Consider the following 113,548-nt stretch of genomic DNA (forward strand, 5'->3'; position numbering starts at 1 on the left):
GTGGCTAGGTTCGCCTTCTATGTGGGCGATCAGGCCGAAACCACAGTTATCCCTCTCAAGGGATTTATCGTACAACATATCAGTGAACCTCCCCAGGCTCTACGGGACGCCCCCTTAATCGATTGCGCGCAAGGCACAGCAAGAGCATGGCGACGGGGTATGGCATTCTTTGCCTACCTCGCATTCGCCCTCTTTTATCCTTTTCGCGTAGGTCACACAAGTTTGAGGACTTGCTTAAGAGGGAATCTCAATTACTGCATAAATATGATGAGCAGGCTGCTCATCCAGAAAGCTTCCAGCGGATTCCCAACTTATCGGGAATCCGTACATAGGTCAAATGGCAATCTTATTTATCCAAAAATGTGCTATGTGACAATTAACTTTATGAAATATAAGAAAAATACAACTATTTTTCGGGCTGCTGAACAACGGGGAAGGGCATTGTGAGTGTGATCTGTCTCACTATATGAAAGCGCTGTTTTAATCTACATAAGCTGTTTTAATGATGAAAACCAGCATTTAATTCTGGTGTTAAGGCTGTGGGTATAGGATCCCTCTGTTTTTCAACAGACGCTGGATTATTGCAAATAGCGGCGCTGACATAAGCAAAAATAATCACTCAGGTGGTGAATGAAATTGCAGTAATTTTGATTGATTATGCAATGAAGCAATAGGTCTACATGGCGATTGATCCAGGTCATCGCCGATCGAGACTAAAAGTGGCAGGCTTGGCCCCTTTCTTCAGGCCGGTCTATCAGATTATGCAGTTACAAAAATTAGTCAATATGTTTGGTGGGGATCTTACGCGTCGTTACGGCGAAAAGGTCCATAAACTGACGCTGCATGGTGGATTCAGCTGCCCAAACCGCGACGGCACTATCGGCCGCGGCGGCTGCACGTTCTGTAATGTCGCCTCGTTTGCCGATGAAGCGCAACAGCATAAGTCGATTGCCGACCAGCTGGCGCATCAGGCAAATCTGGTCAACCGCGCAAAACGCTATCTGGCCTATTTCCAGGCCTATACCAGCACCTTTGCCGAAGTTCAGGTGCTGCGTTCGATGTACCAGCAGGCGGTTAGTCAGGCCAATATCGTCGGCCTGTGCGTCGGCACGCGCCCGGACTGCGTGCCTGAGGCGGTGCTTGATTTGCTGAGCGAGTATAAAGATCAGGGCTATGAAGTGTGGTTGGAACTGGGGCTGCAAACCGCGCACGATAAAACGCTGCACCGAATTAACCGCGGCCACGACTTTGCCTGTTATCAAAATACCACGCGGCTGGCGCGCGAGCGCGGGTTGAAGGTGTGCAGTCACCTGATTGTCGGCCTGCCGGGGGAAGGGCAAAGCGAGTGTCTGGAGACGCTCGAGCGGGTTGTGGAGACTGGCGTCGACGGCATCAAGTTACACCCGCTGCATATCGTGACGGGCAGCATTATGGCAAAAGCCTGGGAAGCCGGTCGTCTGAACGGTATCGAGCTGGATGAGTACACGGTGACCGCCGGTGAGATGATCCGCCATACGCCGCCGGAGGTGATTTACCATCGTATCTCCGCCAGCGCCCGTCGCCCGACGCTTCTGGCGCCGTTATGGTGTGAAAATCGCTGGACCGGGATGGTTGAACTGGATAAATACCTCAACGAACACGGTGTACAGGGCTCGGCGTTGGGCGCACCGTGGGTGCAGCCATAGCGCATAGCGCCACCTGGTTCTCTGTACACATTGCCGGATGGCGGCATCGCCTTATCCGGCTTACAACCGCAATGTAGCCCAGCCAGGCGAAGCGCCGCCGGGAATGGCTCCGTGACCCAATTAGCAGATAATCCCCGCATTTTTCGCACAACCTACCGCGCCGCGCTCAGAATTGGGTATTATTGAGCGATGATGTCGTTAAGGAACTCCTCATGAAGCAAATCCGTATGCTGGCGCAGTATTACGTCGACCTGATGATGAAGCTGGGTCTGGTACGTTTCTCCCTGCTGCTGGCACTCGCGCTGGTGGTGTTGGCGATTGTGGTACAGATGGCGGTCACCATGGTGCTGCACGGCCAGGTGGAAAGTATCGACGTGATTCGCTCGATCTTCTTCGGCCTGCTGATCACCCCCTGGGCGGTCTATTTTCTGTCTGTGGTGGTCGAACAGCTTGAGGAGTCGCGACAGCGCCTGTCCCGGCTGGTAGAAAAGCTGGAAGAGATGCGTGAGCGTGACCTCAAGCTCAACGTTCAGCTTAAAGACAACATTTCACAACTTAATCAGGAAATTAGCGATCGCGAAAAAGCCGAGGCCGAGCGCCTGGCGACGCTGGAGCAGTTGCGCGTTGAGGTGCAGGAGCGTGAGGAAACGCAGATTCGCCTTGAACAGCAGTCCTCCTTCCTGCGTTCTTTCCTCGATGCTTCGCCGGATCTGGTTTTCTATCGCAATGAAGATAAAGAGTTTTCCGGCTGTAACCGGGCGATGGAGCTGCTGACTGGCAAGAGTGAAAAGCAGCTGATTCACCTGCATCCGGAAGATGTCTATACCCCCGAAGCGGCAGCAAAGGTTATTGAAACCGATGAGAAAGTTTTCCGTCACAACGTCTCGCTGACCTACGAGCAGTGGCTCGATTATCCGGACGGGCGCAAAGCGTGCTTCGAAATCCGTAAAGTGCCTTACTACGATCGCGTGGGTAAACGCCATGGCCTGATGGGCTTTGGTCGCGATATTACCGAACGCAAGCGCTATCAGGATGCGCTGGAGCGCGCCAGCCGCGACAAAACCACCTTTATCTCGACTATCAGCCACGAGCTGCGTACCCCGCTCAACGGCATTGTTGGCCTGAGCCGCATTCTGCTCGACACCAACCTGACGTCGGAGCAGGAAAAATACCTGAAAACGATCCACGTTTCGGCGGTAACGCTGGGCAATATCTTCAATGATATTATCGACATGGATAAAATGGAGCGCCGTAAAGTTCAGCTGGATAACCAGGAAGTCGATTTTACCGGCTTCCTTGCCGATCTCGAAAACCTGTCCGGTTTGCAGGCGCAGCAAAAAGGGCTGCGTTTTGTGATGGAGCCGACGCTGCCTTTGCCGCATAAAGTGATTACCGACGGTACCCGTCTGCGACAGATTCTGTGGAACCTGATCAGCAACGCCGTTAAATTCACTCAGGAGGGGAGCGTGGTCGTGCGCGTGCGCTACGATGCTGGCGATATGCTGCACTTTGAAGTGGAAGACTCCGGTATCGGTATCCCTCAGGAAGAGCAGGATAAAATCTTCGCCATGTATTATCAGGTGAAAGACAGTGAGGGCGGCAAGCCCGCCACCGGCACTGGCATTGGCCTTGCCGTGTCGAAACGTCTGGCGAAAAGTATGGGTGGCGATATTGAGGTTTCCAGCCAACCTGGACACGGTTCGACCTTTATCCTGACGGCACACGCCCCGGCGGTGGCTGAGGAAGTGGAAGACGCGTTTGACGAAGATGATATGCCGTTGCCGGCGCTGCACGTGCTGCTGGTGGAAGATATCGAGTTGAACGTGATCGTCGCGCGCTCGGTGCTGGAAAAACTGGGCAACAGCGTTGATGTCGCGATGACCGGTAAGGCCGCGCTGGAGATGTTCACCCCTGGCGAGTATGACCTGGTGCTGTTGGATATTCAGCTGCCGGATATGACCGGTCTGGACATCGCCCGCGAGCTAACGCGCAAATACCATGCCGATGATCTGCCGCCGCTGGTGGCGCTGACGGCGAACGTTCTGAAGGACAAAAAAGAGTATCTGGACGCCGGTATGGACGATGTACTGAGTAAACCGCTCTCGGTTCCGGCGTTGACGGCGATGATCAAGAAGTTCTGGGATACCACTGCAGACGAAGAGGAGAGTACCGTGAGCCAGAGTGATAACGACAAGTCGCAGCAGTTGCTCGATATTGCGATGCTGGAGCAGTACATCGAACTGGTTGGGCCGAAGCTGATCACCGATGGTCTGGCCGTATTCGAGAAGATGATGCCGGGCTATCTGGCGGTACTGGAATCGAACCTGACCGCTCGCGACCAAAAGGGCATTGTCGAAGAAGGCCATAAAATCAAAGGCGCTGCTGGTTCCGTCGGGCTACGTCATCTCCAACAGCTGGGGCAGCAGATTCAATCCCCGGATCTGCCGGCGTGGTGGGATAACGTAGGTGAATGGGTCGAAGAAATGAAATCTGAATGGCAGCACGACGTCGCGGTGCTGAAAGCGTGGGTTGCCAGTGCAGGAAAAAAATGACCCCGGCTTGACCGGGGTGCGCGAATACTGCGCCAACACCAGGGAACTGGTGGTTGCGTCAGATGATTGACATGATTTTGATTTTTTTGACACAACCTGAAATACGATTGCACGCTCAATAAGATAGCAAAACTTAAAATGTTTGTTACGTGAATCAGTAAAATGTGTGAAGCGTAACGACTTAATCAGAAATATTAATCAGCGTCAGAGAGTTAGCGAGAACAAGATGGCTTTAAGGAGTATAGCCAGGCTTAAACGTCTGGCCTGGCGGCTGTTGCTGATGCTGGCGCTATTCTGGGGCGGCGGTATTGCGGTGTTCAGTATTTTGCCGGTGCCATTCTCCGCAGTGATGATTGAGCGCCAGGTGGGTGCCTGGTTAACGGGGGATTTCGGCTATGTTGCCCATTCCGACTGGGTCAACATGGAGGAGATTTCACCGTGGATGGGGCTGGCGGTGATTGCTGCCGAAGATCAAAAATTCCCTGACCACTGGGGTTTTGATGTGTCGGCAATTGAAAAGGCGCTGGCGCACAACGAACGTAACGAAAACCGCATTCGCGGTGCCTCGACGCTGTCGCAGCAGACGGCGAAAAATCTGTTCCTGTGGGATGGGCGTAGCTGGGTGCGTAAGGGGCTGGAAGCGGGTCTGACTCTGGGTATGGAGACGGTGTGGAGTAAGAAACGTATTTTGACCGTCTACCTGAATATCGCTGAATTTGGCGACGGTATTTTCGGCGTGGAAGCCGCGTCTCAGCGCTATTTCCACAAGCCGGCCAGCAAGCTGACCATGGCGGAAGCCGCGCTGCTGGCCGCGGTGCTGCCTAACCCGATCCGCTTTAAAGCCAATGCCCCATCCGGGTATGTGCGTAGCCGTCAGGCGTGGATTTTACGTCAGATGCGCCAGCTCGGCGGGGAGGGGTTTATGCGGGATAATAAGCTGTATTAACCAAGCATCGCGCCATCAGGCACAGCACCGTGGTATTGCCGGATGACGGCGTAAACGTCTTATCCGGCCTACAGACTTTGCGTTTGTCGCCGGGCGCCGACTAGTCTTCGTCAAACCCGGCGTTAAACAGCGCAATCACCGCCGCCAGCGCCTCTTCTTCCTGTGGACCGGTGGCTTCCACTTCAATCTGACGGCCCTTGGCAGAGTCCAGCATCAGCAGTGCGATTACGCTATTAGCTTCGGCTTCGGTACCTTCATCATTGCGCAGCAGCACTTCCGCATCGTAATGCTGCATCAGTTCAAACAGCTTCATCGCCGGGCGCGCATGCATGCCCAGCTTGTTGGTGATTTCCACGGTCTGCTTTACGGTCATGATTTGCGTTTTTCCAGCGTCCGATGACGAGATTGCACGTTCTTACCGCGCGAGCGGAAGTAGTCAGCCAGCTGTTCGGCAACATAGACCGAACGGTGCTTACCGCCGGTACAGCCAATCGCAACCGTCAGATAGCTACGGTTGTTGGTTTCCAGCATAGGTAACCATAGCTCAAGATAGCTGCGGGTCTGGTAAATAAAGTTGTGAACTTCCGTGTGCCTGTCGAGGAACGCGGCAACCGGTTTGTCGAGGCCGGTCATTGGGCGCAGTTTCGGATCCCAGTGCGGGTTTGGCAGGAAGCGCACGTCAAACACGTAGTCGGCGTCGATAGGAATGCCGTGCTTGAAGCCGAAGGATTCGAACACCATCGTTAGCTCGCGCTCGCGTTTGCCCAGCAGACGGGTGCGCAGCATTTCTGCCAGCTCGTGAACAGACATCTCGGATGTGTCGACAATCAGGTCGGCGCGAGAGCGCAGTGGCTCCAGCAGGTTGCTCTCTTCATCAATCGCGCTTTCCAGCGACAGATTCTTGCTGGAGAGCGGGTGCAGACGGCGAGTGTCGCTGTAGCGACGAATCAGCGTGTTGCGGTCGGCGTCGAGGAACAGCAGCTGCGGGGAAAAGTTCTCCGGCAGGTTTTCCATTGCCCGCTCGAAGATTTCCGGGGTTTCAGGCATGTTACGCACGTCGATACTCACGGCCGCCGAGATTTCACGGTCGGCCAGCGTCTTTGCCAGCTCTGGCAGCAACACCACCGGCAGGTTATCAACGCAGTAGAAGCCCATATCTTCCAGCGCCCTCAGGGCCACTGATTTTCCCGAGCCAGAGCGGCCGCTGACGATCATCAGTACCATGTACCGTTTCTCCTCAGTACGATGTGATGTCCATTACGCATCATCGTGGGTTTCCGTATCGGTGATGATTTGATACAGCTCTTCGTCGCTCTGCGCGGCGCGCAAGCGGCGGCAAATGGTTTTATCTGCCAGACGTTTTGCCACCAGGGAAAGCGTATGCAGATGGGTTTTAGTCTGGTCGGCCGGCACCAGCAACGCAAAGAGTAAATCGACTGGCTGGTTGTCGATAGCGTCGAAGGCGATTGGCGTTTCGAGTTGCACGAACACACCGACCGCACGCAGCGTATCTTCTTCGAGCTTGCCGTGAGGAATGGCGATGCCGTTGCCGATGCCGGTACTGCCCATTTTTTCACGGGTCAGAATGGCTTCGAACACCACCTGCGGCGGCAGGCTAAGCTGTTTCGCCGCCAGCTCGCTGATGATTTCCAGCGCACGTTTTTTACTCTGACAGTGCACAGCACTGCGGGTACATTCCTGGTTAAGGACATTGCTCAGTTGTAGAGCCGAATCGTTATTTGTCATAATTTCACCTAAGCATCGCCCGATATGCAGGCATATCGGGCGATCGCTCGGACAATCAATGTTGTTTTAGTTTATCTTTGTGCTTGGTTAACTGTCTCGCCAGTTTATCGATCAAACCGTCGATGGCGGCATACATATCCTGCCCTTCCGCGCTGGCATGAAGTTCGCCGCCGTTCACGTGCAATGTCGCATCCGAGATGTGCGTCAGTTTCTCCACCTTTAACACAATATGGACCTGATTGATCCTCTCGAAATACTGCTCCAGCTTGCTGAATTTCGTGGTCACGAATTCGCGCATCGGCTCGGTGATCTCGACGTTGTGTCCAGTGATGTTGAGCTGCATAGTGTCTTCCTTATCAGTTGTGTCAGACCAGCTGTTTACGCTGGTTAGACGGCGGAATGGATAAAGACTCTCGGTACTTTGCAACGGTGCGCCTTGCCACCATGATACCCTGTTCAGAGAGCATGGTGGTCAGCTTACTGTCGCTCAGTGGTTTCGCGGGATTCTCCGCGGCAATCAATTTCTTAACCAGCGCCCGAATGGCTGTGGACGAGGCTTCGCCGCCGCCCTCGGTGCTGACGTGGCTGGAGAAGAAATATTTAAGCTCGAAAATGCCCCGTGGGCTATGCAAATACTTCTGCGTGGTAACACGCGAAATGGTGGACTCGTGCATCTCGACGGTCTGGGCGATGTCAGCCAGCACCATCGGTTTCATGTACTCTTCGCCAAGGTCGAAAAAGGCCTGCTGTTGCTCGACGATGCAGCGGCTGACGCGCAGCAGCGTATCGTTGCGGCTCTCAAGACTCTTGATCAGCCATTTTGCCTCTTGCAGGTTGCTGCGGATAAACTGGCTGTCGGCGTCGTTGCGGGCGTTGTTGCACATGCCCGCGTAATGCTGGTTAATCTGCAGACGCGGAATGCTGTCGGCGTTCAGCTCGACCACCCAGCGATCGTTGACCTTGCGCACCAGTACGTCTGGAATCACATACTCCGGTTCACCGGTTTGGATCGATTGGCCCGGGCGCGGATCCAGCGATTGGATCAGATCGACCGCTTCTTTCAGTACGTCTTCTTTCAGGCGGGTGACCCGCATCAGCGAGCGGAAATCGTGGTTAGCGAGCAGATCGAGATGATCGCTGATAATCAGGCGCGCTTCATCCAGACGCGGCGTGTCTGCTGAAAATTGTGACAGCTGGATCAGCAGACAATCGCGGAGATCTTTGGCGGCTACGCCGACCGGATCGAAGCGCTGGATGCGTTTAAGTACCGCTTCCACTTCGTCCAGGCCAATTTCGTCGTCGCCGATGCTTTCGCGGATATCTTCGACGGTGACGGTCAGGTAGCCGGTGTCATTCACTGCGTCGACGATCGACGTGGCGATCGCCCGGTCGGTATCGGTAAACGGCGTTAACTCTACCTGCCACATCAGGTAATCCTGAAGTGACTGGGTGGTTTCACCCTGATAAACCGGCAGTTCGTCGTCCTGATAGTCCGCCCCGGTACCGGAAGGGGTTCCGGCGGTGTAGATTTCGTCCCAGCTGGCGTCAAGCGGCAGCTCTTCGGGCATGTCCGGCTTTTCCAGCGCGTCTACGCTGTCCAGCGTTTCGTTATCGACGGTTTCCTGAGTCTCTACTTCATCGTGAAGATCGGTTTGCTCGAGCAGGGGATTGCTCTCCAGCGCCTGCTGGAGTTCCTGCTGAAGTTCCAGCGTAGACAATTGCAACAGACGAATGGCCTGCTGTAACTGGGGCGTCATGGCAAGCTGTTGGCTGAGCCTTAATTGCAAACCTTGCTTCATGTTCAGAACGAATATCTCCCGCTAACGTCGATAACCACTACCCTATCAGAGTCTGAAGTCTTCCCCAAGATACACGCGTTTAACATGTTCGTCTTCCAGGATCTCCTGCGGTGTCCCGTGGGCAATCAGATGCCCCTGGCTGACGATGTAAGCGCGTTCGCACACTGCCAGCGTTTCACGGACGTTATGGTCGGTAATCAGTACCCCAAGGCCGCTGTCGCGCAGGTGTTCGATGATGCGTTTGATGTCGATAACGGAGATGGGGTCAACGCCGGCAAACGGTTCATCCAGCAGGATAAACTTCGGGTTTGCCGCCAGCGCGCGGGCGATTTCAACGCGGCGGCGTTCACCACCGGAAAGCGCCTGGCCCAGACTGTCGCGCAGATGTTCTATGTGGAACTCTTCCATCAGCTCTTTGGCGCGGTCTTCTCGCTGCTCATTACTGAGATCGTCGCGGATCTGCAGCACCGCCATCAGGTTATCGTAGACGCTCAGACGACGGAAAATCGACGCTTCCTGCGGCAGATAGCCGATACCGCGGCGGGCACGAGCGTGCAGTGGCAGCAGGCTGATGTCTTCGTCATCAATGATGATATTGCCCGCATCGCGCGGCACGATGCCGACCACCATGTAGAAGGTGGTGGTTTTACCCGCACCGTTCGGCCCAAGCAGGCCCACAATCTCACCGGAGTTGACGGTCAGACTGACATCTTCCACGACGCGGCGGCCTTTGTAGGCCTTCGCCAGATTTTTTGCAGTTAATGTCGCCATAACGAATTAGTTACTCTTCTTCTGTGCCGGAGCCTGGTCCTTGGATTTGTCCTGTAGCTGGGACGGAACCAGAACGGTGGTGACGCGTTTGCCTTTGTCGCTAAACGCCTGCATTTTCTGCTCTTTCACCAGGTAGGTGATTTTGTCGCCCTTGATGTTGCTGTCCAGCTGTTCAAGGTAAGCATTGCCGGTCAGCACCACGAAATCATTTGCCAGCTCATAGTGCATCTTCGACGCGCGACCTTTCACCGGCTTACCGTTGTCCTGCATCTGGTAGAACGTGGCCGGGTTGCCGTAGCCGTCGATCACTTCTTTACCCTGCTGGTTTGCCGGGCGGGTGACGACCACTTTGTCGGCGTTGATTTTGATGCTGCCCTGGGTCACGACGACGTTACCGGTGAAGGTCACGACGTTGCCCTGCATATCCAACGACTGCTGATCGGATTCAATATGAATCGGCTGATTGGTATCGCCGGTTAAGGCCATTGCCGGCAGGCTGGCGGCCAGCAGAGAAGCGACGAGCGCCAGCTTAAGGCTGAGTTTGTTTGTTCTGGATTTCATAAGAAGTTCTAACCTTTTCAATCAGCTCGGCGTTCTTGCTGCGTAAATTGCCGCGCATTTTCAGGCCGCTGGAATTAAATGTTGTTCCGTATAACGTCACCAGATCGTCAGAGGAAACGTCCTGAGTTATCAGGTTCACCTGGGCATTATCCGTCGTAATCTTACGCAGTTGTGCGTCTTCTGTCAGCGCGTTGATTTCAACGTGCCCATAGAGATACAGCATGCGGTCGCTGGTCAGCTTGGCTTTATCGGCTTTAATCGACCAGGTTGGCACCTTCGCGGCATCAAAAGTCGTCAATACGGGGTGAGTAAACCACGACAGACCCTGATCGGAAAAATACTCCACGTGTTCGGCGATTAACCGATAGCTGAGCGCGCCTTCCGGGCTGTACACCACCGTATCGGTATGTTCGCTTTTATAGGTTGGATCGCCAGTGTTTACCGCGATCGGGCCGCTGTCGTCTTTGTCGGCGAGATTCAGGCCGATGAGGACAAGTGCGACCAGCGATAGCAGAATGATAACCCAACGTCTGGTTTTACTCATATGGATTGCCCTTTGGCTTCGTCGAGCTTCCCTTGCGCCAGCAGCAGCAGGTCGCAGACTTCGCGTACCGCACCGCGTCCGCCCGCAATGCGCGTGACGTAATCGGCGCGCGGCAGCAGCAGCGGGTGCGCATCCGCCACCGCGACGCTCAGGCCGATCTCTGCCATCACCGGCCAGTCGATCAGATCATCGCCCACGTAGGCGACTTCTTCCGGCTGTAGGCTCAGCTTCGCCAGCAGTTCACGATAGGCGATAAGTTTATCCGACTGTCCCTGGTAGAGATGCGTGATACCCAGCGTAGCGCAGCGGTCTTCTAACAGTTTAGCTTTTCGCCCGGTAATAATCGCTACTTCGATACCAGAGGTGAGGGCGCAGCGCACGCCGTAGCCGTCGCGCACGTTAAAGGCCTTTAGCTCTTCACCATTGTTGCCCATATAAATCAGGCCGTCGGACAGCACCCCGTCGACGTCGAGGATCAACAGGCGGATTTTCTCCGCCCTGGCGATAAATTGTGGACTCACCGGCCCGTAACAGGTGGCGACCGATGCGACAGCGTTACTCATTCTTTATATCCTTGATTACACTACGCCTGCGCGCAGTAGGTCGTGCATATGTATCACACCTAGCAGATGGTCGCCATCAGCAACCAGCACACAGGTGATATGGCGTGATTGCATCAGGTTCAGCGCGTCGACCGCCAGCGTGCCTGGACGAATGCGAATCCCGCCCGGCGTCATCACGTCGGCGATGCCGAGGCTACGCAGATCGGCGCCGTTGTCGAAGATGCGTCGTAGGTCACCGTCGGTGAAGATCCCTTTAATCTGCATATTGTCATCGCAGATGGCCGTCATCCCGAGATTTTTACGGGTAATTTCCAGCAGTGCGTCGCGCAGGGAGGCATCCTCGCTGACGTGCGGGATTTCATCGCCGGTATGCATAATATCGTTAACGCGCAGCAGAAGCTTGCGACCCAGTGCGCCGCCGGGGTGCGACAGGGCAAAGTCTTCGGCGGTAAAGCCGCGGGCTTTCAGCAGCGCGACGGCCAGCGCATCGCCCATAACCAGCGCCGCGGTGGTGCTGGAGGTCGGTGCCAGCCCAAGCGGGCAGGCTTCGCGTGGGACTTTCACGCACAGATGAATATCCGCCGCGCGGCCCATGCTGCTGTCCGGGCGGCTGGTCATGCAGATCAGCGGCACGCGCAGGCGCTTGAGTACCGGGATCAGCGCCAGAATTTCGTTAGACTCGCCGGAGTTAGAGAGCGCGATGACTACATCCTGCGGTGTCACCATGCCTAAATCGCCGTGCGCCGCTTCGCCGGGATGGACGAAGAAGGAAGAGGTGCCGGTGCTGGCAAAGGTGGCCGCCATTTTACGCCCGATATGCCCGGATTTGCCCATCCCCATCACGACGACTTTGCCGCCGCAGTAGAAGATCTTCTCGCAGGCGTTGCTGAAATCCTGATTAATGTATTGATCGAGCTGCTCCAGCCCTTCCCGTTCAATCTCCAGAACTTCTCTTCCCGCCTGCTGGAAGTCGAAATTTGGCTGCAAATCTATTTGCGACATAGTGTTATCCCGATTCATTCGATGAAGAGCGGCGTTGCCCAATAGAGCAGCGCCAGCCACGCAACAAACCCGCCGATTAACAGTAAGCCAGCACCGCGGCCTATCTGGCGACGACGCCAGCACAGGAGGGCGAAGACCACGCTCACCAATACCATTACGCCATAGTCCCGGGTAAACGCGAGCGGGTTAAATGTACCCGGCGCGAGAAGGGCGGGAATACCCAGAACGATAGCGATATTAAAGAAATTCGAGCCGATGATATTGCCGACTGCAATATCATTTTCGCCTTTACGCACGCCGGCGATGGCGGTCGCCAGCTCAGGCAGACTGGTGCCGAGCGCGATAATCGTCAGGCCGATGGTCAACTCGCTCATGGCGAAATAGTTCGCCAGCACCGTGGCGTTATCAATCACCATACGGGTCGCCATCGGCATAATAATCAGCGCCACGCCCAGCCATAAACAGGCGACAGGCAGCGAGCCATCTCGCGGCAGTTCGGCCAACTGCTCCTGGGTGAATTTGTCGTTACCCTGGCGTTCGGCCAGACGCGCTATCTTAATGATAAACAGCAGCCACAAGGCTGCCAGGATAATCAGGAAGACGCCGTCCATGAAAGAGAGCTCGCCATCATACAATACATACCCGGCCAGCAAGCTAACGACCAACATTAGCGGTATTTCGCGGCGCAGGATATCAGAATGCACGGTAAATGGGTGGAACAGTGCGGTCAGGCCGAGGATCAGCAATATATTGACGATGTTAGAGCCGATGGCGGTGCCGACGGCGACGTCTACCTGACCATGAAGGGAGGCGGCGGCGGAGACGATAATTTCCGGCAGCGAGGTGCCGATGCTGACCACGGTCATGCCAATAATCAGCGGTGGAACTCCCAGGGCACGGCATAAAATAGAGGCGGAGTACACGAGGCGATCGGCGCTGTAGACCACCAGAAGTAAACCAATAATTAACAGAGCCGTGGCTAAGAGCATCTAAAGTCCTTTATTCGGGTATAATCGTCGGTCCGCACGTCTGGACGTAACGAATTCCTAATTTTGACTTTATGCGCAGGAAAAGTAAAACAAATGCCAGATTTCGTTAACTCGTGCGGTTAGGATTCTGTAAGAATGCGCAATTAAGCAGGAAATGATTCCTCTTAAGGACCTGGAAAGGTAAGCCTATGAGCCAAAAACTCGAGAATTTGGTCGATATGCACGACGTCACGTTTACCCGTGGCAGTCGGGTCATCTTCGACAAGATCTCGCTGTCGGTGCCGCGCGGGAAAATTACCGCGATTATGGGACCGTCGGGGATTGGCAAGACCACGCTGCTACGCCTGATTGGCGGGCAAATCCCCCCGGATAGCGGAGAGATCCTCTTTGATGGCGAGAACGTGCCGCAAATGTCGCGCTCTCGTCTGTATACCGTGCGTAAGCGGATGAGCATGCTGTTCCAGTCTGGTGCGCTGTTTACCGACATGAACGTGTTTGACAATGTGGCGTACCCGATTCGCGAGCATACCCGGCTTCCCGCGCCGTTGCTGAAAAGCACGGTAATGATGAAGCTGGAAGCCGTTGGCTTACGCGGCGCCGCTAAATTGATGCCGTCCGAGCTCTCTGGCGGGATGGCAAGACGCGCCGCGCTGGCGAGGGCGATTGCCCTTGAACCGGATCTGATCATGTTCGACGAACCCTTCGTCGGCCAGGATCCGATCACCATGGGCGTGCTGGTGAAGCTGATTTCCGAACTCAACAGCGCATTGGGTGTCACCTGTATTGTGGTTTCCCACGACGTACCGGAAGTGCTGAGCATTGCCGATTTCGCCTATATTATGGCGGACCGCAAAATCATCGCTCACGGTAGCGCAACGTCGTTGCAGGAAAACGACGATCCGCGAGTGCGTCAGTTCCTCGACGGTATTGCCGACGGCCCGGTGCCGTTCCGTTACCCTGCGGGCGATTATCGCCGCGACCTCATCGGCACAGGGAGATAATCGACTCATGTTGTTAAATGCACTGGCAGCGCTTGGACATCGCGGGATTAAGACCATCGCGACGTTTGGGCGAGCTGGGTTAATGTTATTCAATGCCGTTGTCGGCAAGCCGGAATTTCGTAAGCATGCGCCTTTACTGGTGCGTCAGCTCTACAACGTCGGCGTGCTCTCAATGGTTATCATCATCGTCTCGGGCGTGTTTATCGGTATGGTGCTGGGCCTGCAAGGTTACCTGGTACTGACCACCTATAGCGCTGAGACCAGTCTCGGTATGCTGGTGGCGCTGTCGCTGCTGCGCGAACTGGGGCCGGTGGTAGCCGCGTTGCTGTTTGCCGGGCGCGCCGGTTCGGCGCTGACGGCGGAAATTGGCCTGATGCGCGCGACTGAGCAGCTCTCCAGTCTGGAGATGATGGCGGTGGATCCGCTGCGCCGGGTCATTTCTCCGCGCTTCTGGGCCGGCGTCATCTCGTTGCCGTTGCTGACGATTATCTTCGTGGCGGTGGGCATCTGGGGCGGTTCGCTGGTCGGCGTAAGCTGGAAAGGCATTGATGCCGGGTTCTTCTGGTCGGCAATGCAAAATGCGGTGGACTGGCGTCTCGATCTGGTGAACTGCCTGATTAAGAGCCTGGTTTTCGCCATTACGGTGACATGGATTGCGTTATTTAACGGTTACGATGCAATCCCCACTTCTGCCGGAATCAGCCGGGCGACCACCCGTACCGTGGTGCACTCGTCGCTGGCGGTTCTTGGGCTGGACTTTGTGCTGACGGCACTGATGTTTGGGAATTGAGTGAATGCAAACGAAAAAGAGTGAAATCTGGGTCGGTATTTTCCTGCTGGTGGCCCTGCTGGCGGCACTGTTTGTCTGCCTGAAGGCGGCGGACGTTTCGTCGATGAAATCAGAGCCAACCTACCGCATTTACGCCACCTTCGATAACATCGGCGGCCTGAAGGCGCGTTCGCCGGTGCGCATTGGCGGCGTGGTGATTGGCCGCGTGGCGGACATTACCCTCGATCCAAAAACCTATTTACCTCGCGTGGCCCTCGACATTGAAGATCGCTACAACCACATTCCGGATACCAGTTCGCTGGCGATTCGCACTTCCGGTCTGCTGGGGGAGCAGTATCTGGCGCTGAACGTCGGTTTTGAAGACCCTGAGCTGGGAACGTCTATTCTTAAAGACGGCGGCACCATTCAGGACACCAAATCGGCGATGGTGCTGGAAGATCTTATTGGCCAATTCCTTTATAACAGCAAAGGCAGCGACAATAAGACTTCAGGCGATGCGCAGGAATCCACAGATGGACATACTGATACGGCGACGCCTGCAACTGGCACGACGAATTAATCTCAGGAGATACTCGACATGTTTAAACGCTTACTGATGGTCGCCATGCTGGTGATTGCCCCGCTAACGGCCGCAACGGCAGCAGACCAATCTAACCCTTACAAGCTGATGAACGAAGCGGCGCAGAAAACGTTCGATCGTCTGAAGAATGAACAACCTAAGATTCGTTCTAACCCGAACTACCTGCGCGACGTGGTCGACCAGGAACTGCTGCCGTACGTGCAGGTGAAATACGCTGGCGCGCTGGTGCTGGGCCGTTACTACAAAGATGCGACTCCGGCACAGCGTGAAGCTTACTTCGCCGCTTTCCGTGAATACCTGAAGCAGGCTTACGGCCAGGCGCTGGCGATGTACCACGGCCAGACCTACCAGATTGCCCCGGAACAGCCGCTGGGCGACGCGACCATCGTGCCTATTCGCGTGACCATCATCGACCCGAACGGTCGTCCGCCGGTGCGCCTGGACTTCCAGTGGCGTAAAAACACCCAGACGGGTAACTGGCAGGCGTACGATATGATCGCTGAAGGGGTGAGCATGATCACCACCAAACAGAACGAATGGAGCGACCTGCTGCGTACCAAAGGTATTGATGGCCTGACCGCACAGCTGAAATCCATCTCTGCGCAGCCGATCACCCTGGAACAGAAAAAATAATGGCTGAAGAGCTTAGCTGGACGCGCGATGGCGAACGCCTGACGCTGCTTGGCGAACTGGATCAGGACTTTCTGGTGCCCCTGTGGGACGCCAGAAATGAAGCCACGCAGGGCGTTTCGGTAATCGACCTCAATGGCCTTAGCCGCGTCGATACGGCAGGCCTGGCGCTGTTAGTGCACCTGGTTGACCTGATTCATTCCCAGGGCCGCAAGGTACGCCTGGAAGGCGTGAGTGAAAAAGTGGTGACGCTGAAACGGTTGTATAATCTGCCTGAAGATATGATCCCTTAAAAATTTCAGCACGTTATTGCTGCTAATGTTCCTAAAGCCCCATCAATCTTAACGATGGGGCTTTTTGCTTGTTTAAGACTGCGTCACTTTCCTCTAAGATGTGGGGCTGTTTTCACTCTCAAATGAAATGTGAACCTATGGAAAATAATGAAATTCAGACCGTGCTGATGAATGCACTCTCCCTTCAGGAAGTTCTCGTTTCTGGCGACGGTAGCCACTTCCAGGTGATTGCCGTGGGTGAGATGTTTGAGGGCATGAGCCGGGTTAAGAAGCAGCAGACTATCTATGGCCCGCTGATGGAGTATCTTGCGGACAACCGCATTCATGCCCTGTCGATCAAAGCGTATACCCCGCAAGAGTGGGCGCGCGATCGCAAACTCAACGGTTTTTGAGCCATGGGGAAAGCGGTAACGCTTTCCCGGTGGCGAACGTGAATACTTAACAGAGATTAGATTTGATGGATAAATTTCGTGTGCAGGGGCCAACCCGCCTTCAGGGCGAGGTCACCATTAGCGGCGCCAAAAATGCTGCCCTGCCGATTCTTTTTGCCGCTTTGCTGGCAGAAGACCCGGTAGAGATCCAGAACGTACCGAAGCTGAAAGATGTCGACACCTCCATGAAGCTGCTGACGCAGCTGGGTGCGAAGGTTGAGCGTAACGGTTCTGTATGGATTGATGCCGGCTCGGTCAACGTATTTTGCGCACCTTACGATCTGGTGAAAACCATGCGCGCCTCTATCTGGGCGCTGGGGCCGCTGGTGGCGCGTTTTGGCCAGGGTCAGGTTTCTCTGCCAGGTGGTTGCACTATCGGTGCGCGTCCGGTCGACCTGCACATCTCTGGTCTTGAGCAGTTAGGCGCGGAAATTAAGCTGGAAGAAGGTTACGTCAAGGCGTCCGTCAATGGTCGTCTGAAAGGCGCGCATATCGTTATGGATATGGTCAGCGTCGGCGCGACCGTCACCATTATGACAGCGGCAACGCTGGCGGAAGGGACCACTGTCATTGAAAACGCCGCGCGCGAGCCGGAAATCGTCGATACGGCGAACTTCCTGAACGCGATGGGCGCGAAAGTGACCGGGCAGGGTACCGATCGCATCACCATCGAAGGCGTGAAACGCCTGGGCGGCGGCGTGTATCGCGTCCTGCCTGACCGTATTGAAACCGGCACCTTCCTGGTGGCGGCGGCGATCTCCGGCGGCAAAATTGTCTGCCGCAACGCCCAGCCGGATACGCTGGATGCGGTGCTGGCCAAGCTGCGCGAAGCCGGTGCGGATATCGAAGTCGGCGAAGACTGGATTAGCCTTGATATGCATGGCAAACGTCCGAAAGCGGTGAACGTGCGTACTGCGCCGCATCCGGCGTTCCCGACCGACATGCAGGCGCAGTTCACCCTGCTGAACATGGTAGCGGAAGGAACCGGCGTGATCACGGAAACGGTCTTCGAAAACCGTTTCATGCACATTCCGGAACTGATCCGTATGGGCGCGCGTGCGGAAATCGAAAGCAACACCGCGATTTGCCACGGCGTTGAGCAGCTCTCTGGCGCGCAGGTGATGGCAACCGACCTGCGCGCATCCGCAAGCCTCGTGCTGGCGGGCTGTATTGCTCAGGGCACCACTATCGTTGACCGCATCTATCACATTGACCGCGGCTACGAACGCATTGAAGATAAGCTGCGCGCGCTCGGCGCCAATATCGAACGCGTAAAAGGCGAGTAATCGCCGCCGTTGTTAAACGCCCTCCGAGCCAGGGGGGCGTTCTCCCTCGCTATTCATCTTTCTTTGGCTGGCGCATCGCCTGCGTTCTATCGATAAACTCATGGGTGACCGGATCGTGATATCGTGATGGCCAAATTACCCATGGCTCCGTCTCCAGCACTTTCGCAATAATCACTTCACCCTTAGGCCAGGGGCGTGAGAGTACATTGGCGAGTGTTGATGAACTCAGGCCGTTTTTGCGTGATTCTGCGGCCATTGAAGTGCCTTTTTTGCGCAGCCCGGCAATGATATCCGCCGGGTGCCAGTCGATTAATTTATCCATACTTCCTCCCTGAGAGCGCAGTTTAAATCGTCATGTTGGATGAGGAATGTACTGTAACGTTCTTTTCAGGAAGATTCTAAAAAGTTCGTATAAGTTATGATAAATTAGGAAAACGTCAATTTACAGGCGCTTAAAAACGTTATCTGGAGCTTTTGGGAGCTTTCCCGCGCATTGCGCGGGAGAGGGATTAGCGATCGCGTTGGACAGCCATATGAGCGAGGCCAATAAGCGCATCGCGCCATTGGGTATCAGGCAGCGGCGCCAGGGCGGCAATCGCTTTATCGGCTTCTTCTTCGGCACGCTGGCGTGTCCATTCCAGCGAGCCGCAGGCGGCCATCGCTTCCAGCACCGGTTCCAGCAGATGTCGGCCATTACCTTGTTCGATAGCGCCACGAATCAGCTGCGCTTGCTCCGGCGTGCCGTTGCGCATGGCATGCAGCAGCGGCAGCGTTGGTTTGCCTTCGTTGAGGTCGTCGCCAACGTTTTTCCCCAGCGTTTCGCCATCGGCGCTGTAGTCGAGCAGGTCGTCGATCAGTTGGAAGGCGGTACCCAGGTAGCGACCATAATCCTGTAAACCTTTTTCCTGCTCCGGCGTACAGCCAGCCAGCAGACCGGAACATTGGGCGGCGGCTTCGAACAGACGCGCGGTCTTGCTGTAGATCACACGCATGTAGTTCTCTTCGGTGATGTCCGGATCGTTGACGTTCATGAGCTGAAGGACTTCACCTTCTGCAATGACGTTGACCGCTTCAGACATGACTTCCAGCACCTTCAGCGAACCGAGGCTGGTCATCATCTGGAAGGCGCGGGTGTAGATAAAGTCGCCAACCAGCACGCTGGCCGCATTCCCAAAGGCGGCGTTAGCCGTGGCCTTGCCGCGGCGCATGTCGGACTCATCAACGACGTCGTCATGCAGGAGCGTCGCGGTATGAATAAATTCGATTAACGCGGCAATCTTGACGTGGGCGTTCCCCTGATAGCCAACGGCACGGGCGGCCAGCACGGCGATCATAGGACGAATCCGTTTTCCGCCACCGCTAACGATGTAATAGCCTAGCTGGTTGATCAACTGGACGTCCGAGTTGAGCTGCTCAAGAATCGTCGCATTGACTCCCGCCATATCCTGCGCGGTTAACTCATTGATTTTTTGTAAATTCATCGCAAAAGCCGGGCTTAATGTCCTGTTTACCACTTATCCATACGGGATAACGAAGGTTTTACGTTAGAGTTGTAGCTACGATTGTACTGAAAAAACGCGACAGATAAACGTTGCCGTGCGCGTTGTGTTTTTTTTCTGCATCTATTGATGGTAGCACTTGTCAAAGGCTCGCGTTTTGCGTAATATTCGCGCCCTATTGTGAATATTTATAGCGCACTCTGAATCACACGAAGATGTGCGCGGAAGCGGAGTTTATATGTACGCGGTTTTCCAAAGTGGTGGTAAACAACACCGAGTAAGCGAAGGTCAGACCGTTCGCCTGGAAAAGCTGGACATCGCAACTGGCGAATCTGTTGAATTCGCTGAAGTTCTGATGATCGCAAACGGTGAAGAAGTCAAAATCGGCGTTCCTTTCGTTGATGGCGGCGTTATCAAAGCTGAAGTTGTTGCTCACGGTCGTGGCGAGAAAGTTAAAATCGTTAAGTTTCGTCGTCGTAAACACTACCGTAAGCAGCAGGGCCATCGTCAGTGGTTCACTGATGTGAAAATCACTGGCATCAGCGCTTAAGTTAAGGGGAGCAGATTAAATGGCACATAAAAAGGCTGGCGGCTCGACTCGTAACGGTCGCGATTCAGAAGCTAAACGTCTGGGCGTAAAACGCTTCGGCGGTGAAACAGTTCTGGCTGGTAGCATCATCGTTCGTCAACGTGGTACCAAATTCCACGCTGGCTCCAACGTTGGTTGCGGCAAAGACCACACTCTGTTTGCTAAAGCAGACGGTAAAGTGAAATTTGAAGTTAAAGGTCCGAATAACCGTAAATATATCAGCATCGTTGCTGAATAAGTTATTCGCGTCCCGGTAACGGATAAAAGCCCCGCAACACGTTGCGGGGCTTTTTACATTCGACGCCAGGTAAATGATGGTCTGTAGCGCTGTTTCAGGGTAGGAAATCCGGTATGAAGCAACAGGCGGGCATAGGTATTGTGTTGGCGCTCACCACGGCGGTTTGTTGGGGAGCATTGCCAATTGCGATGAAGCAGGTTCTGGAAGTCATGGAACCGCCTACCGTCGTTTTCTACCGCTTTCTGATGGCGAGCTGTGGTCTGGGGCTCATCCTGGCCTGGAAGCGCAAGCTGCCGTCCCTGCGGCTCTTCCGTGACCCGCGTTGGCTGGTACTGCTGCTGATCGCCACCGGCGGGCTGTTTGGCAACTTCGTGCTGTTTAGCTCATCGCTACAGTACGTTAGCCCAACGGCGTCACAGGTGATTGGCCAGCTTTCTCCCGTTGGTATGATGGTAGCAAGCGTCTTTATCCTCAAAGAGAAGATGCGCGGTACGCAGATTATTGGCGCGACCATGCTGATTTGCGGGCTGGTGATGTTCTTTAACACCAGCCTGATCGAAATTTTTACCCGCCTGACCGATTACACCTGGGGCGTTATTTTTGGTGTCGGTGCGGCGATGGTCTGGGTGAGTTACGGCGTCGCGCAAAAGGTGTTATTGCGGCGGATGGCGTCACAGCAGATCCTCTTTTTATTGTACACTTTATGTACGATTGCACTGCTGCCGTTAGCGAAGCCTGAGGTTATCGGGCAACTGAGCGACTGGCAGTTAGCCTGTCTGATCTTTTGTGGTCTGAACACACTGGTCGGCTACGGGGCGCTGGCGGAAGCCATGGCGCGCTGGCAGGCGGCACAGGTGAGCGCGTTAGTCACACTGACTCCGCTGTTCACTCTGTTATTTTCAGATTTATTATCAATGGCCTGGCCCGATTTCTTCGCCAGACCGATGTTGAACCTTTTAGGTTACCTCGGTGCGTTTGTCGTGGTTGCGGGCGCGATGTATTCCGCCATTGGTCATCGTCTATGGGGGCGGTGGCGTAAGCGTGAAGCGGTTGTTCCGTTACCCCGCGCAGGCGAATGATTTACGGAGAGTAAAATGAAGTTTGTTGATGAAGCAACGATCCTGGTCGTAGCAGGTGATGGCGGTAATGGTTGCGTGAGCTTCCGCCGTGAAAAATATATTCCGAAAGGCGGCCCGGACGGCGGTGACGGCGGTGACGGCGGCGACGTATGGATGGAAGCCGACGAGAACCTGAATACCCTGATCGACTACCGTTTTGAAAAATCCTTCCGCGCTGAGCGTGGTCAGAACGGCGCAAGCCGCGACTGCACCGGTAAACGCGGTAAAGACGTGACCATCAAGGTACCGGTCGGTACGCGTGTTATCGATCAGGGCACCGGTGAAACCATGGGCGACATGACCAAACACGGTCAGCGTCTGATGGTGGCTAAGGGCGGTTGGCATGGTCTGGGCAACACCCGTTTTAAATCGTCCGTAAACCGTACCCCGCGTCAGAAAACCATGGGTACCCCGGGCGACAAGCGCGATCTGCAGCTGGAGCTGATGCTTCTGGCGGACGTGGGGATGCTGGGGATGCCGAACGCCGGTAAATCGACCTTTATCCGCGCCGTCTCCGCAGCGAAGCCGAAAGTGGCGGACTATCCGTTTACCACGCTGGTGCCGAGCCTTGGCGTGGTCCGCGTCGATAACGAGAAGAGCTTCGTCATTGCCGATATCCCGGGGCTGATTGAAGGCGCATCCGAAGGCGCGGGCCTCGGTATTCGCTTCCTGAAGCACCTTGAGCGCTGCCGCGTGCTGCTGCACATCATCGATATCGATCCGATCGACGGATCCGATCCGGCTGAGAACGCGAAAATCATCATTGGTGAGCTGGAGAAATACAGCGAGAAACTGGCGAATAAGCCACGCTGGCTGCTGTTCAACAAAATTGACACCATGGACAAAGCGGAAGCCGAAGCTAAAGCTAAAGCGATTGCGGAAGCGATGGGCTGGGAAGACAAGTACTACCTGATCTCCGCGGCAAGCCAGGTGGGTGTCAAAGACCTGTGCTGGGACGTGATGAACTTCATCATTGAGAACCCAATTGCTCAGGAGGAAGAAGCGAAACAGCCAGAGAAAGTTGAGTTCATGTGGGACGATTACCACCGTCAGCAGCTTGACGAAGTCGCCGCAGAAGCTGAAGACGAAGAGTGGGACGACGATTGGGATGAAGACGACGAAGAAGGCGTTGAGTTCATCTACAAGCGTTAATCCTCGTGCCGGATGGCGCCGCTGACGCGTCTTATCCGGCCTGGAATATTCAACGGGCCGCAAATGCGGCCCGTTTTGTTTATATGTGACGTAGGCCGGATAAGCGCAAGCGTCATCCGGCAGCATCACTATCAGTTGTTCTGATAGATGTCTTTGTACAACCGACTCTCAAATCGCACCAGCGGAATACGGCGGTTACGCTGATCGGCTGGCGGCACCGCGTAGCCCGACAGATACTGCACAAAGGCCATACGCTGCCCGCTGGCGGTGGTGATGAAGCCTGCCAGGTTATACACACCCTGCAGTGAGCCGGTTTTTGCCGAGACTTTGCCATCGACGCCCGCCTGATGCAGGCCCGCACGGTACTGGAGCGAACCATCATGGCCGGCAAGCGGCAGCATCGAGATAAAGTTCAGCTCGTTATCATGCTGGGCGATGTACTGTAGCGCTTGCATCATCGTGGCTGGCGAGATCAGATTGTGGCGCGACAGGCCGGAGCCGTCGGCGATAATTGTGTTGCCGAGATCGACGCCTGCCTGCTGGCGCAGGATCTGCCGCACCGCATCGGATCCCGCGCGCCAGGTACCCGGGACGCCAAAGCGCGCATGGCCAATCATGCGGAACACGGTATCGGCAATCATGTTGTCCGATTTTTTCAGCATGATCTTCAACAGGTCGTGCAAAGGTGCCGACTGCTTACTGGCGATTACCGTACCCGGCTCGTTAACCAGCGTCTGGCGTAGCAGCGTACCGGTGTAGGTTATGCCTGCCTGCTTCAGCTCGTCTTTGATGATCGCCCCGGCATAGCTGGCGCCGTCCTGAATGGCAAATGCCAGCGGTAGCGGGTCAGCACGTTGCGGCAGACAGCCGGTGAGCGTGTAGCGGTTGAGATCGCCGGGGACGACGTCCAGCTCACAGTACTGCGCATCCGGCGAGCCTTTCGCCAGCGTCCGCACCTGGCTGAACATAACGACCGGGTAGTAGGAGGCGATACGAATAAACGCCAGATCGTTTGCCTTCTGCGCGCTGTAGAGCGAAATGGAGAAGCAGTTGCGGTCGACGATCGCTGCCGCCGGCGGTGCGCTAAAGCACTGGGTCATGTCGTTCCATGGCCAGCCCGGCGCTTTATCGTGGCTGGCGAAGATCGAGGTATCGATCAGGACGTTGCCGTCGATAGTTTGTACGCCGGATTTCTTCAGCGTCGCCACCATATTACGAATATCCTGGCGTTTTAGCGTCGGATCGCCGCCAAATCGCGCAATCAGGTCGCCTTTTAGCGTACCGTTATCGACGCTGCCTTTGGTCTCAAGCGTGGTGGTAAAACGGAAATCAGGGCCAAGTTGCAGCAGGGCCGCCAGCGCGGTGAGCACCTTCTGGGTACTGGCCGGTAGCGCCATCTGCTGGCCGTGGTAATCAATCAACGGCGCGGGTGCGCCCACTTTCTGCACCAAAAGCGCGAGGTTGGCCCCGGCGGGAAGCTGATTGATATACTCATCAACATTCGCGGCCTGAACGCTAAACGCTATACTGGTGGTCAATCCGATGATAAATCTGGAAAATCGCATAATCTCGCGCTAACAACCTGGAAACAAGCCGTCATACTACGGCCCAACGCCCTGTAAAGTAAACGATGACCCGTAGTGAACTTCGGGGTAAAATGCGTATCAAATTAAAAATTACTGCTGACCTGGGGCTTCGCACCCGGGTCGGTTTTCTTTTGCTTCTGGCCTGGTGTTGATAGCGACCCAGGCGGGCTTAGCGGCCGGAGCGGGGCGAACCGCTCCCTACAGGAATGTTTAAGAGGTATAACAATGCAAGCTATTCCGATGACCCTTCGTGGTGCAGAAAAACTGCGTGAAGAACTGGACTTTCTCAAGTCTGTACGTCGCCCAGAAATCATTGCGGCCATCGCCGAAGCACGCGAGCACGGCGACCTGAAAGAGAACGCGGAGTACCATGCTGCTCGCGAACAGCAGGGATTCTGCGAAGGCCGTATCAAAGATATCGAAGCGAAACTGTCTAATGCGCAGGTTATCGACATCACCAAGATCCCGAATAATGGCCGCGTTATCTTTGGTGCGACTGTGAAGGTGTTGAATCTGGATAACGATGAAGAACAGACCTACCGCATCGTGGGCGATGATGAAGCGGACTTCAAACAGAACCTGATTTCTGTGAACTCGCCGATCGCCCGTGGCCTTATCGGTAAGGAGCAGGACGACGTAGTCACCATCCGTACCCCGGGCGGTGAAGTTGAGTTCGAAATCATCGCAGTGGATTATCTGTAAATTTTGTTCAACACTGAAAATGTTGACTGAGTGTAAAGATAAGAAAAAGGCCGCATAGCGGCCTTTTATCAAGCATAAGAGCGTGGCATGTTGCTAGCCCTCGTAAAGAAAAACCCTCATTTAACACAATGTTGTGTCAGAAATTAGGATATTCTTAACGTGGCAGCGAGATTTTGCGTTCTTTACCAGGGCGATAAAGCACCAGCATTTTACCGATGACCTGTACGTTACAGGCGCCGGTTTCGCGCACGATAGCGTCCACGATCAAGGTTTTGGTCTCGCGATCTTCCGAGGCGATTTTCACCTTGATAAGTTCATGGTGCTCTAACGCTTGTTCAATCTCGGCCAGTACCCCTTCGGTCAAACCATTGTTGCCAAGCATAACTACCGGCTTGAGCGGATGTGCCAGACCTTTCAGGTGCTGTTTTTGTTTAGTACTCAGATTCATCGTATATTTTTGCTTACGTTGGGATTGAAAACGGGTCATTCTACCGCCATCTCCCATATATCGCCAAATGGCGCGTAGAAATTTACGCCAAAAGGCTACGATGAACTGTCCCGATGGGAATGTTAAATGACAGGTAAAAAGCGTTCTGCCAGCTCAAGCCGCTGGCTTCAGGAACACTTTAGCGATAAATATGTTCAAGAGGCACAGAAAAAGGGGTTACGTTCCCGTGCCTGGTTTAAACTTGATGAAATACAGCAAAGTGACAAACTTTTTAAGCCGGGGATGACGGTTGTCGACCTCGGTGCTGCACCGGGTGGCTGGTCACAGTACGTGGTCACGCAGATTGGTGGTAAAGGCCGCATTATTGCTTGCGATCTTTTACCTATGGATCCAATCGTTGGTGTGGACTTCCTTCAGGGCGATTTTCGTGATGAACTCGTCATGCAGGCATTACTGGAACGCGTAGGTGACAGTAAAGTACAGGTTGTCATGTCAGATATGGCACCAAACATGAGCGGAACGCCGGCGGTTGATATCCCCCGGGCCATGTATCTGGTGGAACTGGCGCTTGAAATGGCTCGTGATGTGCTAGCGCCAGGCGGAAGTTTTGTAGTGAAGGTGTTCCAGGGCGAAGGCTTCGATGAGTATCTAAGGGAAATTCGCTCCCTGTTTACGAAGGTTAAAGTTCGTAAGCCGGACTCTTCGCGTGCGCGTTCACGTGAAGTGTACATTGTAGCGACCGGGCGAAAATCATAGACGGTGGTTTTTCAAACGAAAGTTTGAAAGAAACTGGATATAGAGTATCCTGACGCTGTTTTTAACACAGTTGTAATAAGAGGTTAATCCCTTGAGTGACATGGCGAAAAACCTAATACTCTGGCTGGTCATTGCCGTTGTGCTGATGTCAGTATTCCAGAGCTTTGGGCCCAGCGAATCGAACAGCCATAAGGTGGATTATTCTACCTTCCTGCAAGAGGTCAATAACGACCAGGTTCGCGAAGCGCGTATCAACGGACGTGAGATCAACGTTACCAAGAAAGATAGTAACCGTTACACGACTTACATCCCGGTTAACGATCCGAAGCTGCTTGACAACCTGCTGACGAAAAACGTCAAAGTGGTTGGCGAGCCTCCAGAAGAGCCGAGCCTGCTGGCTTCGATCTTCATTTCCTGGTTCCCGATGCTGCTGCTTATCGGCGTCTGGATCTTCTTCATGCGCCAGATGCAGGGCGGCGGTGGCAAAGGCGCCATGTCGTTCGGCAAGAGCAAAGCGCGCATGCTGACGGAAGACCAGATTAAAACCACCTTTGCCGACGTTGCAGGCTGCGACGAAGCGAAAGAAGAGGTGGGTGAGCTGGTTGAGTATCTGCGCGAACCGAGCCGCTTCCAGAAGCTGGGCGGTAAAATCCCGAAAGGCGTCCTGATGGTCGGCCCTCCGGGTACCGGTAAAACGCTGCTGGCGAAAGCGATCGCTGGCGAAGCGAAGGTGCCGTTCTTTACGATTTCCGGTTCTGACTTCGTGGAAATGTTCGTCGGTGTCGGCGCATCTCGTGTGCGTGACATGTTCGAACAAGCTAAGAAAGCGGCACCGTGCATCATCTTCATCGATGAAATCGACGCCGTCGGCCGCCAGCGTGGCGCTGGTCTGGGCGGTGGTCACGATGAACGTGAGCAGACCCTGAACCAGATGCTGGTTGAGATGGACGGCTTCGAAGGTAACGAAGGTATCATCGTTATTGCGGCAACTAACCGTCCGGACGTACTTGACCCAGCGCTGCTGCGTCCTGGCCGTTTCGACCGTCAGGTTGTGGTTGGTCTGCCGGACGTTCGCGGTCGTGAACAGATCCTGAAAGTACACATGCGTCGCGTACCGCTGGCGCCGGATATCGACGCGGCAATCATTGCTCGTGGTACCCCTGGCTTCTCCGGTGCAGACCTGGCGAACCTGGTGAACGAAGCGGCGCTGTTTGCTGCTCGTGGCAACAAGCGCGTTGTGTCGATGGTTGAGTTCGAAAAAGCGAAAGACAAAATCATGATGGGTGCGGAACGTCGCTCCATGGTGATGACGGAAGCGCAGAAAGAATCCACCGCGTACCACGAAGCGGGCCACGCGATTATTGGTCGCCTGGTGCCGGAACACGATCCGGTACATAAAGTGACCATCATTCCGCGCGGTCGTGCGCTGGGTGTGACCTTCTTCCTGCCTGAAGGCGACGCAATCAGCGCCAGCCGTCAGAAACTGGAAAGCCAGATCTCCACCCTGTACGGCGGTCGTCTGGCGGAAGAGATCATTTACGGTGCCGAACATGTTTCTACCGGGGCGTCGAACGATATTAAAGTTGCGACTAACCTGGCGCGTAACATGGTGACTCAGTGGGGCTTCTCCGACAAACTCGGTCCGCTGCTGTATGCGGAAGAAGAGGGCGAAGTATTCCTGGGCCGCTCTGTAGCCAAAGCGAAGCATATGTCCGATGAAACCGCGCGTATCATCGACCAGGAAGTGAAGGCGCTGATCGAACGTAACTACGGTCGTGCGCGTCAGTTGCTGAACGACAACATGGACATTCTGCACGCAATGAAAGATGCGCTCATGAAATATGAGACCATCGATGCGCCGCAGATTGACGACCTGATGGCTCGCCGCGACGTGCGTCCGCCAGCGGGTTGGGAAGAACCGGGTTCGTCCAACAGCAACAACTCTGGCAGCACCGGCAAGCCGAGTGCACCGCGTCCGGTTGATGAACCGCGCGCGCCGGACTCTGGCACCATGTCAGAGCAGCTGGGCGACAAATAAGTTCTCCCTCGTGGAAGACTGTGCATCATCTGAAACCCTGGGGCTTGCCCCGGGGTTTTTTATATTGAAGAAATAGATAACAAAAGGATTCGCTATGAAACTCACCGCCCAGGGCTCTATCCTGGATCTCTCTCATCCGCACGTGATGGGCATCCTCAACGTCACGCCGGACTCCTTTTCCGACGGCGGCACGCACAACACGCTGGTTGAGGCGGTGAAACATGCAAATCTGATGATTAACGCCGGGGCGACGATCGTCGACGTGGGGGGGGAGTCTACCCGTCCGGGCGCACTGGAGGTCAGCGTTGAAGAAGAACTCGACCGTGTGATCCCGGTAGTGGAAGCCGTCGCTCAGCGTTTTGAAGTGTGGATCTCCGTCGATACCTCCAAACCGGAAGTGATCCGAGAGTCCGCCCGCGCCGGCGCGCATATCATCAATGATATCCGTTCACTGAGTGAACCGGGCGCGCTGGAGGCGGCGGCCGAAACCGGACTTCCCGTTTCGCTGATGCACATGCAGGGCAATCCGAAAACCATGCAGGACGCGCCGAAATACGACGATGTCTTTGCTGAAGTGAACCGTTATTTCGTTGAACAAATTGCTCGCTGCGAGCGGGCGGGAATCTCAAAAGATAAATTGTTGCTCGACCCGGGGTTCGGTTTCGGTAAAAATCTCTCCCATAACTATGCATTACTGGCGCGTTTGTCAGAATTCCATCATTTCGGCCTGCCGCTGTTCGTGGGAATGTCGCGCAAATCGATGATTGGTCAGCTGCTAAACGTGGGGCCGTCGGAGCGCCTTAGCGGCAGCCTGGCGTGCGCGGTGATTGCTGCCATGCAGGGCGCGCATATTGTTCGCGTCCACGACGTCAAAGAAACTGTTGAAGCGATGCGTGTGGTTGAGGCCACCCTGTCTGCGAAGGGAAATAAACGTTATGAGTAATCGCAAATATTTTGGTACCGATGGGATCCGTGGTCGCGTAGGCGATGCGCCGATCACCCCTGATTTCGTCCTGAAGCTGGGTTGGGCGGCAGGCAAGGTGCTGGCAAGCCACGGCTCACGCAAAATCATCATCGGTAAAGACACCCGTATCTCTGGCTATATGTTGGAATCCGCGCTGGAAGCGGGTCTGGCGGCGGCGGGGTTGTCAGCCTCGTTCACCGGCCCAATGCCTACGCCTGCGGTCGCTTATCTGACTCGCACCTTCCGCGCCGAAGCTGGCATCGTTATCTCAGCATCGCATAACCCGTTTTATGACAACGGCATCAAGTTCTTCTCTATCGACGGCACCAAGCTGCCGGACGAAGTTGAAGAAGCGATTGAAGCCGAAATGGAAAAAGAAATCACCTGCGTGGACTCCGCCGAGCTGGGCAAAGCCAGCCGTATCGTCGACGCAGCGGGTCGCTACATTGAGTTCTGCAAAGGCACCTTCCCGAACGAACTGAGCCTGAATGGCCTGAAAGTGGTGGTCGACTGCGCCAACGGCGCGACCTACCATATCGCGCCGAACGTGCTGCGTGAGCTGGGCGCGACCGTTATTGCCATTGGCTGCGAGCCGAACGGCGTGAACATTAACGAAGAAGTGGGCGCCACTGACGTACGCGCGTTACAGGCTCGCGTACTGGCAGAAAAAGCCGATGTTGGCATCGCGCTCGACGGCGACGGCGACCGTGTCATCATGGTTGACCACCAGGGCCACAAGGTCGATGGCGACCAGATCATGTATATCATCGCCCGTGAAGCCCTGCGCCAGGGCCAACTGCGCGGCGGCGTGGTCGGCACTCTGATGAGCAACATGGGGCTGGAAGTGGCGCTTAAGCAGCTGGGTATTCCGTTTGCCCGGGCGAAAGTGGGCGATCGCTACGTGCTGGAAAAAATGCAGGAGAAAGGCTGGCGCATTGGCGCGGAAAACTCTGGCCACGTGATTCTGCTGGACAAAACCACCACCGGCGACGGCATTGTTGCCGGCCTGCAGGTGGTCGCCGCCATGGTGCGTAACCACATGAGCCTGCACGATCTGTGCAGCGGCATGAAAATGTTCCCGCAGGTGCTGGTCAACGTGCGTTACACCGATGGTAAATCCAACCCGCTGGAAAGCGATGCGGTGAAGACGGCGGCCCTTGAAGCGGAAGCCGCGATGGGTAACCGAGGCCGCGTGCTGCTGCGTAAATCCGGCACCGAGCCGCTGATTCGCGTGATGGTGGAAGGCGAAGACGAAGCGCAGGTTACCGAGCTTGCCCATCGTATTGCTGATGCGGTAAAAGCGGCTTAAGCCGTGACCTAAGTGACTAAAAAGGCGGCGCTTGCCGCCTTTTTATTGCAGACAATGCGTGGTTTTGCTGTTTTTTTCCGCAGTTGATACAATGTGTGGAAATTGCCCTTGCGAAGGTCATTCGCTTTGGTTAGTATTCACACCCGCTTCAGTGGGAAACTTAAATGTCCCGCTTAATTGGTCGAAGCACTTGGTACGCGGTGTCCCCGCAAGGAACAGGTTGATTATGTACGAAGCTCTTTTAGTTGTTTTCCTTATTGTAGCGATTGGCCTTGTGGTCCTCGTTATGCTGCAGCAAGGTAAAGGCGCTGATATGGGAGCCTCCTTTGGAGCAGGCGCTTCCGCTACACTGTTTGGTTCTAACGGTTCTGGTAACTTCATGACCCGTATGACTGCTGTGTTCGCGACGCTGTTCTTCATCATCAGTCTGGTTCTGGGCAACATCAACAGCAACAAGACCAATAAAGGAAGCGAGTGGGATAACCTGACTGCACCGAAGACTGAGCAAACCACTCAGCCAGCGGCTCCGGCTCAGCCGACCAGCGATATCCCGCACTAAGTATTCTGTACCGAGGTGGTGGAATTGGTAGACACGCTACCTTGAGGTGGTAGTGCCCTAACGGGCTTGTGGGTTCGAGTCCCATCCTCGGTACCAATATTCCGAAAGAAAGACGCTGAAAAGCGTCTTTTTTTTCGCCTGTAGAAAACGGGCCTAATCGGCTTTCGGGAAATCAACGACCGTATCATTTACCCGGTTCACCATGTTGGTGAACAGAATCGCGCTGACGGCGCTGATAATCTCAATCACCTGCTGGTCGTTAAAACCAGCCTGCTTCAGCGCGGTGACGTCCGCTTCCGGCAGTGTGCCGGTGGTGCTCACCAGCGTTTGCGCGAATTTCACCAGCGCAGCGAGATGTGCGTCTTCGGTATAATCTCCTCGGCGCAGCGCGTGGATCTGCTCACCGCTGAAGCCCGCTTTTTTCGCCATCATCGTGTGGGCAGCCAGGCAGTAATCACAGCCGGTGGCTTCACTGACCGAGAGATTAATCGCCTCCAGTTCCCGGGCGCTCAGGCTGCCTTTATGCAGCATCGCATTGTGTGCCAGTGCCTGCTGTAACGCTGCCGGGGAGTGTCCGCCGATGGTCAGGTAGGCATTTGGCACTTTGCCCATCGCTTTTTTGATCCCGCCAAAAATCTCAGCGGCTTTACCGGTGGCATCTTGTTCACGAATCTCTGCTAAACGGCTCATGGTTTACTCCTGTTGTTCGAGGGTTTGTTGTGGCATGGGGACATCTTAGGTCACGACGGCGTGGTAGACTGGCGCTCTTCGTCTCATCTTTTTGTCTTATCGTCTCAGGAGTCGTATGGACAGTCTTAGCCATCTCTTAACGTTGCTGATGCCGCGCTGCGAAGTGAATTTGCACTGCCGCTTTGGCGGTCGCTGGCAGGCGGGACACAATCAGATGCGGGCGGGCGTGGTTCCCTGGCACTTTGTGCTCAGCGGCGAAGGGCGGTTAACCGTCGGCAAAGAGACGCGGCAAATGCGGGCGGGCGATGTGATTATGCTGCCGCACGGCTCGCCGCATCTGATGGAAAGCCTGGTGGAGTGGGGACAGGTATTGCCGGTCGCTCATCGCTTTAACGGCACGTTGACCGAAATGCGTACCGGCTCTGATGGCGATGCGCTGGAAATGCTGTGCGGTGAATTCTATTTCGGCCCCCACGTGAGCTGGCTGTTTACGGAGGAAACCGAACTGGTTCATCTGCATACCGATGAACGCGAGGATTGCCCGGAACTGGAAACGCTGTTGAACGTGTTAGTTCGTGAAAGCCTGGCAGAACATCCCGGTGGCAGCGCTATTGTCCGTAGCCTTGGGGATACGCTGTTGGTGCTGATGCTGCGCACGCTGCTGGGGGCGGAAGAACCGCCAGGCGGTTTACTGCGTCTGATGAGCGATGAGCGGCTGATGCCCGCGGTGCTCGCCGTGCTGGCGACGCCGGAGCAGCCGTGGACGCTGGAGAGTATGGCGGCCAGAGCGTTTTTATCCCGCGCGACCTTCGCCCGTCATTTTGCCCGCGCCTATCATTTGACGCCGCAGGCCTGGTTAACGCAGTTACGTATGGCGTTGGCAGCTCGATTACTGCATCAGGACCGCCAGGCTCGCCTGGAGGTGATTGCCGAGCGCTGTGGTTTCCAGTCGCTGGCCTCATTCTCGAAGAGTTTTAAAAAGCACTACGGCCTGACGCCGGGCGAATGGCGGCGCCGTTAGTGACCGCTAACACAAGGCAATAAAAAAGGCCGCTTACGCGGCCTTTTGTATCAACGATGCGGGCTTATTTGCCTTTGTTTTCCAGATTCTCAACCTGTGGCAGGCCGGTCGCGGAAGAGGCGGTCAGCAGACCCGCTTTCGCGTAGCCGAACAGCTTCTCACGGGTATCGGTAATGTCCAGATTACGCATGGTCAATTGGCCAATACGATCGTCCGGTGAGAACACGGACTCGCCTTTCTCCATAGTCAGACGCTCAGCCTTATAGGTCAGGTTGTCAGACACGGTGTTCAGGATGGAGTAGTCGTTGCCGCGACGCAGTTCCAGCGTCACTTCACCGGTGATCTGGCTGGCGACCCAACGTTGCAGGCCGTCACGCAGCATCAGCGCCTGAGAGTCGAACCAGCGGCCCTGATACAGCAGTTTACCCAGCTGACGACCATGAGAATGATACTGTTCAATGGTGTCTTCGTTGTGAATACCGGTCAGCAGACGCTCGTAAGCGATGTGCAGCAGCGCCATCCCCGGGGCTTCATAGATGCCGCGGCTTTTCGCTTCAATGATACGGTTTTCGATCTGGTCGCTCATGCCCAGTCCGTGACGGCCGCCGATGCGGTTCGCTTCCAGCATCATCTCAACATCATCGCTGAAGGTTTTACCGTTCAGGGCTACAGGGTGGCCCTGCTCGAAGCGGACGGTCACTTCTTCCGCCGGGATCTTCACGCTCTCGTCCCAGAACTTCACGCCCATAATCGGGTTGACGATCTTGACGCTGGAGTTCAGGAACTCGAGGTCTTTCGCTTCGTGCGTCGCGCCCAACATGTTGGAGTCGGTGGAGTAGGCTTTTTCGACGGACATTTTGTAGTCGAAGCCGCAGGCGATCATAAATTCAGACATCTCATGACGGCCGCCCAGCTCATCGATAAAGTCGGTATCGAGCCATGGTTTGTAAATCTGCAGCTCGGCGTTGGTCAGCAGGCCATAACGATAGAAACGTTCAATATCGTTGCCTTTATAGGTGCTGCCGTCGCCCCAGATGTTCACGCCGTCTTCTTTCATGGCGGCAACCAGCATGGTGCCAGTCACGGCGCGGCCCAGCGGGGTGGTATTAAAATAGGTCAGGCCGCCGGTGGTGTTGTGGAAGGCGCCACACTGAATCGCCGCGATGCCTTCGGCAACCAGCTGTTTACGGCAGTCGATCAAACGAGCGTTCTCTGCGCCATATTCCATAGCACGACGAGGAATCGCATCATAATCATCTTCGTCTGGCTGGCCCAGATTTGCAGTATATGCATAAGGGACCGCGCCTTTTTGTCGCATCCACAGCAGCGCTGCGCTGGTGTCGAGACCGCCAGAGAAGGCGATACCAATACGTTGACCTGCCGGAAGATGCTTGAGAATCGTCGTCATAAAGTAAAACCCTGCGTGATTGACTGAAGGAGAAATCGCGTTTCGCTGTCAGTGAATTTTTATGCAAAATAAATGAGTTTTCATTTAATCATGTTTTGTCATGGACCGGAAGGGATTCATGCATTTTTATTCAAAAAATCCGCGTCGGCAGCGAAGGTTACCTGCATTACCCTACCGCGATCTGCAGCGCATTTCTTCTGCATAGAATGTGAGGTTGACAAGCTGTGAGCCACATCACTATACTACAGGTCGATTTTACGTCCCGTCCTCGGTACCAAATCCCAGCATTATTTGCATTTTTTACTCAAAACGCGTAAAATTTGCCACGTTTCAGGCGCGGGGTGGAGCAGCCTGGTAGCTCGTCGGGCTCATAACCCGAAGGTCGTCGGTTCAAATCCGGCCCCCGCAACCACTTTCCCTTAGAGTTCATTTTCAAATATACTGTGAAGACTTAGGCCTTCGTAGCTGGATTTGAAAAAAAATTCTTTCGGAAGGTTCTCCAGGCCGCAGTTGCGGCTATAGGGTTCAGTTATCTAAAGCCCCGATTTATCGGGGTTTTTTGTTATCTGACTACAGAATAACTGGGCTTTAGGCCCTTTTTTTATGTCTTGGGGGTGGGTTTGTCCACATTAGAGCAAAAATTAACAGAGATGATTACAGCGCCGGTTGAAGCCCTGGGCTACGAACTGGTCGGCATCGAATTTATTCGCGGTCGCACATCCACACTGCGCATCTATATTGATAGTGAAGATGGCATCAATGTTGATGATTGTGCTGATGTGAGCCACCAGGTAAGCGCGGTGATGGACGTCGAAGATCCTATTACTGTGGCTTACAACCTGGAAGTTTCCTCTCCGGGCCTCGACCGTCCTATGTTCACCGCTGAACACTATGTGCGTTTCCTGGGTGAAGAGGTGACGCTGGTCCTGCGCATGGCGGTACAGAACCGTCGTAAGTGGCAGGGCATTATCAAAGCGGTAGACGGTGAGATGATCACTGTGACAGTCGAAGGCAAAGATGAAGTGTTCGCGCTGAGTAACATCCAGAAGGCGAACCTGGTTCCCCACTTTTAACAGTCTGGATTGAGGTGAAAGGCCCCGATGAACAAAGAAATTTTGGCTGTTGTTGAAGCCGTCTCCAACGAGAAAGCGCTGCCGCGTGAGAAGATTTTCGAAGCGCTGGAAAGTGCGCTGGCAACGGCGACAAAGAAAAAATACGAACAGGAAATCGACGTACGCGTTGAAATCGATCGTCGCAGCGGCGACTTCGATACTTTCCGTCGCTGGGTCATTGTTGAAGAAGTGACCCAGCCAACCAAAGAAATTACCCTTGAAGCGGCACGCTTCGAAGATGAAAGCCTGAACGTCGGCGACTACGTTGAAGACCAGATCGAATCTGTGACCTTCGACCGTATCACCACGCAGACCGCGAAACAGGTTATCGTGCAGAAAGTGCGTGAAGCTGAACGCGCGATGGTTGTCGATCAGTTCCGCGACCAGGAAGGCGAAATCGTCACTGGCGTGGTGAAGAAAGTGAACCGCGACAACATCTCTCTGGAAGTGAAATCCGAAGGGATGGCCGGTAACGCTGAAGCTGTGATCCTGCGTGAAGACATGCTGCCGCGTGAAAACTTCCGTCCGGGCGACCGTATCCGCGGCGTTCTGTACGCTGTACGTCCAGAAGCGCGCGGTGCGCAGCTGTTCGTCACCCGTTCCAAGCCGGAAATGCTGATCGAACTGTTCCGCATCGAAGTGCCGGAAATCGGTGAAGAAGTTATCGAAATTAAAGCCGCCGCTCGCGATCCTGGCTCTCGTGCCAAAATCGCGGTGAAAACCAACGACAAGCGTATCGACCCGGTCGGTGCTTGCGTCGGTATGCGTGGCGCGCGCGTGCAGGCGGTTTCGACCGAACTGGGCGGCGAGCGTATCGATATCGTGCTGTGGGACGACAACCCGGCGCAGTTCGTGATTAACGCGATGGCTCCGGCTGACGTGGCATCCATTGTGGTTGACGAAGACAAGCACACCATGGATATCGCGGTAGAAGCGGGTAACCTGGCGCAGGCGATTGGCCGTAACGGTCAGAACGTCCGTCTGGCTTCTCAGCTGAGCGGTTGGGAACTCAACGTGATGACCGTTGATGACCTGCAGGCGAAGCACCAGGCTGAAGCGCACGCGGCTATCGATACCTTCACCAAATATCTTGATATTGATGAAGAGTTCGCCACTGTGCTGGTAGAAGAAGGCTTCTCCACGCTTGAAGAACTGGCCTATGTGCCGATGAAAGAACTGCTGGAAATTGATGGTCTGGACGAAGCGACCGTTGAGGCGCTGCGTGAACGCGCGAAAAACGCCCTGACCACTCTGGCACTTGCCCAGGAAGAAAGCCTCGGTGACAACAAACCGACTGACGATCTGCTGAACCTGGAAGGGTTAGATCGCGCACTGGCTTTCAAACTGGCCGCTCGTGGTGTTTGTACGCTGGAAGACCTCGCTGAACAAGGCGTTGACGACCTGTCTGATATCGAAGGGTTAACCGACGAGAAAGCGGGTGAGCTGATTATGGCTGCGCGTAACATTTGCTGGTTCGGCGACGAAGCGTAATAAACTGTAGCAGGAAGGAACAGCATGACAGATGTAACCGTAAAAAAGCTGGCCGCAGAGATTGAGACCTCGGTAGATCGCCTGGTACAGCAATTTGCTGACGCTGGCATCCCGAAGTCTGCTGACGACTCTGTGTCCGCACAAGAGAAACAAACCTTACTGGCGCACCTGAACCGTGAAAATGGTTCTGCGCCGGATAAGTTGACTTTGCAGCGCAAAACGCGCAGTACTCTCAACATTCCAGGTACCGGTGGGAAAAGCAAATCGGTACAAATCGAAGTCCGCAAGACACGCACCTTTGTGAAACGCGATCCGCAAGAGGCTGAACGCCTGGCCGCGGAAGAGCAGGCGCAGCGTGAAGCGGAAGAGCAAGCCCGTCGTGAAGCTGAAGAAGCAGCTAAACGCGAGGCGCAACAAAAAGCTGAACGTGAGGCCGCAGAAAAAGCTAATCGTGAAGCCGCTGATAAAGCGAAACGTGAAGCTGCGGAAAAAGACAAAGTGAGCAATCAACAGACCGACGATATGACCAAAACCGCCCAGGCTGAAAAAGCCCGCCGTGAAAATGAAGCTGCCGAGCTGAAGCGCAAAGCGGAAGAAGAAGCGCGTCGCAAGCTTGAAGAAGAAGCCCGTCGCGTTGCGGAAGAAGCGCGCCGCATGGCAGAAGAAAACGAGAAGAACGGTGTGGATGCCGCTGAGCCTACTGAGGACACCAGCGACTATCACGTCACCACTTCTCAGCATGCCCGTCAGGCAGAAGACGAAAACGACCGTGAAGTAGAAGGCGGCCGTGGCCGTGGCCGCAATGCGAAAGCTGCGCGTCCGGCGAAAAAAGGCAACAAACACGCCGAATCCAAAGCCGATCGTGAAGAAGCGCGCGCCGCTGTTCGCGGGGGTAAAGGCGGCAAGCAGCGTAAAGGTTCCGCACTGCAGCAGGGCTTCCAGAAGCCAGCTCAGGCCGTTAACCGTGACGTTGTGATTGGCGAAACCATCACCGTTGGCGAACTGGCTAACAAGATGGCGGTGAAAGGTTCTCAGGTCATCAAAGCGATGATGAAGCTGGGCGCCATGGCCACCATCAACCAGGTCATCGACCAGGAAACCGCACAGCTGGTTGCCGAAGAGATGGGCCACAAAGTTATCCTGCGTCGTGAAAACGAGCTGGAAGAAGCGGTAATGAGCGACCGTGACACCGGCGCTGCGGCTGAACCGCGCGCACCGGTTGTGACCATCATGGGTCACGTTGACCACGGTAAAACCTCTCTGCTGGATTACATTCGTTCCACGAAAGTGGCCTCTGGCGAAGCGGGCGGCATTACCCAGCACATCGGTGCATACCACGTTGAAACCGACAACGGTATGATCACCTTCCTGGACACCCCGGGTCACGCCGCGTTTACCTCAATGCGTGCTCGTGGTGCGCAGGCAACGGATATCGTTGTTCTGGTTGTCGCAGCAGACGATGGCGTGATGCCGCAGACTATCGAAGCAATCCAGCACGCGAAAGCGGCGGGTGTGCCGGTTGTGGTTGCAGTGAACAAAATCGATAAGCCAGAAGCGGATCCGGATCGCGTTAAAAACGAACTGTCCCAGTACGGCATCCTGCCGGAAGAGTGGGGCGGTGAGAGCCAGTTCGTTCACGTATCCGCCAAAGCGGGTACCGGTATTGACGAACTGCTGGACGCTATCCTGCTGCAGGCTGAAGTTCTTGAGCTGAAAGCGGTACGTAATGGTATGGCAAGCGGCGCGGTAATCGAATCCTTCCTGGATAAAGGTCGTGGTCCGGTTGCAACCGTTCTGGTTCGTGAAGGTACTCTGCACAAGGGCGACATCGTTCTGTGTGGCTTCGAATACGGTCGCGTTCGTGCGATGCGTAACGAACTGGGTCAGGAAGTGCTGGAAGCGGGTCCGTCCATTCCGGTGGAAATCCTCGGTCTGTCCGGTGTTCCGGCTGCCGGTGACGAAGTGACCGTCGTTCGTGACGAGAAGAAAGCGCGTGAAGTTGCTCTGTATCGTCAGGGTAAATTCCGTGAAGTTAAACTGGCTCGTCAGCAGAAATCTAAACTCGAGAACATGTTCGCCAACATGACCGAAGGCGAAGTTCACGAAGTGAACATCGTGCTGAAGGCCGACGTACAGGGTTCTGTGGAAGCGATTTCCGACTCCTTGCTGAAACTGTCTACCGACGAAGTGAAAGTGAAGATCATCGGTTCTGGCGTAGGTGGTATCACCGAAACCGACGCGACCCTGGCTGCGGCATCCAACGCGATTCTGGTTGGCTTCAACGTTCGTGCTGACGCTTCTGCGCGTAAAGTTATCGAAGCAGAAAGCCTGGATCTGCGCTACTACTCCGTCATCTATAACCTGATCGACGAAGTGAAAGCGGCAATGAGCGGCATGCTGTCTCCGGAACTGAAACAGCAGATCATTGGTCTGGCTGAAGTACGTGACGTGTTCAAATCACCGAAATTCGGTGCGGTCGCTGGCTGTATGGTTACCGAAGGTACCATCAAGCGCCACAACCCGATCCGCGTTCTGCGTGACAACGTGGTTATCTACGAAGGCGAGCTGGAATCCCTGCGTCGCTTCAAAGATGACGTTAACGAAGTCCGTAACGGCATGGAATGTGGTATCGGCGTGAAGAACTACAACGACGTTCGCGTTGGCGATATGATCGAAGTGTTCGAAATCATCGAGATCCAACGTACCATCGCTTAATCTTCGTTTAGATTGCCGATTGTAGGCCGGGGAAGCGAAGCGCCACCCGGCAACTATTTCAAAAGGGGCTGATAAGCCCCTTTTTTGTCTGGAGAATTTATTATGGCGAAAGAATTTGGTCGCCCGCAGCGCGTGGCCCAGGAGATGCAAAAAGAGATCGCAATCATCCTGCAGCGCGAAATTAAAGATCCGCGTCTGGGCATGATGACCACCGTTTCCGGTGTTGAAATGTCCCGCGATCTGGCCTATGCCAAAGTGTTTGTGACCTTCCTGAACGACAAAGATGAAGCGGCCGTCAAAGCCGGCATCAAAGCGCTGCAGGAAGCCTCTGGTTTCATCCGCTCGCTGCTGGGTAAAGCCATGCGCCTGCGTATCGTGCCGGAACTGACCTTCTTCTACGATAACTCGCTGGTCGAAGGGATGCGCATGTCCAACCTGGTGACTAACGTGGTGAAGCATGACGAAGAACGTCGTGTGAACCCGGACGACAGCAAGGAGGACTGATGAGTCGTCCTCGTCGTCGCGGCCGTGATATTCACGGCGTGCTGTTGCTGGATAAGCCGCAGGGCGCATCCAGCAATGATGTACTGCAGAAAGTGAAGCGCATCTACAATGCCAATCGCGCCGGACATACCGGCGCGTTGGATCCGCTGGCGACCGGTATGCTGCCGATTTGCCTCGGTGAAGCGACCAAGTTTTCCCAGTATCTGCTGGACTCCGACAAACGCTATCGCGTGATTGCTCGCTTAGGTCAGCGTACCGATACGTCGGATGCCGACGGGCAGATCGTCGAAGAGCGTCCGGTGACTTTCAGCGATGCGCAGCTGGCAGAGGCGCTTGAGAGCTTCCGTGGCGACACCCAGCAGGTGCCGTCCATGTACTCCGCGCTGAAGTACCAGGGCAAAAAGCTCTACGAATATGCTCGTCAGGGCATTGAAGTGCCGCGTGAAGCGCGCCCGATTACCGTCTACGAACTGCTGTTTATTCGTCATGAAGGGAACGAGCTGGAGCTGGAAATTCACTGCTCCAAAGGCACCTATATTCGTACCATCATTGACGATCTGGGCGAGAAGCTCGGCTGTGGTGCGCACGTGATTTTCTTGCGTCGCCTGGCGGTCAGCAAATACCCGGTCGAGCGTATGGTCACGCTGGAGCAGCTGCGCGAACTGGTTGAACAGGCCGAACAGCAGGGCATTCCGGCGGCGGAATTACTCGATCCGTTATTGATGCCGATGGACAGTCCCGCTTCGGACTATCCGGTGGTGAATATCCCTGTAACGTCAGCGGTTTACTTTAAAAATGGTAATCCGGTACGGACGTCAGGCGCGCCGCTGGAAGGCCTGGTGCGCGTGACGGAAGGTGACGAAGGTAAATTCCTCGGTATGGGTGAAATCGATGACGAAGGCCGCGTGGCTCCACGCCGTCTGGTGGTCGAGTACACGGAGTAAGCCAGGTTCTGTGGCTTGCGATAACCGAGCGCTGCGAGTAGAATATCGCGGCTTAGCGTCTGCTTAATTGTTTAACAATTGGCAAGCGTTATCTCAGGGCTGCTGAATTAGAGATCGGCACCCTTTCTTTCTTTTAAATTTGGAGTTCAAAATGTCTCTAAGCGTTGAAGCTAAAGCACAAATCGTTTCTGAGTTCGGTCGTGGCGCGAACGACAGCGGTTCTACCGAAGTTCAGGTTGCACTGCTGACTGCACAGATCAACCACCTGCAGGGTCACTTTGCAGAGCACAAAAAAGATCACCACAGCCGTCGTGGTCTGCTGCGCATGGTTTCTCAGCGTCGTAAACTGCTCGACTACCTGAAACGTAAAGATGTTGCACGCTACACCGCGCTGATCGAGCGTCTGGGTCTGCGTCGCTAATTCTAGCGAGTTTCAGAAAGAGGGGCCTTTATGGCCCCTTTTTTCCACCGGACGACCGTCATTTATAAGAAAGTTTGCCCGTAAGACGCTGTCTGGCGTTCTGGTAATCCTGCTTGTCTGCATCTTGTTGAGACAAAATTGAGCTGAAATTACCAACACAGCAGTATTTTGAAAGATAACGGGTATAATGTATTGTTGTTGTACATATTCTTCGTTGCAGAGGTTCGCGCGGCTAATGAGAGGCTTTACCCGGCGTCGGGTTAGGGTTGTCATTAGTCGCGAGGATGCAAAGAAGATCGGTTTCATCGGTCGGCACGCCAAAGGGTGTGCCGCCACTCATTAAGAAAGGATAGAATTTTGCTTAATCCGATCGTTCGTAAGTTCCAGTACGGCCAACACACCGTAACGCTGGAAACCGGCATGATGGCGCGCCAGGCAACTGCCGCCGTGATGGTTAGCATGGATGACACCGCGGTATTCGTTACCGTTGTGGGTCAGAAAAAAGCGAAACCAGGCCAGGACTTCTTCCCGCTGACCGTTAACTATCAGGAGCGTACCTACGCTGCTGGCCGTATCCCGGGTAGCTTCTTCCGTCGTGAAGGCCGTCCAAGCGAAGGCGAAACCTTGATCGCGCGTCTGATTGACCGCCCGGTTCGTCCGCTGTTCCCGGAAGGCTTCGTTAACGAAGTTCAGGTCATCGCGACCGTTGTTTCCGTTAACCCGCAGGTTAACCCAGACATCGTTGCCATGATTGGCGCATCTGCTGCGCTGTCCCTGTCCGGTATTCCGTTCAACGGCCCAATCGGTGCTGCGCGTGTAGGTTACATCAATGACCAGTACGTGCTGAACCCGACTCAAGACGAGCTGAAAGAAAGCAAGCTGGATCTGGTGGTTGCCGGTACCGAAGCTGCCGTACTGATGGTTGAATCTGAAGCAGAACTGCTGAGCGAAGACACCATGCTGGGTGCTGTCGTATTCGGTCACGAACAGCAGCAGATCGTTATCAAAGAGATCAACGAGCTGGTTAAACAAGCGGGTAAACCGCGTTGGGATTGGCAGCCGGAAGCCGTTAACGAAGCGCTGAACGCGCGCGTGGCTGCGCTGGCGGAATCTCGCCTGAGCGACGCTTACCGCATCACCGACAAACAAGAGCGTTATGCTCAGGTTGACGTGATCAAATCTGAAACCATCGCGACTCTGGTGGCGGAAGACGAAACCCTGGATGCTAACGAGCTGGGCGAAATCCTGCACGCTATCGAGAAAAATGTTGTTCGTAGCCGCGTACTGGCAGGCGAACCGCGTATCGATGGCCGCGAAAAAGACATGATCCGTGGTCTGGACGTACGCACCGGCGTTCTGCCGCGTACTCACGGTTCTGCGCTGTTCACCCGTGGTGAAACGCAGGCGCTGGTTACCGCGACCCTGGGTACCGCACGTGACGCGCAGGTTCTTGATGAACTGATGGGCGAGCGCACTGACAACTTCCTGTTCCACTACAACTTCCCTCCGTACTCCGTAGGCGAAACCGGCATGGTCGGTTCTCCGAAGCGTCGTGAAATTGGTCACGGTCGTCTGGCGAAGCGCGGCGTGCTGGCAGTGATGCCGGAAGGCGACAAGTTCCCGTACACCGTTCGTGTGGTTTCTGAAATCACCGAATCTAACGGTTCTTCCTCTATGGCTTCCGTATGTGGCGCTTCCCTGGCGCTGATGGACGCAGGCGTGCCGATCAAAGCAGCCGTTGCGGGCATCGCGATGGGTCTGGTGAAAGAAGGCGACAACTTTGTTGTTCTGTCTGACATCCTGGGCGACGAAGACCACCTGGGCGATATGGACTTCAAAGTGGCGGGTTCCCGCGACGGTATCTCTGCACTGCAGATGGATATCAAAATTGAAGGTATCACCAAAGAGATCATGCAGGTTGCGCTGAACCAGGCTAAAGGTGCCCGTCTGCACATCCTGGGCGTGATGGAACAGGCGATTAACGCGCCGCGCGGTGATATTTCTCAGTTCGCTCCGCGTATCCACACCATCAAGATCAATCCGGACAAGATCAAAGACGTTATCGGTAAAGGCGGTTCTGTTATCCGTGCCCTGACCGAAGAAACCGGCACCACCATTGAAATCGAAGATGACGGTACTGTGAAGATCGCAGCGACTGACGGCGAGAAAGCGAAACACGCTATCCGTCGTATCGAAGAGATCACCGCAGAAATCGAAGTGGGTCGTATCTACAATGGTAAAGTGACCCGTATCGTTGATTTCGGTGCCTTCGTGGCTATCGGCGGCGGTAAAGAAGGTCTGGTACACATCTCTCAGATCGCTGACAAGCGCGTTGAGAAAGTGACCGACTACCTGCAGATGAACCAGGAAGTACCGGTTAAGGTTCTGGAAGTTGACCGTCAGGGCCGTATCCGTCTGAGCATTAAAGAAGCAACCGAGCAGTCTCAGCCTGCCGCCGCACCGGAAGCTCCGGCAGCGGAACAAGGCGAGTAAGGTTTGCCTTTTGCCCTCCGCGTTTGCGGAGGGCACATTTCGCTGGCTGGATGCCTTGTTTGCATGCGGGGGACAGGACGTTCATCCAATTGTTGTCTTCGGGAGTGGGAAATGAAGCCTTTTTTGCGCTGGTGTTTCGTGGCGACAGCACTCACGCTGGCAGGATGTAGCAACTCTGCCTGGCGTAAAAGTGAAGTCCTCGCGGTGCCATTGCAACCGACGTTACAGCAGGAAGTAATCCTGGCACGCATGGAACAAATTCTTGCCAGTCGGGCTTTAACCGATGACGAACGCGCACAGCTTTTATATGAGCGCGGAGTGTTGTATGATAGTCTCGGTCTGAGGGCATTAGCGCGAAATGATTTTTCACAAGCGCTGGCTATCCGACCTGATATGCCTGAAGTATTCAATTACTTAGGCATTTATTTAACGCAGGCAGGCAATTTTGATGCTGCCTATGAAGCGTTTGATTCTGTACTTGAGCTTGATCCAACTTACAATTATGCGCACTTGAACCGCGGCATCGCGCTTTATTACGGTGGCCGTGCGAAGTTAGCGCAAGATGATCTGCTGGCGTTTTATCAAGACGATCCCAATGATCCTTTCCGCAGCCTGTGGCTTTATCTTGCCGAGCAGAAGCTCGACGAGAAGCAGGCAAAAGATGCGTTGAAGCAACGCTTCGAGAAATCGGATAAAGAACAATGGGGATGGAACATTGTCGAGTTCTACTTAGGCAACATTGACGAAAAAACGTTAATGGAGCGCCTGAAGGCGGACGCAACGGATAACACCTCGCTCGCTGAGCATCTCAGTGAAACCAACTTCTATTTAGGTAAGTATTACCTAAGTCTTGGGGACAAGGACAGCGCTACGGCACTGTTCAAACTGGCGGTTGCCAACAACGTACATAACTACGTTGAGCACCGATACGCATTGTTGGAATTATCGCTCCTGGGCCAGGACCAAGATGACCTGGCAGAATCGGACCAGCAATAGCTGACGACTACATCAGCCCGTAATCTTTTTGATTGCCATCACCTTCGCGGGTGAGGGCGTTGTTGTTCGTTAATACACCTACTTTGAGCCGGTTCACACTTTTCAATGAAAATTGCAGATCAATTTCATGATGAGTTATGTAGACTGGCCGCCATTAATATCGAGGCACTTGTACTACATGGCTGAATTCGAAACCACTTTTGCAGATCTGGGCCTGAAGGCTCCTATCCTTGAAGCCCTTAACGATCTGGGTTACGAAAAACCATCTCCGATCCAGGCTGAGTGTATCCCACACCTGCTTTCTGGTCGTGACGTGCTGGGCATGGCCCAGACTGGTAGCGGTAAAACGGCGGCGTTCTCTCTGCCGCTGCTGAACAATCTTGATCCTGAGCTGAAAGCACCACAGATTCTGGTGCTGGCACCGACCCGCGAACTGGCGGTTCAGGTAGCTGAAGCAATGACGGATTTCTCTAAACATATGCGCGGCGTAAACGTGGTTGCCCTGTACGGCGGCCAGCGTTATGACGTGCAGCTGCGCGCCCTGCGTCAAGGGCCGCAAATCGTTGTCGGTACCCCGGGTCGTCTGCTGGACCACCTGAAGCGCGGCACCCTGGACCTCTCTAAGCTGAGTGGCCTGGTGCTGGATGAAGCAGATGAAATGCTGCGCATGGGCTTTATCGAAGACGTTGAAACTATCATGGCGCAGATCCCGGAAGGTCATCAGACCGCGCTGTTCTCCGCCACCATGCCGGAAGCGATTCGTCGTATTACCCGTCGCTTTATGAAAGAGCCGCAGGAAGTACGCATTCAGTCCAGCGTCACCACTCGTCCGGACATCAGCCAGAGCTACTGGTCTGTGTACGGCATGCGTAAGAATGAAGCGCTGGTGCGTTTCCTGGAAGCGGAAGACTTTGATGCGGCGATTATCTTCGTACGCACCAAAAACGCGACCCTGGAAGTAGCAGAAGCGCTGGAGCGCAATGGCTACAACAGCGCTGCGCTGAACGGTGATATGAACCAGGCCCTGCGTGAGCAGACTCTGGAGCGTCTGAAAGACGGTCGTCTGGATATCCTGATTGCAACCGACGTGGCAGCACGTGGTCTGGACGTTGAACGTATCAGCCTGGTTGTGAACTATGACATCCCGATGGACTCCGAGTCTTACGTTCACCGTATCGGCCGTACCGGTCGTGCGGGCCGTGCGGGTCGTGCGCTGCTGTTCGTTGAGAACCGCGAGCGTCGTCTGCTGCGTAACATCGAACGCACCATGAAGCTGACCATTCCGGAAGTGGAGCTGCCGAACGCAGAACTGCTGGGCAAACGCCGTCTGGAAAAATTCGCGGCGAAAGTACAGCAGCAGCTGGAAAGCAGCGATCTGGATCTGTACCGTGGCCTGCTGGCTAAAATTCAGCCGACCGCAGAAGGCGAAGAGCTGGATATGGAAACGCTGGCCGCTGCGCTGCTGAAAATGGCACAGGGCGAACGTTCTCTGATCGTTCCGCCAGATGCGCCGATGCGTCCGAAACGTGAGTTCCGTGACCGTGACGATCGCTTTGAGCGTCGTGGCGATCGCAACGATCGTGGTCCGCGTGACCGTGGCGACCGTGAAGATCGTCCGAAGCGCGAACGTCGTGACGTTGGCGATATGGAGCTGTACCGCATTGAAGTGGGCCGTGATGACGGCGTTGAAGTTCGTCATATCGTGGGCGCGATTGCTAACGAAGGCGATATCAGCAGCCGTTACATCGGTAACATCAAACTGTTCGGTACCCACTCCACCATCGAACTGCCGAAAGGCATGCCGGGCGAAGTACTGCAGCACTTTACTCGTACTCGCATCCTGAACAAGCCGATGAATATGCAGCTGATCGGTGATGCCCAGCCGCGCCCAGAGCGTAGTGGTCGCAGCTTCGGCGGCGAACGTCGCGAAGGTGGTCGTAGCTTCGGCGGTGAGCGTCGTGAAGGCGGCCGTAGCTTCGGTGGCGAGCGTCGCGAAGGTGGTCGTGGTGATGGTCGTCGTTTCAGCGGCGAACGTCGTGAAGGCAGCCGTGGCCCGCGCCGTGATGATGCTGCGCCGCGTCGTGACGACTCCGCAGGTCGTCGCCGTTTCGGCGGTGACGCATAAGCCAGACGGCTTAAAAGCGTAAAGTAAAATATACAGCCCCGATCGTCATGATTGGGGCTTTTTTTATTTCTTTTGTACTCATGTACTGGTACAGTGCAACACATTAAAATGCAGTAGCAAAATTATTCACTGGAGAGAAGGCTGTATGGCGACACTAACCACCACCCAAACGTCACCCTCGCTGCTTGGCGGCGTGGTGATCATCGGCGGCACCATCATTGGCGCGGGCATGTTCTCCCTGCCGGTGGTTATGTCCGGTGCGTGGTTCTTCTGGTCGATGGCGGCGCTGGTGTTTACCTGGTTCTGCATGCTGCACTCCGGGCTGATGATCCTTGAAGCGAACCTGAACTATCGAATTGGCTCCAGTTTTGACACCATCACCAAAGACCTGCTGGGCAAAGGCTGGAACGTGGTAAACGGCATCTCTATTGCCTTTGTGCTCTACATCCTGACCTACGCCTATATTTCGGCGAGCGGCTCGATTCTGCACCACACCTTTGCCGAGATGTCGCTGAACGTGCCGGCACGAGCAGCAGGCTTTGGCTTCGCGCTGCTGGTGGCGTTTGTTGTCTGGTTGAGTACTAAAGCGGTGAGCCGCATGACGGCCATCGTACTGGGCGCGAAGGTGATTACCTTCTTCCTGACCTTCGGTAGCCTGATGGGCCACGTAACGCCCGCCACGCTGTTTAACGTTGCCGAAAGCCACGCCAGCTATACGCCTTACCTGCTGATGACGTTGCCATTCTGCCTGGCGTCGTTCGGTTATCACGGTAACGTACCGAGCCTGATGAAGTATTACGGTAAAGATCCGCGCACCATCGTGAAGTGTCTGGTGTACGGAACGTTGCTGGCGCTGGTGCTCTATACCGTTTGGTTACTGGGCACGATGGGTAACATCCCGCGTCCGGAATTTATCGGCATTGCCCAGAAGGGCGGTAACATTGATGTGCTGGTGCAGGCGTTAAGCGGCGTACTGAACAGCCGTGGTCTGGATCTGTTGCTGGTGGTGTTCTCTAACTTTGCGGTGGCCAGCTCCTTCCTCGGCGTAACGCTCGGCCTGTTTGATTACCTGGCAGACCTGTTCGGCTTCGACGATTCCGCGCAGGGGCGTTTCAAGACCGCGCTACTGACCTTCCTGCCGCCGATTATCGGTGGCCTGCTGTGGCCGAACGGTTTCCTGTATGCCATCGGTTATGCGGGTCTGGCGGCAACGATTTGGGCGGCGATTGTACCGGCGTTGCTGGCACGTAAATCCCGTAAACGCTTCGGTAGCCCGAAATTCCGCGTCTGGGGCGGCAAGCCGATGATTGCGCTGATTCTGGTGTTTGGCGTGGGTAACGCGCTGGTGCATGTGCTGTCGAGCTTTAACCTGCTGCCGGTTTATCAGTAAGGCGTTTGTCCCCTCACCCTAACCCTCTCCCCAAAGGGGACAGCTCGGTGCGGTTTCCCCCCTATCCCCTTTGGGGAGAGGGCGGGGTGAGGGGAATAAACCGCACTACCCCAACAATTCCTGCTTCACATCCATCGCCAGGTCAAACGAATGCAGCCGCGCCTGATGATCGAAAATCTGCCCGTTGACCATAATCTCATCCGCCTGCGTTTCGCGCAGAATGGACTCCAGCCCGTGGCGCACCTTCGCCTTATCGCCCACCAGTGACATCCGTAACGCCTGGTCGACGCCGTATTTCTCCGACGGTGACCAGAAATGTTCCATCTGCTGAATCGGCGCTGGCAACTGTCCTGTCTCCCCGCGACGCAGCCTGGTGAATGCCTGCTGCATGGAGGTGAAGAGGAATTCCGCGTCGCGGTTACTGTCGGCGGCAATAATGTTGATGCACACCATTGCGTACGGTTTTTCCAGCCGCGCCGATGGCTTGAAGTTCGTGCGGTAGAGATGCAGCGCCTGGAACAGCATATCCGGCGCGAAGTGCGAGGCGAAGGCAAACGGCAGGCCGAGCTGTGCGGCGAGCTGCGCGCCATACAGGCTGGAGCCAAGCAGCCACACCGGAATTTTCTCGCCGTAGCCAGGAACCGGGCGCACCTGCGGGTTAGGGTCGACCGCGTCGAACCAGTCCACCAGTTCCGCCACATCGCGCGGGAAGTTATCGATATCGCCACTCATATGACGGCGCAGCGCTCGCATAGTGGGCTGATCGCTGCCCGGCGCGCGGCCAAGGCCGAGATCGATACGTCCGGGATACAGCGTATTGAGCGTGCCGAACTGCTCAGCGATCACCAGCGGCGAGTGGTTGGGCAGCATGACGCCGCCGGAGCCGAGGTGCAGGGTGGTGGTGTTGGCGGCCAGATAGCCAATCAGCACCGAAGTCGCCGCGCTGGCGATGCCCACCATGTTGTGGTGTTCGGCCAGCCAATAGCGGTGGTAGCCGCGCTTTTCAGCGAGCTGGGCGAGGTCGAGCGAATGGGAGAAGGCTTCTCGCGCTGAGGAACCCTGGGGGATCGGCGCCAGATCGAGCACCGAGAAAGCAACGGTTTTGTCAGTCATAAAGGCTCACTTTGCTACAGCATAGTCATCAGATTGAAGGTCTTGTTCCAACCGGGCGCACCCGGTCAGAAAAGCTGCATCTTTAATAATGCATTAAAATCTGACCACTGTTGTTAACAAAGTGAGCGGTTTTATCAGGCCTGCAATTCCAGCCCGGCCAGACGCTTCCAGTAGCCGTTACAGTCGCTGTTGGCGGTTAACGGCAGCGGTGCGCCGCCGTTCTCGTTGGCGCGGAAGGCCTCGAGCATGGCAAACGTCTCGTTACCCATCGGCGACAAGCGCACCATATCCACCAGTCCGTGCATGGACGTTAGCTCGTTACCAAGGTTGTAAACGTAGCCGCTCATGGTCTGAATGCCGTTGAGCACGAACACCTGCTGATTCTCCTGCGACAGCATGCTGCGCCCGTTCGGGTACTTGATGCAGCAGGTTTCGCATTCGTCCTTTGGCTTGTCTTCCGAACGTGCGGTAAAGCAGCGGGCGGAGTAAGCCAGCGGCAGATGGCCGTAGCTCAGCACCTCAACTTCAAACTTATCGCGGATACCCAGCTCTTCACACTGGTTGAGCAGATTGACCAGCCAGTCGCGGGACAGTTCCACCGGCATACACCAGCGCATCATGCCCTGCTTTTGCAGCAGGCGCAGCGTCACGGCGTTATAGCAGTTCAGCGCATGACCCGCCACGAACGGCAGTTTACGCTCGGCGCACAGGTTCACGACCCCAAGATCGCTGGCTTCCACCAGAAAATCACCGTTCTCAACGTAGCGCTTGAGTTCACCCAGCTCGGACGACGCCTGCACCAGTGCGAGGGTGGAGAGCACCACCTGCTTGCCGCTAGCGGCCAGCGTTTTCGCCATATCCAGCCAGTCGCCGACTTTGGTGGCGCGGCGCTTGCTGCACACCGCTTCGCCCAGATAAATGGTGTCGGCGCTGCTGGTGGCGGCCTGCTGGTAGAAATCTTCCAGCGTCTCTTTTGACCAGTAGTAAAGCACTGGCCCTAATGAATATTTCATGGGAATTCCTACTGCCATTTACGGTGATACGCGCCGAGGGTGGTTTGGGTGCCTTCGGACATCGAACCGAGAGTGTCCATCCACGCGGGCTGCGGGACGAAGTTTTGCGGGTCAGCCATGCAGCGGTCGATAGCCTGACGCCAGACTTTCGCGACCTGGCTGACGTATGCCGGGCTGCGCTGACGGCCTTCGATTTTCACGGAGGCGATGTTCGCCGCCAGCAGTTCCGGCAGCAGCTCCAGCGTATTGAGGCTGGTGGGTTCTTCCAGCGCGTGATAGCGCTCGCCGTCGACCATATAGCGGCCTTTGCACAGCGTCGGATAGCCCGCGTTTTCACCGTCCTGATAGCGGTCGATCAGCACTTCGTTAAGGCGAGATTCCAGCCCCTGTGGCGTTTGCTGCCAGCGCACGTAGCGCGCCGGTGAGCAGGCACCCACGGTATTCGGCGACTCGCCGGTCAGGTAAGAGGAGAGATAGCAGCGACCTTCAGCCATAATGCACAGGCTACCAAAGGCGAACACTTCCAGCGGCACCGGGGTGACGCGGGCTAGCTGCTTCACCTGATGAATAGAAAGCACGCGCGGCAGCACCACACGGGCGACGTCAAAGTTGCGATGATAAAAATTAATCGCCTCTTCGTTGGTTGCGGATGCCTGAACGGAGACATGGCGCTCAATATGCGGATAACGTTCTGCGGCATACTCAAGCATAGCGAGGTCGGCGAGAATCAGCGCGTCGGCGCCCAGTTGCGCGGCCATGTCTACGGCGCGCTGCCAGCGTACGTAGCCATCCGGGTGAGCGAAGGTGTTAATCGCGATATGCAGCTTACGGCCATGCTGATGCACGAAGCTCACGGCTTCCTGCAGTTTCTTTTCGGTAAAGTTCAGGCCAGCGAAGTGGCGGGCGTTGGTATCGTCCTTCAGCCCGATATACACCGCATCGGCACCGTTTTCGATAGCCGCCTTAAGCGCCGGGAGGTTTCCGGCAGGGCAGAGCAACTCCATAATTCTTCCTGAGTTAGCGGCCCAGCAGGGCGCATTATTGTTAATGAATGGGAATTTTAGTTAACCTAACGCTAATCATTTTTGATTTGAGGCAGACAAAAGCGTATTGATTGCGCCAATAATCCCTCGGCCTCACGACATAATTGTTGATTTACGCCGCTATGTCGTTTATCTGATATGGCAAAATAACGGAACTATTGCATTCAGGGAGTAAAGCTTGTGTTGGATAAACTGCGTTCACGTCTGGTTCATGTTGCTCCGAGTTTAATGAGCGTTCCGGTAAAATTGACGCCGTTCGCCCTTAAACGCCAGGTGTTGCAGCAGGTATTAAGCTGGCAGTTCCGTCAGGCACTGAATGACGGCGAACTGGATTTTCTGGAAGGCCGTTGGTTGAGTATTGAAGTGCGCGACATTGGCCTGAAGTGGTTCACTTCCGTTGAGAATGAACGGCTTATTGTGAGCGACGCGGCCCAGGCCGACGTGAGCTTCAGCGCGGATGCCAGCGACCTGCTGATGATCGCTGCGCGCAAACAGGACCCGGATACCCTCTTCTTCCAGCGTCGACTGGTGATTGAAGGGGATACGGAGCTGGGTCTCTATGTCAAAAATCTGATGGATGCCATCGAGCTTGAGCAGATGCCAAAAGCGCTGCGCGTGATGCTGATGCAGCTGGCTGATTTCGTTGAGGCTGGCCTAAAATCACCATCAGAAACCAAACATACATCGGTAGGTGAGCCATGCTGATTCGAGTAGAAATTGGAATTGATGCCCCGGGCATTGACGCGCTGCTGCGTCGGACCTTCAACCGTGATAGCGAAGCCAATCTGGTGCGCGAGCTGCGTGAAGACGGCCTGATTACGCTCGGGTTGGTGGCCACTGACGATGAAGGCCACGTTGTGGGCTATGTGGCATTTAGCCCGGTCAGCATCGAAGGCGAAGAGCTACAGTGGGTGGGGCTGGCGCCGCTGGCGGTTGACGAAGCCTACCGCGGTCAGGGATTGGCGCGTCAGATGGTCTACGAAGGTCTGGATTCGCTGAACGAGTTTGGCTATGCGGCGGTTGTGACGCTGGGCGAACCGGCGCTGTATGGCCGTTTCGGCTTTGAACGTGCGGCACAATACGATTTGCGCTGTCGCTGGCCGGGCACCGAAGAGGCGTTTATGGTCCATCGTCTGGCTGACGATGCGTTAAACGGCGTACACGGTCTGGTGGAGTATTCCGACCACTTTAATCGTGTTTAAGGCTGTCCCGTAACGTTTCAAATGAACCGTCACCTGCGACGAGGCGCTCTTTCTGGCGCTTCGTTAGCTGCTTGATGCGGTACTCCAGGCGCAGCGCCAGCGAGTGCTCGCCCACTTCACCGGAAAACGCTAGCTGCAGCGCGCCTTTGCCGCGCAGCGCTTTCGCCCCTTTGCCGCTCTGATGCTGGTGAAATCGCCGTTCAACATCGGTGGTGATACCGGTGTACAATTTGTCGTCCTCAGTGCGGACGAGATAAAGAAACCAACGCACGTGTGCCAACCTGTCTGTGTAGGTGCACGCACCATAGCATAACGGAGAGAACAGATGGAAACCCTGGCAACCATTAGCCGCTGGCTGGCGAAACAACACGTTGTTGGCTGGTGCGTGGCGAGTGAAGGCGAGCTGTGGTGCGCCAACGCGTTCTACGTCTATGACCCGCAGCGCGTGGCGTTCTACCTGTTGAGCGAAGAGACCACGCGCCACGGGCAGATGACCGGCAAGCAGGCCCCGGTGGCGGGAACGGTAAACGGCCAGCCCAAAACGGTGGCGCTGATTCGCGGCGTGCAGTTCAAAGGCGAAATCCGTCTGCTGGAAGGTGAAGAGGCCGATGAAAAGCGCGCGCTGTATGTCCGCCGTTTCCCGGTAGCCCGCATGCTTCCCGCTCCGGTGTGGGAGATTCGTCTCGACGAGCTGAAGTTTACCGACAACACCCTGGGTTTCGGCAAGAAGCTGCACTGGCTCCGCGACTAAAGCCGCGGTAGCTCAATGATAAAGCGCGTGGCAACGGAGTCAGATGTCACGCTGATTTTCCCGCCATGCGCCCGCACGATCGACTTCACGATCGCCAGCCCGATCCCGCTGTTTTCACCTTTACGCTGCCGTGACGGATCGACCCGATAAAAACGATCGAACAAACGTGGCAGATGTTCCGCCGCGATCGGCGTACCGGGATTTTCAACGCGATACTCCACGCGTTCGTCAATCTCGCCAACCTGCACGGTGACCGACATCCCTCGCGGGGTATAGCGGATCGCGTTAGACAACAGGTTGTTGATCGCCCGACGAATCATCAGCGGATCGCCTGATATCAGCGACGACTGCCCGACGAAACAGAGCTTCACTTCGCGTTCTTCGGCCCACGCTTCAAAGAACTCAAACACTTTGAGCGTTTCGCTTTGCAGATCCAGCGGCACGCGCTCGGGGATCAGCAGGTTTTCATCCGCCTGCGCCAGAAACAGCATATCGCTGACCATTTTCGCCATCCGGTTGTACTCTTCCAGGCTGGAGTAGAGCACATCTTCCAGCTCCTTCACCGTACGCGGCTGGCTCAGCGCGATCTCGGTCTGGGTGACCAGGTTGGTGATCGGTGTGCGCATCTCATGGGCGATATCGGCGGAGAAATTGGCCTGGCGGCGGAACACGTCCTCGATCCGGCCGATCATCAGGTTAAACGAGATCACCAGCTGTTCCAGTTCGATCGGTACGCGGTTGGGATCCAACCGCACGTCGAGATTTTCCGAGGTGATGTTTTTGATCGCCATGCTGACGTCGCGCAGCGGCTGGTGGCCTTTACGCACGGCGATCAGCACGATCACAATAATCAGCAGGCTGATGACGGTCGCGATCATCATCAGATTGCGCTTGAGTTGATCGAGATAGTGAAGGTGAAAGTCGATCGACAGCGCGGTCAGCAGCGTGTAGGTCTGGTCGTGCGCGCGGACCGTGGACGCTATCACCCGATAAGTGGTGGCGTGGCTGGCGTCACCGCTGTGCTCTGCCATCTGACGCATACCGCTGCCGGTCCAGCGGAACATCTGTTCGCTCTTAAGCTCGTCGGCGAAATGCGCGCTGGAGAGGATCGGCGACAGATCCGGCCCTCCGGGGGAGCGGTAAAGCTGTGGGTTATCGCGCGTGCTCACCAGCACGGCGGTATTACGGTAGCCCGCCAGCACGCTGCCGATATTGGCCATTTTTTCCGCATCGGAGGTTTCCGGCGCGGTCAGCAGCGCGTTAAGCGTGGCGTTGACCTGCTTCAGGTCGCTGACGTCCTGCTCGGCGAAATGTTTTTCCACCGAGTGCAGCATAATGCCGGTAAAGGCGGCAAAAGCGACGATCGTCGCCAGGCTGATAAAAAAGGTCAGGCGAGTCGCCAGCGAGAACGGGCGGCGCAGGCTAGCCTTCATCGCGAACCTCAAGCACGTAGCCGACGCCGCGCACGGTATGAATCAGCTTAGGCGTAAAGTCGTTATCGATTCTGGCGCGCAGGCGTTTGACGGCGACGTCGATCACGTTGGTGTCGCTGTCGAAATTCATGTCCCACACCTGCGAAGCGATCAGCGAGCGCGGCAGCACTTCTCCCGGGTGGCGCAGGAAAAATTCCAGCAGGGTAAATTCCTTACTGGTCAAAGTGATGCGCGTATTGCCGCGGGTGACTTTACGCGAAACCAGATCGAGCGTGAGATCGGCCATCTGAAACTGGCTCTCGACGATCGTTGCCGCGCCACGACGCAGCAGGGTACGCACACGCGCCAGCAGCTCGGCGAAAGCGAACGGTTTCACCAGATAATCGTCGGCACCCAGCTCCAGCCCTTTCACCCGGTGCTCAATGGTGCCCAGCGCGGTCAGCAACAGGATCGGCATACCTTTGCCAGCGGAGCGCAGCATGCGCACGATGTCCCAGCCGTTGACGTCCGGCAGCATGATATCCAGCACCAGCAGATCGTAATCGCCGGTCATCGCCAGGTGATAACCGTTGAGGCCGTTGTCGGCGCGATCCACCACAAAGCCCGCTTCCGTCAGCCCCTTACACAGGTACTCCCCGGTTTTGACCTCGTCTTCCACCACCAGAATTTTCACGCGCCCTCCGTCGCCGCTGTGTGATGGGGCCATTCTAATGAGGAGTGGGGGATGACGGAAGAACCACGAGCGAAATACGCCTTGTCGGGGTTACTCCGCCCACGCGTTTTGCCGCTTCAGCTCCGCGTTAACCTTGCCGTTGATCTCTTTGAGCATCGCTGGAATATCACCGTCGCAGCTGGCGTAAATTTTGTTAAAGCCATCGGCGGTAATTTGCCGTACCGGGATCCAGTTGGGGATCTGTGGCATGTAACGACCGTTTTTCGCGTAGGTGTCGGCGAACACTTCCCAACGCGGATCGTCATGATAATCTTTGATATTCAGCGTTTTGTTTACCGGCAGGCGGACGATCGGCATTGAGGTGCTGTCGGTTGCCATACCGATCTTCTGGCCTTCCGGCGAGATCAGAAACTCAAGGAATTTCTTCGCCGCCGCTTTGCGCTGGCTGGTTTTCATCAGGAACGCGGTGGTCCCTTCCGCCATGGAGATCGCGCCGCTAGGGCCTGCCGGTGGCGGCACCACGGTGTAGGTCTCTTTACCCGGATCTTTATCAAACAGCGCAATATGGTACGGGCCGGAGGAGTACATACCGGTTTGCCCGGAACGGAAGGCGGTGTTGGCATCGGCGGTGGTGTGGTTGATCGCGCCCGGCTGCGCCAGACCCTCGCACACCATGCCGCGCATAAATTCCATGGCGGTGACCATCTCTTTGCTATCGAGCGCGGCTTTAAATTTCCCCGATTGGGTGGCGACTAAATAGTTCGCGCCCGCCTGCCAGAGATAAGAAGAAGAGAACGAGCTCGCATAGCCACGGGTGGTGGCCAGCGGCATGGTGAAACCGTAGGTATCGTTTTTACCGTTGCCGTCCGGGTCGTCGTGAGTAAAGGCCTGGGCCACTTTTTTCAGTTCATCCCAGTTGCTGGGCGCTTTCAGGTTAAGCTTGTTGAGCCAGTCCTGGCGAATAAACAGCGCGTAGGTGTGCGCTGAAGTGGGGACGCCGTAGTATTTACCGTCCGGCTGCTGAGCCGATTTCCAGGCCGCGTCGTAAATATCGCCGCCGCCTTTCAGCTCGCTCGGTTTAATTTCATCGACAATCCCCAGTTGTACCATCTGACCCACGATAATCGCGTCGTTGAAGACAACGTCCGGCAGCGCGTTGCCGGTTGCCGCGCGCGCCAGACGCTGGTCAAAGTCGGTCACGGCGTTGAAGTACTTGATGGAAATCCCGGTCTCTTTCTGGAACTGGTCGGCGAGCTTTTGATAAATCACTTTTGAATCATTGCTGGCACGTATCCAGACGTCGAGCTGTTCGCTGAAGGCATTTTGTGAAAGGGCACATAACAAGGCTAAACCAAGCGCTTTTGTTCTGAATTTCATAGAGAGACTCCGGTTTTGCGATAGGTATTATTTTCATCCCTGAACAGAGGTAAGGATTGGTGAAAAGGAAAACGAAACGATGATAGGAGTGCTATTTGTATGAAACAACGTTCTATTATGGCTAACCGGTCAATATCGCGTGGTTATGCGGGGCATCTCACAGGGGAAATAAACGAAAATATTCGCGGGAAAATGTAACCCGGTGAAAATGTTGATATTGCTGTTTTTCGGCAAATAGCGCTTAGCCTTAACCCGGCCATTAATTTGTGAGCGTTCTGGCATATTATGGATTAAATGTGATCGCGGTTAATTTCTCCCCGCCGATATTCGCTTTTTTAACGTTCGTAAAAACCGATGCAGCTTTTCCGCGCGGATTTTCGCCGGGCGGATCACGTTATTCCCTGCCTTAAATGACAACTTTGTCATTATCCTGTCAGGTTACCAACAGAGTCACTCCCGTAAGGTAGTCACCAGGCCAGCCCTTCTGATTCGGCCAAACAGGACGTGACATGTTGAAAGTAAAACCTTTGACGCTGCTGATGGCGTTTATGCTGGCCGGATGTACCTCGCTGGCGCCGGATTACCAGCAGCCTGAAAATATCGTTCCCCAACAATTTTCGCTGTCTGCGGGCACGCTGGTGGCGACCGGCGGCAGCTGGCAGGAGACCGGCTGGCAAACCTTTTTTGTCGACCCGCAGGCAAAGCGGTTAATCGACGTTGCGCTCCGTAACAACCGCGATCTGCGTATGGCGATGCTCAACGTTGAAGCCGCGCGCGCGCAGTACAACGTGACCGATGCCGGGCGCTATCCTCAGTTGGATAGCGCCTCCAGCGCGAGCTATAAAGGCGACCTGCAGGGCCGCGACGCCACGGATAAAAGCTATGACGTAGGGCTGAACCTGAGCTACGAGCTGGACTTTTTCGGCAAGCTGAAAAACATGAGCGAAGCCGACAGGCAGAACGTATTCGCCAGCCAGGCGGCCCAGCGCGCCGCGCAGATTGTGGTGGTGACCAACGTTTCGCAGGCCTATTTTAATCAGCGCCGCCTGGCCGCGCAGTTGGCCATTGCCAAAGAGACGCTGCGAAATTATCAGCAGTCCTACGGCTTCGTCGAGCAACAGCTGGTGACCGGCAGCACCAACGTGCTGGCTCTGGAGCAGGCGCGCGGCGTGATTGAAAGCACCCGCGCCGATATCGCTAAACGGGAAGGCGAACTGGCGCAGGCTAACCATTTATTGCAGCAGTTGCTGGGTACCTACAGCACGCCGCTGAGCGACAGCGCGCAGAGTGACGCGCTGAACCCGCTACCGCTGCCAGCCAATCTACCGTCGACCATTCTGCTCCAGCGCCCGGATATTATGGAGGCCGAGCACCAGCTGCGCGCCGCCGACGCCAATATCGGCGTCGCCCGCGCGGCGTTCTTCCCCTCCATCACTCTGTCCAGCGGCGTCTCGACCAGCAGCTCGGCGCTCTCCAGCCTGTTTAACGCGGCGAGCGGCATGTGGAGCTTTGTGCCAAAGGTCGACCTGCCGATTTTCAACGCCGGGCGTAATGAAGCCAATCTGGCGCTGGCAAACGTGAAGCAGCGCCAGGCGGTGGTGACCTACGAGCAAAAAATTCAGGCGGCCTTTAAAGAGGTGGCGGATGCGCTTTCGCTACGCGACAGCCTTCAGGGGCAATTCGTGGCCCAGCAGCGTTATTTAGCTTCGCTGCAAATTACCTTACAACGCGCGCGCGCGTTATATGCCAGCGGTGCGGTGAGCTATATCGAAGTGCTCGATGCCGAGCGTTCAATATTCGCCACGCAGCAGGCCATTCTCGATTTGATTTATTCCCAACAGGTCAACGAAATCAATTTATTCACCGCCCTTGGCGGCGGCTGGAAAGCTTAACCCTTATTCAGGAGTCTTCAATTATGCGTCAATTCACTACTCTGCTCGGCGGTATTTTTATGGTCATGGTGATGAACGTTCAGGCGGCGGAAATGCAGCATGACGGGCATGGACAAATGATGGACATGAGCGCGAAACCGGCGGTGATTAAAGGCACCGGCATCGTGAAGTTGATTGATACCCAGGCGAAGAAAATCACCATTGAACATGAGGCGATCGCGGAAGTTAACTGGCCTGCGATGACCATGCGTTTTACCTACAGCGAACCGACACCAGCGATTGAGCAGCTCAAAGAGGGCAGCCGCGTGGATTTCAGCTTCATCCAGCAGGGGAATATCTCCCTTCTTCAGGACATTAAAACGCGCTGATGGCCATGACAAAAGCTCAATTAAAATATACCGCGGCGATCGTCTGTAGCCTGGTGATTGGCGGGCTGGCAACGGCGGCGATAAGCCGCCTGACGGCCCCTGACGCACAGGTTAAAGCCGAGCCAGCCGAGCGTAAAGTGCTCTACTGGTACGATCCGATGAAGCCAGATGTGCGTTTCGATAAACCGGGAAAATCGCCGTTTATGGATATGGACCTGGTGGCCAAGTACGCCGATGAAGGAGGCGAGACCTCCACGAATGGCGTACGCATCGATCCCACTCAGGTGCACAATCTGGGCATGCGTACCGCGACGGTGACGAAAGGGCGGCTGACCTACAGCCAGACGCTGCCGGCGAACGTCAGCTATAACGAATACCAGTTCGTGATTGTGCAAGCGCGCGCCGAAGGCTTTATCGAGAAAGTGTATCCGCTCACGGTCGGTGACAAGGTACGCAAAGGCGCGCCGCTGGTGGAAGTGACGATTCCGTCGTGGGTGGAGGCGCAGAGCGAATATCTGCTGCTGGCCAGCTCCGGCGGCACGGCAACGCAGCTGGAGGGCGTGCTGGAACGGCTGCGTCTGGCGGGGATGCCGGAGACGGACATCCAGCGGATGCGCACGACCCGCCGGGTACAGACGCGCTTTACTCTCAACGCGCCGATTGACGGTGTGCTCACCGCCTTTAGTCTGAAAAGCGGAATGAACATCGCCAAAGATAACGTCGTGGCGCAGATACAGGGTATGGATCCGGTGTGGATCAGCGCCGCAGTACCGGAATCCACGGCCTGGCTGCTGAAGGATTCGACGCAGTTCAGGGTGGCGATCCCGGCCTATCCCGATAAAACCTTCCCGATCCAGAAATGGTCCATTTTGCCCAGCGTCGATCCAACCACCCGTACCGTGCAGGTGCGTTTGCAGGTTAACAACCGGGACGAACTGCTGAAGCCGGGGATGAACGCTTACCTGAAGCTGAACACGCAAAGTGACGAAATGCTGTTGATTCCATCGCAGGCGGTGATTGATACCGGCGATGAACAGCGGGTGATTACCGTGGCCAGCAACGGTGAATTTGTACCGAAGAAAATTCAGGTGCTGCATGCGTCACAGCAGCAGACGGGCGTGGCCAGCGGCCTGGCGGAAGGAGAGTCGGTGGTGCTGAACGGCCTGTTCCTGATTGACTCCGAAGCCAATATCAGCGGCGCGTTGGATCGTATGCGCCATACCGCTGACCCTCATGCCGGGCATTAAGGAGACGGTGATGATTGAATGGATTATCCGGCGTTCGGTCGCCAACCGTTTTCTGGTAATGATGGGGGTACTGTTTCTCAGCGCCTGGGGCGGCTGGACGATCGTCAATACGCCGGTGGATGCGCTGCCGGATCTCTCTGACGTGCAGGTGATCGTCAAAACCAGCTATCCGGGGCAGGCGCCGCAGATTGTGGAAAATCAGGTCACCTACCCGCTTACTACCACCATGCTGTCCGTGCCGGGCGCCAAGACCGTGCGCGGCTTCTCGCAGTTCGGCGATTCCTACGTGTACGTCATTTTTGAAGACGGGACGGATCTGTACTGGGCGCGCTCGCGCGTGCTGGAGTACCTCAATCAGGTGCAGGGCAAACTGCCGCAGGGCGTCAGTTCGGAGATTGGCCCGGATGCCACCGGCGTCGGCTGGATCTTTGAGTACGCGCTGGTGGACAAAAGCGGCAAGCACGATCTCGCCGAGCTGCGTTCGTTGCAGGACTGGTTCCTGAAATACGAGCTGAAAACCATCCCTAACGTTGCCGAAGTGGCGTCGGTGGGCGGCGTGGTGAAGCAGTATCAGGTGCAGGTCGACCCGATGAAGCTCGCCCAATACGGCATCAGTCTTGGAGAGGTTAAGCAGGCGCTCAGCACCTCGAATCAGGAAGCGGGCGGTTCATCGGTTGAAATCGCCGAAGCGGAATATATGGTGCGCGCCACCGGCTATCTGAAAAGCCTGGATGACTTTAATCATATCGTCCTGAAAGCGGGGGAGAATGGCGTACCGGTCTACCTGAAGGATGTGGCGCGGGTGCAGATTGGCCCGGAAATGCGCCGTGGCATCGCCGAACTGAACGGCGAGGGGGAAGTGGCGGGCGGCGTGGTGCTGCTGCGTTCTGGTAAGAATGCCCGTGAAGTGATTACGGCGGTGAAAGAGAAGCTCGCCACGCTGCAAAAAAGCCTGCCGGAAGGCGTTGAGGTCGTCACGACTTACGACCGTAGCCAGTTGATTGACCGCGCGATCGATAACCTGCGTTCAAAGCTGATTGAAGAATTTATCGTGGTGGCGGTGGTTTGCGCGCTGTTTCTCTGGCACGTGCGCTCGGCGCTGGTGGCGATTGTCTCGCTGCCGCTGGGGCTGTGCATTGCCTTTATCGTCATGCACTTCCAGGGGCTGAACGCCAACATCATGTCTCTTGGCGGCATCGCTATCGCGGTCGGGGCAATGGTGGACGCGGCGATCGTCATGATTGAAAACGCCCACAAGCGGCTGGAGCACTGGCAGGAAGCGCATCCCGATGAACCAATGGACAACGCCACGCGCTGGAAAGAAATTACCGATGCGGCCGTGGAGGTGGGGCCAGCGCTGTTTATCAGCCTGCTGATTATTACCCTGTCGTTTATTCCCATCTTTACGCTGGAAGGCCAGGAAGGGCGACTGTTTGGCCCGCTGGCGTTTACCAAAACCTACGCCATGGCCGGGGCGGCGGCGCTGGCGATTGTGGTGATTCCGATCCTGATGGGGTTCTGGATTAAGGGGAAAATTCCGGCAGAATCGCGCAACCCGTTAAACCGTTTTCTGATTGCCCTTTATCACCCGCTGCTGCTGAAGGTGCTCAAGTGGCCGAAGCTGACGCTGCTGGTCGCCGTGCTGTCGATGTTTACCGTTATCTGGCCGCTGAGTAAGGTGGGCGGAGAGTTTCTGCCGAAGATCAACGAAGGCGATCTGCTGTATATGCCCTCGACGCTGCCGGGCATTTCTCCGGGGCAGGCGGCGGTGTTGCTACAGCAAACCGACAAGTTGATTAAAACGGTGCCGGAGGTGGCATCGGTGTTTGGCAAAGCCGGGAAAGCGGAAACCGCGACCGACTCCGCGCCGCTGGAGATGATTGAAACCACTATCCAGCTCAAGCCGCAGGACCAGTGGCGGCCAGGGATGACGCTCGACAAAATCATCGATGAGCTGGATGCCACCGTGCGCCTGCCGGGGCTGGCGAACCTGTGGGTGCCGCCGATTCGTAACCGCATTGATATGCTCTCGACCGGTATTAAAAGCCCGATTGGTATTAAAGTTTCGGGCACTTCGCTGGCGGATATCGACGATGCGGCGCAGCGCATTGAAACCGTGGCGAAAACGGTGCCTGGCGTCGTCTCCGCGCTGGCGGAGCGGCTGGAAGGCGGACGCTATATCGATGTCGATATTGACCGGCAGAAAGCCGCACGTTACGGCATGACCGTGGGCGATGTGCAGCTTTTCGTTTCGTCGGCGATCGGCGGAGCGATGGTGGGGGAAACCGTTGAGGGAGTCGCGCGTTACCCGATCAATATTCGCTATCCGCAAGGTTTCCGCGATAGCCCGACGGCCTTACGCCAGTTGCCGATTCTGACGCCCACAAAGCAACAGATTACGCTGGGCGACGTGGCGAAAGTGCAGGTGGTATCCGGGCCGACGATGCTGAAAACGGAAAACGCCCGCCCGGCGAGCTGGATTTACATCGACGCGCGCGACCGCGATATGGTTTCGGTGGTGCATGATCTGCAAACGGCCATTAGCCAGAATGTGACCCTGAAGCCGGGCACCAGCGTGGCGTTCTCCGGGCAGTTTGAACTGCTGGAGCACGCCAATAAGAAGCTCAAGTTGATGGTGCCAATGACGGTCATGATTATCTTCATTCTGCTCTATCTGGCTTTCCGTCGGGTGGAAGAAGCGGTGTTGATTCTGATGAGTCTGCCGTTTGCGCTGGTGGGCGGGATCTGGTTCCTCTACTGGCAGGCGTTCCATATGTCGGTGGCGACCGGCACCGGGTTTATCGCTCTGGCCGGGGTCGCGGCGGAGTTTGGCGTGGTAATGCTGATGTATTTGCGCCACGCAGTGGAAGCCGATCCTAAGCTCCAGCGCGCGGAAACCTTCACCGAGCAAGGCCTGGACGACGCGCTTTACCACGGCGCGGTGCTGCGCGTACGGCCAAAAGCAATGACCGTCGCCGTGATTATTGCCGGGTTATTGCCCATACTGTGGGGGACGGGCGCAGGTTCAGAAGTGATGAGCCGTATTGCCGCGCCGATGATTGGCGGGATGATTACCGCGCCGCTGCTGTCGTTGTTTATCATTCCGGCTGCCTATAAATTGATATGGTTATATCGCCACAAACGTAGCCAATAAAGTGTGCGATTGACGCGCGTAGGCCCGATAAGCGCAGCGCTATCCGGCAGTCACGGAGTACATTGCCGGATGGCGGCGTAAACGCCTTATCCGGCCTACGAGCGGTGAACCATTCGATACCAGGGAATAGGGAGACCCTTATGCATCACGTCCTCATTACCGGTGCCACTGGTCTTGTTGGTGGGCACTTACTTAACTTGCTGCGCCGCGAGGCTCAGGTGGAATCGATTATTGCGCCTACGCGCCATCCGCTGGAGCACGCCTTCGGCATAGAGAACCCGCATGACCCGGATCTCAGCGCCGCGCTCGCGCAGGTCACCTCACCCATCGATACCGTATTTTGCTGCCTTGGCACCACGATACGCGATGCGGGCTCAAAGGCCGCATTCACCCATGTTGACTACGACCTGGTGCTGGAAACAGCACAGACTGGTTTACGCCTTGGCGCGCAGCAGCTGCTGGTGGTGAGCGCGATGGGGGCAAACGCGAATTCGCCGTTTTTCTACAACCGCGTGAAAGGTCAGATGGAATCGGCGCTGATTGAACAAGATTGGCCGCGGCTCACTCTGGCTCGCCCCTCGATGCTGCTGGGTGAACGCAGCACGCCGCGCTTAAACGAGCGTCTGCTGGCGCCGCTGTTTAGTTTGCTGCCGGGAAACTGGAAGTCGATTGCTGCGCAGGATGTGGCGAAAGCCATGCTGAGAATGGCGAAGAATCCGGGGGCGTCCCCGGTGACGATTTTGTCGTCGCGTCAGCTCAGAGAAATCGCCCGGCAGTGATTCTGCCGGGCCGTCGTGCGGATTACTGAATGTAGGTAAACGCGGTGGTGACGCGCTTCACGCCGCTCACGCGGCTGGCGATGTCTGCCGCGGCTTTACCTTCACGGTCGGTCACCAGGCCCATCAGGAACACTTCACCGTTCTCGGTAGTGGCCTTCACGTTCGAGGATTTCACCTGATCGCTGGTCAACAGCTGCGAGCGTACTTTGGTGGTTATCCAGGTGTCTGACGAAGAGGTGCCCAGGCTAATCGGCTGGCCCTGACGAACTTCATTAAACACTTCGGTAGCCCCATCAACGCCAACGGCAATCTGCTTCGCGCGGGTCGCGAGGCTGAGGTCCGGCGCCTGACCGGTCAGCAGCACTTTGCCCTGATATGCGGTCACGTTGATACGCGCTTCTTTCTTAATTTGTGCATCTTTTGACAGTGCGCTGTTCACGCGAACTTCCAGCGTGCTGTCGTCCACCTGAGTTCCCACCGTGCGCGGGTCAGTTGCGGCTTTGGTCCCCACTGCCGCGGTGCCAACAACGGCGGCGGCAATGCATCCCTGGAGCAGCAGTGCGGAAATAAGGACCGCGAGGGTCGAAATTACCTTCATGTGTTCTCCTTAGTCGTCCTGGTGTGGGAAAAGGGTGTTATCAATTAAATCGCACAGACAGTTCACCGTAAGCATGTGCATTTCCTGAATGCGCGCGCTGCGGTGCGACGGGATGCGAATTTCCACATCCTGCTGGCCCAGCAAACCGGCCAGCTCGCCGCCGTCGTAGCCCGTCAGGGCCACGATGGTCATGTCGCGGGTCACGGCGGCTTCAACCGCTTTCACGATATCGCGGCTGTTGCCGCGCGTGGAGATGGCCAGCAGCACATCGCCAGCATGACCCAACGCGCGCACCTGCTTGGCATAGATTTCATCATGCAGGCGATCGTTGGCGATTGCCGTTAAGACCACGTTATCAGTATTAAGTGCAATCGCAGGTAAACCGGGACGCTCAGTTTCATAACGGTTAATCATGCAGGCCGCAAAATGCTGTGCGTTGGCCGCGGATGAACCGTTACCACAACAGAGAATTTTGTTGCCGTTCAGCAGCGACTGTACCAAGGTCATCGCGGCTCGGGAGATAGCGTCCGGGAGCGCTTCCGCCGCGGCAATTTGGGTCTGGATGCTTTCGGTGAAGCACACTTTGATTCTTTCGAGCACGATATCCCTTTACATTCTATAAGCTAAAAGCGTTTTGAAGCCATTCGATCTCATTGCCCGTGAAGGCTATCACATCGAAACGGCAATCCACAGTGTCAAAACTCCCATTGTGGCGGGCGAGCCACAAACGGGCAGTTTGCAACAGTTTGTTCTGTTTGCTTCGGGTCACGCTGGCGGCCGCGCCGCCAAACGCGCTGGATGCGCGGTAACGCACTTCAACAAATACCGTTACCGCGCCATCATGCATAATCAGGTCGATCTCGCCGCCGCGCTCATGCACGTTGGCGGCGATAAAGCTTAGTCCCTGACGCTCCAGCCAGCGACGCGCGCGCAGTTCCGCGGCGTCACCGGTCTGTTTCGTGGTTAGCTTGCCGGGACGATTTGCCCCTGCTGGTATTTGAGCCATGATAACTTCCTGTTAATCACGCAGTCCTGGTTGGCGCTCAGATCGCCGGTGTTACCGTTCAGCTCAAAGCCCGGCACGCCCCGCATCTGAGAGAAATGATTGGCCAGCGCCCAGGCGTCAACGCCCATTGCGTACAGGCGAGCCAGCGAGTAGTCGTTGTTGACCGCACGCAGCGCCTGCTGCATCAGCGCCGGGTTGCTGCCAGCCAGCATTGGGATCTCGCTGTACTGTAAACCTTCCATCTCCAGACGGAAATCCGGGCCAGCGGTGCCCTGCGCGCTGCGCGAACTGGCGTACAGCATCGCACCGCTCTGGCTACCGTTACGCATTGCGATCATCGGCTTGATAAACGCAATCTCTTCTGGTGTCGCCAGGATATAGGCGGCATCGACTTTGCTGCTGCCGGTGATTTGCGCATCGGTTGGCGCGGCTGGAATAGTCAGCCCGCCGATGGTGACGCTCTGCGGCTGGGTGGAGGCCACCGGTGTACCCGACAGCGAGATGCCGGAGCCGCCGTTGACGCCGCCGCGCAGTTCAGAGAGCGAACCAAATTTCTGTTGCAGTACGGTACCACCGCCCAGTTTACGCCATTCATCGGCAAAGGCCTGAGTGACGCGTTCACCGAGCGCGTTACGTGGCATCAGCAGCAGCGGCGACTGTTTTCCCTGGTCGTGAATGTGGCGCGCGGCGTCGCGGGCTTCATCTTCCGGCGACAGGGCGAAGTAGCAGATGTTGGCGCGGCTCGTCACCGACTCCGGCTGATTCAGCGCCAGCACGTTGAGTGTCGTGTTGCTTTTCAGCATCTCGTCGACGTTGTTTTTCAGCAGCGGGCCGACCACCAGGCTGACGCCATCCTGCTGCGCCTGCGCCAGAATCTGGTTTAACGGCTGAGAAGAGGTATCGTAGATTTTCAGCTCTGCTGAGGGATTCGCCGCCACGCTGGCAACGGCCTGCGGCTGTGCAGCAGGCGCTGGCGCTGCCGTTGGTGCAGCAGTGGCCGGTACAGCGGTCGTTTCCGGCTGTGCTGCGGCCTGCACCGGCGCAGCGGTGGCCGGTGCCTGTACCGGTGCCTGGGTTTGCGGGCTGGTCAGATCGCTGATTTCAGCCTGTGACGGGCTAACGACGGGCGTGGAGGCCGCCTGGGCTACCTGCTCGGGAACGGCGCTGCCGTTAACCGGCGTGGCACCGTTTTTCGCGGCTTCAAACCCTTGCTGAATGGTGCGGCCAAAGACCGATGCCTGGCCGCTTAACGGCAGCAGCAGGGCGATTTTATTGACCGACGCGGGTTTAAAGTTCTGCACGTTGGCCAGTTGCGACGGCAGGACCTTCGCCCCCGGGTTCTGCGGATAGCGTGTCTGCCAGTCTTTGATGCCTGCCTTCAGCATGTCCGGATCGTTGCGGTTATCAAACCACATGCGTTGCAGATCCAGCCAGCCTTGCAGATCGTTTTCATCGGCGTTGATCACCAGCGCGTTGGCTTGTTGCTGGGTCATGGCGGAGAGCGCTTGCCAGGTGGCATCGCTGTTCTGTTGCTTTTCCTGCTGGGTAGTTAACAGCGGCGCCTGGGCAATCAGGGCGCGCAGCAGCGTCAGAGAGGGCTTACCCTGCTCGGCGGTGATGGTATCCTGCCAGAAGCGGGCCTGGCGAACGCTGTCGAAATCATCGGCCTTCAGCGGCTGCAGCAGCGCCTGAGCGCCGGCGTAATCTTTCTGCGCAAGCTTGATTTCAACGGCCAGCAGAGACTGTTCCTGGCGCTGAACGGCATTCAGTTCTTTCGGCAGCTGGTTATACAGTTCCAGTGCCTGCTGGCTTTTACCTTCTTTCAGCAGTGCACGAATGGCGAGTAATTGCCAGTTGGTCTTGCTATCATTCGAGCTTTGCTGCATCTGCTGCAGGTAAAAGCCGGAATCAGCCTGCGTCGCGCCCTGAAGCTGGGCGGCACTCTGATCGGCAGGTTGCTGGATTCCGCAGCCTGCGAAAATCAGCGCGGCCAGGATAACCGGCAGACAACGCGCGGCTTTCATACGAGAAAATGTTGAGGGTACCATTCTGTATCCAGTGATATTTTTTACGCAATGCTCAATATTAAATCGGCAATACGGACGAAACAATGAAACAACACGAATCGGCGGATAATTCTCAAGGCCAACTCTTTATTGTACCTACTCCTATCGGAAATTTGGCTGATATTACCCAACGAGCGCTCGAAGTATTGCAAGCTGTTGATTTAATTGCGGCTGAAGACACGCGGCACACCGGTTTATTGCTGCAACACTTCGCGATTAACGCCCGTTTGTTTGCTTTACACGATCACAATGAGCAACAAAAAGCCGAGACGCTGGTGGCGAAGCTGAAAGAGGGCCAGAACATCGCGCTGGTTTCTGACGCGGGTACGCCGCTGATCAACGATCCTGGCTATCACCTGGTGCGTACCTGCCGTGAAGCAGGGATTCGCGTCGTGCCGCTGCCTGGCCCATGCGCTGCGATTGCCGCGCTTAGCGCCGCCGGTCTGCCGTCCGATCGTTTTTGCTATGAAGGTTTCTTACCGGCGAAATCCAAAGGCCGTCGTGACGCGCTGAAGGCGATTGAAGCCGAGCCGCGCACGCTAATTTTCTACGAATCCACCCACCGTCTGCTCGACAGCCTTGAAGATATGGTGGCCGTATGGGGGGAAGCCCGCTACGTGGTGCTGGCGCGCGAGCTGACCAAAACCTGGGAAACCATCCACGGCGCGCCGGTCGGCGAACTGCTGGCGTGGGTCAAAGAAGATGAAAACCGTCGCAAAGGCGAGATGGTGCTGATTGTTGAAGGCCATAAAGCTCAGGACGACGAACTGCCCGCCGATGCGCTGCGTACGCTGGCGCTGTTGCAGGCGGAGCTGCCGTTGAAGAAAGCGGCGGCGCTGGCGGCGGAGATCCACGGCGTGAAGAAGAATGCGCTGTATAAGTATGCGCTGGAGCAGCAGGGGGAGTAAGCCCCTGCTGCCGGTTTTGCCGGGTGGAGCTTGCGCTTTACCCGGCGACTCATTGGTACAGGCCTTTAGTTAACGGGCATCGCCTCAAACACCAGTGTTTCCAGCGGTTGCAAGGTAATCACCGTCGCGTTTTTATACTCAACGGGCACGGTTTTGTTACTGCCATATACCGCTTTCAGACTAAACTGCGTCGCGTCTCCTGCCGGTATTTCGAAATCCTTCGCCAAATCCAGATAGTAGGTTTGTGGCTTATCCGACGGGTTGCGCAAACCGAGAATGGCTTTGTCTTTGCTCCAGGAGGCCCAGCCGTACACCGCAAGCGCCGTCGGGTCGCCGCCAATCCAGTGGGTATCAACCAGCACGCTGGCGTTTTCCTTCGACCATTTTGCTGCCTTCGCCAGCGTGTCCCACTTCACCTTGTTCAGCATCGACGGGGTAATATACAGCTCTTGCAGCTGGGTGCCGGTCGCGAAGTAGCTCCAGACCTGGTCGGCAAAATCGCTGTCCGTTTGCACCTTCTCTAGCCCGTAATAGGCATTCGCGGCGCTGACTATCCCGTGGTACATCAGCGAGTTCAGCGGGAACAGCGGGCCTTTACGGACAATGGAACGGTACGTCTCGGCATCGCGGTAGGTCATCCACTGCTGTACCGGCGTGCCAGGACCATACAGGTTGATGTCATCTCCCTGACGCCAGATTGAATCGGCGTAGAACAGCCAGGACGGGCTGGCGTCAGTGCCGGTGGTCAGGTTGATAAACAGATTTGGGTTTGCGCTGCGCATATTGTGCAGCAGGGCGATTGACGCATCAAAATCCGAGGCAAACGGGCTGCCCTTGATATGCGAACTGGCGTTACCCATTCCGTCGAGCTTAAACGAGGTAATGTGCTCGTTTTTGATAAGCTTGATGATCTGCTCATTGAAGTTTTTAAAGTAGTTCGCTCCCGACAGCGCCAGCTTGCCGTCCACGGTTTCGAACCCATACTCTTTTGCATGCGAAACGCGAACGTCGCGCGGTTTGTTGTAGCCGCCCCACGGAGAAAGCCATAGCCCAACGGAGCTGTGCAGGCTGTCGGCTTTCTCGCGGACTTTGCTAAAACCGTTGCTGAATGCCGGGCCAAATAGCCAGCGTCCGGTCAGATCGTCCCAGCCATCGTCCAGCAGGAAAGCGTCTAAGGTCACGCCGCGGCCCGTAATGAACTCCTTGTTCCACTCGTCCATACGCCCCAGCACATCCTGTTCGGTGTACGGAGTGAAAAAGCCGATATCCATCCAGCTGTTGTAGTGCAGATAAGGCTTGTAGGGCCGTGGACGTACGTCATTAATAAACTGGTTCACGCTGCGGCGCAGCTGGCTGGTCTCCGGGAACGTGCCGAACCAGGTGGTAAAGCTGACCGGAGCCTCTGGTTGAATCGGCGTTTTCAGTTCTACGTTGAGATTGGTTGTAGCTTCATAGGCGTAGGTATTGACGATCGGTTTATCCGGCAGGATAAAGAACGAGTCGGCAACGATCGGTGAGCTATTGATTGCGCCATCTACGTAAGGAGCCTGGGACTGCTTTTTGGTTGGGAAGAAGGTGATTTTAGCCACGTCGCGCGGCTGCCCAACGGCGGCAATGGTGTAGCCGATGTTGGCGTATTTTCCCTTCACCAGGTTCAGCTTCACCGTGACGTTAAAATCCGGGCGCGTAAAGTCGATGACAATCGCGTTGTCCTGCTTTTCGACGTGCTTGATTTTGAAATCGGCGGTGTGGATTTTGCTCTCATCCGGTAGCGTCAGAAAGAACAACTCCTGCGGCGTGAGCGGATGGTTAGCCCTGTTGTCCTTCACCACGACCGTTGAGTTGGTATCATCGAACGATAGAGCAATATTGTCGTTATTGAGGGCGTAGTTTGCCGCCACTGCGCCATGAGAAACACAGAGAGTCAGCAGTGAGAGAGTGAGCGCTTTCTTCATCGAGGTAAGGTCCTTATTTGTTATTTTTCAGCATTCGGTTGATGGACTGCTCCAGCCAGTAGCGCTGGGTGCCAAAATTAATCCGCAGGTAGTTTTCGCCGTTTTGTACGTAGTGGCTGCCGTCTTCTATGACCACGCCCGCCTGTTGTGCGAAATGTTGGGTTAGCTGCGTTGCGCTACGGTCATCCGCGCTCACGTCTATCCACGCCAGATACGACGATTCCGGATTCATCATCTTCCACGCCGGGAAGTGGGTCTGGATGGCATCCGCCAGATAGCGGGCGTTGCCTTGCAGATAACCGTTCAGCGCGTCGAGCCATGGCAGACCGTGTTGATAGGCCAGAATAATTCCCCATACCCCGAACATATTGGGCGAGGTAATGGAGTTCTTCTCAAGCTGCTGGCGGAAGCGCTGGCGCAGCGAGTCGTTCGGAATCATGGAGTAGGAGGTTTTCAGCCCGCCCAGATTGAACGCCTTGTTGGGGGACGTGAGCACGATCAGGTTGTCCTGTGCGGCACAGCCAGAAGTGAGGCAACTGACGAATTTGCCATCCAGAATGTGCTCGGCGTGAACCTCATCGACCACCAGAATTGTGCCGTAGCGTTGACAGAGATCGGACACCTGACGTATCTCTTCCGCGCGCCAGATCCTGCCGGACGGGTTATGCGGCGAGCAGAAGAACCACAGCGTTGGACGGTGGGTTTTGAGCTGTTCTTCTATCAGATTAAAATCAAGCTGATAGCGGTTGTCCTCCACGCGTAGCGGGTTAGCAAGTACTTGCACGCCCTGGCGCTGTGCCGCCATCGCAAAAGGATCGTAGACTGGCGTGTTCATCATCACGCTGTCACCCGGTTTGCAGAACGCCTGAACCGTGTAGTGCAGCGTGGAGACGGTGCCGTAGGTTAGCGTGATCCACGACTTTTCTACCTCAACCTGATGACGTTTGCGCTGGAAGCCGATAACCGCGTCGTAGAATTCGTCAAAGCACCAGGTATAGCCAAAGGTGCCGTGCTCCACGATGCGCCGGAAGCCGTCAATCACCGCAGGCGGCGAGGTGAAATCCATATCGGCTATCCACAGGGGGATAAAGGACTGCGGGACGTCACCGAAACGCGAGCACACAAAGGCATGGTCCCATTTACGGCACTTATCACTTTGGCGCTCGATGATTTTGTCGAAATCAAACATCACTCCCCCTGTTAAATTAAGGCTTCAATGCCGGTTTTGACGCTCTGTACCTGCGGGCCGATGATCACCTGTACGCTGTGAGCATCAAGCACCACCACCGACAACGCGCCGGCCGCTTTCAGCGCCTGTTGATCGATAAGGCCCATATCTTTCACCACCAGACGCAAGCGGGTAATACAGTTATCAAGCGACTCAATGTTCTCTTTACCGCCGAGTGCACGCAGGATAAGCCCATGATCGTATTTTGATTTTCCACGCGCGCGGGTGTTAGCCTCGACGGCTTGCTGCGCCCCCTGAGCATCCACCTCGCGGCCCGGCGTTTTGATGTCGTGTTTGAGGATGTACCAGCGGAAGACAAAGAAGTAGATGGCAAACCAGGCAATACCGACCGGGAACAGCAGATACCATTTGGTCGACATTCCCTGCATCACGCCGAAGATCAGCAGATCCAGAATGCCGCCATCGGTATTGCCAATGGTCACCCCCAACAGGGCCATCACCATCAGCGCCAGGCCAGACATGACGATATGGAAGGCGTAAAGCGCGGGGGCGATAAACAGGAACAGGAACTCAATCGGCTCTGAAATACCGGTGACGACGGAAACCAGCACGCCGGAAAGCAGCAACCCCTTAATGACCGGCCGATTTTCCGGACGCGCGGTGCGGTAGATGGCGTAAGCCACGGCGGGTAAACCGAAGATAAAGGTCGGCATAAACCCTTGTGACAGAAACGCGGTAACGTGCGGGCTAAACGGCAGGCCGGCTTTAAGCTCTGCGTAGAAGATATTCAGCGCCCCGGCGACCTCATGGCCATTCACCATTTCAATACCGCCTGCTGGGGTAAAACGCACCATCGCCAGCAGGATGTGGTGCAGACCAAAAGGTTTCAGCAGCAGCACACCCACGCCGTAGAGGAAGGGGCCGAAAACGCTGGTGCTCTGGATGATATGACCAATACCCGCGATGCCCAGCGCGACGTATTCCCACAGAAGAGGAATGAACAGACCCACCAGCGACAGGGTAAGAGCGGTTATAATCGGCACAAAACGAATGCCGCTAAAGAACGCGAAGGCGTCATGCAGAACCGTGTCCTGAAAACGCTCGTGCAGAAAATAGGTGATAACCCCAACCACAATGCCGCCCAGTACCCCCATCTCCAGGGTCTGAATGCCTAGCACGATCGATTGTCCCACCTGTTTCATGGTGGCGGGGTCGGCAAGCTGGTGGGTGGCCGTCAGGTAATAGTTAATGCTCATATTCATCAGCATGTAGCCAACGAACCCGGCAAAGGCGGCGACCGCCTTGTTGCGTTTGGCAAGCCCCATGGGGATCGCCATGGCAAACATCAGCGGCAGATAGGTAAATGCAAAGCCACCGACCATGGCGATAAAGCCAAAGGTCAACTGTGTAAATTCGCCGCCCAGAAAGGGAAAACTCGTAATGGTGGAAGGGCTGGTCACTGAACTACCGATACCCAGCAGCAATCCCATAAAGGCAAGAAGTGAAACAGGGAACATAAAGGTTTTTCCCAGACTTTGGAAAAACTCCCATGATTTTGACTTAAAAGATTTTTTTTGTGTCATGTAGGGACCCTCGGATTTTTAGGATAATGGAAGGCGCTACCCGGTTTAAGGATGCGCCTTCATATTTGCGAGGCTTATAGTTATTTTGAGATATTGCTGTAATACGCTGTCGGATCAGGCCTCCGCCGGTAGCCGTAACCGATTCGCTGAGCCGCAGACGGCGATTTTGCTTCTGACCACTTCTTTCATGGCGTCCATGCCAACCCGCATGTAAAAGCGCGGATCGTTGCCCTGCGGATTTTCAGCAAACCAGGCTTTGACGGCGTCAGAGAAGGCGATCTTCAACTCGGTTGCGACGTTGACTTTGCAGATGCCCAGCTCGATGGTGCGGCGAACATATTCATCCGGCACATCGCTTGCGCCATGCAGCACCAGCGGCACCGTCACCACTTCCCGGATTTCCGCCAGCCGCTGGAAGTCGATTTTTGGCCGTTTGGTATAGAGACCATGTGCCGTGCCGATAGCCACGGCAAGGCTGTCAACACCGGTCAACTCAACAAAGCGTTTCGCCTCCTGCGGGTCGGTGAGAAAGGCGCTTTCCGCGTCGACGCTCATGTCGTCTTCTACCCCGCCCAGGCGGCCCAGTTCGGCCTCAACGCTGCAATCGTTGAGGTGGCAGAAATCGACCACCGATTTCACCAGCTTCACGTTTTGTTCAAACGGATAGTGGCTGCCATCGATCATCGCGCTGCGTACGCCGGCGTGAACCTTACGGCGAATGTCATCCAACGATTCGTGATGATCGAGATGCAGCGCCAGCGGCATGTCGTAAGTGAGCGAATACGCGCTGCACAGGGCGTAGATCTCTTCCAGGGCAATGTGTTTAAACGTGCCGGGAGTCCCCGCGAGGATCACCGGCGAGCGCATTTCGCTGCACACCTCGAGGATCGCCTGGATCGTTTCGGCGTTGTGGATGTTAAACGCCGGTACGGCGTAGCCGTTGGCCTGCGCATCCTGCAGAAGGTATTTCGTTGAGATAATGCTCATAAGAAGATCCTCTTAAGCCTGCCACGGATGAATAATCACGCCTTGCACAACACGATTGACCGTGCCGCTGGCAGAGGGGGTATCTGGGGTATTGCCAACACGAATCGACTGAGTCAGCGCAAAGACCTGGGCGTACATCAGGAAGCAGAACGCCTGCTCCATGTCGATAAACGAACGGGAAGGAGGCAGCAGGATATGCGGGCCTGCTTCGATGATGGCATCCGTTTCTGCCGCAATGGCGACCACGCGCATTGCCTGACGATCGCGGCGCAGTTCCGCCAGCAGATCCAGGTCGTACTGGCGCGTGTAAGAGTGGCTGGAGATGAACACCACGATAAGCGTTTCGTTATCGACCAGTGATTTTGGTCCGTGGCGGAAACCGGTTGGTGAGTCGTAGAAGGCCGCCAGTTTGCCGGCGGTTAGCTCCAGCACCTTCAGCGCAGACTCACGCGCGATACCTTGTAATCCGCCGCTGCCCAGATAGACGACGCGTTTCCAGGCGCCGTCGCCAAAGACACCCTGGCTAAAATCGCCGAGTGAGTCGAGGATCGCCTGGCTGCGATCGGCCACGTCCCGGAAGGTCTGGCTGTTGATGATCTCCGGCGCGAATACCGCCAGGCAGCTTGCCATCATGGTGGTGATGCTGCTGGTCATGGCAAAGCCGCGATCGTGCGTTTCGGCCGGCATCAGCAGGGCGAAAGCGTTATCGCTGTCGACCAGATTTTGGTACAGGCTGCCCGCTTCGTTACAGGTAATTGACAGGTGGTAGCACTCAGGAACGAACTGGTTGGCCAGCTCAACGGCAGCCACGCTCTCCGGGCTGTTGCCCGAGCGGGCAAATGAAACCAGCAGCAGCGGGTGTGCCGGGTTCAGATAGTCCATTGGATTGGTGACGAGATCGGTGGTGGGTACGGCGCTGATATTTTTCCCCGTGTGGCGGGAAAGCCATGGGGCGATGGTTTCGCCAATAAATGCCGACGTTCCGGCCCCGGTCAGTACGATTCGCAGATCGGTTTTGCGTAACAGCGGTGTCAGAAAAGCATCAATGGTCGATCGGATCGCATCAATATTTTTCAGTGAACGGATCCAACTCGCAGGCTGCTGGCGGATCTCTTCCTCTGTCCAGGTACCGGTTGTCGAGGCGGCGGAGATATAGGTTTCTGGCATAACGTAAGTCCTTAGTCTTGTAAATTCCACATCAGACGCTGGCAATAGGTCGCTATCTTTCGTTTCGTTTCACTTGTTCACTTTATCGGTTGATTAAAATTTATAGAAAAGAAATCGAAAGTTCAATGATCGAATGAGAAATAAAACGAAAATTATGATCTTAAGAGGGGTGTTTTATTTATGGCATTGATATTTAAGTGATTAAAAGTTTTTTCGGTAAGGGGGGGACTTTTTTATAGAAAGGAAAAGAAAGGCCTTGCGGTAACAAACCGAAGGCCTGAGGAAAACGAACGTGCTACAAAGAGAAAGGTTGACCCTGAATCCAGATATGCTGCAGCTGCAGTCCACCATCGAGCGCAATGATGCTGGCGCGTTTGCCGACCTTGAGCGATCCCAGATGGCCATCGATGCCCAGCAAACGGGCGGGATGCAGCGATGCCATATGAATCGCGTCTTCGGGGAGTAGGCCGGTTAGTTCGACCATATTGCGTACCGCCGCATCGATCGAGAGCGTGCTGCCCGCCAGCCCCCCGGAGGCGGTCCTTACGATTCCGGCACGCATCTCCACCTGCTCGCCGCACAGCGTGTATCGGCCATCGGGCATACCGGCGGCCTGCATGGCGTCGGTAATCAGCACCACTCTCTCCCTGGCGCAGCAGCCGCAAAGCTTCATGGCGGCGGGGTGAACGTGGTGTCCATCGGCGATAAGCTCCAGCCAGGCTCGTGGGTCGGTTAATCCGGCGCCGACCATCCCGGGTTCGCGGTGATGTAAACCGGTCATACCGTTATAGCAGTGAACCAGCCCGTCGGCGCCCGCGTCGAAAGCGGCGCGGGTTTGTGCATAGCTGGCGGCGCTATGCCCTAACATCACCCGAATGCCCCGTTTTTTCAGATGGATAATCGCCTGTAGCGCGCCGGGCTTTTCCGGTGCCAGCGCCACGACGCGCAGGGTTTGCCGGGAAATGGCAATCAGCTCATCCAGCTCCGCCGGGTTCAGTTCCCGAAACAGCTCCGGAGGATGTGCCCCTTTATTCTGCGGCGTAAAATACGGGCCTTCGAGGTAGCTCCCCAATACCTGCGCCCCTGGCCCACCGGAATAACAGCGTTGGGCGATACGCGCCAGCGCCTGGTGAATCATCTCCAGCGGCGCGGTGACGGTGGTGGGTAGCCAGCTGGCTACCCCTTCGCGTGCCTTATGCCGGGCCAGTTTATCGAGGGCGTCCGGCGCGTCGTCCATGACATCAACGCCCGCACCGCCGTGGACGTGGATATCGATATACGCCGGACAGAGTAGCTCGGCGTTGCGGCTGGCGATGCCTGCCGGTATCGGTTCGATTGCGGTAATGACGCCTTCTTCAACGCGCAGCTGATGGTCGTCGAGCCAGCCTTGCTCCGTCAGCACGCGTCGGGCGCGGAGAATGTGCGTCATATCCCTTCCTCGACGGGACTCTCCTCGCGGCAGCGGTCCAGCTCATCGACCAGGCTGGTCAAACCGCGGTGTCCGCACTCAAGGGCCTGCAGACGGAACGTCTCGCTGCTCAACCCATCGCGTTCCAGCGCCATCTCCAGCAACAGCTGCAAGTTGGTGCCGGTAATCACTTCTCTTCCCGCTTTTTGCATGGCGAGCGTCGAGGCCACGCGGAACGGCGTACCGCCGAGCAGGTCGGTCAGAAAAACGATATCGCCCTGGGCATCCAGCTCTGCCACCGCCTGCTCAAGCTGTGAAGTGAGCAGCGCGGTGGTTGAGGTTTCAGGAAAATCGATGGCGATAAACTGCGGCTGTTTGCCCAGAATTTGCTTCATCGCTTTTTCCATTCCGCTGGCAAAACCGCCATGCCCCGTCAAAATAATACCTAGCATCTCAAACCTCTTTTGCTTTACAGGAAGTGACAGAATTTGCCGACCACGCCGAGCACGACGGTAATGGCGATAAGACGCAGTGGGCTCCAGCCGCGACGCACCAGCCAGTACATGATCAGGGTATACACCAGCGGTAAGAAGGCAGGCATCAGCTTATCAATAACATCGGCCTGCAGTTTGACGACCGCGTCACCGGCTTTGATTTCCAGCGTCGTGTTGAGGCGAACGTAGGTGGCGACCAGCGCGCCAATCACCGTCATCCCCACAATTGAGGCCGCATGACCCACTTTTTTGGTGTTTGCCTTGATAAGCGGAATGGCGGCAACCCCCATGCGATACGCATAGTGCGCCAGGCCGAAACGCAGGCCGAGATGCACCACGTTAAACAGCACGATAAACACCACGGCGCCAAGGATTGATCCCTGCAGCGCCAGGCTGGCGCCAATCCCGCCGCAGATAGGCAGCAGCGTTAGCCAGAACATGGCATCGCCAATCCCGCCCAGCGGTGCGCCAACGGCAATTTTGGTACTCTGAATACTGTTAACGTCCTGCTTCGAGCGCTCCATTGCCAGAATGATGCCGATAACAAACGTCACCAGGAAAGGGTGGGTGTTGAAGAAACCCATGTGGCCTTTCATGGCGCGTGCCAGGTCGCGTTTGTTGGTGTGAATCTTTTTCAGCGCGGGCAGCAGTCCGTACAGCCAGCCGGAAGCCTGCATACGTTCGTAGTTAAATGATGCCTGCAACAGCATAGAGCGCCAGGCCACGCGGTTGATGTCTTTTTTGCTCAGTTCAGCGCCAATGTTCTGATCTTCATAGACGTTTTCGTTAACGCCGGTCAGCAGCGTCTCTTCATTGTCGGAAACAGTCGGCAGGGTGTGTTGGTTAGATGCCATCTTCGAATTCCTCTTTCTGTGCCGCAGGTTGGGTCGGTTCCGGGGATTTACGTAAGAGATCAATCAGCGCCATGGCCAGTGCGGCGGCGGCGATAGCCAGCACCGGAAGCTTGAGCCAGGCCGCGGCAACAAAACCAATAATGAAGTACGGGATGTAGACGTTCTTCATCATAATTTTCAGCAGTACCGCAAAGCCGATGGCTGGCATGATGCCGCCCGCAACGCCCAGGCCGTCAATCAGACGCGCTGGCAGGACATCAATGGCGGTTTTCGCGTGCTCCGCGCCGAAATAAATGGGCAGAAACGCGCACAGGAAGTAGAAAATGCCTAACGCCAGCAGCGCCAGATAGTTAACCCGTTCAATGCCGTCGGTGTCGGCATTTGCCGCCATACGGTCACAGCGAGACATCACGCCGGACATCACGGAGAACAGGAAGGTAATGCCCATTTGCACCGCCACGGCGAACGGTACAGCGACGCCGACCGCCACATCAGGTTTGACGCCGGTGGTGATAGCAAACGTGGTCCCCACGATCGTACCGATAATGACGTTGGGCGGCTGGGCGCCTGCCAGCGGCGCCAGACCCATCCATACCAATTCCAGCGTACCGCCGGTTAAAATACCGGTATGCAGATCGCCCAGGATCAGGCCGACCAGCGGCCCAAGGACAACCGGGCGGTGCATGTGCGTTAAACCGTTGAACATATCCAGGCCGGCGATAAAGGCGAGGATACCTAAGGCAAAAGCCTGCAACAGACTGATTTCCATTGTGAATCCCTCAAAGCAGTTTAAAGAGATCCAAAGCCGGTTCTGTCGGAACCCCCTGAACGAAACATTCCACGCCAGCGGCCTTCAGGCCGTTAAAAGCGTTGATGTCGTTGGCGTCGACAGAAACCGTTTTGGCAATTTGTTGTTTACCATCGGCGTAGTGCATGTTTCCTACGTTGATACGCGTGACGGGAACGCCGCCTTCAACCAGTTTGAGGAAATCGGCTGGGGTTCTGCACACCAGCAAAATTTTCTGTCGGTCGGCGGCGCGGTGGATGTTGTCGATGACTTTTTGCAGCGTCCAGAAGCGCACGGCAATCCCTTCAGCTAACACCATTTCCATTAAGTTCTGCTGTACGGTGTCTTCCGCCACTTCATCGTTGGCGACCAGCACCAGATTTGCCCCCGCAAATCCGACCCACTGCACGCCAACCTGACCGTGAATCAAGCGTTCATCAATACGGCTTAAAACAATATTTGGCATCGCGTTTTCCTCTTTGTTGTTATCCGTTATGGGATGTCATGCCCTGACAGGCAGCGTGGTACTGCTGCAGTATGTCCTGAATGTGGCTGATGATAAGTTCTCGCGGCGTGGCGATGAGATCCCCCTCGCGAACCTTGACGTACTGCAACGGTAAATACTGGCTGATGAGCGGCAGCGGGATCGGTTCGTCCGCCAGGTTACGCACCAGACGTTCGAAAGCGTCATCAATCTGCTCGTCCGGCCAGTAGTAACGAACGCGATCGGAATAGCTGTAGCCTCGTGCCAGACGACGCGCGTTGCCGTCGCCGTGGTAGTGACTCTGCCAGTATTCCGGGCGATCGAGCATGACGGTTTCCAGCACGTGGCGCAGGCCGGAACAGGCTTTGGCGGGCAGCAATTCTTCCTCAATGGCGGCCAGCGAAAATAGCGCTTCGCGTAGGGCGAAGGTGAGCGCTGGGCCGACTTTCAGAATGGCGAAGTGATCGACCACCAGCTGGCGCAGCGACTGCGGCGTCTGGTAGTCGGTAGAGTGTGCTTCGAACACCAGCGTGTCATAGGCCTCTACCATCTTGCTCAACGCAATGGCTTTTTGCGGTTGGTAATCAATGATGTGGGTGTGGTCGAATTCGACGCCAGGTTGCACCACCAGCGCGATAATTCGCGGCCAGATGTCGCTCAGCCCCTGTTGTTCAAAGGCGTGGTGGTGAGCCTCCAGCGTGGCGCGTGCGGCCTCGGGTGTTGTCACTGCCAGTTCGGTTAATGTTTCATGTGCGCCGCCCGGCACCGGGACTTCAGTGCCAATAACATAAACCAGATCCGCTTCGCCAAACTGGGCAATGCAGGTCTCTTCGGCGACCTTCGCCAGACGCGCGGCGCGCGCGGCGACAATCTCATCAGTTAAAGGAACCGGATCGTCCTGGCAGGACATGCTGCAATCCAGATGGATCTTTTTAAAGCCTGCGGCAACGTAGCTTTTGATCAGATCGTCGGCATGCCCCATGGCGACGGCTGCGGGTTGATCCTGCCAGCGATTTGGCCCCAGATGATCGCCGCCGAGAATCAGCTGCGACTGCGGAAAATGGAGTGAATCGGCGAGTTGACAGACGAAACGGCGAAAATCGGCCGGGGTCATGCCCGTATAGCCGCCGAACTGATCAACCTGGTTAGATGTGGCTTCGATCAGCAGCGGCGTCTGGTTGGCGTGCGCGTAGCGTATTGCGGATTCCAGTACCAGTGGATGCGCGGAACAAACGGCATAAATCCCGTTTGCCTTCCCCCGTTTATGCTGCTCCACTATTTCAGTAAGATGTTTCACTTTCCTCTCCAGATAGGATGACTTCGGAATCAATCTTTCGTTTTGTTTCATTTGATACTGCATCATGGTGTTATAAAAATAAAACGAAAGATAATAGTTTTCCGATCTGTTTCACAAAAGAAACGTAATGAAAGGCCGTGAAGCTGGATTTCGGCCTGAAGAGGGACTTTATAAGACTTGCTTTTCGGAAAAAGAAAGGCGTTAATAGACAAAACGAAATGAAACGAAAGAATTTGACCAAAGGATTTCTTATGAGTAACAGCGAGTCTTCTGCAGATAAGCGGGTTTCAGGGACCAGCGAAAGGCGCGAGCAGATCATCCAGCGGTTGCGACAGCAGGGTAGCGTGCAGGTGAACGATCTTTCCGGATTGTTCGGCGTTTCCACAGTGACCATTCGTAACGATCTGGCGTTTCTGGAAAAACAGGGTATTGCCGTGCGCGCCTATGGCGGCGCATTGATTTGCGACGGCAACACGCCGGGCGTGGAACCCTCTGTTGAAGATAAAAGCTCGCTGAACACGGCGGTCAAGCGGCGTATTGCGCGGGCCGCCGTCGAGTTTATCAAGCCGGGTCACCGCGTGATCCTCGATTCCGGTACCACAACCTATGAAATCGCGCGTCTGATGCGCCAGCATAGTGACGTGATTGCGATGACTAATGGGATGAACGTCGCCAACGCGCTGCTGGAAGCGGAAGGCGTGGAACTGCTGATGACCGGCGGCCATCTGCGCCGTCAGTCCCAGTCATTCTATGGCGATCAGGCGGAGCATTCGCTGCAAAACTACCATTTCGACATGCTGTTTCTGGGCGTTGATGCTATCGATCTGGAACGCGGTATCAGTACTCATAATGAGGACGAAGCGCGGTTGAACCGGCGGATGAGCGAAGTGGCGGAGAAGATCATCGTGGTCACGGACTCCACCAAGTTCAACCGTTCAAGCCTGCATAAAATTATTGATATGCAACGTGTCGATATGATTATCGTTGATGAAGGGATCCCGCAGGAGAGTCTGGAAGGGCTGCGGAAAATCGGCGTCGACGTGATTCTGGTGCCGCTGTCGGAATAAAAAAAGGGGGTATGCAAAGGCATACCCCCGTATGAGCTGGCGAGGGTGATTAGGTCACCGGGGCCGGGTTAAATACCGCCAGCTGGTTGTGCAATCCCCATTGATCCGAGAAGGTTTTCTTACGCCCGCTCGCCACATCAAGAATGAAGTGGAACAGCTTGGTGCCCACGTCTTCAATGGTCTCTTCGCCCGTGGCGATGGTGCCGGCATTGATATCCATTAAGTCATACCAACGGTTAGCCAGCTCGGTGCGGGTGGCCATCTTGATGACCGGTACCGCCATCAGACCATACGGCGTACCGCGGCCAGTGGTAAATACCTGCACGGTAATGCCGGAGGCCACCTGCTGAGTGCCGCAGACGAAGTCGCTGGCCGGGGTGGCGGCGTAAATCAGTCCGCGTTTGGTCGGGCGCTGGCCGGGCGACAAGACTTCCACGATGGCGCTTTTACCTGATTTAGCGATCGAACCCAGCGCTTTTTCCACCACGTTGGCGAGGCCGCCTTTTTTGTTGCCCGGAGAGGGGTTGGCGCTACGGTCGGTTTTGCCCATATCGAGATAGTTATCGTACCAGGCCATCTCTTCGAGCAGACGCTTGCCCACTTCTTCATTGATGGCGCGCGGGGTTAACAGATGAATGGCGTCGCGTACTTCCGTGACTTCCGAGAACATCACGGTTGCACCGCAGCGCACCAGCAGGTCGGAGGCGTAGCCGACAGCGGGGTTAGCGGTCACACCGGAGAAAGCGTCGCTGCCACCGCACTGCATACCCACCACCAGCTCGGAGGCCGGGCAGGTGACGCGCTGGCGCTGGTTGAGTTTTTCCAGATGGCGCACGGCAACCTGCAGGATATCGTCGACCATCGATTTAAAGCCCACGTGCTGCTCGTCCTGTAGGCGTACGATGCTGGCGCTGTCGACCGGGATGCTCTGCACATCTTCCGTGCCTTCCAGCAGACGCTCTGGCTGTAGCTTTTCGCAACCGAGGCCCACCACCATCACTTCGCCACCGAAGTTTGGGTTCAGCGCGATATTATGAATGGTGCGAATCGGCACCACGGCAGCCGGCGCGTTAATCGCCACGCCGCAGCCGTAGAGGTGGTTAAGACCGACCACGCCGTCAACATTCGGGTATTTCGGCAGCAGGTCGCGTTCGATAATTTTAACCACGTAGTCCACAACGCCTGCCACGCAGTGCACGCTGGTGGTAATGCCCAACAGGTTTTTGGTGCCCACGCTGCCGTCGGCGTTACGGTAACCTTCAAAGGTGTAACCTTCCAGCGGCGGCAGCGGTTCCGGCACTTTGGTCGCCAGCGGCAGGGTGTTAAGTGGCGGCGCTTTCGGCAGCGTGACCGTGGATTCGTCGATCCAGCTGCCTTTGGCGACATCGCGTACCGCGTAACCAATAACTTCGCCGTAGCGAATGATTTCACCATTCTGAGGAATATCCACCAGCGCAACTTTATGCCCCTGGGGGATATGTTCAATTAATTCCAGACCGTCAGGAAAACGCGTTCCTGCTTTTAATCCATTATCATTGACAATGATCGCGACATTATCGGTAGCGTGAACTTTTATATAAAAGGCAGTCGGCGATTCTTGTCTGATTTCAATGTTAGCCATTGTCCAGCATTCTCCAGCCAGGGGGTAAAATGAATTAAGTAGATAAGTGTTTCTTTTCAGATAATGAAAAATAAAAGCACTTAAGTAATGGAATAAAGGATGTCAGGTGTTTGAATATAAAAATGTGATGCAGATCACTCATCCTCCTCATCCCTCATGGGGCAAGGGTATCAATGCGTGAAATTGTGCATCAGCGCCCAGTGCCGTGTGCACATGAACAATAAAATTAGTTTATGAAGCGATTAACCTGGTGATTTGCACAATGCGTGGCGAAGGTATCCTGATTATACTGATTCTCGATTTCATGGTGTCTGATTATTTATTGAGATTACCCGTCATCAATTAAATAATCAGCGAAATTCGCTTTAATAAAAATAAGAAGATTAAAGCATCCTGTACCCGAGGATAATAAAATGATACACGATACTGCTGACGCTGTTGAAGCAAAAAAGGGAATGCATACCCGTTATTTAATTCTGTTAATTATTTTTATTGTTACGGCCGTTAACTACGCTGACCGCGCAACGCTCTCCATCGCCGGTACCTCCGTGGCGAAAGAGTTGGAGCTGAGCGCGGTGTCCATGGGGTATATCTTCTCGGCATTCGGCTGGGCCTATCTGCTGATGCAGATTCCGGGAGGGTGGCTACTGGATAAATTTGGCTCCAAAAAGGTGTATACCTATAGCCTGTTCTTCTGGTCGCTGTTTACCTTCTTACAGGGCTTTGTCGGTTTCTTCCCGCTGGCGTGGGCTGGCGTCTCCATGTTCTTCATGCGCTTTATGCTCGGCTTCTCTGAAGCGCCGTCTTTCCCGGCGAACGCGCGTATTGTGGCGGCCTGGTTCCCCACCAAAGAGCGTGGCACCGCGTCGGCTATCTTTAACTCCGCGCAATATTTCTCGCTGGCGCTGTTCTCCCCGCTGCTGGGCTGGTTGACCTTTGCGTGGGGCTGGGAGCACGTCTTTACCGTGATGGGCGTGATTGGCTTCCTGTTGACCGGGATGTGGGTGAAGTTTGTGCATAACCCGACCGACCATCCGCGGATGTCTAAAGAAGAGCTGAAATTCATTGCCGACAATGGCGCGGTGGTCGATATGGACCACAAAAAGCCGGGTAGCGACGCAGTGAAAGGTCCGAAGCTGGATTACATCAAACAGTTGCTCAGTAGCCGTATGATGTTAGGTATCTTCTTCGGCCAGTATTTCTTAAACACCATCACCTGGTTCTTCCTCACCTGGTTCCCGATTTATCTGGTGCAGGATAAAGGCATGTCGATTCTGAAAGTGGGTCTGGTGGCGTCCATCCCTGCACTGTGCGGCTTTGCCGGCGGCGTGTTGGGCGGATTGTTCTCTGACTACCTGATTCGCCGTGGCTGTACGCTGACTTTTGCGCGTAAGCTGCCTATCGTACTGGGCATGCTGTTGGCCTCGACGATTATTCTGTGCAACTACACCGACAACACTGCGCTGGTCGTCACGCTGATGGCATTGGCGTTCTTCGGAAAAGGCTTTGGCGCACTCGGCTGGCCGGTCATCTCCGACGTCGCGCCGAAAGAAATTGTCGGCCTGTGCGGCGGTCTGTTTAACGTGTTTGGCAACGTGGCCTCCATCGTCACCCCGCTGGTGATTGGTTATATCGTGAGTGAACTGCACTCCTTCAATGGCGCACTGATTTTTGTAGGCTGTTCCGCACTGATGATGATGGTTTGCTACCTGTTCGTGGTGGGCGACATCAAACGTCTCGAGCTGCGGAAGTAAGCTGCGACTAACTTAAGGTAATGAACATGGATAACGCGATTTTCCCTAACAAATTCAAAGCGGCGCTGGCTGCAAAACAGGTTCAGATTGGCTGCTGGTCCGCACTTTCCAGCCCAATCAGCACCGAAGTGTTAGGCCTGGCCGGGTTCGACTGGCTGGTACTGGACGGTGAACATGCGCCGAACGATGTGACGACATTAATCCCGCAGCTGATGGCGCTTAAGGGCAGCCAGAGCGCGCCGGTGGTGCGCGTGCCGACCAACGAGCCGGTGATTATCAAACGTATGCTGGACATCGGTTTCTACAACTTCCTGATTCCATTCGTTGAAACGCAGGAGCAGGCGGCGCAGGCGGTTTCCTCCACGCGTTACCCGCCGGAAGGGATTCGCGGCGTATCCGTTTCGCATCGCGGCAATATGTTCGGCACCGTAGCGGACTACTTCGCGCAGTCCAACAAGAACATCACCATCCTGGTGCAGATTGAAAGCCAACTGGGTGTCGATAACGTCGATGCGATTGCCGCCACCGACGGCGTTGATGGGATCTTCGTTGGTCCAAGTGACCTGGCTGCCGCGCTGGGGCATCTCGGCAACGCCTCGCATCCGGAAGTGCAGCAGGCTATCCAGCATATTTTTGCCCGTGCGAAAGCGCACGGTAAACCCAGCGGCATTCTGGCGCCGGTGGAAGCCGATGCGCGCCGCTATCTGGAGTGGGGCGCCACCTTTGTGGCCGTGGGCAGCGATCTGGGTGTGTTCCGCGCCGGGACGCAGAAACTGGCGGATGCCTTTAAAAAGTAACCCCTACCGAATTAACGCAAAATTGAGGAAATAACGATGAAAGTTGGTTTTATTGGTCTGGGTATCATGGGCAAACCGATGAGCAAAAACCTGCTGAAAGCGGGCTACTCACTGGTGGTTGCTGACCGTAATTCTGAAACGATTGCCGAAGTGATTGCGGCGGGCGCGGAAACCGCGACCACGCCAAAAGCGATTGCCGAGCAGTGCGATGTGATCATCACCATGCTGCCAAACTCGCCGCACGTCAAAGAAGTGGCGCTGGGTGAAAACGGCATTATCGAAGGCGCGAAGCCGGGCACCGTATTGATTGATATGAGTTCTATTGCGCCGCTGGCAAGCCGTGAAATCAGCGATGCGCTGAAGGCGAAGGGGATTGATATGTTGGATGCGCCGGTCAGCGGCGGCGAGCCGAAGGCGATTGATGGCACGCTGTCGGTGATGGTGGGCGGTGATAAAGCGATTTTCGACAAGTACTACGACCTGATGAAAGCGATGGCGGGTTCAGTGGTTCACACCGGTGAAATCGGTGCGGGCAACGTCACCAAGCTGGCAAACCAGGTGATTGTCGCGCTGAATATCGCGGCGATGTCGGAAGCGCTGACGCTGGCGACCAAAGCGGGCGTGAACCCGGATCTGGTCTATCAGGCGATTCGCGGCGGCCTGGCGGGCAGCACCGTGCTGGATGCCAAAGCGCCGATGGTCATGGACAGAAACTTCAAGCCGGGTTTTCGTATCGACCTGCACATTAAAGATCTGGCCAACGCGCTGGACACCTCCCACGGCGTGGGCGCGCAACTCCCGTTGACGGCGGCGGTGATGGAAATGATGCAGGCGCTGCGTGCCGATGGTCTGGGTACTGCCGACCATAGCGCGCTGGCCTGCTACTACGAAAAACTGGCGAAAGTGGAAGTGACTCGCTAAGGACGTTGGGCCCGACGGCGTCGGGCTCACAAGGTAGGCCGGAACGGTGATGCGTCATCCGGCGTCGCGCGCTAATAGGCTCAGATATGAAAATCGTAATCGCCCCAGACTCTTATAAAGAAAGCCTTTCTGCCACCGAGGTAGCACTGGCGATAGAAAAAGGATTTCGGGAAATCTTTCCGGAAGCGCAGTTTGTGTCCGTCCCGGTCGCCGACGGTGGAGAAGGAACGGTTGAGGCGATGATTGCGGCGACGCAGGGGCGCGCGATGACATCGACCGTCACCGGCCCGCTTGGCGATGTCGTTACGGCACAGTGGGGAATTTCGGGCGACGGCGGTACGGCGTTTATCGAAATGGCTGCTGCCAGCGGCCTCGCGCTGGTGCCCGCGGAACGACGCAACCCTTTGATTACCACCTCTTACGGTACCGGGGAGCTGATTCTCCAGGCGTTGGAAAGCGGGGTGAAGAACATCATTATCGGCATTGGCGGCAGCGCGACCAACGACGGCGGCGCTGGCATGGTTCAGGCGCTGGGAGCAAAGCTGTGCGATGCCAACGGGAAGGCGATAGGCTTTGGCGGCGGCAGTCTGATGAGCCTCAATCATATTGATATTGCCGGGCTGGATGCGCGTCTACAGACCTGCACAATCCGCGTGGCCTGCGATGTGACTAACCCGCTGACCGGGCCGTTTGGCGCGTCCTGCATTTTTGGGCCGCAGAAAGGGGCGACGGTAGAGATGATTGCCGAACTGGACCGTAACCTGGCGCACTTCGCCGAGGTGATTCAAAAATCGCTACGGGTCGATGTGAAAGACGTGCCTGGCTCCGGGGCCGCAGGCGGCATGGGCGCGGCGCTGATGGCATTTCTTGGCGCGGAGTTGCGCAGCGGAATTGAGATCGTCACCCAGGCGCTGAATCTGGAAGAACATATTCATGACTGCACGCTGGTGGTGACCGGCGAAGGGCGACTCGATAGTCAGAGCATTCACGGCAAAGTGCCGGTGGGCGTGGCCAGCGTGGCAAAAAAATACCATAAGCCGGTGATCGGCATTGCCGGTAGCCTGACTCGCGATGTTGGCGTGGTGCATCAGTACGGCATTGATTCGGTCTTCAGCGTACTGAACCGCATTGGCTCGCTGGAAGAGGCGTTCCGCGATGCGGCGGACAATATTTATCTCACCTCCCGTAACATTGCCGCCACCCTGCGGGTGGGAATGCTGACGGAAAGGTGACATCGGCGCGCAAACCCTCTATACTGCGCGCCGAAGCTGACCAGACAGTCGCCGCTTCGTCGTCGTCCTCTTCGGGGGAGACGGGCGGAGGGGAGGAAAGTCCGGGCTCCATAGGGCAAGGTGCCAGGTAACGCCTGGGGGGTGTAACAGCCCACGACCAGTGCAACAGAGAGCAAACCGCCGATGGCCCGCGCAAGCGGGATCAGGTAAGGGTGAAAGGGTGCGGTAAGAGCGCACCGCGCGGCTGGTAACAGTCCGTGGCACGGTAAACTCCACCCGGAGCAAGGCCAAATAGGGGTTCATAAGGTACGGCCCGTACTGAACCCGGGTAGGCTGCTTGAGCCAGTGAGCGATTGCTGGCCTAGATGAATGACTGTCCACGACAGAACCCGGCTTATCGGTCAGTTTCACCTCTTAAAAAACCCCGCTTCGGCGGGGTTTTTGCTTTTTTATCCCTCAGCGAACGCTCCATTAACTTTCCCATTTTGTTAGCGAAATCTTCTGATTGTTTACTATATACATACAAAAAATAGAGTTATTAACTGAAATGGCCTGATGTTGTGATAGGCCTCATTTTTTGTCTTAACCCGGTATCACATTTCATTAACATTCTTTGTTGTCCGGGTTCACAAAATCCCTTTACGTTGTTGGGTTAAGGGAATAGAGAATTCTCAAAATATCATTAAAAAACAGTTTGTTATAAAATTCTGCGGCATGGGAAAATATGTTTTCTCCTCCATTGTTCGTAAAAAGAGAAATAAGCTGGCTGATTTCTCGCTATTCATGGCATAAATTTCTCCTTCTCGCTTTTTTCCGGGCAAAGAGTTGCAAGTTTTTTCTCCTTAACCCGCGCTATGATCTTCACACTCCAGGAAAAAGCAGTGAATAAGCCTGTGATGATTTGTTTTTTTGAAATATCAATCTGTATCAGAACAATAAACCCTACACACCAAGAGTGAGAATTTGTTATGGAAACAATCTCAGTTTCACCGACGCACACCTCGGCGGCGGCCGCACGAGCGGGCATGTCAGAAAGTGAATGGCAGGCAGCAATAAAGTTCGACAGTACCGACGTGGGTTGGGTCATCATGAGCATCGGGATGGCTATCGGCGCGGGCATCGTCTTTTTACCCGTGCAGGTAGGGCTGATGGGGCTGTGGGTCTTCCTGCTCTCCTCCATCGTTGGCTATCCGGCTATGTACCTGTTTCAGCGACTGTTTATCAACACCCTGGCCGAGTCGCCGGAGTGTAAAGACTACCCGAGCGTGATCAGCGGCTACCTGGGAAAAAACTGGGGGATTTTACTCGGCGCGCTCTACTTCATTATGTTGGTGATCTGGATGTTTGTTTACTCCACGGCCATCACCAACGACAGCGCTTCTTATTTGCATACCTTCGGCGTCACCGATGGTCTGCTGTCGGAAAACCCGTTCTATGGCCTGGTGCTGATCTGCGTGCTGGTGGCGATCTCTTCGCGTGGTGAGAAGCTGCTGTTTAAAGTTTCCAGCTTTATGGTGCTAACCAAGCTGTTAGTGGTGGCGGCACTGGGCGTGTCGATGGTGGGGATGTGGCACCTGTACAACGCCGGTACGCTACCGCCGATGGGCCTGCTGGTGAAAAACGCGATCATCACGCTGCCGTTTACGCTGACATCTATCCTGTTTATTCAGACGCTCAGCCCGATGGTTATCTCTTACCGCTCGAAGGAAAAATCCCGCGAAGTGGCGCGTCATAAAGCGCTGCGGGCGATGAACATTGCCTTCGGCATTCTGTTTGTCGTGGTCTTTTTCTATGCCGTGTCCTTCACGCTGGCAATGGGACACGACGAAGCGGTTAAAGCCTACGAGCAAAATATCTCCGCGTTGGCGATTGCCGCGCAGTTCATCAACGGTAGCACCGGTGCCTGGGTCACCGTGGTGAGCGTGATTCTCAACATTTTTGCGGTGATGACCGCGTTCTTTGGCGTCTACCTCGGCTTTCGCGAGGCAACGCAAGGGATCGTGATTAACCTGCTGCGTCGTAAAATGCCGATGGAAAAGATCAATGAGAAGCTGGTACAGCGTGGGATCATGATCTTCGCCATCCTGCTGGCCTGGAGCGCGATCGTGCTGAATGCGCCAGTGCTGAGCTTCACTTCCATTTGCAGCCCTATCTTCGGCATGGTGGGTTGTCTGATTCCTGCCTGGCTGGTTTACAAAGTTCCGGCGCTGCATAAATACAAAGGGGCCTCGCTGGTGATCATTATCATCACTGGCCTGCTGCTCTGCGTCTCTCCGTTCCTGGCATTCTCCTGATTTTGGATGGTTAAGATGGTTGAAGTAACGATGAATCCGCTGTGGGATACCCTGATTCAAGCGGTTAAACAAAATGTGAAGCCTGCGATGGGCTGTACCGAGCCGGTGTCGCTGGCTCTGGCCAGCGCGATTGCCGCCTCGCATCTGGCGGGAAGGGTGACTCATATTGACGCCAAAGTCTCTCCGAACCTGATGAAAAACGGCATGGGCGTTACCGTGCCGGGAACCGGCATGGTGGGGTTACCGATTGCCGCGGCGGTAGGTGCGTTAGGCGGCGATCCGCAGGCGGGGCTGGAGGTATTAAAAAGCGCCTCCGTTGAGGCCATCGCGGCCGGGAAAACGCTGCTGGCGAGCGGTAGGGTGTCGGTCTCGATTCAGGAACCGTGCGAGGATGTGTTGTATGCCAGCGCCACGGTGTATACCGACGCGGAGTCGGCCACGGTGACGATTGCAGGCGGTCATACCCGAGTGGTACGGATCGTCAAAAACGGCGTCACGCTGCTGGATGCCAGCGGCTGCGCCAGCGCCGGGGAAGAGCAATCCACCTCGTCGCTGGCGGAGGTCACGCTGGCGCAGGTGGTTGAGTTTGCTGAGCAGGTCCCGTTTGAAAAAATCAGTTTTATTCTCGACGCGGCGCTGCTCAATAGCGCGCTCTCCCATGAAGGGCTGCGTGCGCAGTATGGCCTGCATATTGGCGCGACGCTCCAGCGTCAGCGTGAACGCGGTCTGCTGGCCAAGGATCTGCTGTCCGACATTATGATCCGCACCTCGGCCGCATCTGACGCGCGTATGGGCGGAGCCTGCCTGCCGGCCATGAGCAATTCAGGCTCCGGTAACCAGGGCATCGCCGCCACCATGCCGGTGGTGGTGGTCGCTGAACATTTGGGCTGTTCGCAGGAAAAAATGGCGCGCGGGTTGATTCTCTCGCACCTGACGGCCATCTACATCCACCATCAGCTGCCGATGTTGTCCGCGCTCTGCGCCGCCACGACGGCATCGATGGGCGCGGCCGCGGGGATTTGCTGGCTGATTGACGGCAGCTATCGCACTATTTCAATGGCGATCAGCAGCATGATTGGCGATGTCAGCGGGATTATCTGCGATGGTGCGTCAAACAGCTGTGCGATGAAGGTATCGACCAGCGTATCGTCGGCGTGGAAAGCGGTGCTGATGGCGCTGGATGAAACCGCGGTCACCGGCAATGAGGGGATTGTGGCGCACGACGTCGAGCAGTCGATATCCAACCTCTGCGCGCTGGCCTGTCAGTCGATGCAGCAAACCGATCGGCAGGTGATTCAAATTATGGCCAGCAAGCTGAACTAGCCGTTTGCCCCGGTGCAGGCCGGGGCGTTTTCTCAGGCCGCTCGCTCTTCTGCCTGGCGGTTTTCCGCCTCGGCGACGATGGCTTCTAACTCGCTCAGCATCTCTTCAACGCCAAACTCTTTTGGCGCGCTAACCGGTTGAGACATGACGACGGCTTTCACCGTTTGCTGCTTTTTATGGTTTCGCTTACTCATTTGACTTCCGCTATCCTGAAAAAACTACACCGGTAAATCTATCAGCAAAGCGCGCAGAGGGGTATCGGCAACAAGTGTGATATTCGCTTCATCCCGAATAAAGGCGCCATCGCCACAGGTTAACGCCTGTTTCTCCGCGTCATGCGCCAGTGCGTGAACCGTACCGTGAATCGACTGCAGATAGGCGCGCGGCCCATGCAGTTGCAGATTCACCTGCTCGCCTTTTGCCAGTTCGATATGGTGTAGCCACACCTGCTGACGCAGCTGTAAGCTGTGCTGACTGCCGTCAGGAGAGGCTAACAGCTGGTGCGTCGCCTCTTTTAACTTCAGTTTCTGCACCCGCGCGTTTTCCCGTTCCGGGCAGGCGTCCAGCCAGATTTGCATCCGGGTCAACGACTTATCTTTACTCAGATTATGTTCGCTATAGCTCACGCCGGGCTGGGTAGCGATCAGCAGCGCCTCACCGGCTTTGGCCTGAATATGGTGGCCTTCGTTGTCGCGGTATTCGGCTTCGCCTTCCAGAATCAGGTTCAGAATATCGACTTTCGGATAGGTGCGTGGCTGGAAAGCCGCGCCGGGGGCGAGCACTTCCTGATTCAGCACGCGCAAAGAGGCATAGCCCAGCAGTTTCGGATCGAAGTAGTGCCCAAAAGAGAAGGTATAGCGGGCCTGTAGCCAACCGAAGTCTGCTTGTCCGCACTGTTTCGCTGTTCTTGTGGTAATCATCTTCTTGACCCTCCTTTACACTAAATCAATGGTAAAGGTATGGACGCTGCATTGTTAGCCAGATATTCTGCCCGGTATGTTCAAATTTCCTGAATGAGCACGCCATGGCTAAAGAAAGAGCACTGACGCTGGAAGCACTACGAGTAATGGACGCCATCGACCGACGTGGCAGCTTTGCTGCCGCGGCAGACGAGCTGGGCCGCGTGCCTTCGGCATTAAGCTACACCATGCAAAAGCTGGAAGAAGAGCTGGACGTGGTGTTATTTGACCGCTCAGGTCATCGAACAAAATTCACCAACGTTGGGCGCATGTTGCTGGAACGCGGCCGCGTGCTGCTGGAAGCGGCGGATAAGCTGACCACCGATGCCGAAGCGCTGGCGCGCGGCTGGGAAACGCACCTCACCATTGTGGCTGAAGCGTTGATCCCTACGCCAACCCTGTTCCCGCTAGTGGAGAAACTGGCGACCAAGTCGAACACCCAATTGTCGATTATCACCGAAGTGCTGGCGGGCGCCTGGGAGCGTCTGGAGCAGGGAAGGGCGGATATTGTCATCGCGCCGGATATGCATTTCCGCTCTTCGACGGAGATTAACTCGCGCAAGCTCTATTCGGTGATGAACGTTTACGTTGCGGCGCCGGACCATCCGATTCATCAGGAGGCCGAACCGCTGTCTGAGGTGACGCGCGTGAAGTATCGCGGCGTCGCGATTGCCGATACCGCGCGCGAGCGCCCGGTGCTGACGGTACAGCTGCTGGATAAGCAGCCGCGTCTGACGGTGACCTCGATGGAAGAAAAACGTCAGGCGTTGCTTGCCGGATTGGGCGTGGCGACCATGCCGTATCCGCTGGTTGAACAGGATATTGCCGAAGGGCGTTTGCGGGTGGTTAGCCCGGAGTACACCAGCGAGATTGACATCATTATGGCCTGGCGGCGCGACAGCATGGGCGAAGCGAAGTCCTGGTGCCTGCGTGAGATCCAAAAGCTGCTAACCGCGAAATAGAGTTGTAGGCCGGATAAGACGTTTACGCCGCCATCCGGCGATCGACGCCGAATAGCCTGATGGCGCTGCGCTTATCAGGCCTACAAAACCCCGAATTATGCCTGGCCGGGATCAGGAGAAGCGTTTCGGATCCGGTCCAAAACGGTTGTCGCCAGGCGTCCCGTTCTGACAGTTGAAGATCAGAATGACGATCCAGCCGATCACCGGAATGATCAGCAGTAACAGCCACCACGCCGACCGATCGGTGTCATGCAGACGGCGGAACTGTACTGCCCACCAGGGCAGGAAGACCAGAACACCATAAATGGTGGTGAGGATCCCTTCACCGCCAGCACGCTGCCAGCCAAGCATCTTATCCACCACGCCCAACACCAGCGTGAAAATGACGTTCACCAGCACGAACATCCAATACTCTTTGCGACGGGCGCGGCCGCCAAACCCAATGTAATTACGTAGAACCTTGAGATACCAATCCATTTTTTTGCCTCAGTTGACCATTAATCACTTGTTTTTAAAGCGATCAAGCTAAGGATAGACGTGAATGAAAACATGGTAAATATTGATGGCGTGAATTAATTGGGCATCGAGGACCGATGCCCGGTGTGCTTAACGGAAACGCTCGTCGCGGCCGTGCGGTTCATCCAGATCCTGCCACGGGCCTACCGAAATAATACCGGTCGGGTTGATGGTTTTGTGGCTGCGGAAATAGTGGTTGCGAATATGGCCAAAATCCACGGTTTCCGCGATGCCCGGCATCTGATAGATATCGCGCAGGAAGCCGTGCAGGTTCAGATAATCGCTGATGCGGTGTTTGTCGCACTTGAAGTGGGTGACGTACACCGGATCGAAGCGGATAAGCGTGGTCCACAGGCGGATATCAGCTTCAGTGAGCTGGTTGCCTGTCAGGTAGCGCTGCTGGCCGAGGATTTTCTCCAGACGGTCGAGCGAGACAAATACGTTTTCTACGGCTTCGTCATAGGCCGCCTGGCTGGTGGCAAAGCCCGCTTTGTAGACGCCGTTATTCACGGTGTCGTAGATCCAGCCGTTTAACTCGTCGATTTGCTCACGCAGCGCGGGAGGATAATAGTCGCCCGCTTTCGCGCCGAGCGCATCGAACGCGGTATTAAACATGCGGATGATTTCAGCGGATTCATTGCTGACGATGGTCTGGTTTTTCTTGTCCCACAGTACGGGGACGGTCACGCGGCCGGAATAGGTTGGATCGGCATGCTGATAGAGCTGGTACAGAAACTGATGCTGATAGAGCGTATCGCTGGTTGCCGCCGGAAAATCAGCGTCGAAAGTCCAGCCGTTTTCCAGCATCAGCGGGTGAACGACCGAAACGGAGATAAACGGCTCCAGCCCTTTCAGTTTACGCAGAATTAGTGTGCGGTGCGCCCACGGGCAGGCGAGAGAAACGTACAGATGATAGCGATCTTTTTCGGCTGCAAAGCCGCCGCTGCCGGTCGGGCCCGGTTCGCCGTCGGCGGTTAGCCAGTTGCGAAAGGCGGAGACTGAACGCTGGAAACGCCCGCCGGTGGATTTGGTGTCATACCAGGTATCCTGCCAGACGCCGTCGATTAATTGTCCCATCATGTTCTCCTTCAGATAGCAAAAGCGAGGAGATATCTCCTCGCTTTTTGTTCATTCAGTATAGTGCGCTTACCACTTTTTATTCAGTACACGGTCGATGCTGAATGCGCCCGGACCGGTGATACCCAGCAGCAGGTAGCCGCCAGCGATGGTCAGGTTTTTCATAAACATCAGCGAGTTCATGCCTTCAGCAAAGTTGCTGTGGAAGATGAACGCGGTCAGCAGGGTGAAGCCTGCGGTGAACAGCGCGGTGGTACGGGTCAGGAAACCGAACAGGATTGCCAGACCGCCGCCAAACTCAAGCAGGATGGTCAGCGGCAGCAGGAACCCTGGGACGCCCATCGCTTCCATGTACTGCTGTGTACCCGCATACCCGGTGATTTTGCCCCAGCCAGCTGTGATAAACAGAATTGGCATCAGAATACGAGCAACCAGGAAACCGATATCTTCTAATTTTTTCATCTTTCTCTCCAGAGAACCTTGCGGGTAGTTAAACCAATTTATTCAGCATTTACACGTCGATAGCGCGTTGCTGCTGTCGATGGAGAGAAATATAACTGCGACGTATGGCAATTGTTAGCAAGGAAAACTGTTGAACTTCTTCAAAGAATCTGAGCAATGAGGTCTGGCGGTGGAGGCGGTGACGGACAGAGGAGAGCAGGAATGCCTGTCCTGTGACAGCAAACGCTGACAGGATCGAAAGTATGAACAGCAGAAAAAGCCCGTATCTGCGTGCTGTCTACGGGGCTTTATGTTGTGAGAAAGCTGCCGAATCAGCCTGCTTTGCGCAGCAGGCTCTTTGCCATTCGCCAGGTGCTCCAGACGCCAATGCCGCGTCGCGCCCAGCGCACCAGGAAGCGAGGGTGGCGCAGCGACACCACGGCCATGGCGCTGCTGGCGACCATCACCCACGAGCGCAGACTGACGAGACGGCTCCAGCCGCGATCGTAAACCTTTGTGACATCCAGCCAGTCGCGGCGACCTGCGCTGAGATCCAGCCGCTGCTGCTGAATCTGGCGCAGCAGAAACGCTTTGCGCTGTTCCCGTTCCTGACGTGGGCTCATCATGGCTCTTCATCCTCAAGAAGGGCGCGGTCGTTGGCCAGCTCGTGGCGCGTATGTCGCAGTAACGTGGTACGTCGGGCCTTGCGAAGGGTCCAGATGCCGCCAATCAGCGCCAACAGCAGCAGCGTGCCGGTGGTGGCAATCATCACGTGTAAACGATACTGCGGGTCGACCGCCCACATAATCAACACCAGCAGGCTCATCAGGCCGAAAGCGGTAAACAGCAGGGTTAACCCTGCCATTAACAGCAGCTGGATGAGGTTGGCTTTCTCCTCTTCCAGCTCGACGACCACCAGGCGGAGTCGCGTTTCAACCATCTGAACCAGCAAGGTGAGAATGCGCTGACCAATGCCGAGGACGTTTTTCCCGGGGCCCTGCGCGTGCTGAGAATCACTCATGCTTAACGGCGCGTCAGCAGTACGCCCAGCACCAGGCCAACGGCGGCGCCAATGCCAACACCGGTCCACGGGTTTTCGCGGACGTAGCCGTCGGCTTTCGCCGCCGCTTCGCGGGTCTGCTTCGCAATGGCATCGCCCGTTTCGCCCAGACGGTCGCGGCTCTCTTTCAGCGCGCTTTCCGCTTTGCTGCGCAGTTTGCTCAACTCTTCTTTGGATTTATCGGTGGAAGCGTTCAGGACTTCTTCCAGAGTATCTGACAGGGCTTTCAGCTCTGCACGTAACTGATCTGAGGTTGAATCTTTAGCCATCGTCTCTCTCCTGTTGGGGTTCCACACACTCAATACGCGCGTGATTCCAGCGCGTTAAGTTCTTTTTTGGCTTCCTGCAGCTTATGCTCGCGTTTAGCCACTTTTTCCGCATCGCCGCTCTGCTTCGCGTCTCGCAGATCCTGCTCGCGCTCGCGAATTTCGTCCTTCTGCTCAGCGATCTTTTCCTGATGATCGGCGCGAAGCTTGCTATCAGTACAGTTGGCTTTCACCTCGCTCAGCGCCTTTTTAAGGCCGTTGATACGGTTCTGATTGTTATGCTTCTCGGCATAACCAATCTCACGCTGAATGTCCTGCTCTTTTTCCTGGCAGAGTGATGTTGCTGCTGCGCTCGCGCTAAGACAAGCGAGAGTAAGCGCAAGTACGATGCGGTATTTCATGTATTCATCTTCCATTTTGCACAGTACATCTGGAATGTACTTTTCCCAGTAGGTGAGTACCGAGACGGCACCCACAATACTAAGCATAGTAAGTAAAAGACTAAATCACCAAAGTAAGTGAAATTATTCAGATTCCTGGAAGTTTTTAGCCAAATCGATGTGAGGTATCACGCAGTCGTGACAGCCAGCTTTGCGGATCGTTGTCTTCATCCTGTAGAGCGACAACGTAGACGTGCGGTAGGGTGCTATCCAGCACGCGCTTCGCCGCTGCGCTTTGCTCGCTGGATTCAAAGGTAATCAACAGCGAGTCATTCTGCGGGGTAATGCTTTTAAAACGAATGCCGTTGGCATCCAGGTGGTGCGAGATGGAGAAACCATCAGGCATGCTGGCCTGGCTAATCGGGCGAATCGCGAGCGTGGACTCTTCACGCTGCAGCGCGGCCCACATCCAGAGCAGCATGCATAACATCAGCATGATGCTCAGGCTCAATGCAAACCGGCGAAGCTGAATGCGGTTTGACGCCATGCTTACCCTCGATTACCGTATTTTTTCTTCCACATCACGATTAACGAACCGCACAGACCGAAGACCAGTAGTACCACTGGCAGCAGCATCAGGCAGGACATTAGCGCATCTTCATATTTCTGGAAGACCGGCGTTTTGCCGAGCAGGAAACCCAGCGAGACCAGAATCAGTACCCACAGCAGGCCGCTCATCCAGTTAAAGAACTGGAAGCGCGCGTTGTTGAGCCCGGACAACCCGGCGATGGTCGGCAGCAGGGTGCGGACAAAAGCGATAAAGCGGCCAACCAGCAGGGCAGACAGACCATGCTTATGGAACAGATGGTGCGCGCGCTGGTGATAATGGGCGGGAAGATGCGATAGCCAGTTCTGGACGATACGCGTATTGCCTAGCCAGTTGCCCTGGATATAGCCAATCCAGCTGCCGAGGCTGGCGGCGACCGTCAGGAGAAATATCGTTTGCGGGAAGCCCATCGCGCCTTTGGCAATGAGTACGCCAACCAGCACCAGCAGGCTATCGCCCGGCAGGAAGGCGGCAGGCAGCAGCCCGTTTTCCAGAAACAGGATCATAAACAAGACAAAATAGAGCATGCCGATCATCGAGGGATTTGCGAGCGTCTCGAAATCCTGGCTCCATAAGGCATTTAACAGTTGGGTTAGTAGTTCCATTCATGATTCCTGGTACATCGATTAACGTAATGCCTGAACGCGCTGCGACGTCTTCTCTGTTTCTATTTTAATAGCATCGCGGTAAATACGCGCTGAACAGTCCCTGTTTTGGCGAAATAATCTTTTACTCAATGTCGAAACGACAAAATGCACGCAATTGTAACAAACGGCGTGGTTTCACGTCATAGAAATTGCAATTTGTTGCAGATTGATTTTGCGGTTTCGTGCGGAGAGAGGCTAGGGGATTTACAAAGGCTTACCCACACAGAAAGTCAGGCAAGCCTTGTCGAAAAAAAGAACGATTTATTTACCGCCGATGGCGACGGTATCGAGGTGAACGACCGGGTTTTCGGCGAACAGGTAACGGTCGGCGTTGAACTCGAAATCATCGCTGGTTTCGTTGAACAGCATCAGCTTGGTGTTTTCCAGATGCTGCCACATGGCAATCTTCGCCGCGTGCGGATCTTTGCGGATGAGCGCCTTGAGGATTTGGTCGTGATCGTCGCACCAGTTATCGACGGTTCGGGCGTCGATATGGTCGTGGAGTTTCTTCCAGTACGGGTTATGCACACGCTGGGTCCACATTTTTTCAACGATCGCGGCCAGCGCGGTGTTCTGCGTCGCCAGGGCGACCTGCACGTGGAACTGGAGATCCCACTCGGAGTCGCGGAAGCATTTCTCTTTGCGCGCTTTTTCCTGGATCTCCATCAGCTTCATGATGTCCTGCTTGGTGACTTGGGTGGCGGCAAATTCAGCGATGTTGCTCTCAATGAGCTGGCGCGCTTGCAGCAGCTCGAACGGCCCGTAGTTGGCGAACTCCAGGTTTTCGTCCGGCGCCTGATGATGCTTCGGCTGATTGGAGATAACGTGGATGCCGGAGCCTTTGCGAACTTCAACGTACCCTTCAACTTCGAGCATAATGATGGCTTCGCGCACCACGGTGCGGCTGACGCTTTTTTCATCGGCAATAAAGCGCTCAGCAGGCAGTTTATCGCCCACAAGGTAAACGCCTTGCTCAATGCGTTCTTTCAGCTCAGCGGCAAGTTGCTGATATAAGCGACGTGCGTCGGCGATTTCCATATACTCTCCAGGCAGGGTACGGCAGATTGAATTTGTTATACCACTTTTGCGAGCCACTCACCACAATTTGGCATGAAAAAAGCCGCCTGGATCAAGGCGGCTTGAGCGAAAACAAACTTCGGTCGCAGATTAGTTTTGCGTGGCCTGCTGGGCCGGACGATTCTGGCCGGATTGGCCATCGTCAGCCTGCTTGTTCTGCAGGACGGTCCAGATAACCAGCGCGCCTAACAGGTCAAAGATTGCCAGTACGGCGAACAGCGGGCTGAAGCCGATGGTATCAGCCAGCGCACCCACCACCAGGGCAAACATGGTGCTTGCCATCCACGCCGCCATACCGGTCAGACCGTTCGCGGTCGCCACTTCGTTACGACCGAAGACGTCAGAAGAGAGCGTAATCAGCGCGCCGGACAGAGACTGGTGAGCGAAGCCGCCGAGGCACAGCAGAGCAATCGCAATATATGGGCTGGTGAACAGGCCGATCATGCCAGGGCCAATCATCAGCAGTGCGCCCATGGTAACCACCATTTTACGGGACACAATCAGGTTCACGCCGAACCAGCGCTGGAACAGCGGCGGCAGGTAACCACCGATAACGCAGCCGAGGTCAGCAAACAGCATCGGCATCCACGCAAACATGGCGATTTCTTTCAGGTCGAAGCCGTACACTTTAAACATGAACAGCGGGATCCAGGCGTTGAAGGTACCCCATGCTGGTTCAGCCAGGAAACGCGGCAGGGCGATACCCCAGAAACGACGGGTCTGAATGATCTGCCACGGAGACATTTTCTTCGCGTTGTTGGTCTGGTGTGCCGCTTCCTGACCGCCAATGATGTACTCGCGCTCTTCATCAGTTAATTTTTTCTGATCGCGCGGGTGTTTGTAGAACACCAGCCAGCACATGGCCCAGATGAAGCTCAGCGCACCGGAGATGATGAACGCCATCTGCCAGCTGTGCATCACGATAGCCCATACCACCAGCGGCGGAGCAATCATGCCGCCGATAGAAGAACCGACGTTGAAATAGCCTACTGCGATAGAGCGCTCTTTCGCCGGGAACCACTCAGAGCTGGCCTTCAGGCCCGCAGGAATCATGGCTGCTTCTGCGGCACCGACCGCACCACGCGCCACGGCCAGACCGCCCCAGCTACCTGCCAGCGCGGTTGCGCCACAGAAGATAGCCCATGCGACGGCGAAGAAGGCGTAACCGATTTTGGTACCCAGGATATCCAGAACATAGCCGGCAACCGGCTGCATCACGGTGTAAGCTGCGGAGTAAGCAGCGATGATGTATGAATATTGTTGTGTGGAAATGTGCAGCTCAGCCATCAGCGTTGGCGCGGCTGCCGCCACGGTATTACGTGTCAGGTAACCCAGCACGGTGCCCATCGTCACCAGTGCAATCATGTACCAACGTAATCCTTTAATTTTACGCATGTAAACCTCATCGTGTTGTTATAAATGCGAGTCCTGCAGCCATCTTCCCGTTATGCCGGGGGATGTCATTCTCGAAGGGCTTACCGTGGAAGTGCTCCCCGGTACGGCCCGAACTTGCCAGTAAGTACGTGTGCTGAATTCGGTATCCGTACCGCTCAATCAGGTGTCAGTATCGACCATCGCAAATACATTCCGTCGTTCAATGTGTTTCGACGGGGGGCAAGATAACTTGTCATACAACTTTAAAAGGTGAATACCGTCACAAAAGAGGTATTTTCCATAGAGTTTAAGGGGTAGATAGGCCAGGCCAGGCGTGGCGCGGCTTGCAGGGGCGTTTTCGCGATTTTTCTGTCATTTTTTGTCAAGGTTTATTGATCTAACTCACGAAAAAATCTTCGGTTCGGAGAAATTGGTGTGATAACTTTGTCGGCATTACAGATAAACATCTGACCCACTCGTTGAGAGGAAGACGATAATGACCCCGTTTATGACTGAAGATTTCCTGTTAGACACCGAATTTGCTCGCCGTTTGTACCACGACTACGCAAAAGACCAGCCGATTTTCGACTATCACTGCCACCTGCCGCCGCAGCAGGTTGCGGAAGATTACCGTTTTAAAAACCTGTATGACATCTGGCTGAAAGGCGACCACTACAAGTGGCGCGCGATGCGTACCAACGGTGTCGCGGAACGCCTGTGTACCGGCGACGCGTCCGATCGCGAGAAGTTTGACGCGTGGGCGGCGACCGTACCGCACACTATCGGGAACCCGTTATACCACTGGACCCACCTGGAACTGCGTCGCCCGTTCGGTATCACAGGGAAACTGCTGTCTCCGACTACCGCAGATGAAATCTGGGATCAGTGCAATGAGCTGTTGGCGCAGGACAAATTCTCCGCGCGCGGCATCATGAAGCAGATGAACGTGAAAATGGCCGGCACCACCGATGATCCGATCGATTCTCTCGAACATCACGCCACCATTGCGAAAGACGGTTCTTTCGACGTGAAGGTACTGCCGAGCTGGCGCCCGGATAAAGCCTTCAACATTGAGCAGGCCACTTTCGCTGACTATATGGCTAAACTGGGCGAAGTGTCTGACACTGAAATCCGTCGTTTCGCCGACCTGCAAACCGCGCTGACCAAGCGTCTGGATCACTTCGCCGCGCACGGCTGTAAAGTGTCCGACCACGCGCTGGACGTTGTCCTGTTTGCGGAATCCAACGAAGCGGAGCTGGACAGCATCCTGGCGCGTCGCCTGGCGGGTGAAACCCTCAGCGAGCACGAAGTTGCGCAGTTCAAAACCGCCGTGCTGGTGTTCCTCGGCGCTGAATACGCACGTCGCGAATGGGTACAGCAGTACCACATCGGCGCGCTGCGTAATAACAACCTGCGTCAGTTCAAACTGCTGGGCGCGGATGTCGGCTTCGACTCCATCAACGACCGTCCGATGGCGGAAGAGCTCTCCAAACTGCTGAGCAAACAGAACGAACAGAATCTGCTGCCGAAAACCATCCTGTACTGCCTGAACCCGCGCGATAACGAAGTGCTGGGCACAATGATCGGTAACTTCCAGGGCGAAGGTATGCCGGGCAAGATGCAGTTCGGTTCCGGCTGGTGGTTCAACGATCAGAAAGACGGCATGGAACGTCAGATGACTCAGCTGGCACAGCTGGGCCTGCTGAGCCGCTTCGTCGGTATGCTGACCGACAGCCGTAGCTTCCTGTCTTACACCCGTCACGAATACTTCCGCCGTATTCTGTGCCAGATGATTGGCCGTTGGGTTGCCGCGGGCGAAGCGCCTGCTGACATCCAGCTGCTGGGTGAGATGGTGAAAAACATTTGCTTTAACAATGCGCGTGACTACTTCGGCATTGAACTGAACTAAGGTCTGGGTGAAGGTATGCAATACATCAAGATCCATGCGCTGGATAACGTCGCGGTAGCGCTCGCTGATTTGGCTGAAGGAACCGAAGTCACCGTTGAAGGGCAGACAGTAACCCTGCGCCAGGCGGTCTCTCGTGGCCATAAATTCGCTTTACGCGATATCGCGAAAGGTGAAAACGTCATTAAATACGGTTTGCCAATCGGTCATACGCTGGTGGACGTGGCGGCGGGTGAGCATATTCACGCTCACAACACGCGCACGAATCTGAGCGACCTGGACACGTATAGCTACCACCCTGATTTCCAGGCGGAAGTTGCCCAAGCGGCCGATCGCGACGTGCAGATTTACCGCCGCGCGAACGGTGATGTAGGGGTGCGTAACGAACTGTGGATCCTGCCGACAGTTGGCTGCGTCAACGCGATGGCACGCCAGATGCAGAATCGTTTTCTGAAAGAGACGAATGACGCCGAAGGTATCGACGGCGTGCATCTCTTCAGCCACACTTACGGCTGCTCACAGCTGGGTGATGACCACATCAACACCCGCACCATGCTGCAAAACATGGTGCGCCATCCGAATGCGGGTGCCGTGCTGGTGGTGGGCCTGGGCTGCGAAAACAACCAGGTTGATGCGTTCCGCGAAACCCTTGGTGAGTTCGATCCTGAACGCGTTCACTTTATGGTCTGCCAACACCAGGAAGACGAAGTGGAAGCGGGGATCGAACATCTCCATCAGCTGTACAACGTGATGCGTAACGACAAACGCGAGCCGGGCAAACTGAGCGAGCTGAAGTTTGGTCTGGAGTGCGGCGGGTCCGATGGCCTGTCCGGCATTACCGCCAACCCGATGCTGGGACGTTTCTCCGACTACGTGATTGCCAATGGCGGTACCACGGTACTGACCGAAGTGCCGGAAATGTTTGGCGCAGAGCAATTGCTGATGGATCACTGCCGCGATGAAGAAACGTTCGGCAAGCTGGTGACCATGGTCAATGACTTCAAGCAGTACTTCATTGCCCACGACCAGCCGATCTACGAGAACCCATCGCCGGGCAACAAAGCGGGCGGTATTACCACGCTGGAAGACAAATCACTCGGCTGTACTCAGAAAGCGGGTTCCAGCAAGGTGGTTGATGTTCTGCGTTACGGCCAACGCCTGAAAACGCCGGGTCTGAACCTGCTGAGCGCGCCGGGTAACGACGCGGTGGCGACCAGTGCCTTAGCGGGCGCGGGCTGTCATATGGTGCTGTTCAGTACCGGTCGCGGTACGCCTTACGGCGGTTTTGTGCCGACGGTGAAAATTGCCACTAACAGCGAACTGGCGGAGAAGAAGAAACACTGGATCGACTTCAACGCGGGCCAGCTAATTCACGGTAAAGCGATGCCACAACTGCTGGAAGAGTTTGTTGACGTTATCGTCGATTTCGCTAACGGCAAGCAGACCTGCAACGAGCGCAATGACTTCCGCGAACTGGCTATCTTTAAGAGCGGCGTCACATTGTAATAAAAATGTGATCTGATACGATAAAACGGCGTTTCATCTTCTGAAGCGCCGTTTTTTTATGCATGCTTAACAGGGATCCCCTTCCATGACTGCGTATTGGCTTGCCCAGGGCGTGGGCGTTCTGGCGTTTTTAATCGGTATCACCACCTTTATCAACCGCGACGAACGACGCTTCAAGTTTCAGCTTTCACTCTACAGCGCCACTATCGGCGTGCACTTCTTTCTGATGGGCGCGTTTCCCGCGGGGATGAGCGCTGAACTCAACGTCATCCGTACCCTCATTTCGGTCTATACGCGCCGTATTTGGGTGATGTTTGTGTTTATCGCGCTGACCCTCATCCTCGGCCTCAGCAAATTGCAGCATGCGATGGAGCTGCTGCCGATTGCCGGGACCGTCGCCAGTACCTGGGCGCTGTTTCGCTGTAAAGGGCTGACGGTACGCTGCGTGATGTGGTGTTCAACCGCCTGCTGGGTGATTCACAACTTCTGGCTTGGCTCGATTGGCGGCACGTTGATTGAGGGGAGTTTTCTGGTGATGAACGGCCTGAATATCATTCGTTTCTGGCGCATGCAGCGTAAAGGTATCGACCCGTTCAAGGTGGAAAAGAAAGTACAGGAAGAAAACCCCTCCACCTGACGGCGGAGGGGCGATGGGATTAGCTACGGAGCGCGTTTTTCTCCAGGCGAGCATCTTCTGCCTGGCAGGCTGCCGCGGTGAACAGAACGTCGGTCGACGAGTTCAGCGCGGTTTCGCATGAATCCTGCAATACGCCGATAATAAAGCCCACGGCCACGACCTGCATGGCGACATCGTTAGGGATACCGAACATGTTGCAGGCCAGTGGGATCAGCAGCAGTGAGCCGCCCGCCACGCCGGAAGCCCCGCAGGCACACAGAGAAGCCACCACGCTTAACAACAGTGCGGTCGGTAAATCGACCGGAATACCCAGCGTGTTGACCGCCGCCAGCGTCAGCACGGTGATGGTGATCGCCGCACCGGCCATGTTGATGGTCGCCCCCAGCGGAATAGAGACCGAGTAGGTATCTTTGTCCAGATTCAGCTTTTCACACAGCGCCATGTTCACCGGAATGTTGGCCGCTGAACTGCGGGTGAAGAAGGCGTAGACGCCGCTTTCGCGCAGGCAGGCCATCACCAGCGGGTACGGGTTACGGCGAATTTTCCAGTACACCAGCAGCGGGTTGATCACCAGCGCCACCAGCAGCATACAGCCAATCAACACCAGCAACAGCTGCGCATAGCCCCACAGGGTGCTAAAGCCGGTGGTCGCCAGCGTGGAAGAGACCAGACCGAAGATACCCAGCGGCGCGAAGCGGATCACCAGTTTCACCATAAAGGTCACGGCATTAGAGATGTCGTTGATCAGATTCTTAGTGGTCTCATTGCCGTGGCGCAGCGCAAAGCCCAGGCCAACCGCCCACACCAGAATACCGATGTAGTTGGCGTTCAGCAGCGCATTCACCGGGTTGGAAACCATGCTCATCAGAAGGCCGCGCAGCACCTCGACGATACCGGAAGGTGGCGCAATATCTTCTGCCGCCGCGCTTAAATGCAGCGTGGACGGGAACAGGAAGCTAAACAGTACAGCGGTCAGTGCCGCGGCAAATGTGCCCAGCAGATAGAGGAACAGGATGGGGCGAATATTGGTTTTTTGGCCCTGTTGATGGTTGGCGATGGAGGCCATCACCAGCATTAAGACCAGTACCGGCGCGACGGCCTTCAGTGCGCCAACGAACAGCGTGCCAAGCAGGCCAGCGGCAATGGCGGCCGGTTTGGAGACTACGGCCAGGATAATACCCAGGATCAGCCCAACCAGGATCTGTTTCACCAGACTTCCCTGAGTCAGAATACGGAGAAAACCGGATGATGCGGAAGGTTTCGTCATCATTGCATTCCTTAAAGTGATGAGTTGTGTCTTTCCAGTGACGTATTATTTGTTACGTTTATGTCTGGATGTAAAAATATGTTTGCTCGATCGAGTATAAGGAAAGTCTTCGTTTGGGGAAGCATAAAATGCTGAAATTTACGCCACACGTCATATTATTTAACTAATAATTTACAACGTGTGACGACAATCAAAAGATGGAGCGGCCCGGGTAAGGCGTTTACGCCAGCCCCGGGCGGTAAGGGGCGAGTCCCGGCGTTGTTTTCCTCGGCCGGGAAAAATTTACATTTTCTTTTCTTTTAGATCGTGACGGTGATTTACCCAGGCGTTGATGAGCAGCGTCAATGTCAGAATCCCACCGACGACGCCCAGCGAGACCGAGATAGGGATATGGTAGAAATCGACGATCAACATCTTAATGCCGATAAACACCAGAATCACCGACAGGCCGTATTTCAGCATCGAGAAGCGCTCCGCCACGCCTGCCAGCAGGAAGTACATCGCGCGCAGGCCGAGGATGGCGAACAGGTTAGACGTCAGTACGATAAACGGGTCGGTAGTGACCGCAAAGATAGCCGGGATACTGTCGACCGCGAAGATCACATCGCTCAGTTCTACCAGAATCAGCACCAGCAGCAGCGGCGTGGCGAACAGTACGCCGTTTTTACGCGTGAAGAAGTGCTCGTTCTCGATCTTGTCGGTCATGCGTAGGTGGCTGCGCAGCCAGCGTACCAGCGGTTTATCGCCGATCCCGCCTTCATCTTCTTTCGCCAGCGCCATCTTGATGCCGGTAAACAGCAGAAACGCGCCGAAAACGTACAGCAGCCATTCAAACTGGGAGATCAGCCAGCTACCGGCGAAGATCATGATGGTACGCAGTACGATCGCGCCCAGAACGCCGTACACCAGCACTCGACGCTGCAACGCGGCGGGCACCGAGAAGTAGCTGAAAAGCATCAGCCAGACGAAGACGTTATCTACCGCCAGCGATTTCTCGATCAGGTAGCCAGTGAGGAACGCCAGCGCCTGAGGGTCGGCCACCGCGCGGCCCTGAGTCTGGACCAGATACCACCAGAACGCGGCGTTAAACAGTAATGAGAGGGTGACCCAGACCAGCGACCAGCTTGCCGCCTGCTTCATGGACATGGTGTGAGCGCCGCGACGCCCCTGTAAAAACAGGTCGATGGCCAACATGATAACCACGACGACAGCGAATCCGCCCCAGAGCAACGGTGTGCCGACAGTATTCATAGAAATTTCCTTACGCATAAAAAAACGGCTAACGTCAGAAGACGATAGCCGTTGCTTTTTATGCATAGACCTCGCCTTCCGGCAAGGTCTCACTTACAACAAAAAAAGAATGCGCTGACGCATTCCTTTTTCGTTGCCCGGCGACCGGATACGTTTTCACGTATCGTAATGACGATCCACCGACAAGGAAGTTACTCCCCTTTGCAGGTAACAAAATATGACAGGCCATTGATTTCGTCAATGGCCGACAATATCCGTTTACGTTGCTTTACGCATCCGCCGGGAAGACGACGCCAGTCTGGCGACGAATCTCGGTCTGAACTTTGGCGGTGATGCGGCTGACTTCCAGCCCCGGGTGGTCAACTTCGTTGTTTTCGACCAGGCGCGCAAACTCCTCGGCTTCATACAGCATAGTATTAATATGCTGCGGCTGACTGAGATCCTGCGCTTTACTGCCGCGCGGCACGAAGGAGACTTTCTGGCATTCGGAGATTTTCTCAATCACCAGCGCGCCCGCTTCTCCCTGAATTTCGCTTGGCAGGGTAGAGTCGCTGACTTTCGAGTGTTGCAGCGTTACGCTGAAGTCACCGTAGTCCAGCATCACAACGCCGTGGGCATCCACGCCGCTCTCCAGCAGGCTTGCTGAAGCCTGAATCTGCTGCGGCTCTCCCCACAGCGCGATGGCGGAGGCCAGGCAGTAAAAACCGATATCCATAATCGAGCCGTTGGAGAAAGCTGGGTTAAAGGTATTTGGGTTTTCGCCATCGAGATAGCGCTGGTAGCGCGAGGAGTACTGGCAGTAGTTGATAAATGCCTTACGGATCTGCCCGAGTTTCGGCAGCGCCTGCTGGAGCTGCTGGAAGTTCGGCAGGCTGGCGGTTTTGAACGCTTCGAACAGCACCACCTGATTTTCCCGCGCCGCGGCGATCACCCGCTCGGCTTCGTCAATGTTAGAAGCCAGCGGCTTCTCGCAGATGACGTGCTTTTTATGGCGCAAGAACAGCTCGGTTTGCGGCGCGTGCAGCGAGTTTGGGCTGGCAATATATACCGCATCAATAACGTCGCTTTGCGCCATCGCCTCTAACGAGGTAAAGAGGTGCTCAACGGGATAGTCATTGGCGAAGCTTTGCGCCTGTTCAAGGCTGCGGGAATAGACGGCGGTCAACTTGTACTTGCCGGTCTCATGGGCGGCATCGACAAACTGGCGGGTGATCCAGTTTGTTCCAATCACAGCGAAACGTATCATAAACGCCTTCAGGCTCCATAAAGGGATTCTGTCGTCAATGTAACACGCCTTTATGACATTGCCAGTGCCCGACTACGCAGTTTCCTTTAACGAAAGGTGCGTCAGCCAAAGGCGGGTATCAAACTCCAGTTGGTGGTACTGCGGCTCCATATGGCAGCACAGCTGGTAGAACGCTTTGTTGTGATCTTTTTCTTTCAGATGCGCCAGCTCATGCACCACGATCATCTTCAGAAAGGGTTCCGGCGCAGTACGGAAAACGGTCGCGACGCGGATCTCGGCTTTCGCTTTCAGCTTGCCGCCCTGTACGCGCGACACCGCGGTGTGTAGCCCCAGCGCGTTTTTCAATACGTGGATCTTGTTGTCGTACATGACTTTATTGATTGGCGGCGCGTTGCGTAGATACTGGCTTTTCAGATCCTGGGTGTACTGCCAGAGTGCTTTATCGGTGGCGAAATCGTGCGCGCCCGGATAGCGTTTTTCCAGCACAGCCCCTAGACGCTGTTCAGCAATCAGCGTGCGCACCTGAGAAAGCAGGTGTTCCGGGTAGCCCTGGAGGTAAGTTAGTTGGTTCATCTTCACCCATGCCAATCATAAAAAGTGTATACTCACGCACCCTTTTCAGGGATAAGCCGAAATTTTACCATTCAGGAGGGCCGATGAGCCACACAGACAACGGTTTCCGTTCACTGACACTTAAACGTTTCCCGGAGACGGACGACGTTAACCCGCTGCTGGCGTGGGAAGCGGCGGATGAATATCTGCTGCAACAGCTGGACGATACCGAAATTAGCGGCCCGGTGCTGATCCTGAATGATACCTTTGGCGCGCTGGCCTGTGCGCTGGCTGAGCATACGCCGTACAGCATTGGCGACTCCTATTTAAGCGAGCTGGCGACCCGTGAAAACCTGCGCCACAACGACATTGCCGAGTCGAGCGTGAAGTTCCTCGACAGCACCGCGGAATACCCGCAGGCGCCCGGCGTCGTGCTGATTAAAATCCCCAAAACCATGGCGCTGCTGGAGCAGCAGCTGCGCGCGCTGCGCGAAGTTGTAACGCCAGAAACGCGCATTATCGCCGGGGCGAAAGCGCGCGACATCCACACCTCGACGCTGGAACTGTTCGAGAAGGTTCTGGGCCCAACCACCACCACGCTGGCATGGAAAAAGGCGCGTCTGATTAACGGCACCTTTACCAAACCGGCGCTGGCCGACGCCGCACAAACCCTGAGCTGGAAGCTGGAAGGCACCGACTGGACCATCCACAACCACGCGAACGTCTTCTCCCGTACCGGGCTGGATATCGGCGCGCGCTTCTTTATGCAGTACCTGCCGGAAAACCTGGAAGGGGAGATTGTGGACCTCGGCTGCGGCAACGGCGTACTGGGCATGACCCTGCTGGCGAAAAACCCGCAGGCGCAGGTGGTGTTTGTTGATGAATCGCCGATGGCGGTGGCTTCCAGCCGCCTGAACGTGGAGACGAACCTGCCGGATGCGCTGGATCGCAGTGAGTTTATGATTAACAACGCGCTCTCCGGCGTCGAGCCGTTCCGCTTCAACGCAGTGTTCTGCAACCCGCCGTTCCACCAGAAGCACGCGCTGACCGATAATATCGCCTGGGAGATGTTCCACCACGCCCGCCGCTGCCTGAAGATTAACGGCGAGCTGTATATCGTGGCCAACCGTCACCTCGACTACTTCCACAAGCTGAAGAAGATTTTTGGCAACTGCGAGACTATCGCGACGAATAATAAGTTTGTGATTCTGAAAGCGGTGAAGTTAGGTCGTCGTCGTTAATACGGTTAACGGCGTAGCCGCCTTGTCAGGCCTACGTTTGTAGGCCTGACAAGCGAAGCGACATCAGGCAGTTCGGTGCAGATTGTCGGATGACGGAATAACCGTCTTATCTTCTATATTTTCAGCGCCAGCTTCGTCCCCTGCGCAATCGCCCGTCGGGCATCCAGTTCGCCCGCAACGTCACTGCCGCCAATTAAGTGCACCGTCTTGCCCGCCGCCAGCAGGGGTGCTTGCAGCGTGCGGTTTGGCTCCTGACCGGCGCAGATAATCACGTTATCGACCGCCAGCAGCTGCGGCTCGCCGCCGATCTCAACATGCAGCCCCGCATCATCGATCTTCTGATAGCTGACCGCCGGGATCATCTTCACGCCGCGAGAAAGTAGGGTAGTGCGATGGATCCAGCCGGTGGTTTTACCTAACCCTTCGCCCGGCTTGCTGGCTTTACGCTGCAGCATCACAATCTGCCGTGGGCTGCGGGCCAGATGCGGCCCCTCAGGGCGCAGGCCGCCTGCCTGCTGTAGGCTGGTATCGATGCCCCACTCCACGCAGAACTCGGCAATATTCTGGCTGGTTGGGTTACCGGGCTGGCTGAGATACATCGCCGTATCAAAACCAATACCGCCGCAGCCGATAATCGCCACCCGCTGGCCTACCGGCGCTTTATCGCGCAGTACGTCCAGATAGGTCAGAACTTTTGGATGATCAATGCCTTCAATAGGCGGGGTGCGTGGGGTGATCCCGGTGGCAAGGATCGTTTCATCAAAGTTGAGCAGATCGTCTGCGGTGACGCGATGATTCAACCTCAACGTCACACCGGTGACGTCGATCATCCGGCGGTAATAGCGCAGCGTTTCGTAAAACTCTTCTTTGCCGGGGATCTGTTTGGCGACATTAAATTGCCCGCCGATCTCTGCGCTACCGTCGAACAGCGTTACCTGATGACCGCGCGCGGCGGCGTTGATGGCAAACGCCAGCCCCGCAGGGCCAGCGCCGACAACCGCCAGATTTTTACGCGTAGTCGCCGGAAGGATCGGCATTTTGGTTTCGTGACAAGCGCGAGGGTTAACCAGGCAAGACGTCACCTTGCCGACAAAGATCTGATCGAGGCAGGCCTGGTTGCAGCCAATACAGGTGTTGATCTCATCGGCGCGTCCCGACTGCGCTTTGGAGAGCAGCTCGGCATCGGCGAGGAACGGACGAGCCATCGACACCATATCGGCATCGCCGCGCGCCAGAATATCGTCGGCAACCTGCGGATCGTTAATTCGGTTGGTGGTGACCAGTGGAATAGTCACCCGTCCTTTTAATTTGCGCGTGACCCAGCTAAAGGCGCCGCGCGGTACCGGCGTGGCAATGGTCGGGATCCGCGCTTCGTGCCAGCCGATCCCGGTATTGATGATCGTCGCGCCCGCGGCTTCGATCGCCTGGGCGAGGCGGACGGTTTCATCAAAGGTGCCGCCATTGTCCACGAGATCCAGCATCGACAGACGGTAGATAATAATAAAATCTTTCCCGACGCGCTGACGTACGGCTCGCACCACTTCGACGGCAAAGCGCATGCGGTTGTCGTAGTTGCCGCCCCATTGATCGTCGCGCAGGTTGGTGCGCGCGGCGAGAAATTCGTTAATCAGATAGCCTTCTGAGCCCATCACTTCCACACCGTCATAGCCCGCCTCCCGCGCCAGCTGGGCGCAGCGTGCGAAGTCGTCGATCAGCCCCAGAATACCCTCATGCGTCAGTTCGCGCGGCGTAAAGCGATTGATCGGCGCCTGAAGCGCCGAAGGGGCGACGAGGTTTGGTTGATAGCTGTAGCGGCCAGTGTGCAGAATTTGCAGCGCAATTTTGCCACCTTCCTGATGTACGGCATCGGTAATCGTGCGGTGGTGCGGCAGTTGGCTGACGTCATTCAGCATTGCGCCGCCCGCCATCCCCACACCGGTAGGATCCGGCGCTATCCCGCCGCTGACGATCAGCGCCACGCCATGACGTGCGCGTTCGGCGTAGAAGGCCGCCAGGCGCTCAGCGCCGTCAGGGTACTCCTCCAGCCCGGTATGCATTGAACCCATCAGCACACGGTTTTTCAGCTGGGTAAAACCCAGATCGAGCGGGGCGAACAGCGACGGATAGCTCATAAGGATGTCCAGTATGTGAAATTATTGTTATGTGGTCGGATGAGTTACTAATTTAGCCGTCGGCGCCAAAAAGGGAAAAGGGGAATGCAATGATTGTGATGGGATTCAAAGAACGCCCCCCCACGAAACCGTAGGGGGCGTGAGTTTACTGCTCGGTTGCCACCTGATTC

At 55.7% G+C, this 113,548-nt stretch carries 113 protein-coding genes, 2 tRNA genes and 1 other RNA gene (2 of these 116 running past the window's edge); 56 read left to right on the plus strand and 60 right to left on the minus strand.

Features of this window, described 5'->3' with window-relative positions; all coding sequences use genetic code 11:
- On the minus strand, positions 1–78 hold the start of the coding sequence (gene gltB / locus GY169_RS02925; RefSeq protein ID WP_167574946.1) for a glutamate synthase large subunit. It extends 4,383 nt beyond the left edge of the window; the window shows 78 of its 4,461 coding nt (coding positions 1–78); its start codon is at positions 76–78; the stop codon falls past the left edge of the window.
- A gap of 683 nt (positions 79–761) precedes the next feature.
- Between gltB and GY169_RS02930 the strand changes: the two genes are divergently transcribed.
- The 3 genes from GY169_RS02930 to mtgA all read left to right on the plus strand — a co-directional run bounded on the left by GY169_RS02930 (position 762) and on the right by mtgA (position 5,183).
- Entirely contained in the window at positions 762–1,685 is a 924-nt protein-coding gene (locus GY169_RS02930) for a TIGR01212 family radical SAM protein (RefSeq protein ID WP_163447769.1), read from the plus strand.
- A 212-nt stretch (positions 1,686–1,897) separates the two neighbouring features.
- Positions 1,898–4,237, plus strand: coding sequence for an aerobic respiration two-component sensor histidine kinase ArcB (arcB, locus tag GY169_RS02935; protein ID WP_167574947.1), 2,340 nt, complete (start codon positions 1,898–1,900; stop codon positions 4,235–4,237).
- Between the two features lie 226 nt (positions 4,238–4,463).
- Positions 4,464–5,183 carry a monofunctional biosynthetic peptidoglycan transglycosylase gene (gene mtgA, locus GY169_RS02940; RefSeq protein ID WP_167574948.1) on the plus strand — a complete coding sequence of 240 codons (720 nt, stop codon included), beginning with the start codon at positions 4,464–4,466 and terminating at the stop codon, positions 5,181–5,183.
- Positions 5,184–5,283: 100 nt separating this feature from the next.
- Here mtgA and npr read toward each other — a convergent pair whose 3' ends face one another.
- From npr to GY169_RS02995, 11 genes are read right to left on the minus strand one after another with little or no spacing between them, the layout of a single operon-like run.
- Entirely contained in the window at positions 5,284–5,556 is a 273-nt protein-coding gene (gene npr / locus GY169_RS02945) for a PTS phosphocarrier protein NPr (protein ID WP_064541834.1), read from the minus strand.
- Positions 5,553–6,407: an RNase adapter RapZ gene (gene rapZ, locus GY169_RS02950; RefSeq protein WP_064541836.1), complete on the minus strand. Its 855-nt coding sequence runs from the start codon at positions 6,405–6,407 to the stop codon at positions 5,553–5,555. The genes npr and rapZ overlap by 4 nt, the downstream gene beginning before the upstream one ends.
- 33 nt (positions 6,408–6,440) lie before the next feature.
- Positions 6,441–6,929 (minus strand): PTS IIA-like nitrogen regulatory protein PtsN, encoded by a 489-nt coding sequence (gene ptsN, locus GY169_RS02955; RefSeq protein ID WP_035891171.1) that lies wholly within the window; start codon positions 6,927–6,929, stop codon positions 6,441–6,443.
- A 55-nt stretch (positions 6,930–6,984) separates the two neighbouring features.
- Positions 6,985–7,272 carry a ribosome hibernation promoting factor gene (gene hpf / locus GY169_RS02960; RefSeq protein ID WP_064541841.1) on the minus strand — a complete coding sequence of 96 codons (288 nt, stop codon included), beginning with the start codon at positions 7,270–7,272 and terminating at the stop codon, positions 6,985–6,987.
- 22 nt (positions 7,273–7,294) lie between these two features.
- The gene (rpoN, locus tag GY169_RS02965; protein WP_167574949.1) at positions 7,295–8,728 is read right to left on the minus strand and encodes an RNA polymerase factor sigma-54; all 1,434 of its coding nucleotides are present in this window, start codon (positions 8,726–8,728) and stop codon (positions 7,295–7,297) included.
- 45 nt (positions 8,729–8,773) lie between these two features.
- A complete protein-coding gene (lptB, locus tag GY169_RS02970; protein ID WP_064541846.1) occupies positions 8,774–9,499 on the minus strand; it encodes an LPS export ABC transporter ATP-binding protein in 726 nt (241 codons plus the stop codon).
- A gap of 6 nt (positions 9,500–9,505) precedes the next feature.
- Positions 9,506–10,060 (minus strand): lipopolysaccharide ABC transporter substrate-binding protein LptA, encoded by a 555-nt coding sequence (gene lptA, locus GY169_RS02975; protein ID WP_064541847.1) that lies wholly within the window; start codon positions 10,058–10,060, stop codon positions 9,506–9,508.
- Positions 10,029–10,604, minus strand: coding sequence for an LPS export ABC transporter periplasmic protein LptC (gene lptC, locus GY169_RS02980; protein WP_163447773.1), 576 nt, complete (start codon positions 10,602–10,604; stop codon positions 10,029–10,031). Before lptC ends, lptA begins: the two co-directional genes overlap by 32 nt.
- The gene (kdsC, locus tag GY169_RS02985) at positions 10,601–11,167 is read right to left on the minus strand and encodes a 3-deoxy-manno-octulosonate-8-phosphatase KdsC (RefSeq protein WP_167574950.1); all 567 of its coding nucleotides are present in this window, start codon (positions 11,165–11,167) and stop codon (positions 10,601–10,603) included. Before kdsC ends, lptC begins: the two co-directional genes overlap by 4 nt.
- A gap of 15 nt (positions 11,168–11,182) precedes the next feature.
- The gene (gene kdsD / locus GY169_RS02990) at positions 11,183–12,169 is read right to left on the minus strand and encodes an arabinose-5-phosphate isomerase KdsD (RefSeq protein WP_163447775.1); all 987 of its coding nucleotides are present in this window, start codon (positions 12,167–12,169) and stop codon (positions 11,183–11,185) included.
- Between the two features lie 14 nt (positions 12,170–12,183).
- Positions 12,184–13,158, minus strand: a complete 975-nt coding sequence (locus GY169_RS02995; RefSeq protein ID WP_167574951.1) for a calcium/sodium antiporter — start codon at positions 13,156–13,158, stop codon at positions 12,184–12,186.
- Positions 13,159–13,346: 188 nt separating this feature from the next.
- On the opposite strand from GY169_RS02995, the gene mlaF reads away from it, so the two are divergent.
- From mlaF to murA, 7 genes are all read left to right on the plus strand, one after another.
- Positions 13,347–14,159, plus strand: coding sequence for a phospholipid ABC transporter ATP-binding protein MlaF (gene mlaF, locus GY169_RS03000; protein WP_163447777.1), 813 nt, complete (start codon positions 13,347–13,349; stop codon positions 14,157–14,159).
- A 7-nt stretch (positions 14,160–14,166) separates the two neighbouring features.
- Positions 14,167–14,949 carry a lipid asymmetry maintenance ABC transporter permease subunit MlaE gene (mlaE, locus tag GY169_RS03005; protein ID WP_163447778.1) on the plus strand — a complete coding sequence of 261 codons (783 nt, stop codon included), beginning with the start codon at positions 14,167–14,169 and terminating at the stop codon, positions 14,947–14,949.
- A gap of 4 nt (positions 14,950–14,953) precedes the next feature.
- Entirely contained in the window at positions 14,954–15,508 is a 555-nt protein-coding gene (gene mlaD, locus GY169_RS03010; RefSeq protein ID WP_163447779.1) for an outer membrane lipid asymmetry maintenance protein MlaD, read from the plus strand.
- Between the two features lie 18 nt (positions 15,509–15,526).
- Positions 15,527–16,162, plus strand: coding sequence for a phospholipid-binding protein MlaC (mlaC, locus tag GY169_RS03015; RefSeq protein ID WP_163447780.1), 636 nt, complete (start codon positions 15,527–15,529; stop codon positions 16,160–16,162).
- Positions 16,162–16,452, plus strand: a complete 291-nt coding sequence (gene mlaB, locus GY169_RS03020; protein WP_163447781.1) for a lipid asymmetry maintenance protein MlaB — start codon at positions 16,162–16,164, stop codon at positions 16,450–16,452. The genes mlaC and mlaB overlap by 1 nt, the downstream gene beginning before the upstream one ends.
- 137 nt (positions 16,453–16,589) lie before the next feature.
- Positions 16,590–16,844 carry a BolA family iron metabolism protein IbaG gene (gene ibaG / locus GY169_RS03025; protein WP_064541877.1) on the plus strand — a complete coding sequence of 85 codons (255 nt, stop codon included), beginning with the start codon at positions 16,590–16,592 and terminating at the stop codon, positions 16,842–16,844.
- A 65-nt stretch (positions 16,845–16,909) separates the two neighbouring features.
- Complete coding sequence (gene murA, locus GY169_RS03030) at positions 16,910–18,169, plus strand: UDP-N-acetylglucosamine 1-carboxyvinyltransferase (protein ID WP_163447782.1); 1,260 nt, start codon at positions 16,910–16,912, stop codon at positions 18,167–18,169.
- A 49-nt stretch (positions 18,170–18,218) separates the two neighbouring features.
- On the opposite strand, the gene sfsB is transcribed toward murA, so the two are convergent.
- Together sfsB and ispB are read right to left on the minus strand one after the other, a co-directional pair.
- Positions 18,219–18,491 carry a DNA-binding transcriptional regulator SfsB gene (gene sfsB / locus GY169_RS03035; protein WP_163447783.1) on the minus strand — a complete coding sequence of 91 codons (273 nt, stop codon included), beginning with the start codon at positions 18,489–18,491 and terminating at the stop codon, positions 18,219–18,221.
- Between the two features lie 187 nt (positions 18,492–18,678).
- Positions 18,679–19,650, minus strand: coding sequence for an octaprenyl diphosphate synthase (ispB, locus tag GY169_RS03040; protein ID WP_167574952.1), 972 nt, complete (start codon positions 19,648–19,650; stop codon positions 18,679–18,681).
- A gap of 256 nt (positions 19,651–19,906) precedes the next feature.
- Between ispB and rplU the strand changes: the two genes are divergently transcribed.
- The 4 genes from rplU (at position 19,907) to cgtA (ending at position 22,765) form a co-directional block, all read left to right on the plus strand.
- The gene (gene rplU, locus GY169_RS03045) at positions 19,907–20,218 is read left to right on the plus strand and encodes a 50S ribosomal protein L21 (RefSeq protein WP_003025032.1); all 312 of its coding nucleotides are present in this window, start codon (positions 19,907–19,909) and stop codon (positions 20,216–20,218) included.
- 19 nt (positions 20,219–20,237) lie between these two features.
- Complete coding sequence (rpmA, locus tag GY169_RS03050) at positions 20,238–20,495, plus strand: 50S ribosomal protein L27 (protein WP_064541895.1); 258 nt, start codon at positions 20,238–20,240, stop codon at positions 20,493–20,495.
- Positions 20,496–20,608: 113 nt separating this feature from the next.
- The gene (locus GY169_RS03055) at positions 20,609–21,574 is read left to right on the plus strand and encodes a DMT family transporter (protein WP_163447785.1); all 966 of its coding nucleotides are present in this window, start codon (positions 20,609–20,611) and stop codon (positions 21,572–21,574) included.
- Between the two features lie 15 nt (positions 21,575–21,589).
- Positions 21,590–22,765: an Obg family GTPase CgtA gene (gene cgtA, locus GY169_RS03060; RefSeq protein WP_163447786.1), complete on the plus strand. Its 1,176-nt coding sequence runs from the start codon at positions 21,590–21,592 to the stop codon at positions 22,763–22,765.
- Between the two features lie 131 nt (positions 22,766–22,896).
- Here cgtA and dacB read toward each other — a convergent pair whose 3' ends face one another.
- Entirely contained in the window at positions 22,897–24,330 is a 1,434-nt protein-coding gene (gene dacB, locus GY169_RS03065) for a serine-type D-Ala-D-Ala carboxypeptidase (RefSeq protein ID WP_167574953.1), read from the minus strand.
- A gap of 246 nt (positions 24,331–24,576) precedes the next feature.
- Between dacB and greA the strand changes: the two genes are divergently transcribed.
- Positions 24,577–25,053, plus strand: coding sequence for a transcription elongation factor GreA (gene greA / locus GY169_RS03070; RefSeq protein WP_064541914.1), 477 nt, complete (start codon positions 24,577–24,579; stop codon positions 25,051–25,053).
- 154 nt (positions 25,054–25,207) lie between these two features.
- Here greA and yhbY read toward each other — a convergent pair whose 3' ends face one another.
- Positions 25,208–25,501 (minus strand): ribosome assembly RNA-binding protein YhbY, encoded by a 294-nt coding sequence (yhbY, locus tag GY169_RS03075; RefSeq protein ID WP_024133059.1) that lies wholly within the window; start codon positions 25,499–25,501, stop codon positions 25,208–25,210.
- Positions 25,502–25,627: 126 nt separating this feature from the next.
- Between yhbY and rlmE the strand changes: the two genes are divergently transcribed.
- The 6 genes from rlmE (at position 25,628) to GY169_RS03105 (ending at position 31,223) form a co-directional block, all read left to right on the plus strand.
- Positions 25,628–26,257 carry a 23S rRNA (uridine(2552)-2'-O)-methyltransferase RlmE gene (rlmE, locus tag GY169_RS03080; protein WP_064541917.1) on the plus strand — a complete coding sequence of 210 codons (630 nt, stop codon included), beginning with the start codon at positions 25,628–25,630 and terminating at the stop codon, positions 26,255–26,257.
- Between the two features lie 100 nt (positions 26,258–26,357).
- Entirely contained in the window at positions 26,358–28,295 is a 1,938-nt protein-coding gene (gene ftsH / locus GY169_RS03085; RefSeq protein WP_163447788.1) for an ATP-dependent zinc metalloprotease FtsH, read from the plus strand.
- A gap of 94 nt (positions 28,296–28,389) precedes the next feature.
- Entirely contained in the window at positions 28,390–29,238 is an 849-nt protein-coding gene (gene folP, locus GY169_RS03090) for a dihydropteroate synthase (protein WP_167574954.1), read from the plus strand.
- On the plus strand, positions 29,231–30,568 hold the full coding sequence (glmM, locus tag GY169_RS03095; RefSeq protein WP_163447790.1) for a phosphoglucosamine mutase: 1,338 nt from the start codon (positions 29,231–29,233) through the stop codon (positions 30,566–30,568). Before folP ends, glmM begins: the two co-directional genes overlap by 8 nt.
- A 226-nt stretch (positions 30,569–30,794) precedes the next feature.
- A complete protein-coding gene (gene secG, locus GY169_RS03100; protein WP_064541957.1) occupies positions 30,795–31,127 on the plus strand; it encodes a preprotein translocase subunit SecG in 333 nt (110 codons plus the stop codon).
- Between the two features lie 9 nt (positions 31,128–31,136).
- Positions 31,137–31,223, plus strand: a tRNA-Leu gene (locus tag GY169_RS03105).
- A 57-nt stretch (positions 31,224–31,280) separates the two neighbouring features.
- Here the strand turns inward: GY169_RS03105 and GY169_RS03110 are convergent.
- Complete coding sequence (locus tag GY169_RS03110) at positions 31,281–31,817, minus strand: carboxymuconolactone decarboxylase family protein (protein ID WP_167574955.1); 537 nt, start codon at positions 31,815–31,817, stop codon at positions 31,281–31,283.
- A gap of 115 nt (positions 31,818–31,932) precedes the next feature.
- Between GY169_RS03110 and GY169_RS03115 the strand changes: the two genes are divergently transcribed.
- Positions 31,933–32,838 carry a cupin domain-containing protein gene (locus GY169_RS03115; protein ID WP_167574956.1) on the plus strand — a complete coding sequence of 302 codons (906 nt, stop codon included), beginning with the start codon at positions 31,933–31,935 and terminating at the stop codon, positions 32,836–32,838.
- Positions 32,839–32,902: 64 nt separating this feature from the next.
- Here GY169_RS03115 and argG read toward each other — a convergent pair whose 3' ends face one another.
- Positions 32,903–34,246, minus strand: coding sequence for an argininosuccinate synthase (argG, locus tag GY169_RS03120; protein ID WP_000207646.1), 1,344 nt, complete (start codon positions 34,244–34,246; stop codon positions 32,903–32,905).
- A gap of 335 nt (positions 34,247–34,581) precedes the next feature.
- Here argG and GY169_RS03125 point away from each other — a divergent pair.
- From GY169_RS03125 to mtr, 12 genes are all read left to right on the plus strand, one after another.
- Positions 34,582–34,658: transfer RNA gene (locus tag GY169_RS03125), tRNA-Met, on the plus strand.
- Positions 34,659–34,866: 208 nt separating this feature from the next.
- Positions 34,867–35,319 (plus strand): ribosome maturation factor RimP, encoded by a 453-nt coding sequence (gene rimP, locus GY169_RS03130; protein ID WP_064541967.1) that lies wholly within the window; start codon positions 34,867–34,869, stop codon positions 35,317–35,319.
- Between the two features lie 27 nt (positions 35,320–35,346).
- The gene (gene nusA, locus GY169_RS03135) at positions 35,347–36,849 is read left to right on the plus strand and encodes a transcription termination factor NusA (RefSeq protein WP_167574957.1); all 1,503 of its coding nucleotides are present in this window, start codon (positions 35,347–35,349) and stop codon (positions 36,847–36,849) included.
- A gap of 24 nt (positions 36,850–36,873) precedes the next feature.
- On the plus strand, positions 36,874–39,564 hold the full coding sequence (infB, locus tag GY169_RS03140; protein WP_163447793.1) for a translation initiation factor IF-2: 2,691 nt from the start codon (positions 36,874–36,876) through the stop codon (positions 39,562–39,564).
- 102 nt (positions 39,565–39,666) lie between these two features.
- Positions 39,667–40,068 (plus strand): 30S ribosome-binding factor RbfA, encoded by a 402-nt coding sequence (gene rbfA / locus GY169_RS03145; protein ID WP_049848849.1) that lies wholly within the window; start codon positions 39,667–39,669, stop codon positions 40,066–40,068.
- Complete coding sequence (truB, locus tag GY169_RS03150; RefSeq protein ID WP_167574958.1) at positions 40,068–41,012, plus strand: tRNA pseudouridine(55) synthase TruB; 945 nt, start codon at positions 40,068–40,070, stop codon at positions 41,010–41,012. Before rbfA ends, truB begins: the two co-directional genes overlap by 1 nt.
- 151 nt (positions 41,013–41,163) lie before the next feature.
- Complete coding sequence (gene rpsO / locus GY169_RS03155; protein ID WP_035891092.1) at positions 41,164–41,433, plus strand: 30S ribosomal protein S15; 270 nt, start codon at positions 41,164–41,166, stop codon at positions 41,431–41,433.
- 357 nt (positions 41,434–41,790) lie between these two features.
- Complete coding sequence (gene pnp, locus GY169_RS03160; RefSeq protein ID WP_163447795.1) at positions 41,791–43,926, plus strand: polyribonucleotide nucleotidyltransferase; 2,136 nt, start codon at positions 41,791–41,793, stop codon at positions 43,924–43,926.
- A 111-nt stretch (positions 43,927–44,037) separates the two neighbouring features.
- Positions 44,038–44,922, plus strand: a complete 885-nt coding sequence (gene nlpI, locus GY169_RS03165; protein WP_163447796.1) for a lipoprotein NlpI — start codon at positions 44,038–44,040, stop codon at positions 44,920–44,922.
- A 105-nt stretch (positions 44,923–45,027) separates the two neighbouring features.
- Entirely contained in the window at positions 45,028–45,108 is an 81-nt protein-coding gene (gene yrbN, locus GY169_RS03170; protein WP_100249910.1) for a protein YrbN, read from the plus strand.
- Positions 45,101–47,047 (plus strand): DEAD/DEAH family ATP-dependent RNA helicase, encoded by a 1,947-nt coding sequence (locus tag GY169_RS03175; RefSeq protein WP_163447797.1) that lies wholly within the window; start codon positions 45,101–45,103, stop codon positions 47,045–47,047. The genes yrbN and GY169_RS03175 overlap by 8 nt, the downstream gene beginning before the upstream one ends.
- A gap of 145 nt (positions 47,048–47,192) precedes the next feature.
- Complete coding sequence (gene mtr, locus GY169_RS03180) at positions 47,193–48,437, plus strand: tryptophan permease (protein ID WP_167574959.1); 1,245 nt, start codon at positions 47,193–47,195, stop codon at positions 48,435–48,437.
- A 105-nt stretch (positions 48,438–48,542) separates the two neighbouring features.
- On the opposite strand, the gene GY169_RS03185 is transcribed toward mtr, so the two are convergent.
- The 3 genes from GY169_RS03185 to GY169_RS03195 all read right to left on the minus strand — a co-directional run bounded on the left by GY169_RS03185 (position 48,543) and on the right by GY169_RS03195 (position 51,567).
- The gene (locus GY169_RS03185; protein WP_163447799.1) at positions 48,543–49,550 is read right to left on the minus strand and encodes a luciferase-like monooxygenase; all 1,008 of its coding nucleotides are present in this window, start codon (positions 49,548–49,550) and stop codon (positions 48,543–48,545) included.
- Between the two features lie 134 nt (positions 49,551–49,684).
- Positions 49,685–50,563: a U32 family peptidase gene (locus GY169_RS03190; RefSeq protein WP_167574960.1), complete on the minus strand. Its 879-nt coding sequence runs from the start codon at positions 50,561–50,563 to the stop codon at positions 49,685–49,687.
- Between the two features lie 8 nt (positions 50,564–50,571).
- Complete coding sequence (locus GY169_RS03195) at positions 50,572–51,567, minus strand: peptidase U32 family protein (protein ID WP_167574961.1); 996 nt, start codon at positions 51,565–51,567, stop codon at positions 50,572–50,574.
- A 219-nt stretch (positions 51,568–51,786) separates the two neighbouring features.
- Here GY169_RS03195 and GY169_RS03200 point away from each other — a divergent pair, with 219 nt between their 5' ends.
- Together GY169_RS03200 and GY169_RS03205 are read left to right on the plus strand one after the other, a co-directional pair.
- Positions 51,787–52,311, plus strand: a complete 525-nt coding sequence (locus GY169_RS03200; protein ID WP_064542003.1) for an SCP2 domain-containing protein — start codon at positions 51,787–51,789, stop codon at positions 52,309–52,311.
- A complete protein-coding gene (locus tag GY169_RS03205) occupies positions 52,305–52,808 on the plus strand; it encodes a GNAT family N-acetyltransferase (RefSeq protein WP_065356140.1) in 504 nt (167 codons plus the stop codon). The genes GY169_RS03200 and GY169_RS03205 overlap by 7 nt, the downstream gene beginning before the upstream one ends.
- Here GY169_RS03205 and GY169_RS03210 read toward each other — a convergent pair.
- Positions 52,795–53,079 (minus strand): GIY-YIG nuclease family protein, encoded by a 285-nt coding sequence (locus tag GY169_RS03210; protein WP_064542008.1) that lies wholly within the window; start codon positions 53,077–53,079, stop codon positions 52,795–52,797. The genes GY169_RS03205 and GY169_RS03210 overlap by 14 nt on opposite strands.
- A 54-nt stretch (positions 53,080–53,133) precedes the next feature.
- Here GY169_RS03210 and GY169_RS03215 point away from each other — a divergent pair, with 54 nt between their 5' ends.
- A complete protein-coding gene (locus tag GY169_RS03215; RefSeq protein WP_163447808.1) occupies positions 53,134–53,559 on the plus strand; it encodes a YhbP family protein in 426 nt (141 codons plus the stop codon).
- Here the strand turns inward: GY169_RS03215 and GY169_RS03220 are convergent.
- From GY169_RS03220 to GY169_RS03230, 3 genes are all read right to left on the minus strand, one after another.
- Entirely contained in the window at positions 53,556–54,992 is a 1,437-nt protein-coding gene (locus tag GY169_RS03220; protein ID WP_167574962.1) for a Cu(+)/Ag(+) sensor histidine kinase, read from the minus strand. The two genes, GY169_RS03215 and GY169_RS03220, sit on opposite strands and share 4 nt — an antisense overlap.
- Positions 54,982–55,665: a copper/silver response regulator transcription factor gene (locus tag GY169_RS03225; protein WP_163447810.1), complete on the minus strand. Its 684-nt coding sequence runs from the start codon at positions 55,663–55,665 to the stop codon at positions 54,982–54,984. Before GY169_RS03225 ends, GY169_RS03220 begins: the two co-directional genes overlap by 11 nt.
- Positions 55,666–55,755: 90 nt before the next feature.
- Positions 55,756–57,042 carry an ABC transporter substrate-binding protein gene (locus GY169_RS03230; protein WP_167574963.1) on the minus strand — a complete coding sequence of 429 codons (1,287 nt, stop codon included), beginning with the start codon at positions 57,040–57,042 and terminating at the stop codon, positions 55,756–55,758.
- A 509-nt stretch (positions 57,043–57,551) separates the two neighbouring features.
- Here GY169_RS03230 and GY169_RS03235 point away from each other — a divergent pair.
- The 5 genes from GY169_RS03235 (at position 57,552) to GY169_RS03255 (ending at position 64,482) form a co-directional block, all read left to right on the plus strand.
- On the plus strand, positions 57,552–58,934 hold the full coding sequence (locus GY169_RS03235; RefSeq protein WP_167574964.1) for a Cu(I)/Ag(I) efflux RND transporter outer membrane protein: 1,383 nt from the start codon (positions 57,552–57,554) through the stop codon (positions 58,932–58,934).
- A 20-nt stretch (positions 58,935–58,954) separates the two neighbouring features.
- Entirely contained in the window at positions 58,955–59,302 is a 348-nt protein-coding gene (locus tag GY169_RS03240; protein WP_411908117.1) for a copper-binding protein, read from the plus strand.
- A 5-nt stretch (positions 59,303–59,307) separates the two neighbouring features.
- Positions 59,308–60,549: an efflux RND transporter periplasmic adaptor subunit gene (locus GY169_RS03245; protein WP_163447814.1), complete on the plus strand. Its 1,242-nt coding sequence runs from the start codon at positions 59,308–59,310 to the stop codon at positions 60,547–60,549.
- Between the two features lie 10 nt (positions 60,550–60,559).
- Positions 60,560–63,703, plus strand: a complete 3,144-nt coding sequence (locus GY169_RS03250) for a CusA/CzcA family heavy metal efflux RND transporter (RefSeq protein ID WP_167574966.1) — start codon at positions 60,560–60,562, stop codon at positions 63,701–63,703.
- A 140-nt stretch (positions 63,704–63,843) separates the two neighbouring features.
- On the plus strand, positions 63,844–64,482 hold the full coding sequence (locus GY169_RS03255) for an NAD(P)H-binding protein (RefSeq protein ID WP_167574967.1): 639 nt from the start codon (positions 63,844–63,846) through the stop codon (positions 64,480–64,482).
- Positions 64,483–64,504: 22 nt separating this feature from the next.
- Here the strand turns inward: GY169_RS03255 and dolP are convergent, their stop codons facing one another.
- Genes dolP through GY169_RS03275 form a run of 4 tightly spaced genes read right to left on the minus strand, consistent with a single transcriptional unit; the run spans position 64,505 to position 68,134 of the window.
- Positions 64,505–65,080: a division/outer membrane stress-associated lipid-binding lipoprotein gene (gene dolP, locus GY169_RS03260; RefSeq protein ID WP_163447817.1), complete on the minus strand. Its 576-nt coding sequence runs from the start codon at positions 65,078–65,080 to the stop codon at positions 64,505–64,507.
- 9 nt (positions 65,081–65,089) lie between these two features.
- Positions 65,090–65,680, minus strand: coding sequence for a DnaA initiator-associating protein DiaA (gene diaA, locus GY169_RS03265; RefSeq protein ID WP_064542037.1), 591 nt, complete (start codon positions 65,678–65,680; stop codon positions 65,090–65,092).
- Positions 65,681–65,696: 16 nt separating this feature from the next.
- Positions 65,697–66,086: a YraN family protein gene (locus tag GY169_RS03270; RefSeq protein WP_163447818.1), complete on the minus strand. Its 390-nt coding sequence runs from the start codon at positions 66,084–66,086 to the stop codon at positions 65,697–65,699.
- Positions 66,044–68,134 (minus strand): penicillin-binding protein activator, encoded by a 2,091-nt coding sequence (locus tag GY169_RS03275; protein WP_167574968.1) that lies wholly within the window; start codon positions 68,132–68,134, stop codon positions 66,044–66,046. Before GY169_RS03275 ends, GY169_RS03270 begins: the two co-directional genes overlap by 43 nt.
- 62 nt (positions 68,135–68,196) lie before the next feature.
- Here GY169_RS03275 and rsmI point away from each other — a divergent pair, with 62 nt between their 5' ends.
- Positions 68,197–69,060: a 16S rRNA (cytidine(1402)-2'-O)-methyltransferase gene (gene rsmI / locus GY169_RS03280; RefSeq protein WP_163447820.1), complete on the plus strand. Its 864-nt coding sequence runs from the start codon at positions 68,197–68,199 to the stop codon at positions 69,058–69,060.
- A gap of 65 nt (positions 69,061–69,125) precedes the next feature.
- On the opposite strand, the gene GY169_RS03285 is transcribed toward rsmI, so the two are convergent.
- The 11 genes from GY169_RS03285 to kbaZ all read right to left on the minus strand — a co-directional run bounded on the left by GY169_RS03285 (position 69,126) and on the right by kbaZ (position 81,247).
- Positions 69,126–71,015 (minus strand): enterotoxin, encoded by a 1,890-nt coding sequence (locus GY169_RS03285; RefSeq protein ID WP_167574969.1) that lies wholly within the window; start codon positions 71,013–71,015, stop codon positions 69,126–69,128.
- Between the two features lie 13 nt (positions 71,016–71,028).
- Positions 71,029–72,204, minus strand: coding sequence for a MalY/PatB family protein (locus tag GY169_RS03290; protein ID WP_167574970.1), 1,176 nt, complete (start codon positions 72,202–72,204; stop codon positions 71,029–71,031).
- A gap of 11 nt (positions 72,205–72,215) precedes the next feature.
- Complete coding sequence (malX, locus tag GY169_RS03295; protein WP_167574971.1) at positions 72,216–73,787, minus strand: maltose/glucose-specific PTS transporter subunit IIBC; 1,572 nt, start codon at positions 73,785–73,787, stop codon at positions 72,216–72,218.
- Positions 73,788–73,901: 114 nt separating this feature from the next.
- Entirely contained in the window at positions 73,902–74,774 is an 873-nt protein-coding gene (gene kbaY / locus GY169_RS03300) for a tagatose-bisphosphate aldolase subunit KbaY (RefSeq protein ID WP_106927162.1), read from the minus strand.
- A 12-nt stretch (positions 74,775–74,786) separates the two neighbouring features.
- Entirely contained in the window at positions 74,787–75,941 is a 1,155-nt protein-coding gene (locus GY169_RS03305) for an AgaS family sugar isomerase (RefSeq protein WP_167574972.1), read from the minus strand.
- Positions 75,942–76,236: 295 nt separating this feature from the next.
- Positions 76,237–77,370, minus strand: a complete 1,134-nt coding sequence (nagA, locus tag GY169_RS03310; protein WP_167574973.1) for an N-acetylglucosamine-6-phosphate deacetylase — start codon at positions 77,368–77,370, stop codon at positions 76,237–76,239.
- Complete coding sequence (agaF, locus tag GY169_RS03315; protein WP_167574974.1) at positions 77,367–77,801, minus strand: PTS galactosamine/N-acetylgalactosamine transporter subunit IIA; 435 nt, start codon at positions 77,799–77,801, stop codon at positions 77,367–77,369. Before agaF ends, nagA begins: the two co-directional genes overlap by 4 nt.
- A 17-nt stretch (positions 77,802–77,818) precedes the next feature.
- Entirely contained in the window at positions 77,819–78,697 is an 879-nt protein-coding gene (gene agaE, locus GY169_RS03320; RefSeq protein WP_167574975.1) for a PTS N-acetylgalactosamine transporter subunit IID, read from the minus strand.
- A complete protein-coding gene (gene agaW / locus GY169_RS03325; RefSeq protein ID WP_163447828.1) occupies positions 78,687–79,466 on the minus strand; it encodes a PTS N-acetylgalactosamine transporter subunit IIC in 780 nt (259 codons plus the stop codon). Before agaW ends, agaE begins: the two co-directional genes overlap by 11 nt.
- A 10-nt stretch (positions 79,467–79,476) precedes the next feature.
- The gene (gene agaV / locus GY169_RS03330) at positions 79,477–79,950 is read right to left on the minus strand and encodes a PTS N-acetylgalactosamine transporter subunit IIB (RefSeq protein ID WP_167574976.1); all 474 of its coding nucleotides are present in this window, start codon (positions 79,948–79,950) and stop codon (positions 79,477–79,479) included.
- 19 nt (positions 79,951–79,969) lie between these two features.
- Entirely contained in the window at positions 79,970–81,247 is a 1,278-nt protein-coding gene (gene kbaZ, locus GY169_RS03335) for a tagatose-bisphosphate aldolase subunit KbaZ (RefSeq protein WP_249023281.1), read from the minus strand.
- A gap of 269 nt (positions 81,248–81,516) precedes the next feature.
- On the opposite strand from kbaZ, the gene GY169_RS03340 reads away from it, so the two are divergent.
- Positions 81,517–82,332 (plus strand): DeoR family transcriptional regulator, encoded by an 816-nt coding sequence (locus tag GY169_RS03340; protein ID WP_163447830.1) that lies wholly within the window; start codon positions 81,517–81,519, stop codon positions 82,330–82,332.
- A gap of 49 nt (positions 82,333–82,381) precedes the next feature.
- Here GY169_RS03340 and garD read toward each other — a convergent pair whose 3' ends face one another.
- Positions 82,382–83,953, minus strand: coding sequence for a galactarate dehydratase (gene garD / locus GY169_RS03345; RefSeq protein WP_167574978.1), 1,572 nt, complete (start codon positions 83,951–83,953; stop codon positions 82,382–82,384).
- A gap of 413 nt (positions 83,954–84,366) precedes the next feature.
- On the opposite strand from garD, the gene GY169_RS03350 reads away from it, so the two are divergent.
- From GY169_RS03350 to GY169_RS03380, 7 genes are all read left to right on the plus strand, one after another.
- Positions 84,367–85,707: an MFS transporter gene (locus tag GY169_RS03350; RefSeq protein WP_163447832.1), complete on the plus strand. Its 1,341-nt coding sequence runs from the start codon at positions 84,367–84,369 to the stop codon at positions 85,705–85,707.
- A 26-nt stretch (positions 85,708–85,733) separates the two neighbouring features.
- A complete protein-coding gene (gene garL / locus GY169_RS03355; RefSeq protein WP_163447833.1) occupies positions 85,734–86,504 on the plus strand; it encodes a 2-dehydro-3-deoxyglucarate aldolase in 771 nt (256 codons plus the stop codon).
- A 30-nt stretch (positions 86,505–86,534) separates the two neighbouring features.
- Positions 86,535–87,425, plus strand: coding sequence for a 2-hydroxy-3-oxopropionate reductase (garR, locus tag GY169_RS03360; protein WP_191091025.1), 891 nt, complete (start codon positions 86,535–86,537; stop codon positions 87,423–87,425).
- A gap of 86 nt (positions 87,426–87,511) precedes the next feature.
- Entirely contained in the window at positions 87,512–88,657 is a 1,146-nt protein-coding gene (garK, locus tag GY169_RS03365) for a glycerate 2-kinase (protein WP_167574979.1), read from the plus strand.
- Positions 88,658–88,689: 32 nt separating this feature from the next.
- An RNA gene (rnpB, locus tag GY169_RS03370) (RNase P RNA component class A) lies at positions 88,690–89,070 on the plus strand.
- Positions 89,071–89,625: 555 nt separating this feature from the next.
- Positions 89,626–90,951: an amino acid permease gene (locus tag GY169_RS03375; RefSeq protein WP_163447836.1), complete on the plus strand. Its 1,326-nt coding sequence runs from the start codon at positions 89,626–89,628 to the stop codon at positions 90,949–90,951.
- Positions 90,952–90,966: 15 nt separating this feature from the next.
- Positions 90,967–92,274, plus strand: a complete 1,308-nt coding sequence (locus tag GY169_RS03380; RefSeq protein ID WP_167574980.1) for a serine dehydratase subunit alpha family protein — start codon at positions 90,967–90,969, stop codon at positions 92,272–92,274.
- A 32-nt stretch (positions 92,275–92,306) separates the two neighbouring features.
- On the opposite strand, the gene GY169_RS03385 is transcribed toward GY169_RS03380, so the two are convergent.
- Positions 92,307–92,468, minus strand: coding sequence for a hypothetical protein (locus GY169_RS03385; RefSeq protein ID WP_163447838.1), 162 nt, complete (start codon positions 92,466–92,468; stop codon positions 92,307–92,309).
- A 24-nt stretch (positions 92,469–92,492) separates the two neighbouring features.
- Positions 92,493–93,194 carry a pirin family protein gene (locus GY169_RS03390; RefSeq protein WP_163447839.1) on the minus strand — a complete coding sequence of 234 codons (702 nt, stop codon included), beginning with the start codon at positions 93,192–93,194 and terminating at the stop codon, positions 92,493–92,495.
- 104 nt (positions 93,195–93,298) lie between these two features.
- Between GY169_RS03390 and GY169_RS03395 the strand changes: the two genes are divergently transcribed.
- Positions 93,299–94,195: a LysR family transcriptional regulator gene (locus GY169_RS03395; protein WP_065356113.1), complete on the plus strand. Its 897-nt coding sequence runs from the start codon at positions 93,299–93,301 to the stop codon at positions 94,193–94,195.
- A gap of 111 nt (positions 94,196–94,306) precedes the next feature.
- Here the strand turns inward: GY169_RS03395 and GY169_RS03400 are convergent, their stop codons facing one another.
- The 11 genes from GY169_RS03400 to GY169_RS03450 form a co-directional block, all read right to left on the minus strand.
- A complete protein-coding gene (locus GY169_RS03400) occupies positions 94,307–94,672 on the minus strand; it encodes a DUF805 domain-containing protein (RefSeq protein WP_064542103.1) in 366 nt (121 codons plus the stop codon).
- A 129-nt stretch (positions 94,673–94,801) separates the two neighbouring features.
- Complete coding sequence (locus GY169_RS03405; protein WP_167577237.1) at positions 94,802–95,788, minus strand: glutathione S-transferase family protein; 987 nt, start codon at positions 95,786–95,788, stop codon at positions 94,802–94,804.
- 69 nt (positions 95,789–95,857) lie between these two features.
- Entirely contained in the window at positions 95,858–96,250 is a 393-nt protein-coding gene (locus GY169_RS03410) for a DoxX family protein (protein WP_064542109.1), read from the minus strand.
- A 311-nt stretch (positions 96,251–96,561) separates the two neighbouring features.
- Complete coding sequence (locus GY169_RS03415) at positions 96,562–96,852, minus strand: YqjK-like family protein (RefSeq protein ID WP_167577238.1); 291 nt, start codon at positions 96,850–96,852, stop codon at positions 96,562–96,564.
- Positions 96,852–97,250, minus strand: coding sequence for a phage holin family protein (locus GY169_RS03420; RefSeq protein WP_163447840.1), 399 nt, complete (start codon positions 97,248–97,250; stop codon positions 96,852–96,854). The genes GY169_RS03415 and GY169_RS03420 overlap by 1 nt, the downstream gene beginning before the upstream one ends.
- Positions 97,251–97,252: 2 nt before the next feature.
- On the minus strand, positions 97,253–97,558 hold the full coding sequence (locus GY169_RS03425; protein WP_064542116.1) for a YqjD family protein: 306 nt from the start codon (positions 97,556–97,558) through the stop codon (positions 97,253–97,255).
- Between the two features lie 29 nt (positions 97,559–97,587).
- Positions 97,588–97,956, minus strand: coding sequence for a DUF1090 domain-containing protein (locus GY169_RS03430; RefSeq protein WP_167574981.1), 369 nt, complete (start codon positions 97,954–97,956; stop codon positions 97,588–97,590).
- Positions 97,957–98,101: 145 nt separating this feature from the next.
- The gene (mzrA, locus tag GY169_RS03435) at positions 98,102–98,482 is read right to left on the minus strand and encodes an EnvZ/OmpR regulon moderator MzrA (protein ID WP_167574982.1); all 381 of its coding nucleotides are present in this window, start codon (positions 98,480–98,482) and stop codon (positions 98,102–98,104) included.
- A gap of 2 nt (positions 98,483–98,484) precedes the next feature.
- Positions 98,485–99,147 carry a DedA family general envelope maintenance protein YqjA gene (yqjA, locus tag GY169_RS03440; protein ID WP_064542121.1) on the minus strand — a complete coding sequence of 221 codons (663 nt, stop codon included), beginning with the start codon at positions 99,145–99,147 and terminating at the stop codon, positions 98,485–98,487.
- 303 nt (positions 99,148–99,450) lie between these two features.
- Positions 99,451–100,227, minus strand: coding sequence for a transcriptional regulator ExuR (exuR, locus tag GY169_RS03445; RefSeq protein WP_163447842.1), 777 nt, complete (start codon positions 100,225–100,227; stop codon positions 99,451–99,453).
- Between the two features lie 129 nt (positions 100,228–100,356).
- Entirely contained in the window at positions 100,357–101,661 is a 1,305-nt protein-coding gene (locus GY169_RS03450) for an MFS transporter (protein WP_064542128.1), read from the minus strand.
- 475 nt (positions 101,662–102,136) lie between these two features.
- On the opposite strand from GY169_RS03450, the gene uxaC reads away from it, so the two are divergent.
- From uxaC to GY169_RS03465, 3 genes are all read left to right on the plus strand, one after another.
- Positions 102,137–103,549, plus strand: a complete 1,413-nt coding sequence (gene uxaC, locus GY169_RS03455; RefSeq protein WP_163447844.1) for a glucuronate isomerase — start codon at positions 102,137–102,139, stop codon at positions 103,547–103,549.
- A gap of 15 nt (positions 103,550–103,564) precedes the next feature.
- Positions 103,565–105,052, plus strand: coding sequence for a UxaA family hydrolase (locus GY169_RS03460; protein WP_167574983.1), 1,488 nt, complete (start codon positions 103,565–103,567; stop codon positions 105,050–105,052).
- 85 nt (positions 105,053–105,137) lie between these two features.
- Positions 105,138–105,689: a YgjV family protein gene (locus GY169_RS03465; protein WP_163447845.1), complete on the plus strand. Its 552-nt coding sequence runs from the start codon at positions 105,138–105,140 to the stop codon at positions 105,687–105,689.
- A 19-nt stretch (positions 105,690–105,708) separates the two neighbouring features.
- Here GY169_RS03465 and sstT read toward each other — a convergent pair whose 3' ends face one another.
- The 4 genes from sstT to GY169_RS03485 form a co-directional block, all read right to left on the minus strand.
- A complete protein-coding gene (sstT, locus tag GY169_RS03470; protein WP_411908118.1) occupies positions 105,709–106,956 on the minus strand; it encodes a serine/threonine transporter SstT in 1,248 nt (415 codons plus the stop codon).
- Between the two features lie 282 nt (positions 106,957–107,238).
- Positions 107,239–108,207, minus strand: coding sequence for a TerC family protein (locus GY169_RS03475; protein ID WP_163447847.1), 969 nt, complete (start codon positions 108,205–108,207; stop codon positions 107,239–107,241).
- 268 nt (positions 108,208–108,475) lie between these two features.
- Positions 108,476–109,453: a Gfo/Idh/MocA family protein gene (locus GY169_RS03480; protein ID WP_163447848.1), complete on the minus strand. Its 978-nt coding sequence runs from the start codon at positions 109,451–109,453 to the stop codon at positions 108,476–108,478.
- Between the two features lie 72 nt (positions 109,454–109,525).
- Entirely contained in the window at positions 109,526–110,026 is a 501-nt protein-coding gene (locus GY169_RS03485; RefSeq protein WP_064542149.1) for a M48 family metallopeptidase, read from the minus strand.
- An 83-nt stretch (positions 110,027–110,109) separates the two neighbouring features.
- Between GY169_RS03485 and rlmG the strand changes: the two genes are divergently transcribed.
- Positions 110,110–111,246 (plus strand): 23S rRNA (guanine(1835)-N(2))-methyltransferase RlmG, encoded by a 1,137-nt coding sequence (rlmG, locus tag GY169_RS03490; protein ID WP_163447849.1) that lies wholly within the window; start codon positions 110,110–110,112, stop codon positions 111,244–111,246.
- Positions 111,247–111,359: 113 nt separating this feature from the next.
- Here rlmG and GY169_RS03495 read toward each other — a convergent pair whose 3' ends face one another.
- Positions 111,360–113,378: an NADPH-dependent 2,4-dienoyl-CoA reductase gene (locus GY169_RS03495; RefSeq protein ID WP_167574985.1), complete on the minus strand. Its 2,019-nt coding sequence runs from the start codon at positions 113,376–113,378 to the stop codon at positions 111,360–111,362.
- A 145-nt stretch (positions 113,379–113,523) separates the two neighbouring features.
- Positions 113,524–113,548, minus strand: partial view of a putrescine aminotransferase gene (gene ygjG, locus GY169_RS03500; RefSeq protein WP_064542185.1) — the 3' portion only. The gene runs 1,367 nt beyond the window's last position; only the last 25 of its 1,392 coding nucleotides appear in the window; its start codon lies off the right edge, out of view — the gene reads right to left on this strand; it ends in the stop codon at positions 113,524–113,526.

This window comes from Kluyvera genomosp. 3 (assembly GCF_011765685.1).
Lineage (GTDB): Bacteria > Pseudomonadota > Gammaproteobacteria > Enterobacterales > Enterobacteriaceae > Kluyvera > Kluyvera georgiana_A.

Coding starts and splice junctions, on each gene's coding strand:
- GY169_RS02930 (WP_163447769.1), top strand. CDS start 762: ATGCAGTTACAAAAATTAGTCAATATGTTTGGTGGGGATCTTACGCGT.
- arcB (WP_167574947.1), top strand. CDS start 1,898: ATGAAGCAAATCCGTATGCTGGCGCAGTATTACGTCGACCTGATGATG.
- mtgA (WP_167574948.1), top strand. CDS start 4,464: ATGGCTTTAAGGAGTATAGCCAGGCTTAAACGTCTGGCCTGGCGGCTG.
- npr (WP_064541834.1), bottom strand. CDS start 5,556: ATGACCGTAAAGCAGACCGTGGAAATCACCAACAAGCTGGGCATGCAT.
- rapZ (WP_064541836.1), bottom strand. CDS start 6,407: ATGGTACTGATGATCGTCAGCGGCCGCTCTGGCTCGGGAAAATCAGTG.
- ptsN (WP_035891171.1), bottom strand. CDS start 6,929: ATGACAAATAACGATTCGGCTCTACAACTGAGCAATGTCCTTAACCAG.
- hpf (WP_064541841.1), bottom strand. CDS start 7,272: ATGCAGCTCAACATCACTGGACACAACGTCGAGATCACCGAGCCGATG.
- rpoN (WP_167574949.1), bottom strand. CDS start 8,728: ATGAAGCAAGGTTTGCAATTAAGGCTCAGCCAACAGCTTGCCATGACG.
- lptB (WP_064541846.1), bottom strand. CDS start 9,499: ATGGCGACATTAACTGCAAAAAATCTGGCGAAGGCCTACAAAGGCCGC.
- lptA (WP_064541847.1), bottom strand. CDS start 10,060: ATGAAATCCAGAACAAACAAACTCAGCCTTAAGCTGGCGCTCGTCGCT.
- lptC (WP_163447773.1), bottom strand. CDS start 10,604: ATGAGTAAAACCAGACGTTGGGTTATCATTCTGCTATCGCTGGTCGCA.
- kdsC (WP_167574950.1), bottom strand. CDS start 11,167: ATGAGTAACGCTGTCGCATCGGTCGCCACCTGTTACGGGCCGGTGAGT.
- kdsD (WP_163447775.1), bottom strand. CDS start 12,169: ATGTCGCAAATAGATTTGCAGCCAAATTTCGACTTCCAGCAGGCGGGA.
- GY169_RS02995 (WP_167574951.1), bottom strand. CDS start 13,158: ATGCTCTTAGCCACGGCTCTGTTAATTATTGGTTTACTTCTGGTGGTC.
- mlaF (WP_163447777.1), top strand. CDS start 13,347: ATGAGCCAAAAACTCGAGAATTTGGTCGATATGCACGACGTCACGTTT.
- mlaE (WP_163447778.1), top strand. CDS start 14,167: ATGTTGTTAAATGCACTGGCAGCGCTTGGACATCGCGGGATTAAGACC.
- mlaD (WP_163447779.1), top strand. CDS start 14,954: ATGCAAACGAAAAAGAGTGAAATCTGGGTCGGTATTTTCCTGCTGGTG.
- mlaC (WP_163447780.1), top strand. CDS start 15,527: ATGTTTAAACGCTTACTGATGGTCGCCATGCTGGTGATTGCCCCGCTA.
- mlaB (WP_163447781.1), top strand. CDS start 16,162: ATGGCTGAAGAGCTTAGCTGGACGCGCGATGGCGAACGCCTGACGCTG.
- ibaG (WP_064541877.1), top strand. CDS start 16,590: ATGGAAAATAATGAAATTCAGACCGTGCTGATGAATGCACTCTCCCTT.
- murA (WP_163447782.1), top strand. CDS start 16,910: ATGGATAAATTTCGTGTGCAGGGGCCAACCCGCCTTCAGGGCGAGGTC.
- sfsB (WP_163447783.1), bottom strand. CDS start 18,491: ATGGATAAATTAATCGACTGGCACCCGGCGGATATCATTGCCGGGCTG.
- ispB (WP_167574952.1), bottom strand. CDS start 19,650: ATGAATTTACAAAAAATCAATGAGTTAACCGCGCAGGATATGGCGGGA.
- rplU (WP_003025032.1), top strand. CDS start 19,907: ATGTACGCGGTTTTCCAAAGTGGTGGTAAACAACACCGAGTAAGCGAA.
- rpmA (WP_064541895.1), top strand. CDS start 20,238: ATGGCACATAAAAAGGCTGGCGGCTCGACTCGTAACGGTCGCGATTCA.
- GY169_RS03055 (WP_163447785.1), top strand. CDS start 20,609: ATGAAGCAACAGGCGGGCATAGGTATTGTGTTGGCGCTCACCACGGCG.
- cgtA (WP_163447786.1), top strand. CDS start 21,590: ATGAAGTTTGTTGATGAAGCAACGATCCTGGTCGTAGCAGGTGATGGC.
- dacB (WP_167574953.1), bottom strand. CDS start 24,330: ATGCGATTTTCCAGATTTATCATCGGATTGACCACCAGTATAGCGTTT.
- greA (WP_064541914.1), top strand. CDS start 24,577: ATGCAAGCTATTCCGATGACCCTTCGTGGTGCAGAAAAACTGCGTGAA.
- yhbY (WP_024133059.1), bottom strand. CDS start 25,501: ATGAATCTGAGTACTAAACAAAAACAGCACCTGAAAGGTCTGGCACAT.
- rlmE (WP_064541917.1), top strand. CDS start 25,628: ATGACAGGTAAAAAGCGTTCTGCCAGCTCAAGCCGCTGGCTTCAGGAA.
- ftsH (WP_163447788.1), top strand. CDS start 26,358: ATGGCGAAAAACCTAATACTCTGGCTGGTCATTGCCGTTGTGCTGATG.
- folP (WP_167574954.1), top strand. CDS start 28,390: ATGAAACTCACCGCCCAGGGCTCTATCCTGGATCTCTCTCATCCGCAC.
- glmM (WP_163447790.1), top strand. CDS start 29,231: ATGAGTAATCGCAAATATTTTGGTACCGATGGGATCCGTGGTCGCGTA.
- secG (WP_064541957.1), top strand. CDS start 30,795: ATGTACGAAGCTCTTTTAGTTGTTTTCCTTATTGTAGCGATTGGCCTT.
- GY169_RS03110 (WP_167574955.1), bottom strand. CDS start 31,817: ATGAGCCGTTTAGCAGAGATTCGTGAACAAGATGCCACCGGTAAAGCC.
- GY169_RS03115 (WP_167574956.1), top strand. CDS start 31,933: ATGGACAGTCTTAGCCATCTCTTAACGTTGCTGATGCCGCGCTGCGAA.
- argG (WP_000207646.1), bottom strand. CDS start 34,246: ATGACGACGATTCTCAAGCATCTTCCGGCAGGTCAACGTATTGGTATC.
- nusA (WP_167574957.1), top strand. CDS start 35,347: ATGAACAAAGAAATTTTGGCTGTTGTTGAAGCCGTCTCCAACGAGAAA.
- infB (WP_163447793.1), top strand. CDS start 36,874: ATGACAGATGTAACCGTAAAAAAGCTGGCCGCAGAGATTGAGACCTCG.
- rbfA (WP_049848849.1), top strand. CDS start 39,667: ATGGCGAAAGAATTTGGTCGCCCGCAGCGCGTGGCCCAGGAGATGCAA.
- truB (WP_167574958.1), top strand. CDS start 40,068: ATGAGTCGTCCTCGTCGTCGCGGCCGTGATATTCACGGCGTGCTGTTG.
- rpsO (WP_035891092.1), top strand. CDS start 41,164: ATGTCTCTAAGCGTTGAAGCTAAAGCACAAATCGTTTCTGAGTTCGGT.
- nlpI (WP_163447796.1), top strand. CDS start 44,038: ATGAAGCCTTTTTTGCGCTGGTGTTTCGTGGCGACAGCACTCACGCTG.
- yrbN (WP_100249910.1), top strand. CDS start 45,028: ATGAAAATTGCAGATCAATTTCATGATGAGTTATGTAGACTGGCCGCC.
- GY169_RS03175 (WP_163447797.1), top strand. CDS start 45,101: ATGGCTGAATTCGAAACCACTTTTGCAGATCTGGGCCTGAAGGCTCCT.
- mtr (WP_167574959.1), top strand. CDS start 47,193: ATGGCGACACTAACCACCACCCAAACGTCACCCTCGCTGCTTGGCGGC.
- GY169_RS03185 (WP_163447799.1), bottom strand. CDS start 49,550: ATGACTGACAAAACCGTTGCTTTCTCGGTGCTCGATCTGGCGCCGATC.
- GY169_RS03190 (WP_167574960.1), bottom strand. CDS start 50,563: ATGAAATATTCATTAGGGCCAGTGCTTTACTACTGGTCAAAAGAGACG.
- GY169_RS03195 (WP_167574961.1), bottom strand. CDS start 51,567: ATGGAGTTGCTCTGCCCTGCCGGAAACCTCCCGGCGCTTAAGGCGGCT.
- GY169_RS03205 (WP_065356140.1), top strand. CDS start 52,305: ATGCTGATTCGAGTAGAAATTGGAATTGATGCCCCGGGCATTGACGCG.
- GY169_RS03215 (WP_163447808.1), top strand. CDS start 53,134: ATGGAAACCCTGGCAACCATTAGCCGCTGGCTGGCGAAACAACACGTT.
- GY169_RS03220 (WP_167574962.1), bottom strand. CDS start 54,992: ATGAAGGCTAGCCTGCGCCGCCCGTTCTCGCTGGCGACTCGCCTGACC.
- GY169_RS03230 (WP_167574963.1), bottom strand. CDS start 57,042: ATGAAATTCAGAACAAAAGCGCTTGGTTTAGCCTTGTTATGTGCCCTT.
- GY169_RS03235 (WP_167574964.1), top strand. CDS start 57,552: ATGTTGAAAGTAAAACCTTTGACGCTGCTGATGGCGTTTATGCTGGCC.
- GY169_RS03245 (WP_163447814.1), top strand. CDS start 59,308: ATGACAAAAGCTCAATTAAAATATACCGCGGCGATCGTCTGTAGCCTG.
- GY169_RS03250 (WP_167574966.1), top strand. CDS start 60,560: ATGATTGAATGGATTATCCGGCGTTCGGTCGCCAACCGTTTTCTGGTA.
- GY169_RS03255 (WP_167574967.1), top strand. CDS start 63,844: ATGCATCACGTCCTCATTACCGGTGCCACTGGTCTTGTTGGTGGGCAC.
- dolP (WP_163447817.1), bottom strand. CDS start 65,080: ATGAAGGTAATTTCGACCCTCGCGGTCCTTATTTCCGCACTGCTGCTC.
- GY169_RS03270 (WP_163447818.1), bottom strand. CDS start 66,086: ATGGCTCAAATACCAGCAGGGGCAAATCGTCCCGGCAAGCTAACCACG.
- GY169_RS03275 (WP_167574968.1), bottom strand. CDS start 68,134: ATGGTACCCTCAACATTTTCTCGTATGAAAGCCGCGCGTTGTCTGCCG.
- rsmI (WP_163447820.1), top strand. CDS start 68,197: ATGAAACAACACGAATCGGCGGATAATTCTCAAGGCCAACTCTTTATT.
- GY169_RS03285 (WP_167574969.1), bottom strand. CDS start 71,015: ATGAAGAAAGCGCTCACTCTCTCACTGCTGACTCTCTGTGTTTCTCAT.
- GY169_RS03290 (WP_167574970.1), bottom strand. CDS start 72,204: ATGTTTGATTTCGACAAAATCATCGAGCGCCAAAGTGATAAGTGCCGT.
- malX (WP_167574971.1), bottom strand. CDS start 73,787: ATGACACAAAAAAAATCTTTTAAGTCAAAATCATGGGAGTTTTTCCAA.
- kbaY (WP_106927162.1), bottom strand. CDS start 74,774: ATGAGCATTATCTCAACGAAATACCTTCTGCAGGATGCGCAGGCCAAC.
- GY169_RS03305 (WP_167574972.1), bottom strand. CDS start 75,941: ATGCCAGAAACCTATATCTCCGCCGCCTCGACAACCGGTACCTGGACA.
- nagA (WP_167574973.1), bottom strand. CDS start 77,370: ATGACGCACATTCTCCGCGCCCGACGCGTGCTGACGGAGCAAGGCTGG.
- agaF (WP_167574974.1), bottom strand. CDS start 77,801: ATGCTAGGTATTATTTTGACGGGGCATGGCGGTTTTGCCAGCGGAATG.
- agaE (WP_167574975.1), bottom strand. CDS start 78,697: ATGGCATCTAACCAACACACCCTGCCGACTGTTTCCGACAATGAAGAG.
- agaW (WP_163447828.1), bottom strand. CDS start 79,466: ATGGAAATCAGTCTGTTGCAGGCTTTTGCCTTAGGTATCCTCGCCTTT.
- agaV (WP_167574976.1), bottom strand. CDS start 79,950: ATGCCAAATATTGTTTTAAGCCGTATTGATGAACGCTTGATTCACGGT.
- GY169_RS03340 (WP_163447830.1), top strand. CDS start 81,517: ATGAGTAACAGCGAGTCTTCTGCAGATAAGCGGGTTTCAGGGACCAGC.
- garD (WP_167574978.1), bottom strand. CDS start 83,953: ATGGCTAACATTGAAATCAGACAAGAATCGCCGACTGCCTTTTATATA.
- GY169_RS03350 (WP_163447832.1), top strand. CDS start 84,367: ATGATACACGATACTGCTGACGCTGTTGAAGCAAAAAAGGGAATGCAT.
- garL (WP_163447833.1), top strand. CDS start 85,734: ATGGATAACGCGATTTTCCCTAACAAATTCAAAGCGGCGCTGGCTGCA.
- garK (WP_167574979.1), top strand. CDS start 87,512: ATGAAAATCGTAATCGCCCCAGACTCTTATAAAGAAAGCCTTTCTGCC.
- GY169_RS03375 (WP_163447836.1), top strand. CDS start 89,626: ATGGAAACAATCTCAGTTTCACCGACGCACACCTCGGCGGCGGCCGCA.
- GY169_RS03380 (WP_167574980.1), top strand. CDS start 90,967: ATGGTTGAAGTAACGATGAATCCGCTGTGGGATACCCTGATTCAAGCG.
- GY169_RS03385 (WP_163447838.1), bottom strand. CDS start 92,468: ATGAGTAAGCGAAACCATAAAAAGCAGCAAACGGTGAAAGCCGTCGTC.
- GY169_RS03390 (WP_163447839.1), bottom strand. CDS start 93,194: ATGATTACCACAAGAACAGCGAAACAGTGCGGACAAGCAGACTTCGGT.
- GY169_RS03395 (WP_065356113.1), top strand. CDS start 93,299: ATGGCTAAAGAAAGAGCACTGACGCTGGAAGCACTACGAGTAATGGAC.
- GY169_RS03400 (WP_064542103.1), bottom strand. CDS start 94,672: ATGGATTGGTATCTCAAGGTTCTACGTAATTACATTGGGTTTGGCGGC.
- GY169_RS03405 (WP_167577237.1), bottom strand. CDS start 95,788: ATGGGACAATTAATCGACGGCGTCTGGCAGGATACCTGGTATGACACC.
- GY169_RS03410 (WP_064542109.1), bottom strand. CDS start 96,250: ATGAAAAAATTAGAAGATATCGGTTTCCTGGTTGCTCGTATTCTGATG.
- GY169_RS03415 (WP_167577238.1), bottom strand. CDS start 96,852: ATGAGCCCACGTCAGGAACGGGAACAGCGCAAAGCGTTTCTGCTGCGC.
- GY169_RS03420 (WP_163447840.1), bottom strand. CDS start 97,250: ATGAGTGATTCTCAGCACGCGCAGGGCCCCGGGAAAAACGTCCTCGGC.
- GY169_RS03425 (WP_064542116.1), bottom strand. CDS start 97,558: ATGGCTAAAGATTCAACCTCAGATCAGTTACGTGCAGAGCTGAAAGCC.
- GY169_RS03430 (WP_167574981.1), bottom strand. CDS start 97,956: ATGAAATACCGCATCGTACTTGCGCTTACTCTCGCTTGTCTTAGCGCG.
- mzrA (WP_167574982.1), bottom strand. CDS start 98,482: ATGGCGTCAAACCGCATTCAGCTTCGCCGGTTTGCATTGAGCCTGAGC.
- yqjA (WP_064542121.1), bottom strand. CDS start 99,147: ATGGAACTACTAACCCAACTGTTAAATGCCTTATGGAGCCAGGATTTC.
- exuR (WP_163447842.1), bottom strand. CDS start 100,227: ATGGAAATCGCCGACGCACGTCGCTTATATCAGCAACTTGCCGCTGAG.
- GY169_RS03450 (WP_064542128.1), bottom strand. CDS start 101,661: ATGCGTAAAATTAAAGGATTACGTTGGTACATGATTGCACTGGTGACG.
- uxaC (WP_163447844.1), top strand. CDS start 102,137: ATGACCCCGTTTATGACTGAAGATTTCCTGTTAGACACCGAATTTGCT.
- GY169_RS03460 (WP_167574983.1), top strand. CDS start 103,565: ATGCAATACATCAAGATCCATGCGCTGGATAACGTCGCGGTAGCGCTC.
- GY169_RS03465 (WP_163447845.1), top strand. CDS start 105,138: ATGACTGCGTATTGGCTTGCCCAGGGCGTGGGCGTTCTGGCGTTTTTA.
- sstT (WP_411908118.1), bottom strand. CDS start 106,956: ATGACGAAACCTTCCGCATCATCCGGTTTTCTCCGTATTCTGACTCAG.
- GY169_RS03475 (WP_163447847.1), bottom strand. CDS start 108,207: ATGAATACTGTCGGCACACCGTTGCTCTGGGGCGGATTCGCTGTCGTC.
- GY169_RS03480 (WP_163447848.1), bottom strand. CDS start 109,453: ATGATACGTTTCGCTGTGATTGGAACAAACTGGATCACCCGCCAGTTT.
- GY169_RS03485 (WP_064542149.1), bottom strand. CDS start 110,026: ATGAACCAACTAACTTACCTCCAGGGCTACCCGGAACACCTGCTTTCT.
- rlmG (WP_163447849.1), top strand. CDS start 110,110: ATGAGCCACACAGACAACGGTTTCCGTTCACTGACACTTAAACGTTTC.
- GY169_RS03495 (WP_167574985.1), bottom strand. CDS start 113,378: ATGAGCTATCCGTCGCTGTTCGCCCCGCTCGATCTGGGTTTTACCCAG.